115 protein-coding genes (2 of these 115 cut by a window edge) are annotated in these 115,343 nt (G+C 43.1%); 13 read left to right on the forward strand and 102 right to left on the reverse strand.

The window, feature by feature from the left end:
• The 4 genes from HDCHBGLK_RS17900 to sigK all read right to left on the reverse strand — a co-directional run.
• Positions 1-398, reverse strand: partial view of a YifB family Mg chelatase-like AAA ATPase gene (locus tag HDCHBGLK_RS17900; protein ID WP_009248642.1) — the 5' portion only. The gene continues 1,138 nt to the left of window position 1, outside the view; 398 of the gene's 1,536 nt are visible here — the first part of the coding sequence; its start codon is at positions 396-398; its stop codon lies off the left edge, out of view.
• Between the two features lie 132 nt (positions 399-530).
• Positions 531-2,474: a DUF5107 domain-containing protein gene (locus tag HDCHBGLK_RS17905; protein ID WP_004604761.1), complete on the reverse strand. Its 1,944-nt coding sequence runs from the start codon at positions 2,472-2,474 to the stop codon at positions 531-533.
• Entirely contained in the window at positions 2,471-2,650 is a 180-nt protein-coding gene (locus HDCHBGLK_RS17910) for a ribbon-helix-helix domain-containing protein (RefSeq protein WP_004604760.1), read from the reverse strand. Before HDCHBGLK_RS17910 ends, HDCHBGLK_RS17905 begins: the two co-directional genes overlap by 4 nt.
• 92 nt (positions 2,651-2,742) lie before the next feature.
• Positions 2,743-3,312, reverse strand: a complete 570-nt coding sequence (sigK, locus tag HDCHBGLK_RS17915) for an RNA polymerase sporulation sigma factor SigK (protein WP_025643054.1) — start codon at positions 3,310-3,312, stop codon at positions 2,743-2,745.
• A gap of 187 nt (positions 3,313-3,499) precedes the next feature.
• On the opposite strand from sigK, the gene HDCHBGLK_RS17920 reads away from it, so the two are divergent.
• The 3 genes from HDCHBGLK_RS17920 (at position 3,500) to HDCHBGLK_RS17930 (ending at position 6,856) form a co-directional block, all read left to right on the forward strand.
• Positions 3,500-4,768 carry an ATP-binding protein gene (locus HDCHBGLK_RS17920; protein WP_009248645.1) on the forward strand — a complete coding sequence of 423 codons (1,269 nt, stop codon included), beginning with the start codon at positions 3,500-3,502 and terminating at the stop codon, positions 4,766-4,768.
• Positions 4,765-5,622, forward strand: coding sequence for a response regulator (locus tag HDCHBGLK_RS17925; RefSeq protein WP_004604756.1), 858 nt, complete (start codon positions 4,765-4,767; stop codon positions 5,620-5,622). The genes HDCHBGLK_RS17920 and HDCHBGLK_RS17925 overlap by 4 nt, the downstream gene beginning before the upstream one ends.
• Positions 5,623-5,809: 187 nt before the next feature.
• Positions 5,810-6,856: a PTS sugar transporter subunit IIC gene (locus HDCHBGLK_RS17930; RefSeq protein ID WP_009248647.1), complete on the forward strand. Its 1,047-nt coding sequence runs from the start codon at positions 5,810-5,812 to the stop codon at positions 6,854-6,856.
• Between the two features lie 105 nt (positions 6,857-6,961).
• Here the strand turns inward: HDCHBGLK_RS17930 and HDCHBGLK_RS17935 are convergent, their stop codons facing one another.
• The 8 genes from HDCHBGLK_RS17935 to mtaB form a co-directional block, all read right to left on the reverse strand.
• Positions 6,962-8,191, reverse strand: coding sequence for a peptidase U32 family protein (locus HDCHBGLK_RS17935; RefSeq protein ID WP_004604753.1), 1,230 nt, complete (start codon positions 8,189-8,191; stop codon positions 6,962-6,964).
• 22 nt (positions 8,192-8,213) lie between these two features.
• Positions 8,214-8,858: an O-methyltransferase gene (locus tag HDCHBGLK_RS17940; RefSeq protein WP_004604752.1), complete on the reverse strand. Its 645-nt coding sequence runs from the start codon at positions 8,856-8,858 to the stop codon at positions 8,214-8,216.
• Positions 8,859-8,945: 87 nt separating this feature from the next.
• Positions 8,946-10,613, reverse strand: coding sequence for a ribonuclease J (locus HDCHBGLK_RS17945; protein WP_004604751.1), 1,668 nt, complete (start codon positions 10,611-10,613; stop codon positions 8,946-8,948).
• 2 nt (positions 10,614-10,615) lie between these two features.
• The gene (locus tag HDCHBGLK_RS17950; RefSeq protein ID WP_004604750.1) at positions 10,616-11,098 is read right to left on the reverse strand and encodes a Fur family transcriptional regulator; all 483 of its coding nucleotides are present in this window, start codon (positions 11,096-11,098) and stop codon (positions 10,616-10,618) included.
• Positions 11,099-11,103: 5 nt separating this feature from the next.
• Positions 11,104-11,364: a DUF1292 domain-containing protein gene (locus tag HDCHBGLK_RS17955; RefSeq protein WP_004604749.1), complete on the reverse strand. Its 261-nt coding sequence runs from the start codon at positions 11,362-11,364 to the stop codon at positions 11,104-11,106.
• A 22-nt stretch (positions 11,365-11,386) separates the two neighbouring features.
• Entirely contained in the window at positions 11,387-11,812 is a 426-nt protein-coding gene (gene ruvX, locus HDCHBGLK_RS17960; RefSeq protein ID WP_004604748.1) for a Holliday junction resolvase RuvX, read from the reverse strand.
• A gap of 5 nt (positions 11,813-11,817) precedes the next feature.
• Positions 11,818-12,081: an IreB family regulatory phosphoprotein gene (locus HDCHBGLK_RS17965; protein WP_004604747.1), complete on the reverse strand. Its 264-nt coding sequence runs from the start codon at positions 12,079-12,081 to the stop codon at positions 11,818-11,820.
• A gap of 57 nt (positions 12,082-12,138) precedes the next feature.
• A complete protein-coding gene (mtaB, locus tag HDCHBGLK_RS17970; protein WP_004604746.1) occupies positions 12,139-13,422 on the reverse strand; it encodes a tRNA (N(6)-L-threonylcarbamoyladenosine(37)-C(2))-methylthiotransferase MtaB in 1,284 nt (427 codons plus the stop codon).
• 146 nt (positions 13,423-13,568) lie between these two features.
• On the opposite strand from mtaB, the gene HDCHBGLK_RS17975 reads away from it, so the two are divergent.
• Positions 13,569-13,799, forward strand: coding sequence for an HPr family phosphocarrier protein (locus tag HDCHBGLK_RS17975; protein ID WP_009248649.1), 231 nt, complete (start codon positions 13,569-13,571; stop codon positions 13,797-13,799).
• A 66-nt stretch (positions 13,800-13,865) separates the two neighbouring features.
• Here HDCHBGLK_RS17975 and thiI read toward each other — a convergent pair whose 3' ends face one another.
• From thiI to HDCHBGLK_RS18040, 12 genes are all read right to left on the reverse strand, one after another.
• Positions 13,866-15,047, reverse strand: a complete 1,182-nt coding sequence (gene thiI / locus HDCHBGLK_RS17980; protein ID WP_004604744.1) for a tRNA uracil 4-sulfurtransferase ThiI — start codon at positions 15,045-15,047, stop codon at positions 13,866-13,868.
• A gap of 39 nt (positions 15,048-15,086) precedes the next feature.
• Positions 15,087-16,244, reverse strand: a complete 1,158-nt coding sequence (locus HDCHBGLK_RS17985; protein ID WP_004604743.1) for a cysteine desulfurase family protein — start codon at positions 16,242-16,244, stop codon at positions 15,087-15,089.
• A 45-nt stretch (positions 16,245-16,289) separates the two neighbouring features.
• Entirely contained in the window at positions 16,290-17,027 is a 738-nt protein-coding gene (locus HDCHBGLK_RS17990; protein WP_004604742.1) for a 16S rRNA (uracil(1498)-N(3))-methyltransferase, read from the reverse strand.
• A gap of 4 nt (positions 17,028-17,031) precedes the next feature.
• On the reverse strand, positions 17,032-17,991 hold the full coding sequence (gene prmA / locus HDCHBGLK_RS17995) for a 50S ribosomal protein L11 methyltransferase (protein WP_004604741.1): 960 nt from the start codon (positions 17,989-17,991) through the stop codon (positions 17,032-17,034).
• An 18-nt stretch (positions 17,992-18,009) separates the two neighbouring features.
• Entirely contained in the window at positions 18,010-18,576 is a 567-nt protein-coding gene (locus HDCHBGLK_RS18000) for a manganese efflux pump MntP (protein WP_009248653.1), read from the reverse strand.
• A gap of 78 nt (positions 18,577-18,654) precedes the next feature.
• A complete protein-coding gene (locus HDCHBGLK_RS18005) occupies positions 18,655-19,530 on the reverse strand; it encodes a glycoside hydrolase family 25 protein (protein WP_004604739.1) in 876 nt (291 codons plus the stop codon).
• 14 nt (positions 19,531-19,544) lie between these two features.
• A complete protein-coding gene (gene add, locus HDCHBGLK_RS18010; RefSeq protein ID WP_004604738.1) occupies positions 19,545-20,504 on the reverse strand; it encodes an adenosine deaminase in 960 nt (319 codons plus the stop codon).
• Positions 20,501-20,848, reverse strand: a complete 348-nt coding sequence (locus tag HDCHBGLK_RS18015; protein WP_009248656.1) for an arsenate reductase family protein — start codon at positions 20,846-20,848, stop codon at positions 20,501-20,503. The genes add and HDCHBGLK_RS18015 overlap by 4 nt, the downstream gene beginning before the upstream one ends.
• 127 nt (positions 20,849-20,975) lie before the next feature.
• Positions 20,976-21,404, reverse strand: coding sequence for an IS200/IS605 family transposase (tnpA, locus tag HDCHBGLK_RS18020; protein ID WP_004605464.1), 429 nt, complete (start codon positions 21,402-21,404; stop codon positions 20,976-20,978).
• Between the two features lie 141 nt (positions 21,405-21,545).
• Entirely contained in the window at positions 21,546-23,048 is a 1,503-nt protein-coding gene (locus tag HDCHBGLK_RS18030) for an AAA family ATPase (protein ID WP_004605708.1), read from the reverse strand.
• Between the two features lie 47 nt (positions 23,049-23,095).
• Complete coding sequence (locus tag HDCHBGLK_RS18035; RefSeq protein WP_039909431.1) at positions 23,096-24,403, reverse strand: vWA domain-containing protein; 1,308 nt, start codon at positions 24,401-24,403, stop codon at positions 23,096-23,098.
• A 33-nt stretch (positions 24,404-24,436) separates the two neighbouring features.
• A complete protein-coding gene (locus HDCHBGLK_RS18040; RefSeq protein ID WP_004605710.1) occupies positions 24,437-25,435 on the reverse strand; it encodes a leucine-rich repeat domain-containing protein in 999 nt (332 codons plus the stop codon).
• 112 nt (positions 25,436-25,547) lie between these two features.
• On the opposite strand from HDCHBGLK_RS18040, the gene brnQ reads away from it, so the two are divergent.
• Positions 25,548-26,906 carry a branched-chain amino acid transport system II carrier protein gene (gene brnQ, locus HDCHBGLK_RS18045; RefSeq protein ID WP_039909407.1) on the forward strand — a complete coding sequence of 453 codons (1,359 nt, stop codon included), beginning with the start codon at positions 25,548-25,550 and terminating at the stop codon, positions 26,904-26,906.
• Positions 26,907-26,927: 21 nt separating this feature from the next.
• Here the strand turns inward: brnQ and HDCHBGLK_RS18050 are convergent, their stop codons facing one another.
• Positions 26,928-27,518, reverse strand: coding sequence for a YdcF family protein (locus tag HDCHBGLK_RS18050; RefSeq protein WP_004605712.1), 591 nt, complete (start codon positions 27,516-27,518; stop codon positions 26,928-26,930).
• 258 nt (positions 27,519-27,776) lie between these two features.
• Between HDCHBGLK_RS18050 and HDCHBGLK_RS18055 the strand changes: the two genes are divergently transcribed.
• Positions 27,777-28,589 carry a delta-lactam-biosynthetic de-N-acetylase gene (locus HDCHBGLK_RS18055; RefSeq protein ID WP_004605714.1) on the forward strand — a complete coding sequence of 271 codons (813 nt, stop codon included), beginning with the start codon at positions 27,777-27,779 and terminating at the stop codon, positions 28,587-28,589.
• 75 nt (positions 28,590-28,664) lie between these two features.
• On the opposite strand, the gene HDCHBGLK_RS19095 is transcribed toward HDCHBGLK_RS18055, so the two are convergent.
• The 11 genes from HDCHBGLK_RS19095 to HDCHBGLK_RS18100 form a co-directional block, all read right to left on the reverse strand.
• Positions 28,665-28,805: a hypothetical protein gene (locus HDCHBGLK_RS19095; protein ID WP_004605715.1), complete on the reverse strand. Its 141-nt coding sequence runs from the start codon at positions 28,803-28,805 to the stop codon at positions 28,665-28,667.
• The gene (locus HDCHBGLK_RS20230; protein ID WP_004605716.1) at positions 28,798-28,959 is read right to left on the reverse strand and encodes a hypothetical protein; all 162 of its coding nucleotides are present in this window, start codon (positions 28,957-28,959) and stop codon (positions 28,798-28,800) included. The genes HDCHBGLK_RS19095 and HDCHBGLK_RS20230 overlap by 8 nt, the downstream gene beginning before the upstream one ends.
• Positions 28,960-29,334: 375 nt before the next feature.
• Positions 29,335-29,499 carry a hypothetical protein gene (locus HDCHBGLK_RS19105; RefSeq protein WP_004605718.1) on the reverse strand — a complete coding sequence of 55 codons (165 nt, stop codon included), beginning with the start codon at positions 29,497-29,499 and terminating at the stop codon, positions 29,335-29,337.
• A 50-nt stretch (positions 29,500-29,549) separates the two neighbouring features.
• A complete protein-coding gene (glmS, locus tag HDCHBGLK_RS18065; RefSeq protein WP_004605720.1) occupies positions 29,550-31,376 on the reverse strand; it encodes a glutamine--fructose-6-phosphate transaminase (isomerizing) in 1,827 nt (608 codons plus the stop codon).
• A gap of 161 nt (positions 31,377-31,537) precedes the next feature.
• Positions 31,538-33,046, reverse strand: coding sequence for a cohesin domain-containing protein (locus HDCHBGLK_RS18070; RefSeq protein ID WP_004605721.1), 1,509 nt, complete (start codon positions 33,044-33,046; stop codon positions 31,538-31,540).
• Positions 33,047-33,088: 42 nt separating this feature from the next.
• Positions 33,089-34,441, reverse strand: coding sequence for an LCP family protein (locus HDCHBGLK_RS18075; RefSeq protein WP_004605722.1), 1,353 nt, complete (start codon positions 34,439-34,441; stop codon positions 33,089-33,091).
• A 98-nt stretch (positions 34,442-34,539) separates the two neighbouring features.
• Entirely contained in the window at positions 34,540-35,460 is a 921-nt protein-coding gene (locus HDCHBGLK_RS18080) for a glycosyltransferase family 2 protein (RefSeq protein WP_009248663.1), read from the reverse strand.
• The gene (locus tag HDCHBGLK_RS18085; protein ID WP_004605724.1) at positions 35,453-36,778 is read right to left on the reverse strand and encodes an O-antigen polymerase; all 1,326 of its coding nucleotides are present in this window, start codon (positions 36,776-36,778) and stop codon (positions 35,453-35,455) included. Before HDCHBGLK_RS18085 ends, HDCHBGLK_RS18080 begins: the two co-directional genes overlap by 8 nt.
• On the reverse strand, positions 36,762-37,892 hold the full coding sequence (locus HDCHBGLK_RS18090) for an LCP family protein (RefSeq protein WP_004605725.1): 1,131 nt from the start codon (positions 37,890-37,892) through the stop codon (positions 36,762-36,764). Before HDCHBGLK_RS18090 ends, HDCHBGLK_RS18085 begins: the two co-directional genes overlap by 17 nt.
• Positions 37,893-37,910: 18 nt before the next feature.
• Positions 37,911-39,314: an undecaprenyl-phosphate glucose phosphotransferase gene (locus HDCHBGLK_RS18095; RefSeq protein WP_039909409.1), complete on the reverse strand. Its 1,404-nt coding sequence runs from the start codon at positions 39,312-39,314 to the stop codon at positions 37,911-37,913.
• Positions 39,315-39,471: 157 nt separating this feature from the next.
• Positions 39,472-40,494: an acyltransferase family protein gene (locus tag HDCHBGLK_RS18100; protein WP_004605727.1), complete on the reverse strand. Its 1,023-nt coding sequence runs from the start codon at positions 40,492-40,494 to the stop codon at positions 39,472-39,474.
• Positions 40,495-40,607: 113 nt separating this feature from the next.
• On the opposite strand from HDCHBGLK_RS18100, the gene HDCHBGLK_RS18105 reads away from it, so the two are divergent.
• A complete protein-coding gene (locus HDCHBGLK_RS18105; protein ID WP_009248666.1) occupies positions 40,608-41,588 on the forward strand; it encodes a glycosyltransferase family 2 protein in 981 nt (326 codons plus the stop codon).
• Between the two features lie 46 nt (positions 41,589-41,634).
• Here the strand turns inward: HDCHBGLK_RS18105 and rfbC are convergent, their stop codons facing one another.
• From rfbC to HDCHBGLK_RS18180, 15 genes are all read right to left on the reverse strand, one after another.
• On the reverse strand, positions 41,635-42,243 hold the full coding sequence (rfbC, locus tag HDCHBGLK_RS18110) for a dTDP-4-dehydrorhamnose 3,5-epimerase (RefSeq protein WP_004605729.1): 609 nt from the start codon (positions 42,241-42,243) through the stop codon (positions 41,635-41,637).
• Between the two features lie 14 nt (positions 42,244-42,257).
• Positions 42,258-43,199 carry a dTDP-4-dehydrorhamnose reductase gene (gene rfbD / locus HDCHBGLK_RS18115; protein WP_004605730.1) on the reverse strand — a complete coding sequence of 314 codons (942 nt, stop codon included), beginning with the start codon at positions 43,197-43,199 and terminating at the stop codon, positions 42,258-42,260.
• On the reverse strand, positions 43,199-44,230 hold the full coding sequence (gene rfbB / locus HDCHBGLK_RS18120) for a dTDP-glucose 4,6-dehydratase (RefSeq protein ID WP_009248668.1): 1,032 nt from the start codon (positions 44,228-44,230) through the stop codon (positions 43,199-43,201). The genes rfbD and rfbB overlap by 1 nt, the downstream gene beginning before the upstream one ends.
• A 35-nt stretch (positions 44,231-44,265) precedes the next feature.
• Complete coding sequence (rfbA, locus tag HDCHBGLK_RS18125) at positions 44,266-45,162, reverse strand: glucose-1-phosphate thymidylyltransferase RfbA (protein WP_004605732.1); 897 nt, start codon at positions 45,160-45,162, stop codon at positions 44,266-44,268.
• A 129-nt stretch (positions 45,163-45,291) separates the two neighbouring features.
• Positions 45,292-46,473: a MerR family transcriptional regulator gene (locus HDCHBGLK_RS18130; protein WP_004605733.1), complete on the reverse strand. Its 1,182-nt coding sequence runs from the start codon at positions 46,471-46,473 to the stop codon at positions 45,292-45,294.
• Positions 46,474-46,487: 14 nt separating this feature from the next.
• Positions 46,488-47,093, reverse strand: a complete 606-nt coding sequence (locus tag HDCHBGLK_RS18135) for a GerMN domain-containing protein (protein WP_004605734.1) — start codon at positions 47,091-47,093, stop codon at positions 46,488-46,490.
• A gap of 60 nt (positions 47,094-47,153) precedes the next feature.
• Positions 47,154-49,847 (reverse strand): glycosyltransferase family 4 protein, encoded by a 2,694-nt coding sequence (locus tag HDCHBGLK_RS18140; protein ID WP_004605735.1) that lies wholly within the window; start codon positions 49,845-49,847, stop codon positions 47,154-47,156.
• Positions 49,848-50,109: 262 nt separating this feature from the next.
• Positions 50,110-51,732 carry an IS66 family transposase gene (gene tnpC / locus HDCHBGLK_RS18145; RefSeq protein ID WP_004605736.1) on the reverse strand — a complete coding sequence of 541 codons (1,623 nt, stop codon included), beginning with the start codon at positions 51,730-51,732 and terminating at the stop codon, positions 50,110-50,112.
• Between the two features lie 432 nt (positions 51,733-52,164).
• Entirely contained in the window at positions 52,165-52,407 is a 243-nt protein-coding gene (locus tag HDCHBGLK_RS18150; RefSeq protein ID WP_004604852.1) for a hypothetical protein, read from the reverse strand.
• On the reverse strand, positions 52,400-53,173 hold the full coding sequence (locus HDCHBGLK_RS18155) for an ATP-binding protein (protein WP_004605482.1): 774 nt from the start codon (positions 53,171-53,173) through the stop codon (positions 52,400-52,402). The genes HDCHBGLK_RS18150 and HDCHBGLK_RS18155 overlap by 8 nt, the downstream gene beginning before the upstream one ends.
• Positions 53,166-54,698: an IS21 family transposase gene (gene istA, locus HDCHBGLK_RS18160; protein WP_004605483.1), complete on the reverse strand. Its 1,533-nt coding sequence runs from the start codon at positions 54,696-54,698 to the stop codon at positions 53,166-53,168. Before istA (HDCHBGLK_RS18160) ends, HDCHBGLK_RS18155 begins: the two co-directional genes overlap by 8 nt.
• Before the next feature lie 251 nt (positions 54,699-54,949).
• The gene (gene tnpB, locus HDCHBGLK_RS18165; RefSeq protein WP_004605487.1) at positions 54,950-55,309 is read right to left on the reverse strand and encodes an IS66 family insertion sequence element accessory protein TnpB; all 360 of its coding nucleotides are present in this window, start codon (positions 55,307-55,309) and stop codon (positions 54,950-54,952) included.
• Positions 55,299-55,688, reverse strand: coding sequence for an IS66 family insertion sequence element accessory protein TnpA (gene tnpA / locus HDCHBGLK_RS18170; RefSeq protein ID WP_039909350.1), 390 nt, complete (start codon positions 55,686-55,688; stop codon positions 55,299-55,301). The genes tnpB and tnpA (HDCHBGLK_RS18170) overlap by 11 nt, the downstream gene beginning before the upstream one ends.
• 225 nt (positions 55,689-55,913) lie before the next feature.
• On the reverse strand, positions 55,914-56,651 hold the full coding sequence (locus HDCHBGLK_RS18175) for an ATP-binding protein (RefSeq protein ID WP_004605485.1): 738 nt from the start codon (positions 56,649-56,651) through the stop codon (positions 55,914-55,916).
• Positions 56,641-57,198 carry a hypothetical protein gene (locus HDCHBGLK_RS18180; protein ID WP_004605484.1) on the reverse strand — a complete coding sequence of 186 codons (558 nt, stop codon included), beginning with the start codon at positions 57,196-57,198 and terminating at the stop codon, positions 56,641-56,643. The genes HDCHBGLK_RS18175 and HDCHBGLK_RS18180 overlap by 11 nt, the downstream gene beginning before the upstream one ends.
• 289 nt (positions 57,199-57,487) lie before the next feature.
• Between HDCHBGLK_RS18180 and istA (HDCHBGLK_RS18185) the strand changes: the two genes are divergently transcribed.
• Genes istA (HDCHBGLK_RS18185) through HDCHBGLK_RS18195 form a run of 3 tightly spaced genes read left to right on the forward strand, consistent with a single transcriptional unit; the run spans position 57,488 to position 60,021 of the window.
• Positions 57,488-59,020 carry an IS21 family transposase gene (istA, locus tag HDCHBGLK_RS18185; protein ID WP_004605483.1) on the forward strand — a complete coding sequence of 511 codons (1,533 nt, stop codon included), beginning with the start codon at positions 57,488-57,490 and terminating at the stop codon, positions 59,018-59,020.
• Positions 59,013-59,786, forward strand: coding sequence for an ATP-binding protein (locus HDCHBGLK_RS18190; RefSeq protein ID WP_004605482.1), 774 nt, complete (start codon positions 59,013-59,015; stop codon positions 59,784-59,786). The genes istA (HDCHBGLK_RS18185) and HDCHBGLK_RS18190 overlap by 8 nt, the downstream gene beginning before the upstream one ends.
• Positions 59,779-60,021 carry a hypothetical protein gene (locus HDCHBGLK_RS18195; RefSeq protein WP_004604852.1) on the forward strand — a complete coding sequence of 81 codons (243 nt, stop codon included), beginning with the start codon at positions 59,779-59,781 and terminating at the stop codon, positions 60,019-60,021. The genes HDCHBGLK_RS18190 and HDCHBGLK_RS18195 overlap by 8 nt, the downstream gene beginning before the upstream one ends.
• 23 nt (positions 60,022-60,044) lie before the next feature.
• Here the strand turns inward: HDCHBGLK_RS18195 and HDCHBGLK_RS18200 are convergent, their stop codons facing one another.
• The 23 genes from HDCHBGLK_RS18200 to HDCHBGLK_RS18310 all read right to left on the reverse strand — a co-directional run bounded on the left by HDCHBGLK_RS18200 (position 60,045) and on the right by HDCHBGLK_RS18310 (position 90,371).
• Positions 60,045-60,299 (reverse strand): glycosyltransferase, encoded by a 255-nt coding sequence (locus tag HDCHBGLK_RS18200; protein WP_004605481.1) that lies wholly within the window; start codon positions 60,297-60,299, stop codon positions 60,045-60,047.
• Between the two features lie 183 nt (positions 60,300-60,482).
• Positions 60,483-60,833 (reverse strand): DUF2304 domain-containing protein, encoded by a 351-nt coding sequence (locus HDCHBGLK_RS18205; RefSeq protein ID WP_004605480.1) that lies wholly within the window; start codon positions 60,831-60,833, stop codon positions 60,483-60,485.
• An 8-nt stretch (positions 60,834-60,841) separates the two neighbouring features.
• A complete protein-coding gene (locus HDCHBGLK_RS18210; protein ID WP_004605479.1) occupies positions 60,842-61,534 on the reverse strand; it encodes a glycosyltransferase family 2 protein in 693 nt (230 codons plus the stop codon).
• Positions 61,535-61,602: 68 nt separating this feature from the next.
• Positions 61,603-63,183, reverse strand: a complete 1,581-nt coding sequence (locus HDCHBGLK_RS18215; protein WP_004605478.1) for a glycosyltransferase family 2 protein — start codon at positions 63,181-63,183, stop codon at positions 61,603-61,605.
• Positions 63,184-63,201: 18 nt separating this feature from the next.
• The gene (locus HDCHBGLK_RS18220) at positions 63,202-65,379 is read right to left on the reverse strand and encodes a glycosyltransferase (protein ID WP_004605477.1); all 2,178 of its coding nucleotides are present in this window, start codon (positions 65,377-65,379) and stop codon (positions 63,202-63,204) included.
• 12 nt (positions 65,380-65,391) lie between these two features.
• Complete coding sequence (locus HDCHBGLK_RS18225) at positions 65,392-67,062, reverse strand: glycosyltransferase family 2 protein (protein WP_004605476.1); 1,671 nt, start codon at positions 67,060-67,062, stop codon at positions 65,392-65,394.
• 14 nt (positions 67,063-67,076) lie between these two features.
• Positions 67,077-67,679 (reverse strand): hypothetical protein, encoded by a 603-nt coding sequence (locus HDCHBGLK_RS18230; RefSeq protein WP_004605475.1) that lies wholly within the window; start codon positions 67,677-67,679, stop codon positions 67,077-67,079.
• A gap of 17 nt (positions 67,680-67,696) precedes the next feature.
• Positions 67,697-68,431: an ABC transporter ATP-binding protein gene (locus HDCHBGLK_RS18235; RefSeq protein ID WP_004605474.1), complete on the reverse strand. Its 735-nt coding sequence runs from the start codon at positions 68,429-68,431 to the stop codon at positions 67,697-67,699.
• 12 nt (positions 68,432-68,443) lie between these two features.
• Positions 68,444-69,220 carry an ABC transporter permease gene (locus HDCHBGLK_RS18240; protein ID WP_004605473.1) on the reverse strand — a complete coding sequence of 259 codons (777 nt, stop codon included), beginning with the start codon at positions 69,218-69,220 and terminating at the stop codon, positions 68,444-68,446.
• Between the two features lie 26 nt (positions 69,221-69,246).
• Complete coding sequence (locus HDCHBGLK_RS18245; protein WP_004605472.1) at positions 69,247-71,148, reverse strand: glycosyltransferase family 2 protein; 1,902 nt, start codon at positions 71,146-71,148, stop codon at positions 69,247-69,249.
• Between the two features lie 226 nt (positions 71,149-71,374).
• Positions 71,375-73,282 carry a DUF2142 domain-containing protein gene (locus tag HDCHBGLK_RS18250; protein WP_004605471.1) on the reverse strand — a complete coding sequence of 636 codons (1,908 nt, stop codon included), beginning with the start codon at positions 73,280-73,282 and terminating at the stop codon, positions 71,375-71,377.
• Positions 73,283-73,338: 56 nt separating this feature from the next.
• Complete coding sequence (locus HDCHBGLK_RS18255) at positions 73,339-74,127, reverse strand: glycosyltransferase family 2 protein (RefSeq protein ID WP_004605470.1); 789 nt, start codon at positions 74,125-74,127, stop codon at positions 73,339-73,341.
• Positions 74,128-74,286: 159 nt separating this feature from the next.
• On the reverse strand, positions 74,287-74,688 hold the full coding sequence (locus HDCHBGLK_RS18260) for a GtrA family protein (protein ID WP_039909346.1): 402 nt from the start codon (positions 74,686-74,688) through the stop codon (positions 74,287-74,289).
• 342 nt (positions 74,689-75,030) lie between these two features.
• Entirely contained in the window at positions 75,031-76,290 is a 1,260-nt protein-coding gene (locus HDCHBGLK_RS18265; RefSeq protein ID WP_039909345.1) for a lipopolysaccharide biosynthesis protein, read from the reverse strand.
• 25 nt (positions 76,291-76,315) lie between these two features.
• A complete protein-coding gene (locus HDCHBGLK_RS18270; protein WP_004605467.1) occupies positions 76,316-77,362 on the reverse strand; it encodes a glycosyltransferase family 2 protein in 1,047 nt (348 codons plus the stop codon).
• Positions 77,362-78,243 carry a LicD family protein gene (locus tag HDCHBGLK_RS18275; RefSeq protein ID WP_004605466.1) on the reverse strand — a complete coding sequence of 294 codons (882 nt, stop codon included), beginning with the start codon at positions 78,241-78,243 and terminating at the stop codon, positions 77,362-77,364. Before HDCHBGLK_RS18275 ends, HDCHBGLK_RS18270 begins: the two co-directional genes overlap by 1 nt.
• Positions 78,244-78,252: 9 nt before the next feature.
• On the reverse strand, positions 78,253-79,302 hold the full coding sequence (locus HDCHBGLK_RS18280; RefSeq protein ID WP_004605465.1) for an NAD-dependent epimerase/dehydratase family protein: 1,050 nt from the start codon (positions 79,300-79,302) through the stop codon (positions 78,253-78,255).
• A 133-nt stretch (positions 79,303-79,435) separates the two neighbouring features.
• Positions 79,436-79,864: an IS200/IS605 family transposase gene (gene tnpA / locus HDCHBGLK_RS18285; protein ID WP_004605464.1), complete on the reverse strand. Its 429-nt coding sequence runs from the start codon at positions 79,862-79,864 to the stop codon at positions 79,436-79,438.
• A gap of 130 nt (positions 79,865-79,994) precedes the next feature.
• Positions 79,995-80,705, reverse strand: coding sequence for an IspD/TarI family cytidylyltransferase (locus tag HDCHBGLK_RS18290; RefSeq protein WP_039909344.1), 711 nt, complete (start codon positions 80,703-80,705; stop codon positions 79,995-79,997).
• A 173-nt stretch (positions 80,706-80,878) separates the two neighbouring features.
• Positions 80,879-86,176, reverse strand: coding sequence for a GBS Bsp-like repeat-containing protein (locus tag HDCHBGLK_RS18295; RefSeq protein ID WP_161567394.1), 5,298 nt, complete (start codon positions 86,174-86,176; stop codon positions 80,879-80,881).
• A gap of 77 nt (positions 86,177-86,253) precedes the next feature.
• The gene (locus HDCHBGLK_RS18300) at positions 86,254-87,159 is read right to left on the reverse strand and encodes a nucleotidyltransferase family protein (RefSeq protein WP_004605461.1); all 906 of its coding nucleotides are present in this window, start codon (positions 87,157-87,159) and stop codon (positions 86,254-86,256) included.
• Positions 87,160-87,276: 117 nt separating this feature from the next.
• Positions 87,277-89,109, reverse strand: a complete 1,833-nt coding sequence (locus HDCHBGLK_RS18305; RefSeq protein ID WP_004605460.1) for a sulfatase-like hydrolase/transferase — start codon at positions 89,107-89,109, stop codon at positions 87,277-87,279.
• 293 nt (positions 89,110-89,402) lie between these two features.
• The gene (locus tag HDCHBGLK_RS18310) at positions 89,403-90,371 is read right to left on the reverse strand and encodes a hypothetical protein (protein WP_004605459.1); all 969 of its coding nucleotides are present in this window, start codon (positions 90,369-90,371) and stop codon (positions 89,403-89,405) included.
• Positions 90,372-91,164: 793 nt separating this feature from the next.
• Here HDCHBGLK_RS18310 and HDCHBGLK_RS18315 point away from each other — a divergent pair.
• Positions 91,165-91,503, forward strand: a complete 339-nt coding sequence (locus HDCHBGLK_RS18315) for a sporulation initiation factor Spo0A C-terminal domain-containing protein (RefSeq protein WP_004605458.1) — start codon at positions 91,165-91,167, stop codon at positions 91,501-91,503.
• A gap of 51 nt (positions 91,504-91,554) precedes the next feature.
• Here the strand turns inward: HDCHBGLK_RS18315 and HDCHBGLK_RS18320 are convergent, their stop codons facing one another.
• From HDCHBGLK_RS18320 to HDCHBGLK_RS18380, 14 genes are all read right to left on the reverse strand, one after another.
• On the reverse strand, positions 91,555-91,938 hold the full coding sequence (locus HDCHBGLK_RS18320; protein ID WP_082210523.1) for a DUF2085 domain-containing protein: 384 nt from the start codon (positions 91,936-91,938) through the stop codon (positions 91,555-91,557).
• Positions 91,911-92,141 (reverse strand): hypothetical protein, encoded by a 231-nt coding sequence (locus tag HDCHBGLK_RS18325; RefSeq protein WP_004605456.1) that lies wholly within the window; start codon positions 92,139-92,141, stop codon positions 91,911-91,913. The genes HDCHBGLK_RS18320 and HDCHBGLK_RS18325 overlap by 28 nt, the downstream gene beginning before the upstream one ends.
• A 557-nt stretch (positions 92,142-92,698) precedes the next feature.
• Positions 92,699-92,905 carry an H-type lectin domain-containing protein gene (locus tag HDCHBGLK_RS18330; RefSeq protein ID WP_161567395.1) on the reverse strand — a complete coding sequence of 69 codons (207 nt, stop codon included), beginning with the start codon at positions 92,903-92,905 and terminating at the stop codon, positions 92,699-92,701.
• A gap of 176 nt (positions 92,906-93,081) precedes the next feature.
• Positions 93,082-94,170: a tyrosine-type recombinase/integrase gene (locus tag HDCHBGLK_RS18335; RefSeq protein WP_233440711.1), complete on the reverse strand. Its 1,089-nt coding sequence runs from the start codon at positions 94,168-94,170 to the stop codon at positions 93,082-93,084.
• Positions 94,171-94,421: 251 nt separating this feature from the next.
• Complete coding sequence (locus HDCHBGLK_RS18340; RefSeq protein WP_004605451.1) at positions 94,422-95,309, reverse strand: hypothetical protein; 888 nt, start codon at positions 95,307-95,309, stop codon at positions 94,422-94,424.
• Between the two features lies 1 nt (position 95,310).
• Positions 95,311-96,300 carry a hypothetical protein gene (locus HDCHBGLK_RS18345; protein ID WP_004605450.1) on the reverse strand — a complete coding sequence of 330 codons (990 nt, stop codon included), beginning with the start codon at positions 96,298-96,300 and terminating at the stop codon, positions 95,311-95,313.
• Positions 96,291-97,103 carry a hypothetical protein gene (locus HDCHBGLK_RS18350; protein ID WP_004605449.1) on the reverse strand — a complete coding sequence of 271 codons (813 nt, stop codon included), beginning with the start codon at positions 97,101-97,103 and terminating at the stop codon, positions 96,291-96,293. Before HDCHBGLK_RS18350 ends, HDCHBGLK_RS18345 begins: the two co-directional genes overlap by 10 nt.
• Positions 97,100-99,199 carry a phage tail protein gene (locus HDCHBGLK_RS18355; protein ID WP_130574632.1) on the reverse strand — a complete coding sequence of 700 codons (2,100 nt, stop codon included), beginning with the start codon at positions 99,197-99,199 and terminating at the stop codon, positions 97,100-97,102. Before HDCHBGLK_RS18355 ends, HDCHBGLK_RS18350 begins: the two co-directional genes overlap by 4 nt.
• Before the next feature lie 52 nt (positions 99,200-99,251).
• A complete protein-coding gene (locus HDCHBGLK_RS19110; RefSeq protein ID WP_004605446.1) occupies positions 99,252-99,428 on the reverse strand; it encodes a hypothetical protein in 177 nt (58 codons plus the stop codon).
• Complete coding sequence (locus HDCHBGLK_RS18360) at positions 99,425-99,991, reverse strand: bacteriophage Gp15 family protein (RefSeq protein ID WP_004605445.1); 567 nt, start codon at positions 99,989-99,991, stop codon at positions 99,425-99,427. The genes HDCHBGLK_RS19110 and HDCHBGLK_RS18360 overlap by 4 nt, the downstream gene beginning before the upstream one ends.
• 5 nt (positions 99,992-99,996) lie before the next feature.
• Positions 99,997-100,383, reverse strand: coding sequence for a DUF6673 family protein (locus HDCHBGLK_RS18365; RefSeq protein ID WP_004605444.1), 387 nt, complete (start codon positions 100,381-100,383; stop codon positions 99,997-99,999).
• A 22-nt stretch (positions 100,384-100,405) separates the two neighbouring features.
• Entirely contained in the window at positions 100,406-100,915 is a 510-nt protein-coding gene (locus tag HDCHBGLK_RS18370; RefSeq protein ID WP_004605443.1) for a hypothetical protein, read from the reverse strand.
• Between the two features lie 68 nt (positions 100,916-100,983).
• Positions 100,984-101,409 (reverse strand): hypothetical protein, encoded by a 426-nt coding sequence (locus HDCHBGLK_RS18375; protein ID WP_004605442.1) that lies wholly within the window; start codon positions 101,407-101,409, stop codon positions 100,984-100,986.
• A gap of 89 nt (positions 101,410-101,498) precedes the next feature.
• Positions 101,499-101,729, reverse strand: a complete 231-nt coding sequence (locus HDCHBGLK_RS18380) for a hypothetical protein (protein WP_004605441.1) — start codon at positions 101,727-101,729, stop codon at positions 101,499-101,501.
• 203 nt (positions 101,730-101,932) lie between these two features.
• Here HDCHBGLK_RS18380 and HDCHBGLK_RS18385 point away from each other — a divergent pair, with 203 nt between their 5' ends.
• Both HDCHBGLK_RS18385 and HDCHBGLK_RS18390 read left to right on the forward strand, forming a co-directional pair.
• On the forward strand, positions 101,933-102,262 hold the full coding sequence (locus HDCHBGLK_RS18385) for a helix-turn-helix domain-containing protein (protein ID WP_004605440.1): 330 nt from the start codon (positions 101,933-101,935) through the stop codon (positions 102,260-102,262).
• Positions 102,263-102,275: 13 nt separating this feature from the next.
• Complete coding sequence (locus tag HDCHBGLK_RS18390; protein ID WP_039909352.1) at positions 102,276-102,998, forward strand: ImmA/IrrE family metallo-endopeptidase; 723 nt, start codon at positions 102,276-102,278, stop codon at positions 102,996-102,998.
• Between the two features lie 44 nt (positions 102,999-103,042).
• Here HDCHBGLK_RS18390 and HDCHBGLK_RS18395 read toward each other — a convergent pair whose 3' ends face one another.
• The 14 genes from HDCHBGLK_RS18395 to recD2 form a co-directional block, all read right to left on the reverse strand.
• Entirely contained in the window at positions 103,043-103,918 is an 876-nt protein-coding gene (locus HDCHBGLK_RS18395; protein WP_004605438.1) for a hypothetical protein, read from the reverse strand.
• A gap of 327 nt (positions 103,919-104,245) precedes the next feature.
• Complete coding sequence (locus tag HDCHBGLK_RS18400; protein ID WP_009249179.1) at positions 104,246-105,772, reverse strand: MBOAT family O-acyltransferase; 1,527 nt, start codon at positions 105,770-105,772, stop codon at positions 104,246-104,248.
• A 16-nt stretch (positions 105,773-105,788) separates the two neighbouring features.
• Positions 105,789-106,016: an acyl carrier protein gene (locus HDCHBGLK_RS18405; RefSeq protein WP_004605435.1), complete on the reverse strand. Its 228-nt coding sequence runs from the start codon at positions 106,014-106,016 to the stop codon at positions 105,789-105,791.
• A 30-nt stretch (positions 106,017-106,046) separates the two neighbouring features.
• Entirely contained in the window at positions 106,047-107,045 is a 999-nt protein-coding gene (locus HDCHBGLK_RS18850) for a hypothetical protein (RefSeq protein WP_004605434.1), read from the reverse strand.
• A 2-nt stretch (positions 107,046-107,047) separates the two neighbouring features.
• On the reverse strand, positions 107,048-108,298 hold the full coding sequence (locus tag HDCHBGLK_RS18415; RefSeq protein ID WP_004605433.1) for an alanine racemase: 1,251 nt from the start codon (positions 108,296-108,298) through the stop codon (positions 107,048-107,050).
• Positions 108,291-109,814 carry an amino acid adenylation domain-containing protein gene (locus HDCHBGLK_RS18420; RefSeq protein ID WP_039909341.1) on the reverse strand — a complete coding sequence of 508 codons (1,524 nt, stop codon included), beginning with the start codon at positions 109,812-109,814 and terminating at the stop codon, positions 108,291-108,293. The genes HDCHBGLK_RS18415 and HDCHBGLK_RS18420 overlap by 8 nt, the downstream gene beginning before the upstream one ends.
• A gap of 111 nt (positions 109,815-109,925) precedes the next feature.
• Entirely contained in the window at positions 109,926-110,276 is a 351-nt protein-coding gene (locus HDCHBGLK_RS18425; protein WP_004605431.1) for a LytTR family transcriptional regulator DNA-binding domain-containing protein, read from the reverse strand.
• A gap of 205 nt (positions 110,277-110,481) precedes the next feature.
• Positions 110,482-110,745, reverse strand: coding sequence for an HPr family phosphocarrier protein (locus HDCHBGLK_RS18430; RefSeq protein ID WP_004605430.1), 264 nt, complete (start codon positions 110,743-110,745; stop codon positions 110,482-110,484).
• 29 nt (positions 110,746-110,774) lie between these two features.
• Positions 110,775-112,037, reverse strand: coding sequence for a CdaR family protein (locus HDCHBGLK_RS18435; protein WP_004605429.1), 1,263 nt, complete (start codon positions 112,035-112,037; stop codon positions 110,775-110,777).
• Positions 112,015-112,899 (reverse strand): diadenylate cyclase CdaA, encoded by an 885-nt coding sequence (cdaA, locus tag HDCHBGLK_RS18440; protein WP_004605428.1) that lies wholly within the window; start codon positions 112,897-112,899, stop codon positions 112,015-112,017. The genes HDCHBGLK_RS18435 and cdaA overlap by 23 nt, the downstream gene beginning before the upstream one ends.
• 26 nt (positions 112,900-112,925) lie before the next feature.
• Positions 112,926-114,062: a hypothetical protein gene (locus HDCHBGLK_RS18445; RefSeq protein WP_004605427.1), complete on the reverse strand. Its 1,137-nt coding sequence runs from the start codon at positions 114,060-114,062 to the stop codon at positions 112,926-112,928.
• Entirely contained in the window at positions 114,063-114,458 is a 396-nt protein-coding gene (locus tag HDCHBGLK_RS18450) for a hypothetical protein (RefSeq protein WP_004605426.1), read from the reverse strand.
• 57 nt (positions 114,459-114,515) lie between these two features.
• Positions 114,516-115,238: a ComF family protein gene (locus HDCHBGLK_RS18455; protein ID WP_004605425.1), complete on the reverse strand. Its 723-nt coding sequence runs from the start codon at positions 115,236-115,238 to the stop codon at positions 114,516-114,518.
• Positions 115,235-115,343: the 3' portion of an SF1B family DNA helicase RecD2 gene (gene recD2, locus HDCHBGLK_RS18460; RefSeq protein WP_004605424.1), read on the reverse strand. The gene runs 2,102 nt beyond the window's last position; 109 of the gene's 2,211 nt are visible here — the last part of the coding sequence; its start codon lies off the right edge, out of view; its stop codon occupies positions 115,235-115,237. The genes HDCHBGLK_RS18455 and recD2 overlap by 4 nt, the downstream gene beginning before the upstream one ends.

Here is a 115,343-nt window from a genome sequence, read left to right on the forward strand (position 1 = left end):
CCTGCCCTCCTGGCTTCCAGCACAATTGGAAGGATGCCTGGAACCTCCTGAACCCTTCCATCCAGGCCCAGTTCCCCGATTACCAGCGTACGCTCCAGCTCCTCCCCCTCAATTTCACCCAAAGCCGCCATCACCGCCAGGGCAATTGGCAAGTCAAAGGAAGCCCCCTTCTTTCTCACCGTAGCCGGGGCCAGATTCACTACCACCTTCCTGGCTGGTATCTGGATGCCCGCGTTTCGGATTGCTGTTCTTACCCTTTCAGATGCTTCCTTTACCTCAGCGGACAGATATCCTACCATATGGAACATGGGAAGTCCATTGCTTACATCCGCCTCAACATGAACCATCTCCACGTGCAGCCCTTGGATGGAGGCGGATAATACCGTATGAAATGCCATTCGCATCTTCCTTTCTTATTCTTGGTAAATCATTTGTTCTATAATCTGTGATATGCGGCCGAAACGGCCCGATAGAAGCCAAAGGGAAAAGACTTGCCAGACTGGCAGTATCGCCTCTTCCCCAGGCGTGAATTATAAAGAATAAAAGTCCCATTGACGAGGAATCTCATCCGGCTTTCGCCCATACACCGCTTCATAGGCACTGCTCCAAAGTTCGGAAATACTATCCTCGCCTTCTCTTAAGTCATCCAGCACGTAATCCGGATGCGCCGCAAAGTATGCAAGCACCTCCTGACACCTGCCTTCATGGGAAAGGGCCGTCAGATAATCGAATACGACCCGGCTTTCTGTCCGCGTCTTTTCCGGAAGTTCCTCGCAGACCCGGATGACTCTGCGGTATTCCTTTGTCTTCAGGATAAGCCGCAGCCCTTCTTTGACATAAGACAGATCCTCCTTCCTCATGCCAATTCCCTTTTCCAGCCATTCCGCCGCCTCCGCGGACCGTTCCTTTTGCATCGCAAGCACCCCCAGGCCATGGCAGGCCCATGGGTTCTCTCTCAGTCTGAGCGAATAAAGAAATGCTTCTCGAGCTGCTTCTTCCTTCCCATAATACAGATGCATGACTCCCAGCTGGTAACTGGCATGCCAATCCAGATCTTCTTCCTTCATGCCCTTTAACCTCTCATAGTAGCAGGCATCACACATAAATTCGTCCGGCCTTTCCCTGTCCTCCCTTCGCCCAAGCCTTCCTTCCTCCAAAAGCATGGCCCAGTTCTCCAGGGATTCCCCCTTCATATGGTACTCCAGATGGGACGACAAAGGCCTTTCGCCGGCCAGATCCCTCCTGAGGACTTCCAGCGCCCCAAAACCGCTCCCTTCATACACGGCAATGCCCTTTCGCCTAGCCATGGTTCTTGTCTTTTTAAGCCTTCCTTCCAACTGCTCCTCCTGGATTCTTGCGGCAACCTTTCCTGCAAGCGCGGCACTTAATTCTTCAAACCCCAGCCGCAGTTCTTCCGGCTGAACCTGGATGCTTCCATACCGTTCCATCCATTCCCAGGCGCTGTGGGGAGGCATCGGGATACAGCCATACTGGGTCTTTCCAAGGCCTGCCTGGATCTCCACATATCTGCCGGCATCCTCTGTCAGGAATTCCTGCCACCGGTCTGCTCCCTCCTTATGTCCCCAGGAAAATAATTTCCTTCCCCTGAGTCTTTTGGTAGAATACTGAAGCAGTCCATAGCCTTCCTGGTTCAGATTGGCTATAAACTTAGGACTTTCTTCCGGTATATTAAAGAAATAGTCGGTCTGGGAAGGAATATTCTCGTATCTGGTTATATCCACTCCCTCCACTTGCGGAATCGAAACCTTAGAAACCTTGGCCTCCCTGCTGGTATATGCTTCTTTGGCCGGAACCACGATTCTTCCGCCTGCGTATTCCGGCACCGCCATATTGCTCCACCAGTACATGGGCACAACCCGGCTCCCTGAATTGACGATACGCATCCGGCAGTTCAGGCAGGCATCCTTCTCCTCCAGCCAGAAATCCATCTGGTATTCCACGCCCCGGATTCTCTCGTATTCATACATGCGCAGCACCGGGATGCCCGCCTCCTCAAGCCTGGCCGTATAAAGCGGGCGGACAGTAAAGGGCGTATGCCCGATGATGCCGGGGTTCCACTCGACTCCCCCACTGAACCAGGCATTACACGCTGCCAGATTGCTGAAGCGTATCACATCATTGGTGTACAAAAGGTTTTCTTGCCGCCTCTTATCCCAAAGTTCCCACAGCCTTCCTCCGTATTCCGGAAGAAAAACCGCCCGGAGACAGTCGTTTTCCAAAACAGCAGTCTTCACCCGTCGTTCTTTCAGTTCGCGGCTATATGCCTGGTACTGGCGGTAAGGATAAGCGTTCTTTCTGGTTCCATATGCTTCAAATATCTCATCCTCCTCATCCAGGTCAAATTCCAGATCATTCTGAAGGATCGCGCTTCCTGCTATATCCGGCACGCTGCTTTCCTCCCCCAGGCTGCATGCCCGCATTCTCTTTGTCTCAAATCTCAGTTCTGGCTTCATACCGTTCCTTTTCCCTCCTCTGTCAGCATCTGGATCGCCTGCCTCAATGCTTCGGACTTGGCAATCTGCATCTTCTCGCAGTAGGCGTCCAGACGCTCCTTGGTTTCCTTATCCATCCGCATGGAGCAGATAACGTCCTTATTATTGGTTCCTCTGGGCCTTCCCGGTCTTCCCATATTCCCACATCCTTTTCATCATTTCCGTAATACATTTATATTTCTATTGTAATAGATGTATTACACTAATGCAAGCAAAAACTGCGCAAGTATCAAAAATACTCGCGCAGTTTTTCAATGGCACTCTTTTCGATTCTCGAAACATAAGAACGAGAGATGCCTAACTGTTTAGCAATCTCCCGCTGCGTATACTCTTCTTCGTTATACAGTCCATACCGCATCTTAAGTACCAGCCTCTCTCTGGGCGACAGTTCCGACTCCACCCGGTAATACAGCATCCGGATATCGTCTCTTAGTTCCACCTTCTTGTGCGCGTCATCCTCTTCTGTCTCTATAATATCGAAAAGCTGGATCTCGTTTCCTTCCCTGTCGGTTCCGATCGGCTCATACAGGGAGATTTCTCTGGAAGATTTCTTTTTTGCCCGAAGATGCATGAGAATCTCGTTTTCGATACATCTGGCCGCATAAGTGCCAAGCCTGACACATTTATCGGGGTTAAATGTGACGACCGCCTTAATCAGGCCAATTGTGCCGATAGACAGCAGATCCTCCGTATCCTCTTCGAAAGACTGATACTTTTTCACGATGTGTGCAACGAGGCGCAGATTCCGTTCTATCAGAATATGTTTCGCTTCAAGATCACCCTCCGTATATTTTTGCATATAATATCTTTCTTCCGCAGCAGTGAGGGGTTGGGGAAATGATTTCAAGAAAAGCACCTCTAAGCGTATTTGATATAGTCTATGTGAAGCGCGGTCTTTTTGTGCTTTTCCATTAAAATTTCTCTATACAAAACACTGGAAAGAAGTTATATTAGGTATAGAAAATAATTGTGGATTGAGGTATGTCATGAAAAAAACACTGGGGAAAGTCCTCTTTTTCAGTTTGCTCATCATACTGGCGGCTCAGCTGAGCATGAATCTTTTTATTGCGGATTTTAAGATTTCCATCGCCGTCATCTGTGTCCCGGTATTTCTCTTTCTGACCGAAGGGTTTCCACTGATACTGGTTACCATCTGCTCCGCAATCGGCGTATTTGCCTTGCGGACGCTCATGTACTGGTTCCAATATGCAAGCCTGGATCATACGGCCTTCTTTCTTCCGGAAGCAGGATTCTATATCTGTTATGGGCTTCTTCTCTTTGGCTGCACCCGGATTCTGAAAGGAACATTCCTGAATAAGAATCTGGCCGTGATTCCACTGATCTTTATCGACTATGGAGCCAACCTGGCAGAACTGCTCCTTCGGATCCGGACGGATGCCTTTGAGCCAAAGGCACAGGCAGGAATCCTGCTGGTAGCCCTCCTTCGGACCGCAGTCATCTGGTGCATCCTGACCATATTCGAGCGCTATCGTCTTCTGCTGCTCAAGCAGGAGCATGAAGAAAGATACCATAGGCTTTTGATGCTGATCTCGAAGCTAGACGGAGAAGTCATATGGATGCGTAAGAATACGGCGCTGATCGAAGAGACCATGCGTACATCCTACAAATTATTCGAAAACCTGAAATCTTCCGGAGCAGAACCTGGACTTACGTCCTCTGCTCTGTCCGTGGCCAAAGACATTCATGAGATCAAGAAAGAATATCTGCTGATTATGCGTGGGATATCAGAAGCACTGGATGAAGAACTGAAAAGCGATGGCATGCATCTGGAAGAACTGCTGCTTCTTCTAAAGGACGCCATGGCGCTCGTCGCCAAAGAGCAGGATAAGGAACTTCTTCTTACGCTGGAATACGCAGATAATCCTTATACAGACAGGCATTATGCATTGATGTCCATCTTCCGCAACCTGTTCATCAATGCCATTGAGGCAGCGGCGGGTCAAAAGGTTCGGATCGCGCTTGCCGAGGCGTCCCAGGGCGCAGATTATATCTTTTCCGTTACAGATTATGGGGCTGGGATCGAGCCGGATTATATGGACCAAGTCTTTCATATCGGCTTCTCCACTAAGATTAATTACGCTACCGGGGAGGTAAACCGGGGACTGGGCCTGAATCTGGTGCAGGATCTGGTAGAAAACAGCTTCAGCGGGCACATTGCGCTGGACTCCCGTCCCGGAAAGACTACGTTTACCATTACCATTCCCAAAGAACAACTGGAGGTGACAGCAACATGAATTTTTATCTGATTGATGATGACCCAAATATTCTGAACATATTAAAATTAATTATAACCAACCGGAGGCTGGGCATCGTCTGCGGCACCGGAAGCACCGGCATCGAAGGCCTGGAAGACATACGCGTCCTGAAGCCGGACATCGTGATCGTGGATCTTCTGATGCCAGAGATGGACGGCATCTCCTTCGTAGAAAAAGCACGCCCGCTCCTTGATGGGACTGCTTTCATCATGCTCTCTCAGGTATCTTCCAAGGATATGATCTCTTCCGCCTACGAGGCAGGCATTGAATTCTTCATCCAAAAGCCGATCAACAGCGTGGAGGTTGAGACGGTGATCCAAAAGGTCTCCTCTTCTCTGACGATGCAAAGAACCCTGCATAAGATGCAGAATATCTTCATGGAAGACCTCCATCCCCAGCCAGGCAGGAATACCGAAGATCCTGCATCGGCTTTCTCCGAGACATCCTCTGCCCTTACCGCCGTGCTTCAGCGGCTGGGCATCATCGGTGACATCGGGTGCAAGGATATTATTACTATCGTGGAATATCTGACCAGCCGTCCGGGACAGATGAACGAAGCCACTTTGAATGAACTGTGCAGCAAATTCAGCGATTCTCCCAAATCCATGGAGCAGCGCATCCGCCTTACCGCCAATGCCGGCCTGGTAAACCTGGCCCACCTTGGACTCGAGGATTATGGCAACGAGATATTTATCGAATACGCAAACACGCTCTATAACTTCGAGCAGGTGCGCCGGGAGATGGATTATATCCGGGGCAGGAGCGAGAAGCATGGAAACGTGAAAATCCGTAATTTTCTGAATGCCCTGGTGGTCTATAGCATGAATAACTAGCCTTATCCTCCGTAATAATTAACAGTATCATTGATTCATTTTTGTGAATTATCACAAAATTTCAATGATACTTATTTTTTTTGCGTCTGTCCTGATACCATTTGTAACTTTTTGAAACCTGGCATATATATTAATCCCATCAATAACGGACCTGAATTATTAATAAAAGAAATGTGAGGGAATGCTTATGTTAACAATTGTATCTGGAGTCGGGCTTCTTTTGGTGACGCTGGCAGGTTTCTCCCTGTTCAGCCTGAAGATGCCCAAGGGCCAGCTTGCCATGTCGGGTATGGCAAACGCTGCCATCGCAACGTTTCTCGTCGAAGCTGTGCACAAATATATTACCGGAGATCTGCTGGGGCTTGACTTCTTTCGCACGGTCGGCTCTACTTCCGGAAGCCTTGGCGGCGTAGCCGCCGCAATCATGGTGCCCATCAGCATGGGAACCAGCCCCGTCCTTGCCGTCGTGGCCGGGGTTGCCGTAGGCGGTTATGGAATCCTTCCGGGATTTATTGCCGGATATGTAATCGGGCTGATCGCCCCGGTTATTGAAAAGAGATTGCCGGAGGGCTTAAATATCATCGGAGGCGCGCTTCTGATCGCCCCCATGGCACGTTTGATCGCTCTGGCCGCAGATCCGGCTGTAAACGTCATTCTGGCGCGTATCGGAGGCACGATCGCCGCTGCCACGGAACAGTCCCCCATCGTCATGGGATTCCTGCTGGGCGGCATCATCAAGATGATCTGTACCTCCCCGCTAAGCTCTATGGCGCTGACCGCTATGCTGGGCCTTGACGGGCTTGCCATGGGAATCGCCGCCATCGCGTGCGTAGGAGGCTCCTTTACCAACGGACTGATATTTGCAAGGTTAAAATTAGGAGACAGGAGTAATATCTTAGCTGTAATGCTGGAGCCACTGACACAGGCCGACATTATTACATCCAATCCTATTCCTATATATTGTTCCAATTTCTTTGGAGGCGGATTGGCCGGGATTTCTGCCGCAGTCTTCCACATCGTGAATAACGCGCCTGGAACTGCATCCCCGATACCAGGACTTCTGGCGCCGTTCGCATTCAACCCCCCAACCCAGGTGCTGCTGGCCGTGTTCTTTGCCGTAATCGGCGGCTGCGCGGCCGGCCTGGCCGGAAGCATGGTCTTTTGCAAAAGGATACAGGTTCCAAAGGCCGATTCCTTGGCATCAAAAGATGCCGGAATGGAACTGGAATTCTAATCACAGCTTATGCCGCGCTTTTTCGAACAGCGCGCGAAAATACGGGCCTGCAAAGCGCTATGTCTTTGCAGGCCCTGATTCTGCCGTTACTTTATATCTTTCCGTTTATGATTCCGCTCTTCTAAGGATGTCGTACTGGCTGGCTTCATGATCCAGTTCCACATACAGTACTTGCTTCGGATGAGGGGCGCTTTCCTGCTCATTTCCTTCCTCATCTACAATTCTCTGAACCGCCGTCTCGATGTTTTGTCCGTCCGGCTTCATGATCTCGATCGTCTCGCCCACCGAGAACTTGTTCCTCTGCTCGATCCGGTACAGGCCATCCTTTTCGCCGCCGATGATCCCAAGATAAGTATACTCCTTCACATAGGTATTGCTGTCATAGATCTGGCTTTCATCCCCCGGCTTTCCAAAATAGAAGCCTGTGGTAAACTGGCGGTAGGTACAGTTGGATATCTGATCCAGATACCAGGGCATGTTCTTCTGGTAGCGCTGCACATCGGCAAGGTAATCGTCGATGGCCTTACGGTAAGTCCTGGCTACCGTAGCCACATAGAGCGCCGTCTTCATGCGGCCTTCAATCTTGAAACTGTCGATCCCCGCCTCGATCATCTCCGGGATATGCCCGATCATGCACAAGTCCTTGGAGTTAAAGATATACGTTCCCCGCTCATTTTCGTAGACCGGCATATACTCTCCCGGCCTGGTCTCTTCCACGACCGCATACTTCCAGCGGCAGGGATGGGTGCAGGCGCCCTGGTTCGCGTCCCTGCCCGTAAAATAATTGCTGAGCAGGCACCTTCCCGAATAGGAGATGCACATAGCGCCGTGGATAAAACTTTCAATCTCCATCTCTTCCGGGATGCGATCCCTTATCTCCCTTATCTCCTTTAAGGACAGCTCCCTCGCGGATACCACGCGCTTTGCGCCTTGCTTCCACCAGAACAGATAGGTTCCATAGTTGGTATTGTTAGCCTGGGTGCTGATATGGCGCTCGATTCCGGGACAGATGTCTTTCGCCATCTGGAAGATGGCAGGATCAGCAATGATCAGCGCATCCGGGCCGATCTCTTTTAACTCTTTCAGGTATTCTTCCACTCCCGGAAGATCATCATTGTGGGCCAGGATATTTACCGTCACATGAACCCTCGCGCCATGGGCGTGGGCAAACGCGATTCCCTCCTTCATATCCTCCATAGAAAAATTCTTGGCTTTGGCCCGCAGGCCAAATGCCTCGCCGCCGATATATACGGCATCAGCGCCGAAAATAACTGCCGTCTTTAATACTTCCAGGCTGCTGGCCGGGATTAGTAATTCCGGGCGTCCTCTTCTCATTGTTCCTTCTCCTATCGCTGTGTTATTTCTTCCTTACACTGAGGGCCACTCCATCCCCCAGTGGAAGGATGGAGGTCTGAAGCTGCTCATTGTGCTTCAATTCATAAAGATACTCCCGCATGCGGCTGTGAATGGTCCGGTTGCGCCGCTCCACGGCAAACCTGGACTCTATCACGTCCCCGTCCTGAAGCACGTTGTCCGACATCAGCACGCCTTCCGGCGCCAGAAGCCGGATGGCCTCCGGCAGATAATGGATATACTGTCCCTTGGCCGCGTCCATGAAGATAAAGTCAAAAGGCCCCTCAAGGGACTTCATGATATCCAGCGCATCGCCTTCCAGCAGCGTGATCCGGTCCGCAACAGCGGCCCTGCTAAAATTCTCCCGGGCAATGGGAATCCTCTTTTCATATTTCTCAATCGTCGTGATCCGTCCATCCTCCGGCAGATAATGGCTCATAAGTATGGCTGAATAGCCGATTGCAGTTCCCACCTCCAGAACACGCACCGGCTTTTTTATCAGCAGCAGTACTTTCAGGAAACTCTGGGTTTCCTTGCGGATGATCGGAACAAAAGTCTCGATGGCTTCCTGCTCGATCTGCTCGATAATCGGATCTTCCGGCTTCTCCAGGGAATGGATGTAAGTTACCATCCGCTCGTCAACTATCATTTCGGGCTACCTCTTTCCTTTCTTTTACATACCGCCAATCGCAATTTGGGACGTAACACTGTCAAAATGTTACGTCCCCTTTTTATTTTATACATCCATAATAATTGGCAGTATCATTGGTTTTCTCTTGGTACGCTTCCAGATGAATTCATTCATGGTATCGCGGATTACCAGCTTGATCTTGCTCCAGTCAGCATTGCGCTGATGCATCAGGCAGTCTTCCACCGCATCCTGCAGCACCTGTCTTGCCTCTTCCATCAGCCCTTCGGACTCCCTTACATAGACGAATCCTCTGGATACGATATCCGGTCCTGCCAGCAGCTGGTTGCTTCCCTTTTCCAGGGTCAGCACCACGATCAGGATTCCGTCTTCTGCCAGATGCTGCCTGTCCCGAAGCACGATATTTCCAACATCGCCTACGCCTAAGCCATCCACCAGGATCTCTCCGGTATGGACCTTGTCCACTACCTTGGCCTCTTTATCGCTGACTTCAAATACATCTCCCGAGTTCAGGATAAAGATATTCTCCTTTGGAATTCCCAGGTTCTCGGCAAGAGCCGCATTGGCTTTCCTGTGGCGGTACTCGCCATGGATCGGGATCGCGTATTTGGGCTTTACCAGGGAATAGATCAATTTCAATTCTTCCTGGCAGGCATGTCCGGATACATGGGCATCCTGGAAGATGACGTTTGCTCCTTTGGCTGACAGTTCATTGATTACCTTGGATACGGATTTCTCGTTGCCCGGGATCGGGTTGGAACTGAATATTACCGTATCTCCCGGCATGATGGTCACCTTCTTATGCACATCCGCCGCCATGCGGGATAATGCCGCCATGGATTCTCCCTGGCTTCCCGTCGTAATAAGAACCGTCTTCTCCGGCGGGTAGTTCCTAAGCTGGTCTATCTCGATCAGCGTCTTGTCCGGCACGTTCAGATATCCCAGTTCCCTGGCTACCTGAATGATATTTACCATGCTGCGCCCTTCTACCACCACCTTGCGGTCGTACTTGCAGGCTGAATTGATAATCTGCTGCACGCGGTCGACGTTTGACGCGAACGTGGCTATAATAATCCTGGTATTCTGGTGTTCTGCAAAAATATGGTCAAATGTGATTCCCACCGTGCGTTCGGACTGGGTAAATCCCTTCCTCTCCGCATTCGTACTATCTGACATCAGCGCCAGCACGCCCTTCTTGCCGATCTCCGCAAAACGCTGCAGATCGATGGCGTCGCCGAATACCGGCGTATAATCTACTTTAAAGTCTCCTGTATGCACGACGATTCCGGCCGGGGAATAGATTGCCAGAGCCGCTGCATCCTGGATGCTGTGGTTTGTCTTGATAAACTCGATCCGAAACTGGCCCAGGTTAATGGACTGGCCGTGTCTGACCACTTTCCTTCTGGTGCTGCGCATCAGGTTGTGTTCCGTCAGTTTCTTCTCGATAATACCCATGGTAAGCTTTGTGGCATAGATTGGAAGGTTCATCTCCCTCAATACATAAGACAATGCTCCGATATGGTCTTCATGTCCATGGGTAATGACGAATCCCTTGACCTTCTGGATATTGTCTTTCAAATAAGTGATATCAGGAATCACAAGATCGATTCCCAGCATGTCGTCTTCCGGGAATGCCAGTCCGCAGTCCACGACAATAATACTGTCTTCATATTCGAAGGCAGTGATGTTCATTCCGATTTTTTCCAATCCTCCGAGCGGAATGATACGCAATTTTCCGTTGTTTTCTTTTTTCAAATTTACACCTCCACGTGCTTTTCCGTACTATTTTGCCTCTCCAGGCATTCTTTGCATTGTCCATAGAACTTTAATTCGTGGTCTAACACATGGAATCCGGTAGCGTCCTCAATATGACGCTCCAGCTCGTCCAGAAGGTCATCCTTAAAAGGAAGAACCTTTCCACAAGTCTTGCATATCAAGTGGTGATGATGGTGATGCCTTTCTTCCCCATCGAAGAATTCCCCGATCTCGTAACGCACGCATCCATCATCAAGATTGATACGATCCACCAATTGCATTTCTAATAACAATTGCACAGTCCGGTAAATTGTGGCCAGCCCGATCTCCGGGTAGTCCTCTTTTACCAGGTCATAAATGTCTTCCGCAGTCATATGCCTGTCACGGTGATCTGCGAGCACTTCTAATACAAGCAACCTTTGATTGGTTACCTTAAGACCCTTTTCTTTCAGCATTTCCTTGAATTTCTCTTTACTGATAGACATAAGTTTTACCTTTCAATATCTACATCTTCAAGCAGTTCCTCAAACACCTTCGCTATGGCTGTCAGTTCCACATCATCGTCTACGATCTCATAGACGCTCTCAGGCGCGTTTTCCTCCGATGTATCCTTTAATATCAGACATTCCGCATCGTCTTCTTCCGAATCCGTGACCAGAATATAGGATATTCCATTTACCTTCGTCTGCTCAAGTACAAAAAAATCTACTTCTTCCTGCATTTCTTCAGACATGAATTTAATTTTTTCCATATAAACACCTCAAGAATGATTCTTAGTTCTTGCAGATCGAGTCCAGATATCCTTGCAATATAAAAACTGCCGCAATTTTATCAATATATTTTTTGCGGTCTTCACGTCTTACCTTATTCTCAATTAAAGTCCGTTCTGCTTCTACCGTAGTCAGACGCTCATCCCACATCACGACCTCAAGGCCGGTTCGCCGGCTAAGCATCTTCCCAAACTCCAATGATCTTTCCGCTCGATCTCCAATATCGTTATTCATATGCTTCGGAAGGCCGAGTACAATCCGCTCCACCTTGTACTCCTCGATCAATGTTTCGATCCGCGCACAGGTTTTCCGCAGCTTATTCTCGTCCTTACGGCAAATAGTCTCTATTGCCTGGGCAGTAATCCCGAGTGGATCGCTGATTGCGACTCCTACGGTCTTAGATCCATAATCCAGTCCCATAATTCTCATAGATATTATACCCAGCCGTTATGCTCAATATACGTCTTGAGCATCTCTTCCACTAATTCATCCCGTTCCATCTTCATAATCAGGCTTCTCGCGCCGTTGTGGCTTGTGATATATGTCGGGTCTCCTGACATAATATATCCCACAATCTGATTCACCGGATTATATCCTTTTTCACTCAGCGCCTTGTACACAATCTCAAGTATATCTTTCGCTTGAATCTGTGGACCGCTTTCTACCTGAAAAAACTGAGTGCTGCTTAAATCTTTCATATACTCACGTCCTCCAAAAATACTTCAATTTCATTCTACCTTATTACAAATGAAAATTCAATGTAATATTTGCAAATGGCTCTCAATTTCTACATTTATCAACTGATTTGTCAGGTTTTCCTCCGTTTTTTGACCAATTTTTACATATTCTTTCGTATGTCCCACCTGATATATTTCTCCCTGGCAGATCATCTCCTCTTCCATCAGCACTTCCTGGGTGGTTCCAACCAGCGCTTCTTCATAGGACGCCTGCTTCCTTCTCGTCAGTTCCAGGAGTTCATTGCTCCTTACCGCCTTCACGCTTTCCGGCACCTGTTCCTCCATCTGCGCCGCCCGGGTTCCCGCCCTCTTGGAATATTTGAACACATGGGTCTCATAGAAGTCCACTTTATCAATGAATGCCTTGGACTGCGCGAATTCTTCCTCCGTCTCTCCCGGGAAGCCCACGATCACATCGGTGGTCAGCGCGGGATTGTCGAAATACTTGCGCAGCAATACGCATTTTTCATAATATTCTTCCGATGTATAATGCCGGTTCATACGTTTCAGCGTCGCATCGCACCCGCTTTGCAGGGACAGGTGGAAGTGGGGGCACATCTTTGGAAGGCCTGCGATGGTCTTTGCAAATTCCTCCGTGATAATCCTGGGCTCAAGCGACCCCAGACGGATTCTGCGGATTCCTTCTATCTCATGGATAGAGAGGATGAGCGACAGCAGGTCATCACCGGTATCCACCCCATAGGAACTTAAGTGGATGCCTGTAAGCACCACCTCTTTATATCCATTCCTGGCAAGTTCCTCTACCTCCCGTATCACGCTGTCATGGCTGCGGCTTCTGACCCTTCCCCTCGCGTAAGGAATGATGCAGTAAGAGCAGAACTGGTTGCAGCCATCCTGCACCTTGATATATGCCCTTGTATGTTCCGCCGTCTGGCTCAGGCGCAGTTCCTCGTACTCATTGATATTGTTGATGTCTACCAGTTCCTTCTGTACGCCTTCCTGCATTGCCTCATGCTCGCTCAATATCTCTATAATATCCTTCTTCCGGTTATTTCCCACCACAATGTCTATACAGTCATCAATCTCATCCCTTTTTGCCTGCACATAGCAGCCGCAGGCAACCACGACAGCCCCGGGATTCATCTTCCTGGCCCTGTGCAGCATCTGCCTGGACTTACGGTCAGCCATATTCGTTACCGTGCACGTATTGATGATATAGACATCCGCGCCCTCCTTAAAAGGCACGATCTCATATCCATGCTGTTCAAGCAACTCCTGCATGGCTTCTGTCTCGTATGCATTTACTTTGCACCCCAGATTATGTAAGGCTACTTTCTTCATATCCTGTTCCAATCCTTTCTATGCACCTTGTTGTAACATTTAACGAAATTCTTACGAATTCTTTGGCAATTTGTTCCTTGACTTTTATCCCCCTTGCTCTTAAGATATTTATAGAACATGAAAAGAAACCAAGGAGGGTATGTCCAATGAAATCAGTACAGATTTGTTTAAATTCTATCGATAAGGTAAAATCTTTTGTAAATGATATTTCAAAATTTGACTGCGATTTTGACTTAGTATCCGGCAGATATGTGATAGACGCAAAGTCTATCATGGGAATCTTCAGCCTGGATCTGTCCAAGCCGATTGAACTCAACATCCATGCAAATGATGGTGCAGAAGAAGTTCTGGCAACATTACAGCCATATTTAGTTTAATTTATTTGTTTGATTGAAAGAAAAGGGCCATCCCCTAACTTGACAGGGACTGGCCCTTTTTCTTTTCTATTTCACCTCTATGACTTCCACCGTATCGATGGCTTCTCGCACCAACTGTTCAATCTTTTCCGCCAGTTTTTCTTCCGATCTTCGGATCACGTCCACATTCGGCTTGGTTACCGGATGCTTTGCCACAAAAATGGTACAGCAGTCCTCAAATGGCTGGATCGAAGTCTCATAAGTCCCGATCTTTTCCGCAATGTCAACAATCTCCTGCTTGTCAAAGCCAATGACCGGACGGTACACCGGGACGGTGCACACGTCATTGGTAGCCGCAAGGCTCTGCATGGTCTGGCTTGCCACCTGCCCGATGCTCTCTCCCGTAATCAGTCCCAGGCATCCGTCCTTCTTTGCAAAATGCTCCGCAATCCGCATCATATAACGGCGCATGATGATCGTCAGTTCATCGTGGGGGCACTGGTCATAGATATAGAGCTGGATATCCGTAAAATTCACGACGTGCAGTTTCACGGACCCGGAATATCTGGATACGATCCTGGCCAGATCCACCACTTTCTGCTTGGCGCGCTCGCTTGTATACGGCGGCGCATGGAAATACGTAGCCTCGATCCCCACGCCCCTTTTTGATATCATATAGCCTGCCACCGGGCTGTCGATTCCGCCGGACAGAAGCAGCATGGCTTTTCCATTGGTGCCTACCGGCATTCCGCCCGCGCCTGGAATAATCTGTGAATACACATAGACCTCATTTCTGATCTCCACATTCAGCATCACATCCGGATGATGGACATCCACCTTCGTCTCCGGAAATGCTTCCAGAATCACTTCTCCCAGATCGCAGTTGATCTCCATGGAGGTCTTGGGATAAGTCTTCCTGGCACGTCTCGCCTCTACCTTGAACGTCAGGTTCTTATCGGGGTACATCTCATCCATATACGATACGACGTCTTCTTTGAGTTTCTCAAACCCCTGGTCTTCCATACGCACTACCGGACAGATTCCTACGATGCCGAACACCCGCTTCAGGTGCTCCACCGTGTCCTCATAGTCGTAATCGCCCTCGCAGTCCACATAGATTCTGGCCTGGGACTTGTGCACGTCAAACTGGCCGTCCACGTCCTTAAGGGCAAACCGTATCTGCCTGACAAGCGCATCTTCAAACAGATACCGGTTCTTTCCCTTAATTCCAATCTCTCCGTACTTTAACAAAAATGTGTGAAATCTCATCTTATCTATTCTCCTAATCTAATCTTCCTACAGATTCTTTTAGCGTCTGGTATATTTTCGAAGCATCGGTACTATATTATATAGTGTATCCAGGGTATAGTCAATCTCTTCACGGGTTGTAAATTCTGACATGCTGAATCGCAATGTGGCATCTAAGAATTCCTGCCTTGCCCCGATTCCTTTCAGGACACCGCTTACCTGCGGATGGTTCGAGGAGCAGGCCGAGCCGGAAGATACATAGATTCCCTTTTCTGCCAGCGCATGGAGAAGCACCTCGCTTCGGATTCCCCCGAATCCTACGCTGATAATGTGAGGCGCGGATGTCTCATCATACAGCCCATGGATCGTGGTGTTCTCAATCTGGCCAATGCCCTCGATAAAATGCTGCTTAAGCCTGCGCATCTTAGCCACCTTCACGTCCAGATCCTGGTAGATGGTTCTGGCTGCCAGGGAAAGCCCTGCAATCCCCGGAACGTTCTCCGTTCCTGAGCGGATATTCTTCTGCTGCTCCCCGCCAAATACGATCGGCTTGATCTTTACATTTTCTCCAATATATAATGCGCCCGTTCCTTTCGGACCATGAATCTTGTGGCCGCTGATGGAACACATATCTACCTTCAGCCTCTTCGGATAGATGCGGTATTTGCCAAATCCCTGCACCGCGTCCACATGGAACAGGATGTTCCTGTTATAGGCCTTCACGATGCTGGCAGCCTCCTGGATAGGCTGGACGGAGCCCACTTCATTGTTGACGTACATGATGGATACCAGGATGGTATCTTCGCATAATGCATCCTTCAGGGCATCCAGCTTCACCCTTCCATACCGGTCCACCGGCAGGAAGGTGATACGGAATCCTTCTTCTTCCAGATAGCGCATGGTATTGATAATAGCCGGATGCTCAATGGAGGTCGTGATCAGATGCTTTCCTGCCCTCTGATTGGCCCTTGCCGCGCCAATCAGCGCAAGGTTGTCGCTCTCTGTCCCACCCGAGGTAAAGAATACCTCTTTTTCCTGCACCTTCCAGATCTTTGCCAGAGTCTCTTTCGCCTCTTTTATATACTGCTCCGCTTCCACGCCTTTCGTGTGCCTGGAAGACGGGTTTCCATAATCTTCGCACATGACCTTTCGCACCAGTTCGCCCACGCTGTCATACGCCCGGGTGGTGGCGGAATTGTCCAGATAGATTTCTTTCATGCTTTCCACTTCCTATTTCTATATTCTTACTACTAGAGTATGTTCCTACCCTTCCAGGCGGAACATTAAGATGGATAATATGGCAAGCCCCGCCGTCTCTGTGCGCAGGATCCTCCTGCCAAGCGTGATTGCCTTGGCCCCTTGACGGATGGCCGCATCGACCTCTTCCTTTTCGAATCCGCCCTCCGGTCCGATAAAGATTCCTACAGACTGTCCCTGCGCAATGGATGCTACCACTTTTCTGGCCTCCTCCATCCCTTCCGCCAATTCATACGGAATCAAAAGGACGTCCAGCTCTCCGGCCTTTTCAAGCGCCTCCTGGTAAGACAGGACGGAAGATACCTGCGGGATGTATCCCCGGCCGGCCTGCTTGGCCGCGCTTTCAGCAATCTGCTGCCATCGCTGCAACTTCTTTGCGGCCTTCTTTTCATCCAGTTTTACCACCGACCGCCTGGTGGCCACCGGCACCACCTGGCTTGCCCCCAGTTCCACCGCCTTCTGCACGATCAGTTCCATCTTATCCTGCTTAGGCAGTCCCTGGAACAGGATAATGCGGCAGGGAAGTTCTGTATCCACCGGCATTCTCTGCTGTATCGCAAGGACCGCGCGGCCTTCTTCATACCCTTCGACCACGCACCGATATTTCAGATTGTCGCCGTCGCTGATTGCTACCGCCTCTCCCGGACGCATGCGCAGTACGTTCTTCATATGATTCACATCCGAGCCTTCAATATAGATCCTCTCACCCTCCACCTGGGAAGGCGTTACAAAAAAATGCTGCATCTTGCTACTCCTGATTCTTTCTGGCTGTTACGGATACCCACTCCCCCTGGTGGTTCACTTCCAGCACTTCAAGGCCTGCCGCCTTCACTGCCTGGACCACCGTCTCTTCCTTATCTTCGATAATTCCACTGGTAATGTAGATTCCGCCGGGCTTCATCTGATTCACGATGACTGGCGTAAGCGGTACCAGCACGTCTGCCAGGATATTTGCCGCCACGATGTCGTATTTTCCATACCCTGCCTTATCCTGTACGGCCTTGTCGTCGATAATGTTGCCAATCATGACCTCGTATTGGTCTTTTCGGATTCCGTTGACCTCCATATTCTCATGGGTCGCGTCAATCGCGCATGGATCCAGATCCGTACCCACGGAATACCTGGCTCCGAACTTCAGCGCCAGCATTCCCAGAATGCCGCTTCCGCAGCCTACGTCCAGAATCATCGTATCATCTTTCACATACTTTTTGAGCTGGCGGATGCATAACTGCGTAGTCTCATGCATGCCTGTCCCGAACGCGGTACCCGGATCTATATGGATCACCAGCTTGTCGCTGTCCTTTTCCTCTACCTTTTCCCAGGAAGGGATGACGAGAATATCATCGATGTAGAACTGGTGGAAATACTGCTTCCAGTTGTTGACCCAGTCCACATCCTCCGTCTGGGATTCCTCGATAACGCACGCTCCTACATCCAGATAAGCGCGCATCTTATCCAGTTCCTTCCTTATGTTCAAAAGGATCGTTCCCTTATCCTCTTCTTCGTCCAGATAGAAGGTCAGATAAGCCGTGCCGTCATCCGCCGGAATATCCGGCAGGATGTCCACGAACATCTGCTCCTTATCTTCCTTCGTAAGAGGCACCTTGTCCTCAATCTGCACGCCCTGGATTCCCAGATCCATCAGCATGCTGCTGACGATGTCTTCCGCCTGCGTCGTCGTCTTTAGCCGAAACTGATTCCACTTCATAATTCGTCCCCTTTCATCTTATATCATGCCCAGATGGTCCAGCAGGATCTTGCATCCCATCAGTATGAGGATGACGCCTCCTGCCAGTTCTGCCTTGGACTGGTATTTCGTCCCAAATATATTGCCTATTTTAACACCTGCCACGGATAAAGTAAATGTAATTGCCCCAATAAAACTTACCGCAGGCACGATCTCCACCTGCAGGAAGGCAAATGTCACCCCTACCGCCAGAGCGTCGATGCTGGTTGCGACAGCCAGTCCCAGCATGGTCCTGACATCCAGAGACGCATCCGCGTCCTGGCACTCATCGCAGGAGCCAAACGCCTCCCGTATCATATTGGCGCCGATAATTCCCAGCAGGATAAAAGCGATCCAATGGTCTACCGAAGTAATCACCTCTTTAAACTGGACTCCCAGAAAGAAGCCTATCAGCGGCATCAACGCCTGAAACGCGCCAAAATATAATCCCACGATCCCAGCCTTGCCCCATGTGCAGCGCTTCATCGCAAGGCCCTTACAGACGGATACCGCGAACGCATCCATGGAAAGCCCTACTGCTATCAGGAATAATTCTATAATATTCATGTTCTCTCTCCTAACCTTTTTCTCCTGGCGGAACAAAGAATGTGCCCTGCGCATTCTCGCGCCGTCAGCGGCCATCTACTATGAGCCAAAATTTTCAAAGCAGAGGTTCAGATCTACATTTCCTTCGATTCCCGGCACCTTTCCTTTTTCCGTATACTGCCACATGGAAAATTCATAAGGGCACTGGGGGAGGGGCTCATAATCCGCATACCATTTCTTATATCCTGCCAGTTCGTTCAAATCAAGCGTAAAAGCCATCCATTTCATATTGGCATAGATCATTGTCTCATACCCGGCCTCCTTTACCGCATCACAGAATGTGACGCAGTTTGCGGTGAACTGCTCTTTTTTCAGATGATCTGTCCTGGCTTCCTCATTTTTGATTTCTTCAGTATCGAATACCACCGGATAAGTGACAGCGTAAGGCCGGATTCGTTCCAGTACGAACTGCGCCTCTTCATAAGCCTCTTCTTTGTCTACCGCCTGTGAGAAGAAATAGACTCCCACGTCAAGGCCTGCCGCAAGCGCGCCTTCCATGTGGCTTTTGAACATGGCGTCCTCCACAAGTCTTCCTTCCTGTCCGTATCCCCGAAAGCCTACGCGTATGATCGCGAAGTCTATGCCGCTTGCCTTCACCTTGCTCCAGTCCACGGATGGCTGATATTCGGACACGTCTATCCCGGCCTTAGAGAGAATGTTTCCCGCTTCGTCCGTATAGTGCTGGTATCCGTCTTTCTTTTTTATTCGCTTCAGATCGTATGTATTTTTCGGCACCGCTTCCAGAAGTTCGGCCTCATACTGCTGCCCCAGCACATCTACAAACTGGTAGACCTCCTTGTTTCCATCCGCCTGGTCTTTCGCTTCTTCCTTCTTATCCGTGTTCTGGCACCCTGCCGCAAGCAGGGCGGCCAGTAATACAAACATTGTCTTAATCCATCTCTTTTTAATCATCATGACCCTTCTATTTGTTACGCTTCAAAAGCCGCAAAATGAGCATTGGCAAGCAGTTGTTCTGCTTCCGCTTCCGTCAGCCCATAAGAATCTGCCAGGTATTGGAATTCCTTCCCTACCCAGGTGTCTGATACCGTCATATTGTCGCTGTTTACCGTCACCGTGATCCCCCGCCTCAGATAGGTTCTCAAGGGATAATCAGCTATATTCTCTACTGCCTTGGTCTGTAGATTGCTGATGGGGCACATCTCAAGAGGAATCTCCCTGCTTGCCAGCAGTTCCATCAGTTCCTCGTCCTCAATCGCCCGGACCCCATGTCCAATCCTGGCAGCGCCGAACTCTACCGCCTTGCGGATGCTGGCAGGACCCGCCGCCTCTCCTGCGTGGATGGTAAAGGGAACCCCAAGTTCCCTGGCAAGCGCAAATTCTTCCTCGTAATCTGCCGTGGGAAACAATGCTTCCGCCCCCGCCAGGTCAACGGCCGCCACTCCTCTGCCCAGATACCTGGAAGCCAGACGCACCGTCTGAAGGTTCGCTTGCTTATTATCCTGTCCCCGCATGCAGCATAGAATCGTCCGCAGCCGGATATCGCTGTCTTCCTGCGCCTTAGCAAGCCCTGAGAGCACCGCTGCAACCGCTTTTTCCTGGCCCATGCCTTTCTGGCAGTGCAGCTGCGGGGCAAAGCGCACCTCGGCATAACGCAGCCCCTTTTCCTTAAGGTTCACGCCCAGATCCCTTGCGGCCTGGTACAATCCTTGTTCCATCTGCAGAACCTTCAGCAAAGTGTCAAAGCATCCCAGATACTCGTTCAAACTTTTACAGTCCATCCCAGCGCAGATATAAGGCTTTAATCCATCCGCCGTATCTGCCGGAAGCCTGATTCCTTCTTCCTTCGCAATCCGCAATATGGTCTCTGCCGGCAGGGAGCCATCCAGATGAAGATGCAGATCTATCTGTCCAAACTTTGACATATTCATAGAAGTTCTTCCCATTCCTTTTCTTTAAAGCCTGTCAGAACCGTATCCTGTGTCACAAGAATCGGGCGTTTTACCAGCATGCCGTCCGAAGCCAGTATCTCATACTGCTCTTCTTCTGTCATCTGGGGCAGACGTTCTTTTAACTTCTGCTCTTTGTACAGCATGCCGCTGGTATTAAAGAATTTCTTAAGCGGCAGATTGCTCTTTTCATGCCACTCTTTTAATTCTTCCTTGGTTGGATTCTGAATCTTAATGTCTCTTTCTTCGAACTCCATTCCCTTCTCCTGAAGCCATTTCCTGGCTTTCTGGCAGGTCGTGCATTTTGGATAGCATACGAATAACATCTGTACATTCCTCCTTCTTTCTAAGTTACAACCACCACTTCAAGTGGTGGTTTAGCCTTAGCCCTCCAAAGGGCTATTGTTACTGCTCGCCCCGAAGGGCGGTATCGCAAGCACTTTTACTGGTCCGCTATAAAGCGGCACCTCTTGAATCTTCTTTTCTTGAATCCTCTGCTTGCTCTTTAATATACTTCTGTACTGCTTCGTCTGTAATATTACCAATTGTTTCTACGTAATACCCTCTTGCCCAAAATGCCTTATCCCACTTACTTTGTAATTCGGGATGCCTATCATATAGCATTAATGTACTTTTTCCTTTCAAATATCCCATGAAATCTGATATACTGATTTTAGGTGGAATCGCTACACTTAAATGTACATGATCATCGCATACTGCTCCTGCTACTATTTCCACATTTTTATAGCGGCATAAGATGCTAAGTATTTCTCGTACATCAACTTTCAATTTCCCATATAACACTTTCTTGCGATACTTAGGTATAAAAACTACATGGTACTGGCATTTCCATCTTGTGTGTGATAAACTTTTATTGTCCATAAGGACCACCTCCTATGTTTGAGTTTGGCTTGCGATACCATTCTCATTGTATCATAGGAGGTTTTTTATTGATATCATACACGCTTCTGCTTACTCCATTCTCCCCAGCATAGCTGGGGGATTAGGATTTTCATTTAAACTTTATTTCAGCGCCGTGTTCAAATCCTGCTCCACTTCATCCAGTTCCTCGAGGATCTCCTGCTGCTGCTCGTCAAACAGCAAGCGCTTATTGTAACGGTAATATTTGTCGCAGTCGTTTTCCTTCAGGAATTGGATGCTGTAATAATTAGTGTTCAATTCCGTTACAAAGGCCACCATCTCCTGGCTGTCTCCAAAAGCATCCTCCATAAAATCAAAGGCATGCTCAAGCGCATTTCCCGCCTTCTCGATCATCCGCTCCCTCTCGCCCGTCTCTTTCGTAAATTCTTCCTTCACCCGGTCAAATGCCGCCTCTTTATCAAGATGTTCCGCCTTCGCCAGCTGGCGGTATCCCTCCAGGGTATCGGAGACTTTTCTTCGGATGCGGTCTTCCTGCCTGGTCAGCTGCTCCGCCTTTCTTAAGCGTTCATAGGTTTCTGCAAACTCCCGGATCGCGCCCGCAAAATCCAGATCCTCTTTATAACGGCGAAGGACATCGTATAGAATTGTTACATAACGATCCGAGACATAGCACTCCTTGAACAAGCCTCCCAGCTGGCCTAGCAGCATGTTGACCACGCTCAGGCGCTCATCGAAGGATGCGTATCTTAACTTCTCCAGCATATCTTTGTCATAATAGCCTTCCAGTATCTTCTCCAGGCCATAATCCTTTTTATACTTCTCATATAATTCCAGATAATTCGCGAAATCCTTTGCAATCTTCCAGTGCTGGATATACTGGTGCACCACTTCCCGGTCTGCCTTCTTATGGAGCGCCTCGTAAGACTTCAGAAGCTGCGACAGGTCTTCCCATCCTCTGGCCGTTGCAAACATCTTGCCGTCTACCGTAGTTTCGATGCGGTAGAAATGGTCTCTTCGTATCTCCAGATAAGAGAGAATGGCCGGATGAATCTCTGCCTGATAAGCATATTCCTTCCAAACATCATAATTTTCTTCCACATCTATCTTCTTAATCCGATCCAGCGTCACCACGTCAAAATCCCTTACCGACTTATTATACTCCGGAGGATTGCCCGCGGCAACGATAATCCAGCCTTCCGGCACCTTCTGGTTTCCGAATGTCTTGCACTGCAGGAATTGGAGCATGGTAGGCGCCAGCGTCTCGGATACGCAGTTGATCTCGTCGATAAACAAGATGCCTTCCGCAATCCCGGTGGCCTCGATCTTTTCATAGACGGACGCGATGATCTCGCTCATCGTATATTCCGTCACGGAATACTGCTTTCCGCCAAAAGTCTTTTCCCGTATAAACGGAAGCCCGATGGCGCTCTGCCTGGTGTGATGCGTAATGGTATAGGCGACCAGGCCAATCTGGCACTCCTTGGCAATCTGCTCCATAATCTGCGTCTTCCCGATTCCCGGAGGCCCCATCAGCAGGATCGGGCGCTGGCGGATTGCCGGTATCATATAGTCCCCATAGGCGTCTTTTTTAAGATATGCCTCTATGGAATCTTTAATTTCCTTCTTCGCTCTTTTTATGTCCATGGTCTTGTAATCCTTTCTCTTCTTCCTTCCCCAGTCTCTGGCGGCGCTTATGGCCTTTGCAGGTCTTCTTCCTCAAGCACCAGCTTCATGGCCCACGGCGGAACGTCTACATCTTCATAGTCTTCCTTCATGAACACGAAGGCCGTCTCATATGGGGGCATCTTAGACGGATAGGTGCCTCTTCCGTCTGTAAAATACAGCAGCCCTTTTAACCGCTCAAACGCATGCTGCTTTATCAGGCTCTCCACATAGGCAAAAGCCGGGCGAAAATCCGTTCCGCCTTCTCCTTTCAATTCCAGGTGCCCCATGTAATCCTTCAGGTCCTCTTCGCTTTCGATCTTTTGATCCGTCTGTACCTGGTCATCGCACTGGATGATATGAATGTTCACCTTCCTGAAGAAACTGTCATTTTCGCTTAAGACCCCGTAAGTCTCCTCCAAGAACTTCTTGACCAGCTCGCCGGAGCAGGACATGGACGTGTCGATCACAATAGCAAATTCCTCTACCTTCTGCACTTCCTTCCATTCCTGGGGCTCGATCAGCGGCATGTTCCCGTAGAAGGAAAGGCCATAACTGTAGAATACATAGTCAAACGTATCTTCATCTACTGCCATCTCTTCTTTCAGAACCGAGAATTTTCGCAGGAACTGGCGGTAGTCAAACCGCACCCGGTTCTCCACTTTTACCTGATCGATCAGATGGCCGGATTCCTGTGATGCTTCTTTGGAAAATGTCTCCATATCCGTCTCCATCTGCTCGCTGATATCCTGCCACTGGTTCTCGATCTGGCTCTGCTTCTTCTGATCATCATCCGCCGGCCAGTAACTATGGTCATCCACCCGGAATTCGCCTGCAAGGCGCGCAAATTCGGCTTCTGACAGATTCCATTTTTCCAGAGCCCCATAGACTTTCTCGGCCGTCAGAACCTTCATCTCTTTTCCAAGCCTTCGGTAGGTCTCTCTTCTGAGCCAGGATCGGCTTCTTAAGACGCAGCGGTGTCGCATGCCGTCGATGATCGACTCTGTCACGATATCGCAGGCCAGGCTGTATCGTTCCTCCTCCCTGCCCTTTCGCCGGATCATATGGCGGAATATGCCATGAAGCACCAGATGCAGATATATCCTGTTCACCATGACCCGGTCCTCCCGGTACAGGCCTCCCAGATACTGGGGGTTGTAATACAGATAAAGCCCATCGGTTCCCATCCCGCAAGCCCCCTCGTCCAGGACAAAGATAAGGCTCGAAAGTGCCACATCCATGAACCGCATCTTGAGATACAGTTCATTGCGGGCCGCAGCCAGAATCTTTCTGCCTATGCTATCTAGTTTTTCTCCCATATCGATTTTACTTTCCATCGTCACTTCCATACACCTATTCTATCCATTCATTTACAAATCAAATGCCTTTTTCTTCTTGGGATGCAGTCTTTGCTTCTCATCCATAAGAAGACTGAGCATTTCTGTCTTCTTGCTTTTTGCTGCCCATTCCAGGGCATAATCCAGAGCGGATACCGTCAGATACCCCTGCCCGGCGAGGAATTTCATGCCTTCCATATCTTCGGTTTCTACTAAAAATTTCACCGCTTCTTCCCGGTGGGCGCATAGGTAGGAGACGTATGCTTCCCTCCCGTCTTCTGCAAGCCTAAAGGGATGCCTCAGCCTTCCAAGCACCAGTTCCGCCGCCGTCTGCAAGGATTCTTCCGCCACCGTCCGGTACAGCAGTTCGTCGTATTTCTTATAGTCCAGCTCCCGGTTGTAAAAGCATTGCCTGTAGTATCCGCCAGCCCCATGGCGGCGCGTCTCCAATATCCTGGCAGGCGTATTCTCCACCGCCTCTTCATAGTGTTCTGGAAATAATACCTCTGCTGTCTCTATATATTCTTCTCTGCCCGCCTCTTTCTTATGATAATAAAGTTTCGCACGGATTGCAAACCGAATCTCATCCACGATAGACTTCAGGCAGCTTCTCTCCCCCTGATAGAAATGAATCTCCACTTCTTCCAGACGGCAGCCGGTGAATGCTCCTCCTCCGATATCCAGCAGGCTGTCTGTAAGGATCAGCCGCTTTAAATTCCTGCATCGGTAAAACGCGTATCTTCCGATCTCCGTCACCTGGGAAGGAAGCCATATCTGCGTCACCTGGGATGCGCAGACCCTGCTTCCGGCGCTGGAAAGACTGCCGCCTTCACTTACGAATACATATTCTCCTTCATCCTCGGGCTTCTCGGCAAATGCATAGGCTGCAATCCTGGTAACCGGAATCCCTTCTATCTCATCCGGAAGGATTAACTGTCCCTGAGGGCCATAACAGCCCGTAATCTCAATTCCCTGCTCCGTTTTTTTATAATGAATCTTTGGACATATTTGTCTCTTTTCCTTTTTCCACATAAAACCAACCTCGCAATATATTAAACAGGTATTATTGTACCACAAAATCTGCTATAATGATAACTATGGGAATATTTACATTCTAAAATCAAAAGAAAAGAGAGAGAACATCATGAAACGTAAACTTACATTTCAGCAATACATCGCTGTGGCCAGCATGCTGTTTGGCCTTTTTTTTGGTGCAGGAAACCTGATATTTCCGGTTTCCATGGGCCAAATGGCCGGACGCAGGGTATGGCCGGCCTTTTTTGGATTTCTAATCACCGGGGTGGGGCTGCCTCTTCTTGGGGTGGCCGCCCTGGGCATGAGCCGCTGCAATGGCCTGGCAGAGATGAGCCAAAGAATCGGGAAAAAATATGGCACCTTCTTTACCTGTGCCCTCTATCTGACCATTGGGCCTTTCTTTGCCATTCCACGCTGCGCCACCGTTCCATTTGCCGTAGGAATCGAGCCGATTCTTGGAAAAGGCTCCTCGGATGCCTTGCCGCTGGCTGTCTTTTCATTGCTCTTCTTCCTTGCGGTCTTATGGTTCTCCTTAAGGCCAGGCAAGATCCTTACCTGGATCGGCAAGGTCTTGAATCCGATCTTCCTTGCCGCACTTGGCCTGCTGGTGATCACTGCCCTTCTTCGCCCTATGGGAGATATCGGAAGCATCGCTCCCCAGGCCGGCTATGCCTCCCACGCCTTCTCCCAGGGCTTCCTGGAAGGCTACAATACCATGGATGCATTGGCAGGGCTGGCTTTTGGGATCATCGTGGTAAATGTCATCAAAAGCCTGGGTGTAGAAAATTCCGGCGATGTGGCAAAATGCACGGTAAAAGCCGGGCTTTTCAGCACGATTCTAATGGCCGTCATCTATCTGCTGGTTACGATCATAGGAACCCAGAGCCGTGGGATGTACGAGGCCAGTTCCAACGGAGGAGAAGCGCTTCTTTTGATCGCAAGCCACTATTATGGCAGGGCTGGCGCTTTCATCCTTGCCTTCACCGTCACTTTTGCCTGCCTTAAGACTTCCATCGGACTGATCACCAGCTGCAGCGAGACTTTCTGCGCCATGTTTCCCCGGACGCTGAATTATAAGAAATGGGCTGTCCTGTTCTGTGCGCTCTCTTTGCTCATCGCCAACCTGGGCTTAAATTCCATCATCGCCTACTCTCTTCCGGTATTGATGTTTTTATATCCCCTGGCGATCACGCTGATCTTCCTAAGTTTGGCCGGAAAGTTCTTTGCCGATGACAAGAAGGTCTATATCAGCGTCACTGCATGCACCATCTTTGCCGCAGCCCTGGACTTTCTCAATGCCCTTCCGAAGGGGATTAAGAACCTGCTGCATCTGAAGCCGCTGCTGGCCGGGGTCTCCAGATACCTGCCTCTTTTTGAGCAGGGAATGGGCTGGGTATGTCCTGCCCTTCTGGGCCTGGCCATCGGAATCTGCCTTCACGCCCGAAAAAAACAAAGCCTGCCCTCTTAGGAGCAGGCCCTGTGGGTCTGTCTAATAATATCCCTTCCACATATTTACATACATGTGGATATTCGTCTTGAGATAGAGGCCGATCGTCGTTAGAAGGCTATCCCCTTCCGGCCGTTTGGAAGCCGCCATTACATATTTGACGCCAGCCTTCCTCGCATAGTGGTCTGCCTTTCGCAGATGCCATCCATTAGTAACTACTACACAATCTTTAAATCCGCAGTGTTCCATCATCTGGCTGGCATACAGTAGATTATGATACGTGCTGACTGCCTGCTTTTCTTCCAGTATGTATTCTTCAGGAACTCCCAGTTCCACAGCATAGCGTTTCATAGCCGGCGCCTCTGCAAATGCGTTGTACACCGCGGCTCCTGACATAATCAGATACTTTACCTTCTTATCTTTCCATAATTCTACTGCCTTTTCCACGCGGGCCGCAAGCCTCTTAGAAGGCGTGCCGTCTGCTCCTACCTGGCAGCCGCAGACAACCGCGCAGTCATATGCATCCTGTTCCCACCGCTTCTTTGGCTTTCGGAACATCAGGCCAAACAGCGCCAAGTTTGCCGCCGCAAACCCTAAAGTTATCCACAGAAGCCGATATGCTCTATTTTTCATCTAATCTTCCTCCCCTCTTAATCCAAAGTCCCTTCCATATCCACGGGACCTTCCATCTGCGCTTCCTGGGGAAGCAGGCCCGCAAGCCGGTCAATCCATTCTTTTTTCATATTATCATTCATATAATCACTCTCAATCCATGCATAGTCTTTATATATTTTACTCCTATTTCCTGTATTTTTCAAGACCAGCCTACTTTTGTGGTAAATATGCAAAATTCCTCATATATATGTTGTAAAAATATCTATCGGAGTTCCTATGCCATCCAGAAATAAAATCTTTAAAACCGCAGGCGTCATCCTCCTATTCAGCATAGCCTTTTTCGGAGGAAGGCTGGCAGCAGCCAGGTTCGCCCCGGCAGATTCTGCCCGGATCGTTCCTGCCCCTGAAAACTGGGGGCTGGGCTTCCAGGAAGACGGGAAACTTCCAACGGGCAATGCCACCATTGATGAATTAAAAAAATACGATGCCTACTATGCTGAAGATACACAGGAAAAGGTGCTTTATCTGACCTTTGACTGCGGTTACGAAAATGGGAATATCGAGCCTATGCTGGATGCCCTGAAAAAGCACAAGGCGCCAGCCACCTTTTTCGTAGTCGGCAACCTCCTCTCTACCAGTCCGGATATCATCAAGCGGATCAATAAAGAAGGCCATACGGTAGGCAACCATACATACCATCACCCGGATATGTCCAGCATCTCCACCAAGGATGCATTTGATAAAGAATTAAAAGGTGTGGAGGATCTGTATAAAGAGATCACCGGCGAAGCCATGACCAAGTACTACCGTCCTCCGCAAGGAAAATACAGTATCGAAAATCTTCAGATGGCCAAGGATCTTGGCTACCATACCTTTTTCTGGAGCCTGGCTTACGTGGATTGGATTGAAGACGAGCAGCCAAGCAAGGAAGAAGCCTTTGACAAACTGCTGACCCGTATCCATCCGGGCGCCATCGTGCTGCTTCACAGCACCTCCAAAACCAATGCGGAGATTCTGGATGAGTTGCTGACCAAATGGGAAGAAATGGGATATACGTTTAAGTCCTTGGACCAACTGATTGGCAAATAATTAAAGATATTGAACAAGTCCGCAGAAGATGCAATCTGCTCTTCTGCGGACGAATCCACACACTGCCCAGCCTGCTTATATTTCCAGCCGCTTCTTTAATTCTTCAATCTGCTTTCTCAATTCTGTATTTTCTGACTTGCTTTCTTCCAGTTCCCGGCCTTTTTCCTCCAGTTCTTTGGCCTTTCCTTCCAGTTCCTCCTGCATCTCATCAATCATATACTGTATTGCGATCCAGTTCGCGCAATTCCTTGGAAAACATATTCATCACCTTCTCCGTATTCCTGCACATCTCATATACCTCTTCATACATAGAGCGAAAATAGGGATATTTCTCTACCAGATCTGTAACTAAAAGATTTTTTCTTTTCACTCTTTACTCTTTTGTACTGCCTTAACAATAAATCGGCCGAATAGCAGGCACTGCGCTGGCCTGGAAACAGATAGCCGACTTTTTGCACCTCTACATTTGCAATACTTCCGTCCTCTAACTCTATGTCCAATTAGCAGAGATAGGAACTCCTCCAGCCTTTCTGGCGCTGCATCCGGATTCTCTCTTCTAAGCTGCTCCATAATCCGCCGTCTTCTCTTCTCGATCAATTCCAGCACCACCGTCCGGTTATCTTCTTCCGTCAAGACAGCAGTGTTTCTGCCATCACCACCACTGCCACCATAAGGCCCCGTCCTGCCGCCTGGCTTAAATCAACGTCTCCAAAAGCCGGAAGCACCAGTCCTGGCATGCCCGGCTCTACTTCGGCATGAATCTTCTGGCTGCCACGATGATCGCCAGCGATACGGCTCCAAGCGCAACGGACAGCAGATTCACATGTCTAAGCGCATCCCGTATATCTTCAAGCAGTTCCAGAAGATCTCCCGAACCAGAGCCGCTTCCCAGAACCTTCGGAATCTGCATCAGGATGATGCCCTCCAGTTCTTTCTATGTCGGCCGTTATAGAATTTTTGCTACTCTACCGTAACCGACTTTGCCAGATTTCTCGGCTTATCTACATCGCAGCCGCGGCCCACCGCAATATAATACGCGAAAAGCTGCAGCGGAATAATGGCCAGCGAATTGGTAAAGTATTTGTTTGTCTCCGGAATGTAGATGACATAATCGGCGGCACGCTCCACCTCCGTATTGCCCTCCGTAGTCACCGCCATGACGAAAGCGCCCCGGGTACGTACTTCCTCCATATTGCTGATCATCTTCTTATATAAATCCTTCTGGGTCAAAACGGATGCTACCAGCGTGCCGTCCTCCACCAGGGAGATGGTGCCATGCTTTAATTCTCCTGCCGCGTATGCCTCTGAATGGATATAGGAGATCTCCTTTAACTTCAAAGATCCTTCCATAGAGATGGCATGGTCGATTCCACGTCCGATAAAGAACACATCCCTTGCTGCCAGATAACGGTTAGCAAACTTCTGGATATTCACCTTATTATTGAGCAGCATCTCCACCTGTGCCGGAATGGCCTTCAGATCTTCCAGCATTCCTGCAAGGCCTGCCTCGTCAAGCATCCCTTTTACGTGGGCAAACTTCATTGCCAGAAGATAGAGCGCGATCAACTGTGCGGAGTACGCCTTGGTTGTGGCAACCGCAATCTCAGGTCCGGCCCAGGTATACATGACATTGTCTGCTTCTCTTGCAATGGAACTTCCAACCACATTTACGATCCCAAGAACCCTTGCGCCCTTTTCCTTAGACTCGCGCAAGGCTGCCAGCGTATCCGCAGTCTCCCCGGACTGGCTGATCACGATAACCAGCGTATTTTCATCCAGAATCGGATCCCGGTAACGGAATTCAGAAGCCACATCTACCTCCACCGGAATCCGCGCCAGTCCTTCGAATATATATTTACTGGTATATCCGGTATGGGAGGCAGAGCCGCAGGCCACGATCTGGATCTTTTGGATCTTCAGAATCTCCTCATCCGCCATCCCAAGTTCCTCGATCACGATCTTCCCCTCCTTGATCCTTGGGGAAAATGTATCTGTGATGGCTTTTGGCTGCTCATACATTTCCTTTAGCATAAAGTGTTCATATCCGCTCTTTTCCGCTGCATTCACGTCCCACTCGATACGGGTAGCCTGCTTTTCTATAGGCTCTTCATCCACATTGAAAAACTCCATGGAATCTTCCCTCATGCGAACGATCTCTTCATTCTCAATAAAGAACACGTCCCTGGTATACTTAAGGACTGCCGGGACATCTGACGCCAGAATGCTTCCCCCGTCCGTATGTCCTACGATAAGCGGGCTATCCTTGCGGACGGCATACAATTCTCCCGGATGATCCTGGAAAATTATTCCCAAAGCATAGGACCCCTCCATCCGGTGCATGATTTTCGTCACTGCCTGCAGCGGATTACCATGATAATAATAGTCCAGAAGATGGGCGATCACCTCTGTGTCCGTCTCCGATACGAATTCATAACCATGATTTTCTAACTTTTTCTTTAACTTTAGGTAATTCTCAATGATTCCATTGTGCACTACCACAATGCTTTTATCCTTGTTAAAGTGTGGATGTGCATTGATATCAGACGGCGATCCGTGGGTCGCCCATCGCGTATGTCCGATTCCCAAAGTGCCGGGAAGGGTTGCCCCGTCATGGGTCAGCTCGTTTAACACTTTCAGCCGTCCCTTGGACTTTACCATGTCAATCTCATTTCCATTATAGACAGCGATACCGGACGAATCATACCCTCTGTATTCCAGTTTGGATAAACCGTCCAAAAGAATCGGCGCTGCCTGCTGGTTGCCTATGTATCCTACTATTCCACACATATTTTCTACTCCTTACCTTGTATTTGCACAAATTACCATATTTTTTGCATTATCATTCTGTATTGTAGCAAAATATCGAGGGTATGTAAATAAAAGCCTTGAAATAAATGAAAAAATAGAACGGAGCAATCTCCGTTCTATTTTGAGATTTATAATAGCATTTAATCCAAATCAATAAAATCAACTTTAAATGTATCGTCTTCTTCCATATGGCCCCGCTTCTTACTTGGCTGGCTGCTCAGCAGTTCATCCAGGTCATCAATCAGTTCCTCGGATTCATCGCCGTCATTATCATATCCGTAGTCTTCCTCATAATCCACTTCGTCATATTCTTCTTCGAAATCCGCTTCTTCTCCAAAATCGTCAAAGTCGTCATCTTCAAACTCCTCGAAATCGTCAAAATCATCCTCGTCTTCGACCTTGGCTTTCTGCACTGGCTTTCTCACGGCAGGCTCGCCCTTTGCGGCAACTGCCTTTGCTTTTTTACCCTTTGCCGGAACCGCCTCTTCCTCGTCCAGATCAATTCCATATTCATCATACAGGTCATCCAGTTCCAGATTGCGGTGGTGTAGCTTCACGCCGATTACAATCAATGCCACAACCAGTACAAGGAAGGCAGCGATTGCCACGATAACCAGAATATCCAGAAAATCTTCGATAAACTGAAGGATCTTTCCCCAGAGTCCCTTTGGCGATGCCTTATCGGCTGTATCATCGGAACCAGAATGCTTTAAGTATCTCTGATAAGTCTTATCTACCGTATCATACTGGTACAGGCCTTTCTGCCCATCCTTATTCAGGGCATACATCACATAATACTCTGCATTATCCGTATCCTGCCATGCTGTAAAGTCCTTGCCATTCAAGGTGAAGGTAGTCTTCTGATACTGCTTTGGAAGTTTGACGCTTCCATCGTCTCTCAATAAGACGATATAACTCTCCTGGGATATCTTAATTTCTTCAAAAGGGGAGAAGGAGCCGTCATTGCTGTTATAGAGGAAAAAGTCGCCGTCTCCGCCCTCTGCCGGTACCAAATACATGGCCGACTCGCCGCTGGCTTCCTGGGTAATTACCTGGCAGGCAGCGCCTTCAAATGTCGTCTCGCCTCTGACAAATCCTTCCGGAATTAATGCATCCGTAAAATCATTACTGATCTTGTACTGTACGCCGTCAACCTCAACCTGTGATCCATCGCCGGTTGGAGCCGCAGTTCCTTCATCCTCATTCTGAATCAAGGTTGGATCTCCAGGGCCAATGGTTACCGAAGAACTTCCCTTGGTGATCTGAAGCGCACCTCCGGATGCGTCCGTTCCAGAGGCATCTGATACCTCCACCTTCGCGTTTCCCTCTGCCAACGCCTGGAAGGTAATCTTATATTCCAGCGTAGTCCCGGAGCCACTGCCCGAGATATTCAGGGTTCCATCGCCGCCGGATACGCTGTCGCCGCTGATGAATTTCAGCATGCTTGTATCATAAGTCAGTGTCGCATCCAGAGACTGAAGATTGGAAGATGATGTTAACTTTGCTGTTACTTCTACCTCTGCCCCCACCGTCGTAGAAGGGTCTGTAAATCGTAATTCCGCAGATGCCGCATGGACAATCATGGAAATGCACGGACTTAGCATGCACACCACAGCGAATGCCGCAAGTGCTTTCTTAATTCTCCTCATGTATTCTACCTCGTTTTTCTCTATACTCCATTTTATGAACAGCTATTGGGTTCCTGCATCCGGGGTGCCTTCCGCCCCGCCGCCGGAAGTATCGCCCCCACTTCCTCCGCTGCCATCATCTCCGCCTGGATCAGGCTGCGGCTGCGGGTCTGGCTCCGGCGTAGGGGTTGGCGTGGGAGTTGGCGTAGGAGTCGGCTGGCTGCTTCCGCCACTGGTGCCGCCGGAAGAAGGCGTCTTTGTTCCGCCGCTGCTTCCGCCACCCGTATAACTTTCATCCGGCTGCTGCATGATTCCCTGACTATCCTCGTCCGTATCCGCCTGCCGGTCTCCGGCCTTTGCCACAATTTTACCACTGATCGTATTCACCGTAGAGGACGGCGAATATGTATCGCCTTCTCCATAGAAGAATTTATGAAGCTGCTCCACATTCTTGTCCAGCGTGACAGGAATGACGACGCTTCCAATATTGGCCAGTGTATCCGTAGTCTTATCAAACGGAAAGCCGATGGTCTCTCCTAACTTATAGTCAAATGCATCCTTTGCGTATTCCAATATCTCCGCTAACGTGAAATTCGTCGATACTTCTGGAAATACCTTGTCAATAATCTTATTAATCTGCGCAAGGCTGGCGCCCTGTAATTTCCCTACAATCTTCGTCAGCACATCCCTCTGGCGTTCTGCCCGCTTGAAATCGTCTCCGGCGGTATAGCGAATCCTGGCATACGCCGTAGCCTGGATTCCATTCAGCGTCTGTACGCCAGGCTCTGTAACTCCGGCTGATTCTCTGCCCGTCACACGCATGATTTCCATCGCATAGCCGCAGATATACGGAATCTCTTCTTCCTGTACGTCAATCTCCACGCCGCCCACAGCGTCTATGACATCGATCAGGGAGTTAAAGTTCACCGTAACATAATGTTCGATATCCATATCAAGATTCTTATTCAGCATGGCGACTGCCGTTTCGGGCCCGCCAAAAGAATAGGCTGCGTTCGCCTTATTAAGCGTCCCGTCGCTCTGTTCTAAAAGTGTATCACGATATACGGAAGAGATTTTCACTTCCATGGTCTCCCGGTTAAGGCTTGCGATCATGATCGTGTCGCTCCTTGTATCCTTCTCCAGTTCATTATCCCGCGAATCTACGCCGAACAATGCTACATTCAGATATCCGGTTCCTCTCTCCCGGGCTTCCTCGGACACATTAAGCGCCTCCGGATCCAGTTTCGTCGTCTCTATCTTGGAGAGTTTGCTGGCCAGAATCACCGCTCCGGCTGTGGCAACCAATGCTACCGTTCCACCAAGAATGGCTCCAATCTTCTTACCCAACGACCAGGAAGCAAATCCACGCCTCTTGGATCTGCGCCCGCGTCTGTAATGTTTTCTCGTCTTTGCCATTATCCAATATCCTTTCTTCTCACCTTGCTTATGATAACACCTTACACTATATTACCCTATTTCCTGCCAAACTTCAATTAAAAATCCAGGTTTTTCGCCTATTTGCCCCAATATGTCGTGCTCATGGAACACCATTTTACTACCCATTGAGGAAGTTTTCGATAATTTTGTCCTAATTTGTATCCCAGATACTTGCATCCGCTTTTGTATACCAGAACTGGTATCAGATACGGCTTCCTGCTCTTTAACAGATATCCCATGGTATTCTTTACCAGCCGGATCCCCTCGCTCTCCGAGCGAACCTGGGAAAACACCTCCGGGTTATCCGCCTGAGACACTGCCAGGTCGAAGTTCCTGTGAAACTGCTGCAGCCCCGAATAATTATGGGAATGAATCACCCTGGCCCCCGCCGCATAGGCGACCTTATACCCAGCCTGAACCATTCGGCCTGCCAGAATCATATCCTCATTAAATATCGTTCTCCTGGAAAATCCTCCCAGCGCTTCATACACGTCCCTGCGGTACGCTGCGCAAACGTTGGAACAGAAAAAAGTCTTGATCCCCAGTTCCGGGATGTCTTCTTTCCCCTTGATACGGCTTTCCTCCGGATAGTTGAACCTCCTTGTATAACGTTCTATGAAATCACAATCACTGGCCGGAAGCTGCCGTGCGTAGGATACCCCCACAAGTTCCTCCCCCAGAGGCTCGATCAGGTTCTCGATCAGCCTGGAATCTGCCGGCATGGCATCCTGGGTCATGAATACCACTATCTTGGCATCTGACATGGAAAAACCAAGGTTCCTGGTGGCCCCATGGTCAAAGTCCTCCTGATCAATATGCGAGACGATGACTCCCGGAATATGCTCGACATCCTCGGGAAAACGATCTGATCTTGTATTAATGACATAGATATGCCTGATGGGGCAACTCTGCTTTCCAAGCCTTTTCAGCAGTTCCTCCAGCCTCCCATCCGGCCGGTAGGTCGGTATGACTACATCTACCCGCTCTGGATTATTCATCTTTTTGTTCATCCTTTTTCTTATTCTTATCGTATCCTACAAACCAGCACATCATTCCTGTAAGAATCAGCCAGAACCAAGTCGTAGGATTGCTGAACCAGGTGGTAAAAAATGCAAGTCCCAGATAGATTGCTATCTGCCCGTAGAACAGATAGGATACCGGGTTCTGGCTCTTCTTTACAATACTCATCAAAACCTTCGCAACCGCTCCTACAATCACCGCAAATATAAATACGCCGACAATTCCAAAATCATAATAGGCATCATAGAACATGGTCAGCGTGGTCAACTCCTTCTTTGTCAGGAAGATGGGGAAGGATACCAGCTGCGGATAGAGAAACTTTAACCCGGTCAGCGCAAAAAACGGGAACAGCATCTTTAATCCATAGGTATGCTCCGTCAACTGTGCCACCATGCAGTTAAAATTCTCAAAGTTATTGGCCACATACATGTAGGGCTGGGTGATAAAGATGGGCATCTTGCTGTATTTCATCTCGAATATGCTATTTAAGTATGCCACATCATGGTGGCGGAACACCGTCAGTATTATATATACAGGCACCAGCGCCACCAGAAGTATTACCATCGTCCTGAGCCGGATCCTTTTATTGACCATGATATATGTAACCACCGCAAATCCTACGGCAAACAGAAGCTGGAATCTGGATACGCATAAGAATGGCACTGCTACGGCCGTAAAGTTTGCCAGTACCAGTGCTGCCATTTTTTTCCATCCAATGTGTCTGCTCACTTTCAGGTACAGGATCGTGATGGCCGGTATCAGAATGCAGCTGATGGTAAAGTAGTGAACTCCTGATACATGGAAATATGAATAGGCATGAGGCTCGTCGGAGAATAAGGGGATAAATCCCACCTTAAGCGCTTCAAAAGCAAAACATGCTATCGAGACCGCCATCAGCCCTATAATGCAGATGAATAGCCTTCCTGATTGAAATTCGTTCTTTTCCAGTTCCCGCTCTTCTACCTTTCCATACTTCTGCCCCCATTCATATCCGATGCCAAAGCCGATATAGATCAGGAAGAAACTCAGCCAGGTAATATACTGCCAGTCACTCTGCAGTTTGCTCAGCTGCATGCAGGCGATTCCCTGTCCTCCGACCCAGGCCAATGTAAAAAGCGCCCGAAGCTCGACCAGGCTTCCGGTCTCCCTTACCCAGTGGACATAGAGATAGAGGGCCTCGCCCATCAGCAATATACCTGACAGATAATAAAGCCCTGCCAGTGAAGCAATATAACTGGCCAGAAACACCAGCATATATGTGCCATATTCCATTATAATGTTATTGCGCTCCCTCATTACTTATGTCTCCTTCAAACGTGGTATTCATCGCATCCGTATCTTCCGTAACTCCGGTAAGATAGATGATGTCATCATTGATCTGCGTTACCTTCTCCGATGGCTCGTAGGAATCCTCTTTAAACAGATTCCGGTGAAGCTGGGTTACATTATTGGTAAATCCAATCGGCACGACATAAGAGCCTTCATGATTCCTTACGTCCTCCCTGGTGGTTACCTGATAAGGGAATCCACCGGTCTGCACGATGTTATAATTCAAAGCGTTGGCTGCAAATCCCAGCAGATCCTGGGTGGAAAAGCTGGTAGAAATCATCGGAAAGATCTCATCGATCATCTTGTTCAATGTCAGCAGGTTCGCCTTCTTAGCCTTTTCCGCCGTCTTCTCCAGGACGATCCGCTGGCGCTCCGCCCGCTTGAAGTCCATGCCCTCGGTATACCGGATTCTGGCATAGGCCACCGCGTGCACGCCGTCCACCTTCTGGGTCCCATCCTTTACCTCGATATCTTCCCAGTCCTTTCCAGCCACTTCCGCAGTTTCCACCGCATACTTGTTGCACCAGTCGGCCTCTTCCGCGGTCATATCCAGTTCCAGGCCGCCAAGCAGGTCAATGGTATTCACCAGCGCGGTAAAGTTCACGCTGACATAATTGTGGATGTCCAGATCAAAATTCCGATTCAGAAGGCTGATCGCCTCTTCCGGACCTCCCCGGTTATAAGCCGAATTGGCCTTCTCATATGTTCCGTCTTTCTGCTGAAGCAAGGTATCCCGGTAGATGGAGGTCAATGTCACATCGCTCGTATCATTGTTGATGCTTGCAATCATAATACAGTCGCTCTGTACCCCGCCGTCCAGTTCGTCGTTTCTGGAATCCAGGCCGAACAGGGCGATATTCGTATACGGCCCGGTATCTTTATATGCCTCCAGGTTCTTGTCATTCAGGATATTAAAATCCAGCTTATCCAGTTTGAATATTCCGTAGGCCGTCACGCATAAGGCCGCCAGGATCAGCACCTCTGCAACCAGAAGGGCGATTCTCTTCCTGCGCCTCTTGCGCATTAATTTCTGTCTCTCTGCACGTGTCATTCTGTTCTTCATGCGCTTCTTTTTACTCATACGTTTCTCCCTTGCGGATTAATATGCGTTCTTGTTCACAAATCCCTTGAAAAATGTCAGAAATAAAATCTTAAAATCGAACCCCAACGTCCAGTTCTCAATATAGTACAGGTCATGCTCGATCCGTTTCCGAATTGACGTATCCCCCCGGTAGCCATTGACCTGGGCCCATCCTGTCAGACCCGGACGCACCTGGTGCTTTACCATATACCTGGGAATCTCTTCCCGGAATTTCTCCACAAACTGCGGACGCTCCGGCCTTGGTCCTACCAGGCTCATATCCCCTTTGAGTACGTTGAACAGTTGAGGAAGCTCGTCAATGCTCGTCTTGCGGATGAATTTTCCAATAGGAGTTACCCTGGGATCATTCTGTACCGTCCATTTTGCCTTCTCCGATGCCGCATCCTGCACTACCATGGAGCGGAACTTGTACATGGGGAAAGGCTTATTCTGAAGGCCGATGCGCTCCTGCCTAAATATCAGAGGTCCAGGCGAAGTTGCCTTGATGATTACAGACACGACAGCCATAACCGGCGAAAATAGAATCAGGGCCACAATGGCTCCAAATAGGTCCACGCAGCGCTTGGAAAACGCATTCAGCGCGTTGCTAAGCGGCACATGGCGGATATTGATGACCGGAAGGCCAAGAAGGTCTTCCGTATAAGGCTTGGTCGGTATAATATTATTATAATCCGGTATAAACTTGGTATGCACGCCGGACTTCTCGCACATGCTGACAATATGCTCCAGCTTGTGGTATTCTGCCAGCCCCAGGGTAATGGCAATCTCGTCCAGCTTGTTCTGCGGCAGGATGATGGTCAGGTTCTCCACCCGTCCCAGCACCTTGATCCCCCGGTACTCCGTGCCGCGTGGCTTGTTATCCGCCAGAATACCCCTGACGATATATCCCCATTCCGGATTGGACAGGATTCTGTCGATATACTGTTCGGCGGCACGGCTGTAGCCAATCAAAAGGATATGCTTCTGGTTGTACCCTTTCTTTCGCATATTCCGCAAACCTTCGCGGATAATATTGCGCACCGTCACCTCAGAAAAGACATTTACGCAGAAAAACACGAAAAACATCGTTCTGGAAAAATCAGACTGCTTCGTCAAATACAGAATCAGGATATATGCCATCAGGCCGATGGTATTGGCCTGGATGATATGCCAGGCTTCATAACGCCTGCCCTGTACCCGCTTCGGCGTATATAACTGGAAGGCATAGTACAGGATCAGATATCCCGGCACAATAATAAGCAGCGCCTTCATGTACTCTTGCAAAGATAAGAACCAGGGGTCCAGTTCAAAGATGCCGCTCTTGAACCTGAGGTACCACGCCGCGGTATATGAGAATATAATTACCAGCGCATCTATCACTACATGAAGTCTATTTAACAATTTCTGATTGTCCTTAATCACTTTTCTCCACCCGATTTTCACTAGATATTGTGGCCGCGCAGATGCCAATTCCACATCCGCTACTGGTCATTACACTTTATAATACAATAATTTTCCAGAATCGACAACCCGTTGCAGTACACTTTTTCTTAACATTTCTTTAATATCTCTGAAACATTTACCGGTTTCCGGAAAGAATCTTCCATATTCCCGGCGTATATCTCGCCATAAAGCGGCTTGTATAATAGCAGAATATGACGACCACGACAGGCAGGGCCACAAAGAGAATCATGCCGATATACATGCTGTCTCCTGTCATTTTATGGACGACTTTGTTGCCAAACTGAATGATCATGAAATGCACTGCATAGATGTAAAAGGTATTCCCCATCCAGCCTCTTGCTTGCGGCAGCCGGATCAGGCATAGCAGATACCAGATCAGCATGGCTCCGCTCAAATAATACAGCAGGGTCCAGTAAAGGCTCGGATGCTGCTGGAGCATGATAAAAGATAAGACGGCACAGATGCAAAGAACTGCCGCGATCGCCTTTTGATGCAGCCCCTCTTCGATCGTCTGCCTCCAATGTCTTCCGATATAGGCTCCTGCCATATAGATAAACAGCCAGTTTGCCATGGCAGACGCCGTACCGTTGTAAGCATCCAGGCATTGACTGGACGCAGCAAAGTATAAGGTTATGATTCCCGCCAGTCCGGTCCATCTATTCCGAATGATCAGATAAATCAATGGACATATGTAGATAAATACGATCAGAAACTGTAGAAACCAGAAGACCGGATTATACTTATAAAACAAGAGGGCCTCCAGAATCTCACGAAGATTAAAAGGAATCGCCTTATTTCCGAATATGCCGCTTAACACCGGAACCTTCGTCAGGACGTAATGTAAAAGGAAGTACAGCAGATTCCATACCCCAAAAGGAATCACGGTGCTGAAAAAACGGCTTTTCCACTTTGCCCCCAGTTTGTCCATCGTAAAATTCCGGTAGAACAGATATCCGGAGCAAAGGAAGAAGCCCGCGATAGCCAGTCTGGCAAATTTCTCCACCACAATGTATTCTATTGTATTTAGCATTTCCACGCGCTCCAGAAATATCCCCGAGTTCTCTGCATGAATCAAAATCACCAGGATACACAGTATGAAGTTATAATATTTGATACGATTGCTGAATTCCTGCTCCATATTTACTCCTATAAAAAGACATTCCTTTACAATACCGTAAGTTAATATAGCATATATCCCGAAATTTTGCTATAATAATGCAGTAATTGAAATTAAGGAATCGGAGTATGTATATGAAAGTAACGATCGTAATACCGAATTATAATGGCAAGCACTTCATGGAACCTTGCCTGGCTTCTTTGGAAAGGCAGACATGCCATGATTTTAAGATACTTGTGGTAGACAATGCCTCTACCGACGGGAGCCTGGAATATATGAAGGAGAATTATCCGGATATCGAAGTGATCGCCTTAGATAAGAACTATGGCTTCAGCAAAGCGGTCAATGTCGGCATCCGCCACTCCCGGACGCCCTACGTCATCTTGCTGAACAATGATACTACCGTAGATCCTCATTATGTTGAAGAAATGGTAGGCGCTATTGAACGCTCCCCCAGAATCTTCTCGGTCAGCAGCAAGATGATCCAGATGTATCACCCGGATCTCATCGACAGCGCCGGAGACCTGTATACGGTGATCGGCTGGGGTATCTGCCGCGGAACTGGAAGGCCTGTGACCAATTATACCAAGGCCGATGAGATATTTACCGCCTGCGCCGGCGCGGCAATCTACCGCCGTTCGGCTTTTGAAAAGATCGGATATTTTGATGAGAGCCATTTTGCCTATCTGGAAGATATCGATGTGGGCTACCGCGCCAAGATCTATGGCTATAAAAACATGTATTGCCCGACCGCGCTGGTCTACCATGTGGGAAGCGGAACAAGCGGCTCCAAGTATAATTCCTTCAAGGTAAAACTGTCCGCCCGCAACAGCGTGTATCTGAATTATAAGAACATGCCGCTGCTTCAGCTGATCCTGAATCTTATCCCGCTGGTATTGGGATATCTGGTAAAATATGCGTTCTTTCTGAAAAAAGGTTGGGGAAAGGATTATAAAGAAGGCGTAACGGAAGGCCTGAAGACGATGAAGGCCCAGAAAAAAGTTCCCTTCCGCCTGAAGCACCTGCTCAATTATCTGATGATTGAAATTGAATTAATCGTGCATACCTTTTCCTATGCGAAGGATTGGCTTACACGGAAACTTTTGAAACGATGACAAAAACACCACCAGACTTTAAATAGTCTGATGGTGTTCTTTCATTTTAGAAATGAAACGTATCTTTCACTCCTACCCAAAGCTGGTCCTTATCGCTTAAGTTCAAAGCCGTGCCATCCTCCAGATGGTATCCTTCTGCGGAAGCACTTCCCTGATATTCGCCTACTAACTGCGGCCACTTGATTCCAATCTCAGGATCGTTCCACGCAAGTCCGCCTTCATCTCCCGGATGGTAGAAATCCGTACACTTATAGCAGAATTCTGCGATCTCGCTTAATACCAGGAATCCATGGGCAAAGCCCTCTGGTATATAGAACTGCTTTTTATTCTCTTCTGTCAGTTCGATGCCGAACCATTTTCCATAAGTCTCGCTATTGCTTCGCAGGTCAACCGCGACATCGAATACCGAACCTTTTATCGCCCTTACCAGTTTCCCCTGGGGAAACTCCTTCTGGAAGTGCAGCCCGCGAAGGACCCCTTTCGTGGAGCAGGACTGGTTATCCTGGACAAAATTCATGGTAAGTCCTGCCTCTTCCATGTCCCTCTGATTATAGGTCTCCATAAAATATCCTCTGGAATCCCCGTGAACAGCAGGCTCGATGACGCAAAGTCCTTGAATTCCGCCTACATTCTTCTCAACTTTTATCTGTCCCATGTCAATCGATCTCCTTAAAATTCAATTTCTTTCAGATATCTGTTCAAGGCATCCTGCCATGTAGGAAGCGGAGTAAACCCGTTTTCCGGCAACTTGCTCTTATCCAGCCTGCTGTTAAATGGCCTTGCCGCCTTAGAAGCGCCATATTCCTGCGTTGTCACTGGAATGACGTTCACCTTGTCTTCCGAATATTCCTCATGTCCAAGTTCTACTGCCTGACGGAAGATCTCTTTGGTAAAGTCATACCAGCTGATATATCCGCCTTCATTGGTAGCATGATAATATCCATACTTGTCAGTCTCAATCATATCCACCAGAAGCCTCGCCAGGTCAAAGGTATATGTGGGCGTTCCGATCTGATCATTGACAACCGTGATCTTGTCATGCGTCTTTGCGATATTCAGCATCGTCTTAATGAAATTCTTGCCGTTCTTTCCAAATACCCAGGCAATCCGCACGATAAAATATTTGGACAATGTCTCTGATACTGCCAGTTCCCCGGCAAGTTTCGTCTCGCCATATACATTCAGCGGCTTATAATCCTTGCAGTCCGGCTGCCAGGCTTCGGTTCCCTGGCCGTCGAATACATAGTCGGTACTGAGATATACCATCTTGCAATCCAGTTCTTTGCAGACCTCCGCGATATTCTTTGTTCCAGTCGCGTTCACCGCATGCACGATCTCTTTCTTATCCTCGTCTTCCGCCAGGTCTACGGCAGTCCATGCCGCACAATGCACTACCACATCCGGCGCTGCGTCTGTGAGCACCTTCCTGACCGAGTCTTCATCCGTGATGTCCATCTGGACATACGGCATGCTTACCACTGCCGTCCCGTCCTGGATCCCGCTGTAGGTTTCCTTGATATCGGAACCTACTCCTTCATATCCACGCTTTGCCAGTTCGTTCATTACGTCGTGGCCCAGCTGTCCTGCTACGCCTGTCACTAAAACCTTCATTATTTCATCCCCTCTCGGCTGCCATACATCTCGTCATAATAATTCTGATATTCTCCGGAGATGATCGTCTCCCACCATTCCTTATTATCCAGATACCATTTGATCGTTTTCTTGATTCCATCCGCAAACTTCGTCTCCGGAAGCCAGCCCAATTCGCTGTGGATCTTGGTCGGGTCGATGGCATAACGCATGTCATGGCCCTTGCGATCCTCTACATAAGTAATCAGGCTCTCCGGCTTTCCTAATTCTTTACAGATAATCTTGACAATATCGATATTCGTCATCTCGTTGTGTCCGCCGATATTGTAGACCTCGCCTACACGGCCATTGTGGATGATCAGGTCGATCGCCTTGCAGTGATCCTCTACATACAGCCAGTCACGGACATTTTCGCCCTTTCCGTATACCGGAAGCGGCTTGTCATTCAGCGCATTGGCAATCATCAGCGGAATGAGCTTCTCCGGGAAATGATATGGTCCATAGTTGTTGGAACATCTGCTGATCGTCACCGGAAGTCCATACGTCCTATGATAAGCCAGCACTAGCAAGTCTGCTGCCGCCTTGGAAGAACTGTATGGGCTGCTGGTGTGGATCGGAGTCTCTTCTGTGAAGAATAAGTCCGGCCGGTCCAGCGGAAGATCGCCGTATACTTCATCTGTAGAAACCTGATGATAACGCTTGATTCCATATTTTCTGCAGGCATCCATCAGAACTGCGGTACCCTTGATATTGGTATCCAGGAAGACCTCCGGATTCTCGATGGAACGGTCAACATGGCTTTCTGCCGCGAAGTTCACGATGATATCCGGGTGCTCCTCTTCAAATAATTTGTAGACAGCCTCACGGTCTGTGATGCTCTCCTTCACGAAACGGAAATTCGGGTTCTCCATCACTGGCGCCAGCGTCGACAGATTGCCTGCATAGGTCAGGCAGTCCAGGCACACGATGCGGTAATCCGGGTATTTATCCAGCATGTGAAATATAAAGTTGCTTCCAATGAATCCGGCTCCGCCGGTTACAATAATCGTCATAATCTCTAATCTCCTTTTGTCTCTTTTCATTTTGTCTAGTATAGTCCGTCTACGAATTTTCCGTCCAGTACGTCCTTCAAGTACTGGCCGTACTGATTCTTCTTAAGCACTTCGTACACATCCAATACATCCTTTTCCGTGATCCAGCCATTCAGATAAGCGATCTCTTCCAGGCATGCGATCTTACGGTGCTGATGAGATTCTACCGTCTTAACAAAGTTGGTTGCTTCCACCAGGCTCTCATGCGTCCCGGTATCCAGCCAGGTAAATCCCTGCCCAAGCAGTTCCACATTCAGCTTGCCCTCTTCCAGATACACGCGGTTCAGATCGGTAATCTCCAACTCCCCGCGGGCGCTTGGCTTCAGATTCTTTGCATATTCCACAACCTTGTTGTCATAGAAATATAATCCGGTCACACAGTAATTGCTCTTTGGCTTCTCCGGCTTTTCTTCTATGGATTTGGCTTTTCCCTCATGATCGAATTCTACAATTCCGAAGCGTTCCGGGTCATCCACATAATAGCCGAATACGGTCGCTCCTCTTCCGGAATCTGCGTTCTCCACAGCGGCTTTCAGACGCTTCTTTAAGCCATGGCCGGCAAAAATGTTATCTCCCAGAACCATCGCTACCGGCTCGTCGCCGATAAACTCTTCTCCGATGATAAAGGCCTGTGCCAGTCCGTCAGGACTTGGCTGCACTTCATAGGAAAGATTCACTCCAAACTGCCGCCCGTCTCCCAGCAGTTCCTTAAAGCGAGGCGTATCCTGGGGCGTAGAGATGATTAAAATGTCCCGGATGCCTGCGTTCATAAGTACGGACATCGGATAATAGATCATTGGCTTGTCATAAATCGGCAATAACTGCTTGGATGTCACCATAGTCAGAGGATAAAGGCGCGTGCCGGAACCTCCCGCTAAAATAATTCCTTTCATGTGGAACCTCCTTAGTATCTTTTATAAAATTAGTATTCTCTTTCAGTCGTATTTCATTAGCATAATTGCATTATAAAAGGTGACCCAAGGTCACCTTCAAGTACTTTTTTTCAATTTCACTAAATTTGTCTATTTTTCACAAATAAATATCCCTGCATCCTTGGTAATATGGAAGCCTCCGTCCGTCTTCTTTTTTACGTAAGAACGGAATTCATTGTAGTGATCCAGAATATACTGGCTTTGATTGCCATGGCAGGAAAGGACATAAGAGATCAGCGGTTCCGGATCAGGAACAACCAGGGAATCCTGATAAGACATCCACTCTACCTTACAAAAATCCTGTCTAAGGATATTCCCGCCATTTTCGCGGCCAAACCTCTCATACAACTTATCCGCGGACAACACGATTCTTTCATCAAATCCCTGCACGAGCCGGCTGACTTCCATCATATGCCTGCATCCATATGTGCTGCAGACGAATCTTCCGTCCCGTTTGAGCACTCTTTTGACTTCTCTGGCAACTTTCGGGATATCTTCGCAATAAAACAGCACATGATTGGCAATTACCAGATCAAAGTCCCCTTCTTCATAAGGGATCCTATGGCAGTCGAAGACATGGAATTCAAATCTCTTATCCTCCGCTCCAATGGCGCGCCTTGCATCCCGCAACATTCCCTCTGAAATGTCAGACAGCACGATGTGAATATCTTCCGGAAGGACTGAACGTCTGTCCTTCCAAAGCGTTCCGTCCCCACATCCAATTTCTAGGATGCGCATTCCTGGTCGGATCTTCAACTGTTCGTAGATCCATGGAAACCATCCCTGCTCATTCTGCGAATACAGGCTGTGAAGATTGATACGAGCGGAGATATTAGATGCATTCTGATACTGGTTTTTCAGACTCTTCTCCATGCCTGTCAGGTGAATCAGATTCAGCATCTGGCTCCAGTCAATCGTATGCTCTGCCTGGATCGCATCGGCAGTATCCTGAATAGCCTTCTCCACCAGCTGCATCTGCTCTATCCGGTCCTGAACCAGTTTTAACTGGATATTCAGGGAGTTCAGCATAAAATGATAGTCGGAATCCGCAATCGTCATCTCCCGAATATCATCCAGGGAGAATCCCAGATATTTCAGCAGCAGGATCTGCTGGAGACGGGCAAAGTCCTCATCCGTATAAAATCTTGCCCCCGCATCCGTTACATACGAGGGCTTTAGAATATTCTGTTTGTCATAGTAGCGAATTGTCCGCAGGGTTACGTGGGCCATGCGGGCGAATTCGCCAGAGGAATAGTAGCCTGGTTTTTTCATTTTATGTCTCGCTTTTACTCAAATGCTGTCAGGTAGCCTGGGTACTCTGCATGACCGGTGGTGAGGGTTTGTCCTTCTACAGTTATTTTAATCTGCTCACAGTTATAGGCATTAAGGAAAGTATTGCATACGCTGCCAATGGCAAAATACTCTCCAGTTGAGCCCATGTTAGTAACAAAGGTCGAAAATGCAGGGTTGAAGTCTATCTCTACACTTGGCTTATTGTCTACCGTAACCGTATTAAATGCCTGTATCTGGACATCTGCTGCCACTGCACCTTTGGAAATAAGGGCATTCAGTACCGCTTCTGGAGTTAGTGCATCAATTTGAACTTCTTCGGAGACGAAAGAGGTTGCATCATCATTACTAAAATATATAGTTATTAATTCTGAATCCTTTGTATCTTTTTCATCGTTTACAATTTCATCAGTAACTTCTTCCTCTATATTATCTTGCCTTTCATTGTTTGCGGGCTTCTTCTCCTGACTTTCATTAAACTTTTCTAGTTCATTTTCTTTTTCTACCTGTTTTGGCGATGATGAATTATTACCTTTATTACAAGCAGTTAAACACATTACAAAAATAATCAATATAATTCCTAATATTCTTTTCAATCTCATTGAACCAACCTCATTTATTCATCCTAATATAAATTATTTGTAACGACTCTTCACATATTTCTACAATTCGAACTGATCCTTCCACTCTTTGATCTTGTCTAACGGTATTACAATTTTATTAACTCCCCACTTTTGATATATTATATCTTGCAAATCGCTCTTTATCTTATGCTCTTGCAAAACTGGTAAGTTCGTCTCAGATATTATACCCTTTGCATTATCATCCCCTCCAATTATTAAAGAACGATGACCATAATTCAAATTTCGAACTGCTATATGAAATCTTGCACCTATATAATCCATATCTTTTATTAATAATATCTTATCTAATTCACTTAACGAAGGCGGAATTATTGTATAATCGTCTAACTTCATTTCTCTCCTAATGTATTGATAATCAAATTGTTTTTGAATCCAAATATAAACCTTTTTATAATTTTCTTTTAAAATTTTTAACATGAACAAATCGTTTTCTACATTTTCAGGGCGTCCCGATATTGTGGTCAAAACGTTTTCCGCCTTATTAACTGGTATTCTTGCACAAAAATCTGGTGTTAACTTCCACATTGATGGAAAACTTGTATTTATTACGTTTTTTATCCCCATACTATGCAGTATTTCTTTTGTTTGTTCATCACAAACCGAATGATAATATTTAGACTGCAGTATAAATCGTAAGAAACTTTTGGTAAAATCACTAAACGAAGTCTCTGTATCAAAATGTGATATACCAGCACCTAATAAACATGTATTTCTATAATTCCATATATTATTGGGCAACAGCCATTGTTTAGACTTTTCTAATCTAGTGCTAAGTAAATTATTTCCGCATAGTATTTTAAGAAAACCCTCTATATCTTCGAATTTCTCATCATTCACTCGTATAGGTATATGTTTTTTTCTAACAGTTGGAAACACTTCTTCACAAATATTCGTACAATAATCCATTATAATCTCATCTTCTACATCACTTGTCGCAATCGCAGAATCCAAATATACCATATCTTCTTTACTAATTTCTTTTCTTTTAAATAGTAATTTACACCTATCCCATTCTATCTGTTTCCTTTTAAGCGTACAGTCAGTTTCTTCTAGTCGATCATAATAATGGCATGTCTTTTCACTCCATTTATAAATGTCCAACTTAGGATTTATTTTAACTGGTTTAGAAAGAAAATCTCTTAAGAATTTTACATAACTGTCAAATTCCATTTCATCTACATATTTTTTTGCTTCCTCTATTAATACTTTATTCTTTTCATTTTGTTCAACTAGTTTTTCGGTGCACTCAACAACTTTCTCTAAATTAAATCCATCTATTAATATTCCTCTATTATTAGAAAGCATTACTTGTATACCGCCCGTTCCATTAAAACCCACGACAGGAACTTCGTTTTTCATGGCTTCTAATACAGTTGAAGGAAATGGATCTTCTCTTGACATCGCCCAAAATGCATCTGCTCGGCTTAGAAGCGTTTTATATTTGGCCGCCTCCTTTATGAATGGAATAAACTGTATTTTTCTTTGACTTCCGCTTCTCTCTAATTGATTTATAATCCAACACTGCAATTCCTTATTATTAAAATTGCCAGTCCAAATGAAATGTACATCTTTCTCCCTATTTCTATCTATAAAAATAAGCGCTGCATTTACAAACAAATCAACTCCCTTTCTTAACTCGCATGTTCCTGAACTCATAATGACTAGATCATTTAAGTTAATTCCATATTCCTCAAGATTAAAGTTCGCATCCTCTTCCACATTTTCCAAATAAACCCCTTGCGCCTTAATTAATGTATTTCCCTTTATCTCCGGATATATTTTCCTAAAATCATTCTCTACATACTGATTGGGAAATACAATATAATCTGCATTTTCAGCAATTTTCCTCCCCGGCTCTACAAAGCCATAAAGTTCAATACTTGCCCTCATTTCATGAATTAACGAAATTATTTTAAAATTATAATCTTTTAACAACTCCACATAATGTCCAGATACAATTGTATTAGTTATCACAGTCATAAAGCCCTGTCTTCTAAGCATTCTAAAAAGATTTTCTAAGAACTCTCTTTCATTTAATCCACATTTTTTACTATTATTTTTAATATTAATATATTCAAATTCTTCATTTTGAGTATTGTCTAAGCAAATCACCGGTATATTCCATTTTTTATACTGTTCTTCTAAATAACCATTACCTAATTTCCCCGCTAAAACAACTACTTCTACTTTATTCTGCTTCATTTTTTTTGCAATATGACATGCCAAAATAGGCGCACCCGTTGCTGATAAATCATGTGTAACAATTATTACCTTATCTCGATGTCTTTCTTGCTCTATTCTACGAGCCAAAGAATCCTCAATTAAGTAGGATTTTGGTATGGGTTCAATATAAATTCCATCCACAAAACACACTCCTGAAATTTCTACTGGATCAAAACGTATCTCGTTAATTGGAAAGCCAAAACGTATTTCTCTAACCTTCTGATTATCTGGTTCAAATAAAAATCTGCAACTTTTTGTTTCAGTAAAACAGTCTTCTAAGCCTTTATAATAAACTGTTGATAAACTTTGTTTGAAATCTGCTTGATAGCAGTTTCCCGTTATTCTTATCCCATAAACAGCATTATCAAACCTTATATATATCTGTGGATCATTATCCTCAAAAATCCATTTTTTACCCTCAACCGATAAGCCTTTCGTCTTAACTATCTTCCCTGTCTTTATAATTAATGTTTCCTTTACTTCTTCCATTCTTCTCCCCCCAACAATTAATCATTAAGTATATTAGAATTTTCTCTTTTTATTTCTAAATTTATCATAATATTCTAACAAAATTTACAACCTTCGAATTTTAGTACAATCCCAAATTAATATATGCCAAATATAGTCTGCTGCATTATTTAATATCTATTTTATCATTAATATCTAAGAAATGAAATAGCATCTACATTAAAAGTATACGGTAGACCATGAGTACCAGCTCATTTTATGACCGCCGTTTCCGGCGGTCGGTTTACACGTTTGTTGTTTTTGTTTTGCTTATGCAGATTTCCGGCAGCTGCTCAGACCATGGAAGCAGTTCTTCCATAAAACAATAATCCGTATCCTCCTGATGGTCTTTCATCACGGTTAGGATATATTCCAGATAGCGGAAGGGATTTAGATGATTCGCCTTTGCTGTTTCCGTGATACTGTAGATGATCGCACTGGATTGTGCACCGTCAATACTGTCGATCAGCTTCCATGCATGTTTGTGCAGGCAGAAGCTGCGCAGAGCCCCTTCCGTTGCGTTATTATCAAGCGGGACTTCACCATCATCCAGGAATACTTTTAATGCCTCTTCCTGATTGATGCAGTAGTTGATCCCTTCCAGAGTTTTACCCTTGGTAAGGCGACCGGAGAACTGGCTTTCTTTTGCCCACACAAAGAAAGCCTCCACCAGAGGTTTGAGATTGATCTGCCGCTGTTTTTTACGGTCATCCGGTTTCAGATCAGCAAGCTGGTTGTCCAGATGGTAGATGGCGCCAATCCGCTTGATTGCCTCGTAAGCGATCGTATCTTTGGCTGCCTGATGATCTTTTTTTGGCAATGCCTTCAGGGCATCGGCAAAATACCTTCTCGCATGGGTCCAGCACCCTGCGAAAACGATGGTTTCGCTTTCCCGGTCCAGCTTCCGGTAGGCGGAGTATCCGTCACAGACAACAGTGCCTGTAAATCCTTTCAGGAATTCCCGCGGATGGTCTGCTTTCCGGGTCTTCTGGTATTCATACAGGATAATGGGGGGATCACTATATCCCTTTCCCGTCCGGTAGACCCACATGTAACTCTTACTGTTTGCCGGGCGCCCATCCTTCGATACCTTAACCGGAGTCTCGTCGGCCTGCAGCACATGGAAATGGTACATCCTGTTATGAAGGTAATCATAAAGCGGTCCCAGATACCGGTCCGCACACTGGATCATCCAGTTCGCCATTACCTGCCGGGAGATATGGATGTCGTTTCTCTGGAACTCCTGGCTGATCCGGTATAAAGGCAGTCCATTGACATACTTGGCATTCATGATGCTTGCACCCAGAGACGGTGTCAGAATGCTGTTGCGGAGCAATTCCCTTGGTCGGTCCGCTTTGACAATCGTCTGATTATCTTTTCCTGCATACACGGCCACATGATGTTCTTCCACCGTGTAGACTGCCGGCTGAACCCGGACTCTTTTATAAACTTCATCCGGGAGCTGCTTCCATCCAACGGAGCCAAAAATTTCCTGCAGCTTTGCTTCTGGAATGGTATGAGGGATCACTTCCACAGGAAGATCCTTAAGATCTGCCTCGCGCTTTCCTTTTTTCTTCCGGCGCGTGACCTGGATCACATCTTCTTCCCTAGGTTCGACAACATAAAGCGTCTCAGTCAAAGCTTCCGCTTCGTTAAAGATGAGCTCCAGTTCCAATTGTCCGGCGATAACGTCCAGCTTTTCGGAAGAACGCCCATAACGATGATTGTTTGCAGATGCGATCTGCTCAATCAGGCGTTCCATGTTTGTATTCAGTTGGGTAAGCTGGTTCTGCATGGACAGGATCACTGCCACGAGTGTTTCCCTGCTGAAACTGTTCAGTTCTTCCGGTGAGTAGATCTTCTGCATGTTCGGTGCTCCTTTGTTTTACTGGAACTATTGTACCGCAAACCAAAAGAAAAAGCGAACGGGATAATAAAGAAGGTTCGTCATTCTCACCAAAGGATAAACACTCTGAAAAGCCGAAAAAACTATTAGTTTTTTCAGTTTTTCAGAGTACTTATCCACACAGCAGCTTATAGCTGTGAAGTACTCTTGATTGAATGAATGATATGAGATCTGGCTGTGGATAACTTCCGTCGCGTCTGTGGCAGGAGATACAAAAAGATTTTTTATTTTCTCCGTTTTGCACAACATTTCACTGTTTTTTGCAAGCACTTTTTGGAGAAAAATGCAAAATATTTTTGGAGAATGTTGCATCTCCAAATTGGAGAAAGTTGCAAGGCCTCGGCTGGCAGCTATTCTGCCAGCTACATAGCCATTGCAGACCATATTTAGTTGTTATAGCGTGAGATATGGAAACGGAAGTTCCGAGTTTTCATCTTCATGTGCATGTTCCCTGAAATAGCGGAACTCCTCATCCAGCTCTTTATAATGGATAAAATCATTTAGATATCTCAGATCTTCTTCTGCGCATCGGTGATCTTCTATGAGATCAAGAAGATAATCATTCATCTCCTCATAGCGTTCCTGAAGGTTTTGATATTTTTTCTGTTCTTTGATAACTTTTTTATTTTTAGCCATTGTTACCTGCCTCCTGACTGCTGATTCTTGAAAGAGTTGCATTGATGCTTGATTCACGTAACCGATTATTGATCCCCGGGAACAGAATCAGTTCCACATGGTGGGTGAGCCTGCCAATCAGTGCTGTTGTCATCCGTTGGTCATAAAGAACGTTCACCCACTGTGAGAATTCAAGATTCGTGTTTAAAATCACCGATTTCTGCTCGTGTATCTCAGAAAGATAATCAAACAGAAGCTGTGAACCGGTGCGGTCATACGGAACATATCCGAATTCATCCAGAATCAGTATCCGGGCACTGTTAAGCTTCTTTTTCAGTGCAGTAAGCTTTCCGCTGCTCTGACTCTCGGAAAAGAGATTGATAAGTCCGGCAGTGCGGTAGAATCTTACCGGAATTTCCTGATTACATGCAGACATTCCAATCAGAATGGAAAGCATTGTTTTACCGGTTCCTGTTCCTCCATACATGATGACATTTTTTCCTGTATGATAAAACTCCAGGTCTAACAGGCTTTGGAAGCTGACGTCTTCCGGGAAATCTATCTCATCTGCCCTGAATTCCTCCACGCGGTATCTACGTGGGAAGCCGGCGGTATTGAGGAACTTGCTCTTCCTTTTTGCTGTACGGTATTCAATTTCGTTTGTCAGGAGGTTTAAAAGGTATTCCTGCGGTGTGTCTCCTTTCTGCTCGAAAGCCTGCCCTGCAAAGTTCGTGGACAGCTTGAGCTGTTTGCAGCATGCTGCAATGGATTTTTCTATATCAGCCATTTGAGACACCTCCCTTCTTAAGGGCGGCATCCAGCATTTTCAGATCATTTCTGAACGGAATGACCTTCTGCTGTGGCAGTAAAACTTTGTTTTCAAGCGGAGGCAGAAGCGGTACATCTGCATAGGTTCGCCTGTAAAGGCTCTGCAGACTGTCCGGATCTGTGGCATTCAGCCGGACTGCTTCGTCAACTGTTCTGACAGCACTAGCAAACCCGGTTCTTTCCGTAAGTTCTGCAAGCACCTTCAGGACACGTCCGCGTTCCTTGCTTTCGCAGTTATCCATGTATATCTGCATGGTTTGTGGCATCATGTCATATATGCCGCTGTTTCGAAGAGAACGGGGTTTCCTGGCGATATATGTAAGGTATGGCAGCCAGTCCATTCTTTCATGTTCATTGCCGTAAAGGCGCTTATGACGCACCACTTCGTGCATATCTTTGTCCATGACAATCACATCAGAGGATGTAATCTTGAGATTTACAATGGACTCACAGAAAGCCGGTGAAGCAGAATAACGGTGCTTTCCTGCGTCAAGAGTAAACTTTCCATATTTATCCGTTGTTGCCGTTGTGTAAAGTGCCGTATCAAACGGAACGGAAGGAAGCGGCAGTAAACGAGCCTTATCTTCTTCAAACAGTTTACTGATAAAGCGGTCATCATCGTCATCATAGTGCTCACGCTGCATATCGATTTCACAACGATCCAGAAGATGCTTGTTTTCTTTCACAAGATCATCAAAGCGGGGTACCGGTACAAGTTCGTTGCGGCGCAGGTAGCCAACCTTGTTTTCCACGTTTCCTTTTTCCCATCCGGATTCAGGATTCATAAAAACCGGCTTAATGCGGTAGTGTTCACAAAAGCGTTGAAACCGCTCTGTTACATTACGCCCGCCACCTTTGATGATTTCGGTAACAATGGTTCTGGTATTGTCAAACCAGATTTCCGTGGGAACACCACCGATGTGCTCAAATATGGCAACCAGTCCTTCCAGAAGACATTCCATGTTTTCGCCATAATTAAGCTGGAGGAAACCTCCGTTACTGTAGGGAAAACTGAGCACAAGGTACTTAGCCTCGTGATGAAGCCTGTCATTTTCATAAAAATCGGCTGTTCCAAAGTCTGACTGGGCTTCGCCGGGATGATGATTAAGAGGGATATAGCCATCGGTTCTTTTTAGCCGTAGTTCCTCTTTCTTCTGTTTGACGTATAAGGCAACAAGCCGATAACTGCAGCCGAAACCATCTGCTTCATCCTTGAGGCGTTTAAATACTCTTTTGGCTGTATGCCGTTGCTTTCTTGGTGCAAGCTTGTCTGCCTGCAGCCATTCATCAATCAAAGGTTTGAATGGGTCAAGCTTGGATTCGTGAACCTCTGATGATGCAGGTTTGGGAGATGGATTGTTAAAGTCCTCCATATCCACATATTTTTTGACCGTTTTCCAGTTAAGGCCGGTCTCAGATGCGATTTCAGAAATGTTCTTATCTTGCCGGTAGAACATATCTCTGATATGATGTATCTGATCCATTGTAGTTGACATTCTCCTTTCCTCCTTGTCTTTATTGTTTGGACTACAATAAAGATAAGGTTAATGGTTTTTGGATATACCTGCAATGGATCTTTTCATGGGAATGCTCATACTTGGTGGCTGCCACTCAAGCGCTACACCGTTCCTGAGCGCTTCTAGCGAATGCCTTGCAACTTTCTCCAATTTGGAGATGCAACATTCTCCAATTCCCGTTTGCAACTTTCGGTAATTCTATTTTACAATAAACAATTTCACAGAAGATCGCTGGGCTGCACTTCCTGGATTGGGTGTCTGGATACGATCTCCAGTCCCTGCATCAGTGCACGGTATTGCTCCTGGGTGATCTCCAGTGCTTCTTCTTTTGTGCGGGGCCAGCTGAAGCCGCCAAGTTCCAGTCTTTTGTAAAGGAGAAGGAATCCGTCTCCTTCCCATACGAGCCCCTTGATGCGGCCACTGCGTCTTCCGCAAAACAGGAAGAGGATATCCTTTTCATATGGATCCAGCTGGAAGTTAAATTTCACAATAGATGCCAGCCCGTCGATTCCGCGCCGCAAATCCGTATAGCCGGCAGCAACGTAAACCTTCCGGAAGCCGGATGCGTTATTCAGCATGAAGAATTCCTCCTACCCGGGAGAACAGTTCTGATGAGGCTGAATTGGAAATCTCCAGAACAAGATTCCCTTTCCGGATCGCCAGATCTGGACGGAAAACAGGTGATGCGTCCGGTGACACGGCAGGAAGTTTGATTTCAGCGAAAGATACGGACTGCTGAACAGCAGACAATTGTTTTGTCTCTGTAGCTGCAGGCAATGATGGATTCTGAGATGCTTCATAAGCTTCCCGGCGCAGGATGCGCTGCCAGTAAAAAAACTGCTTCTCAGAAATCCCGTTTGCCCGACACCAGGCGGTTTTTGACATCCCGCTATTCATACATTCATTCAGGATCTTGGTCCAGCGCTCTGCACGGACCTGATGTGTGATTTTATCCATGGTACTAACTCCTTTAAAAAACTTGTAGTTTTCTGGAGTTATTATCTCATGGAGCGAGGAAACTAGCACGGTACTCATGGTCTACTGCAAACAGCCACTTTCTGCGGCCAGCAGGGCCGCATTTCCCGGCCAGTCAGGGCCATATTAAACGGCCAGTTTTAGAAATCGGCAGGGCAGAGAGGGGGCTCCGCCCTGCTAATCAGTATCGAGCCTTGTCCCAGAAGGCTATGCTTTCTCAATCAGTACGGTAAATCCTGTAGTCAACCTGCGCCGGATTCCGTCAAGCTTGCCGTAGCATTCCTTCTCATCACTCAGCTGGTTCCCCCATTCATCTGGAGAATACTGGCAGGTGAAGAGGGTGGAGGTCCCAAGGTCATCCCGAAGTTTTATGAGATGGTACAGGATCTTGATCCCTTCCTCGGAATATCGGCTGATAGCGAAGTCATCAATGAACAGCAGCTGAATCCGTGCATAGTACCTGATCCTCTTACGGTACTTGTTCAGATCTTCCTGCCGGTTGAGAACAATCAGTTCGTCCAGCAGATCGCTATAGTCTACAAACTTACAGCGGTAATTACGCCTGCATGCTTCCACACAACAGGCAGACAGGAAATAGGACTTGCCAGCACCGGTGACTCCATAGATCCCCACATTCTGCCGGTTCTCAGCGAAGTGGAATTTCAGGACCTGTTCAACAGTGGCATCATTATAGATGCGCCCGTTACCGGTTTTTAGATTCTCCGCCACGGCCCCCTTATTGATCAGGCTGCTGAGCCGCAGATTGGTTTCAAACCGCTTATTGAGGGTTTCTATGTATTGAGGCTCCAAGACCTCACGAAGGAACTGCAAAGCGGTATAGCTGCCGAATTCAGGGCTTTCAGACAGTTCTGCGAAACGCTGGGCGGCTACCGGCAGGGATAGTGTGTCCAACATCTCATAAATATCGGTAGTCTCATTCTTCATGACCGGCCTCCGTTTCCTGACGCTTCAGCAGGTTCTTAAGGGAATACTTGCTGTCGTCATCTTTGTAAGTACCGGATACGGCTATTGCAGCATCTTCGTTGGGTTTGCTCTGTGACGTTGTACTCTGCGATGGCTCCTTATGGTAAGTTGAGATTGTGTTACAGATATAGGAATAGTTGCATTTCCCAGCCAAAACGGCGTCTTTACAGCAACGTTCCAGGGCTTCCGGCGAGTACTTTTCCGCATACCGCAGAATCCCAAAGCAGCTTCGGAATGACTGCACCGGATAAGCGTATTTCCGAATGACGGCATCGATCAATGCACGGGTGCTGGGGCCGATAGCAGACGCTTTCTGCTGGAAATAAGGCACAGTCCAATAGCCATAGTCTTTGTATTCGGCGGGCATATCCGAAGGGATGATCACCCAGTCTTTCGGTGTATAGCTGCGCTTATGTGTCCGGATGAGGTCACCCTGTTTATTATAGACATAAATTTCTTTTTCGCCTGCCCGGATCTCAAGTTCCTGTCGAAGATATTTCCGGGGCATGCTATAATGGACCTTGTCGAAGGTGAAGGAGAAATCTTGTGTGTTTATTGTAAAATAGAATTACCGAAAGTTGCAAACGGGAATTGGAGAATGTTGCATCTCCAAATTGGAGAAAGTTGCAAGGCATTCGCTAGAAGCGCTCAGGAACGGTGTAGCGCTTGAGTGGCAGCCACCAAGTATGAGCATTCCCATGAAAAGATCCATTGCAGGTATATCCAAAAACCATTAACCTTATCTTTATTGTAGTCCAAACAATAAAGACAAGGAGGAAAGGAGAATGTCAACTACAATGGATCAGATACATCATATCAGAGATATGTTCTACCGGCAAGATAAGAACATTTCTGAAATCGCATCTGAGACCGGCCTTAACTGGAAAACGGTCAAAAAATATGTGGATATGGAGGACTTTAACAATCCATCTCCCAAACCTGCATCATCAGAGGTTCACGAATCCAAGCTTGACCCATTCAAACCTTTGATTGATGAATGGCTGCAGGCAGACAAGCTTGCACCAAGAAAGCAACGGCATACAGCCAAAAGAGTATTTAAACGCCTCAAGGATGAAGCAGATGGTTTCGGCTGCAGTTATCGGCTTGTTGCCTTATACGTCAAACAGAAGAAAGAGGAACTACGGCTAAAAAGAACCGATGGCTATATCCCTCTTAATCATCATCCCGGCGAAGCCCAGTCAGACTTTGGAACAGCCGATTTTTATGAAAATGACAGGCTTCATCACGAGGCTAAGTACCTTGTGCTCAGTTTTCCCTACAGTAACGGAGGTTTCCTCCAGCTTAATTATGGCGAAAACATGGAATGTCTTCTGGAAGGACTGGTTGCCATATTTGAGCACATCGGTGGTGTTCCCACGGAAATCTGGTTTGACAATACCAGAACCATTGTTACCGAAATCATCAAAGGTGGCGGGCGTAATGTAACAGAGCGGTTTCAACGCTTTTGTGAACACTACCGCATTAAGCCGGTTTTTATGAATCCTGAATCCGGATGGGAAAAAGGAAACGTGGAAAACAAGGTTGGCTACCTGCGCCGCAACGAACTTGTACCGGTACCCCGCTTTGATGATCTTGTGAAAGAAAACAAGCATCTTCTGGATCGTTGTGAAATCGATATGCAGCGTGAGCACTATGATGACGATGATGACCGCTTTATCAGTAAACTGTTTGAAGAAGATAAGGCTCGTTTACTGCCGCTTCCTTCCGTTCCGTTTGATACGGCACTTTACACAACGGCAACAACGGATAAATATGGAAAGTTTACTCTTGACGCAGGAAAGCACCGTTATTCTGCTTCACCGGCTTTCTGTGAGTCCATTGTAAATCTCAAGATTACATCCTCTGATGTGATTGTCATGGACAAAGATATGCACGAAGTGGTGCGTCATAAGCGCCTTTACGGCAATGAACATGAAAGAATGGACTGGCTGCCATACCTTACATATATCGCCAGGAAACCCCGTTCTCTTCGAAACAGCGGCATATATGACATGATGCCACAAACCATGCAGATATACATGGATAACTGCGAAAGCAAGGAACGCGGACGTGTCCTGAAGGTGCTTGCAGAACTTACGGAAAGAACCGGGTTTGCTAGTGCTGTCAGAACAGTTGACGAAGCAGTCCGGCTGAATGCCACAGATCCGGACAGTCTGCAGAGCCTTTACAGGCGAACCTATGCAGATGTACCGCTTCTGCCTCCGCTTGAAAACAAAGTTTTACTGCCACAGCAGAAGGTCATTCCGTTCAGAAATGATCTGAAAATGCTGGATGCCGCCCTTAAGAAGGGAGGTGTCTCAAATGGCTGATATAGAAAAATCCATTGCAGCATGCTGCAAACAGCTCAAGCTGTCCACGAACTTTGCAGGACAGGCTTTCGAGCAGAAAGGAGACACACCGCAGGAATACCTTTTAAACCTCCTGACAAACGAAATTGAATACCGTACAGCAAAAAGGAAGAGCAAGTTCCTCAATACCGCCGGCTTCCCACGTAGATACCGCGTGGAGGAATTCAGGGCAGATGAGATAGATTTCCCGGAAGACGTCAGCTTCCAAAGCCTGTTAGACCTGGAGTTTTATCATACAGGAAAAAATGTCATCATGTATGGAGGAACAGGAACCGGTAAAACAATGCTTTCCATTCTGATTGGAATGTCTGCATGTAATCAGGAAATTCCGGTAAGATTCTACCGCACTGCCGGACTTATCAATCTCTTTTCCGAGAGTCAGAGCAGCGGAAAGCTTACTGCACTGAAAAAGAAGCTTAACAGTGCCCGGATACTGATTCTGGATGAATTCGGATATGTTCCGTATGACCGCACCGGTTCACAGCTTCTGTTTGATTATCTTTCTGAGATACACGAGCAGAAATCGGTGATTTTAAACACGAATCTTGAATTCTCACAGTGGGTGAACGTTCTTTATGACCAACGGATGACAACAGCACTGATTGGCAGGCTCACCCACCATGTGGAACTGATTCTGTTCCCGGGGATCAATAATCGGTTACGTGAATCAAGCATCAATGCAACTCTTTCAAGAATCAGCAGTCAGGAGGCAGGTAACAATGGCTAAAAATAAAAAAGTTATCAAAGAACAGAAAAAATATCAAAACCTTCAGGAACGCTATGAGGAGATGAATGATTATCTTCTTGATCTCATAGAAGATCACCGATGCGCAGAAGAAGATCTGAGATATCTAAATGATTTTATCCATTATAAAGAGCTGGATGAGGAGTTCCGCTATTTCAGGGAACATGCACATGAAGATGAAAACTCGGAACTTCCGTTTCCATATCTCACGCTATAACAACTAAATATGGTCTGCAATGGCTATGTAGCTGGCAGAATAGCTGCCAGCCGAGGCCTTGCAACTTTCTCCAATTTGGAGATGCAACATTCTCCAAAAATATTTTGCATTTTTCTCCAAAAAGTGCTTGCAAAAAACACCTTTGACCCGTCATCAACAAAAATAATTTCAAAGTCTATCTCGTTCATTTTTTTCATTATTCTCTTCATTTCATCGTAAAACAGTTTAACTGTTTTTTCTTCATTATAACTTGGAACAATTACACTGATACTATCCATATTAATCTCTCCATATCTTGTTAATACTTATTTTATTTATTATAAGTCATTCCCTCATCAAAAGCAATCCATAACAATACTCCATGATTTATAACAAAATTCGTTTCTATACCAATGTATAAAATCATTTATTATAATTCCCCCTTCCTAAGATTAGGAAGGGGGATCTCTTATTGGTCAATATTAGTTCTCTTTTTTATCCTCTTTCTTTTTTTCATCCAATCCGATTCGCTGCGCTAGTTGCTTAATTCTAATCGACATTCTGGATATAGCAATTGTCAATATAAAAATAATGGCCAAAGAAAAACAAAATCCAAAAAAGAACAGCATGTTAACAGGATTAGCTATTCCCACTCTCGCTGCTAACCAAGTTATTAATCCCGGAAAGCAATCTAATATTAAAATCCCGCCTCCTACTAATAACCATGCTAATGCATATCTAAGTTCCAATCTCTTTTTTCTGATCATATTAATAATTATGCCCAAGGCTATTATAATCAGTATCGCTATAATAATTTGTATTTTAATAGTCATAATCTCTCCTAATATTTTCTAATTCTTTCAATTAGCAATGCCAGCGTAACTTTTACCATATAATAAACTGATTTTCTAAACGAAATAGAAGATTTGCCACCTTCTCTTTCCTTCATTACAACTGGTATTTCTTTTACATTGTATCCTCTTCTTAATATAGCAACTACAGACTCTGGCTCTGGGTAGTCCCTTGGATAATCTTTGGCAAACAGTGCTATTACTCTTTTCCCTGCCATCCGAAGTCCAGAAGTCGGATCCGTTATAGTTTTCCCTGTTAATAGTCTAATAAGCAGAGAAAAAAATTTGATTCCTATTCTTCTGGTTATAGATGATTGAAAACCTTTTTTTTCTATAAATCTAGAACCTATGACCATATCTAATCGATGATTTAGTAAATATTCAGCCATAGTTTCAAGAAACTCTGGATTATGTTGTCCATCGCCATCTACCTGAACAGCAACATCATAATTATTTTCATATGCATATAAGTATCCTGTTTGTACCGCACCGCCAATTCCAAGATTAATTGGAAGATTTATTATATTATACCTATTTTGTTCACAAATTTCTTTTGTACAATCCACTGAACAATCATTAATAATTATATAATCGAACCCTTTAACCTCTCTTTTTATTGATTCTATCGTATTCACTATATTTTGTTCTTCATTATATGCAGGGATTATGATTAATCGTTTCACTCTTATGTCTCCTAAACTGCTTACGCCTTTTTCAATTTACGCTTTTTTCTTTTTTATTTCATCACTAATTAAACTTCATCCAAATTATATCCAGGTGCTTGTAGAGATAGATTAATATTGTAATAGTCATCTTTTTCACAGTTCCAATTAAGCAAATTTATATCAGATTTACAAGTATATGCACAAACTTTAGGTTCAAAAATTATTTTTTTTCCTAATCCCCTTATCAGTTTACATAATGCTATTTCATTTTCCAAATAAATATAATCCAATAAGTTAAAAATCGAAGTTGGCAACATCATAAAATCTTTTGTAACCGCACACACTTCTTGCCTTAACTCTTCTTGATGAAAATAACCGTACCTTTCTCTAGGAAATCCGAAAAAAGCATATTTATCCATGCCAAGTACTATTCCAGCATGATATATGGTCTCATTATTCTTAAATAATTTAGCACCAACAGCTCCCACATTATTTCTTTGACAAACTGCCAGCATAGATTCTAGCCACTTTTCACTTACTATTTTTACCGAACTATCTATCAGAACAATGTATTCCCCATCTATCTTTCTTTGTAGCATTTCATCTAATCTATTTACTACTATTATACTGTAATTGGGATATTGACAAGTATTTTTAATAGCTTTAATGCATTTTTGTAATTGCTTGCTTTTACTGTTATTTTTTATTACAACAATAACAACTTTATCAAATGCAACCAATTTATACTGTGTATGATAAAATCCATAATGCATAGTACTTTTGACTACCGCCTTCTCCTGACACCTATACAAATGTGCCTCAATTGCCTTTTTCCCAGATATATAAGCATACGCTTTACTTTCTGGATTTGATGCTGTTGAATCTTTATGTGTCCTCCAGTGATATAAAGGTATTGGCACGTGCTCTACACTATTAGCTGATTCAATGCAACGAAATATAAAATCATAGTCCTGGGCGCCATCAAATTCTTTTCTGAATCCTTTAACAATATTTAAAATTCTTCTACTGACTATAAAAAAATGACATATATAATTATTTTGCCTTAATAATTCTAAGTTGAAATCAGGTTTGAAATGAGGATCAAAAAATCTTGATCCTTCCCAAGACACTTTATCCTCATCTGTATATATTACTTCTGATTTGTTAACATTAATTGCCTTAACAATCTCAAATAATGCTACAGATTCTAAAAAATCGTCATGATCAAGTAATGCTATATATTCACCTGTAGACATTTCTATGGCTGCATTTGTATTATCCGAAATTCCACCATTAATTTCTAACTTTTTAAACTTTATCCTTGCATCAGTTACATAAGAACTTACGACATTAGCAACTTTATCGTCTTCACTCCCATCTGCAATGCATAATTCCCAATTTGAATATGTTTGTCTGCTTACTGACTCTATCATTTCCCTCAAAAATTTTTCTGGGGTATGGTAAGTTGGAACAATAATACTAACTTTAGGCCTATAAGAAAAAACACTATTTACTAACTTATCATATTCTTTTTGGTCTAACTTATGCTTCTCTCTCCACTTTTCATAATCTATTGATTTCTCCGGATATTTTCTAAATAATTTAAAAAGCATTAATTTTAGTCCATATTGGCTATAAAACTTAAACACCTTTCTTAAAAAATTCATTTTGTACCTCACATGAGTTTAATTACCTAAATACAATGCAATGACTTCATTTTTAATAGTCTCCCAATTTCTTTCTTCAGCAGTTTTTATTCCCCCTTCATAAAGCTTATCTCTTAGCGTCTCATCAGAGCACAATTGATTAATAGCTTCTATGGCTTTATCAATCTCACCACAAGGATATAATAAACAATTATAATTATCAACTAAATATTCCTCATTTCCACCATTAGGTACAACAACAGCATATCCTCCTGTAGCCATCATTTCCAATGGAGGATAGGAAAAACTCTCCAAATAACTTGTCTTCAAAAGTATATGGCATTGTCTATATACTTCTGGAACTTCACTATAAGGTATTTGATGCAAAAACCTATCAACCCTATAATACGTTTTGGGATTAGAATTATAGGACATATACCATATTTCAAATTTATCAGGATCTAACTTGTCAACTATTTTGAAACTTTCATCTACATTTTTATAGTGAACTCCGCAATCACCTTCTATCAATATTCTTATCTTTCTGTTAAAATCTCTTTTAAAATGCTGAAACTGCTTTTTTTCAATTCCATTAGGAGCGTAGGAGGTTGGATGCCCATATTCTTCTTCAAGCCAATGTTTACACCACTTAGATATTGTTATATATTGAATGGGAACGATTGGATGATAACTTTGATTTGCCCTAATTCTTAAAACTTCACCAGGCCTGTAGAAATCTGTTTCGTAATTCTGAACCAGATAAAATCTTTTTTCAATATTAGCATATTCTTCAAGAAATTTTACTGTTGTCCACATCGTAGCAACGACTTTATCAAATCTCCCTTCCAGCATCTGTAAATTCTGCCCTATTACTGGTATTCTACGTCCATCATTTTCATACCATTTTGTTTTATAATCAACATTCAACAATATAACATCCTGCCCTGCCTCTTGTAACAGTAGAGCATGTTTTAATGCTACCATTATGCCTCCACTTATCTTCATTGATGGCAATACAAAGGCAATGTTTGGTGTTGTATATTTCCGAATAAAGGCGGCAAGTGGCCTTCCTGTGTAAATCGTTACACAATGCTTTTTGCAATAACAGTACGCATTATTAGCTATTCTCTCTCGTTGATCCTTATTACTAATTAAGTTTATTAGCCCCTCTTCCCATTCCTTTTCAGTTTCACAAAGAATTCCTGTTTCATTATGTGTAATCATATTTTTAAAGGCCCCTACGTTACTGGCTATGGTGGGTACCTTTACAAGAGCCGCTTCTACCCATTTATTTTCTGATTTGGCTTCATTAAATATACTATTTTCAATTGGTGCCAAATTAATATCTATCTCTGAAATCAATTTAGGCAACTCTTTCCAGTCAACAAATGGATGTGCTATTATCTGTTCTTTTAAATCTAGCAATTCAGTAGGTAAATCTAAATCACCAACTATATGGAGTTGAACATTTTTATGGTTTTCCAATATGTTCCGTATTGCAGGAAGGATCATCCTAAAATCATCATTATGAGTTAAACTTCCACTAAAATAACCTATTCGTATATATTCTGAAGACTTCTTATTTTCTATTGCTTCTTCAGATAATTTGCACATTATTTCAGATGCAGTATTCCTATTTATAAATACGTCTGCTACATAGTGACTTAATTCCTCTGCCAATCTCTGAGTAGTAGTTATTGCCGCATCACATAGTTTTAATGTTCTGCCCATGCGCATTACTCCATCATCATAGAGGCGCCTCTCATCTGAATTCATGGTATCCAGATATTTTATTGTATTTGTATACTTTGTATCAATAACTAAATCATCAATATCAAATAGTACTTTTTTATTTAAAGACTTAGCTAATGATATAAATTCTCCCACCATTTCAGTATATGGACATCTAAAAAATACAAACGTTCTATAGAATCTAACTTGATCCAACTGTAAATTAACATAATATATTTCATTGCTTGAAATATTATTGGCATCTAATTGTTCCCTTTGATGAGTTACTCGATATCTTGCTGGATGAGGTACACTTTCATCACAGCCGTTTATAAATAGAACATCTTTATATACTTTATATTTAGCGTCCTTTCCTGCAATTTTGCTAGCCTTAATAAAATTTTTAGTTTTTCTTGTAAAACTTGTTATTCCTTCATCTCTCAAGGTTTTAATAGTCTTACTCGCTAATACTTTAATACCTGCCATAATGCCTCCTAATCATAGCCATCTCAGTTCCTTTAAAATTGGATGATAATATCTATCACCTTTTTTAATCTCATCTTGCCACCTATTATAGAAAATCTTAGACTTCTTTTCCTCAAAAGATGGTATTTCCATAGAATCATAATTTATTTTTGCAAAACATGTCCATACATTCCATAATTTATTTTGAATTCCTCTTAATGAAAAATCAACTTCTTCATAGCCATCCATATCTTCAGAAAATCCCCCCATCATTCTTAACTTCTCTGCGGAGATCATACAGCAGCCCTTCCAAGATGCTGTAATATTTCTTACATATCGAAACATTGCTTCATAACCTTGCTCGTCGTCAGAAAATCCCTTTCCCAAAAATTTTATAAATCCCTTCTCATTTGCATCTAATGCCAATCCTGCATAACCAATCAAATTATTACCAAATAAAATCTTTGGTGATACTGTACATACATCGTTCCTCTGTGCATACATAAGCATTTCTTCTATCCAATCATCATTTTCTGGTATACATGCACCATCAAATAAAACATAAAAATCCGCCTTATTGTGCGAAATATCACGATTTAAAGCTATACCCAAGGTTTCGTTTTCTTTTATTTCAACAAATATAATTTCGTAATTATCGTAACTTGTGTTATTGTCTATTCGCGGTTTTATTTCATCTATTTGTAAATTGGAGTTATTATGAACTAATATTATAACTTTTGGATGTTGTAATATGTCGTAAGAAATTCGATAAATTGTTCTATAAGGCAAATTACTGGACACACTACCATGTTCGTTTTCTCTAATTAATTGTTCTTTGATAGCACGAATAGCCGCATCGACAGCATAACTTTTGGAATCTAGATTCATCGAAACAGAATCTGGATGAACTCTCCAATAATATAAAACTTTAGGTATATGAACAATGTTTTTAGCTCTTTCAGTCAGTCTTAACACCATGTCATGATCTTGACTTCCATCAAAATTCGATCTATATAATTCATTAGCATTTTCTAATAATTCTTTTGAAAACACTGTAAAATGGCAGATATAATTATGAGATCTAAGTTCATCCTTTCCAAAAGCAGATTTAAAATTAAAATCCGTAGCATCGCTAATTTCTTTGCTAAATTTCACTTCATCTGAATATATAAAATCTGCTTCAGTCTTTTCAATGACGCACATCATCTCAAAAAGAGCAGATTCATGCAGCACATCATCATGATCTAACAGCCCAAAAAAATCACCTGAAGCTAGTTTCAAACATTCATTTGTATTGTTGGAGATTCCCAGATTCTTTTTCAGTTTCATGTAAATGATCCGATTATCTCGATTCATCCAGTCTTTGCATACCTTTTCAACATATTCATGTTTATCATCACTTCCATCGGCTAAACACAATTCCCAGTTCGTATAGGTCTGCCTTTCAACAGACTCTAACAATTCAATCAAGTATTCTACTGGAGTATTATACAACGGGGTAATTATACTAAACTTTCGACAATTTTGAAATTCCCATTTTCTTTGTCTTTCTCGCTCCTCCTCAGAAATTAAATGAATATTTCTAGCCTTGTTTTTAAACTCTATTATTTTCTTTTTTTCCTTTTTTTTGCTAACAATTGTTCTGACAAATTTTGTTGGCCCTTGCTTGAGCAATAATACAATTGCTTTTTGAATTTTAAACATTAAGATTTTCCCTTCTATTTAAACATTCGGTATAGGAATTTAATAAACACAATAATATATATCACAAAAACTCCTAATATTAAAAACGTTTCTATATCAAATCTTTTTGTAACAGTTTTTAATACTAATGTATTTTCCATTTTTTCTTCACCGATCACAAGACTTGTATTCTTCTGTCTACCGTCAGTAAAACAAAAATCTATATGGTTTTCCGAATTCTCATTATAAGTCTGCAATTCGAATGTGTAGTTCTTATTTAAACTATTCTGTATCGTATCAAATGAAAAATTATAAAATTTACTATCTTTGAAAGTATTCCCCTCGACCTCGCCATTAGCAACTTCCTTTCCTGCTTCATTATCTACTAACCTAAATTTAACCTCAACATTTTCCGGATTACCTGTGAGTTTACACTTAACTTGTATTCCATCCAAAGTTTTCTCTAAACTCTTAAATTCCTGACTTACTGTCTGATTTAAATAAAAAGATGTAGTCTTATATGTGCTGGCATCTATTTTCTTATCATAGATACAATGCGTTTTAGATATATGTGCATATACAAAAATAACTATTAATATAATGATCATGCCGATTATAAAACGACCCTTTTTCTTCATATAAATACCTCTACTCTTTATGATTGACTATATTGGTTACATATTTCTTCTGTTTCACCAAACATCTTTAAATGCCCATGCTCAAGCCAAGCAATTTTATTACATAAACTTTTAACCTGATCAATGCTATGTGATACAAATAAAATGGTAGTTCCCTTCCCCATCATTAAACGTATTCTTTCTTCACATTTTTGCTGAAATCTGAAATCTCCTACCGACAAAACTTCATCTACTATAAGAATATCTGGAATTCCAATAGTTGCTATTGCGAAAGCTAATCTTGATACCATACCTGAAGAAAAGTTTTTTACAGGTACATCCATAAAATTTTCCAACTCCGAAAATCCTACAATGTCATCATAATGTTTCTGCATTTCCTCTCTACTATAACCCAAAAGAGCTCCATTTAAAAAAACATTTTCTCGTGCTGTCAAATCCATGTCAAAGCCGGCCCCCAATTCAATTAAAGGCGCAATCGTTCCCTTTACTTCAACCATGCCTTTTGTAGGCTTTAACACTCCTGCTATTGTCTTAAGCATAGTACTTTTACCACTGCCATTTAGACCAATCAATCCTAACGCATCTCCCTGCAGTACTTCAAATGAAATATCTTTCAGAGCCCAGAACTCATCATAGGAAACTTGTTTTTTTATACTCTTTATAACATATTCTTTAAAACTATCAAATTTTTCTGATGATAGATTAAATTTCATAGACACATGATCTACCTTTATCATTACCTGCTTATCCATAGTCTAACTCCTCTATATATTCAATATAAACTCATCTTGATTTTTATAAAATATTCTTAATCCTATTAGCAAAGCCACCCCAGCCTCAATAATCGCTACTAATAATGATATAGGATTTAAAATAGAGTCATTTAACATCACATCCCTAAACATAACTAATATATTAGTAATCGGATTAATTCTTACTATTGGTTCAAGCCAATCAGGTAGAATAGACATAGGATAAATAACGGGAGTTAAATACATCAACGCGGTAGTAAACACAGAATATAAATGCATGATATCTCTAAACTTAACGGTAATTGCTGATAAAATCAAGCCTATTCCTAAGCAAAATACTACTAATAGCATCAGCGGAATTGGAACCAATAGTACTGTCCATGTTAATTCTGCACGCATAGCTACCATAACCAGCAGTAAAGCTGTAAAAGATGCAAGTAAATTTATAAAACTCGAAAATATTCGAGAAAGTACAAACAAATATTTAGGAACATAAATCTTTTTTATTAATGAAGAATTATTTATAATTGCTGTCATGGAATTAGTGGTAGAATCAGAAAAAAAGGTGAATACAACCTGTCCACTTAATAAATAGAGCGGAAAATTTTCTACGTCAAATTTAAATAAATTTGAAAAAACCACTGACAGCACTATCATCATACATAATGGATTTAATAAAGTCCATAAAACTCCTAAAACTGAACGTCTATATTTTATTTTAATATCTCTTGCCACCAGTTCTTTCAATAATGGTTGAAATTTTAAAAAATTTTGTATATATTGTGACATCTTTTCCTCCAATAAATATAAAATATTTATTTTTCTACTAATACAGGATTATAATATTTGTCGACTTCCGGCATTCTATAATCCTTTAATATTTTTTTATATTCGTTACTTCGTTCTTCACTAATCAATTTCGAATAATTCAAATTATATTGTACAACAGCAAAGGGATTAATAAGATTCCTATATTTTCTTCCTACTCGAATACAGTAATCAATCATAGAAAGCAGTCCTAGATCAATGTTAAAGTTACCTATCTCCTTATATTTTTCTCGGCTTATTGCAAAACAGTACCAATTCATTGCGTTCACATTCCGGTACCATCCTGTAGTCCCAAATGCTGTTAATCTTCCCACCTCATCCTTTTGTCCGCCAAATAGTGCTTGGGGCTTTTCTTGATTTAACACTATTCCCAATGAATTTATCACTTTTTGAGAAGTTAATACTTTAGGGCCAACCAGCCCGATCTCTGGATGTTTACACCATACCGACAATTCATGGTATGTGTTAAGGGCTACAGACGGTGCTTGGGCTATGGAAAATATCAGTATTTCTCCTTCTGCCACTTCTGCCCCTTTGTTATAACCCTCTGCATAATTTGGGCTTTCACAAATTAGTTTTTTACATTTCTTTTTTATGCTCTCTAATCTTACGCTATCAGTAGAAACTACTATAATTTCTTTCAATTCCACTCCAATACTTTCTGTAGCAAACCATATAAAACTATTAAGATCTTGATTCCCCCCTTCATCCCATATGATAAAAGATATCTTGCCTTTTAAATCGTTATTCCATTCTACATGAATTTGCAGATCCTTCGGTCTAGAAAAACTAACCTTGGCGTTGTAATTCATTCTATTAAAATGATTTTGCAAACATTTTATTTGTGCCTCGGCAGCATAATTTTTCGTATCCATAGATGATGCCGTAGAAGTTGGAGCAGTCCTCCAATGATATAATATTTTAGGTATTGCATATACTTTCTCAGTTTTTTCGGTAACCTTTAAAAACAAGTCCCAATCTTGCGCTCCGTCAGTCGAAGAATCCCATAGACCCACCTGTTCTATAATTGATTTTTTTAAAACTGAAAAATGAGTAATATAATTTCCTGAATATAATAATTCCTTAGACCAAAAAGGTTTATAGAATGCCCCAAATCTCATGGTGGTTTTTTCATCAACCTTATCTTGATCTGAATAGAGGAACTCAATATCTCTCTTAGCATTTAATGCCAAAACCACTTCGGCTAATGCATTTGGAGCCAACAAATCGTCATGATCAACCATTCCTATATATTCCCCTGCCGCAAGATAAAAAGCTTCATTAGTATTGTAAGATATGCCGCCATTCTTCTCAAGTAAACTATAATGCACTCTCTTATCATGTAAAGCGTAATCTTTTAACTTTTTGTTTAATTCGATATTATCTTTACTGCCATTAGCAAAACAAACTTCCCATTTATCATATATTTGTTCTGTAATTGAATAGAATAATTCATCCAGCATTCTTAAATCAGTATTATAAACAGGAATCACAAGACTTATCAATGGTTTATACTTTACATTTTCTAATTTCTTCTGACAGTTTAAAAAATCATTTTTTTCTGATTCTGTATATAATTCCCAATATTTTCGTTTATAACTCACCTCTTCCTTTTCTACCGAATCTTTATTTTTATCTTTTTTTTTTAATTTTAATTGCAAACTACATAATTTTTTAATAATTATATTCTCTTCATAGATTTTTAGCCTGTCCCATCTATCATCAGCAGCCTCTTTATAATCTTCATACATACTTTTATAATTTTCTACTTCTTCTTCGAGTTTTTTCATTTGTTCACTAAGTTCATTTAGTTCTGCCTGCTTCAAATTTAAATCTCGCAAAACCTCAAGCAGAGTATGTTCTAATGAATTTTTATTTGTATCTACCATAAATTTTCTCCTTTACTCCTAATAATACTATAGTCTACACACATAAACCAGCAGTTTCATATAAAAACTGCTGGCCTTACACTATCTACATAAAATATTTAAGGTTTGGACATTCACTCTTTTTGTAATCTCCAATCATTTATCATATATACTAAACTCTAATATCTTTAGCATTATATCACTCTTACTGTCGACATGCAAGTTTTGAATACCTCATCAATCAGTATTATAAACAAGTATGCGTTAATATCAATGTATACATTTGTTGCATTGTAATTATTCCGGCAACCGCCATTATAATGAATTGATAATTGTATACTTTAATCCTATTAGTAATTTTATCCGTTTGAAACATTAATAAAAGGGCAAATAGAAAAGGAAGGTAATATCTACCTTGTACACCCGCAATTTTTAATTTACCGACCTCTGTAAAACTCAAATACATTGCCGTCCAAATCAGTGTAATTGTAATTGCAATACTCCCCCAGATTATACATCTATGTTTCCAATTAATTTTTTCCAATCCCTCCTTTTCTTTATATGAATCAGTTAATACAACTCCTCCCAATAACAACGCACACAATATTGGTTGCTGATTCATTCCAAAATACGCAAAGTGGCCAATTGCATCGGCGCCAAGCGTGTATTTTACAAATGTATCTTTAATATTAGTTAATAAAACCAGCGCATATGACAGAGGTTTATGCATAATTAACATCAACTGTCGACTCACGCTTGTATCTTCTCCACCTCTAACATCGCCTGATACATTCGGCGAAATTAATGTGGGTAAGACAAATGTAGATAATAACACTAAGACTCCAATGAGTATAAATGTTTTAAACACATACATATTTTTCTTTGATTCAAACTTATTCTTAGGCACGAAAAAGCCGGTTAAAAGAAGGGGCGCATATACTGCTTTAGGCAGACATCCAATTACTATACAGGCAAAAAACAAACATTGCATTTTGATAGTAAATTTCTCATCTCTTTCTAAAAATTGTCTTAGTATAATTGCCAATCCCAAAATAACAAAGGCCGTCACTATAGTATCATAAGTAAAAACCGTACTAAGAAACATTGGTGTCGGAAGCAAAGCAAATATAGACAACAAACGTTTGCCTCTTGGAACAAGATTAACCGCAAGACCTAAAACGAACGCATAAATCAAAAGATTGCTACCTCGTGATAAAAGCATACATATATAAAATGGCAAACCTGCTATAGAGCATAAATTAAATATCCCTCCCTGTATAATATATCCAGAACTATTCAATTGAAAAGAATATTCATCGATCATCTGAGATTGCATTTTATTCTTTGCGTCCAATATACGCATCATATCTAATCGCTCTTCCATAGAATTTACCTGTATAAACTGAACGTTATCATACAAATACGCGACACTTTCCGGAAGTTTTTCACCTATGTCTGTTACTCCTAATGAATATATATTCTTCATATGAATCTGCTCATCCCAAGAGTAGAAGTAAGGCGGCTGCAAACTCAAGAGAATTACACCAATCATCATAATAGCAAAAGTTGTAGAAATGGCAAGGTGCTGTGCAAACTCCTTTTTAAATACAAATAAACTTAATAAGAAGAAACTCCCAATTGTCCAGAAAAAAAACAAATATGGATTAGGCTTAAAAGAATTGTCTACTACGAATTCTGAAATTTCCACATCCGATTCTATATCTTCGAATTGTATTACCATTTTAGAAATTTTATTATTTATATTTACAACTGATCGAGGCATATCTCTCAATAAATTATCTTTAATTTTAGTACATTCTTCTTGACCATATATATTTTCTTCATAAACATAAATTATATTTCCATTAAATCCGTTTGTAATATATGAATACTGAAATTTATTAACATATGCATTTATGTTTATAGTGATTTTTCCACTATGTCCTGCAAGCAGTTTATATCTACCGTCATCTTCCACAAACCCCTTTGCCTTGATATTAGATGTATCAACATTTTCTTTATTAACATTCTCAGTTCTTACTAATTTTATGACGGCATCACCAAGACATATACATCCTCCAATAAATATTGATACAACAACGAGTATTAGAACTTTTTTAATTACCCTTTTCTTTTCCTTTAACCATCTATCCATCTTTTTGCCTAGATATATTATATATCCCTTAACCCTTTCATCTTAGTTTTTAACTATCAAAGTTCATTAGATTTTTCACTCATAGAATATATTTTTGCTAACCTCTTGGCTATAAAATGTGGCCAAAATTTTCTAAACATTATGTAATCCTCCCTTGTTCTTTCATTATTTTTAAGTATATCTGTTGTCTCTGAACCACTGTGTATACGATGTCCCATTAAAATCTGAGCATCATATATAAATTCTCCATTCATATGAGATAATCTTTCCCACGCCTGCCAATCCTCATCTGAACGAAATCCAACTTGAAAAGGTGGCTTTTTCACTTTGTTTTTACAAATTGTAACAGAAGGACAACAAATCGGACAGCCAAACGCCAATATCATTCTTCTTACTATTTTTCTTTTCTGTAATAATCTAAATCTCAAAGGTACCAACATTAACCTTTTCACAGTTAAAAGTTTATTTTTTCTTACTTCTTGTCCTTCTCTTATTTCCAAATAATTTGTAAAAGTAATAATTGGCTCATTTGCCTCCTTTACTTTTTCTAAAACACGTTCCACAAAGCGGCAATAATATATATCATCTTGATGGGTTATTGTTACATAATCCGTATTCGCTACGCTATAAGCAAAATTCCAGTCCTGTGTTATTCCCCCTTGTGAATTGTAATAAACCGGAAGAGAATATTTATCCGCTATATGTCTAATAAATTCATTCGGCGTAGAAGTTATCATTACAATTTTACTTTTAACCGTCTGTTTCAATAATGATTTTATACATTCTTCTAAAAAAGGACTTTCTTTATATGCACATATAACAAAAGTATGATTATCACCCTTCATTTTCTTCTCCTACTTTACTTATTTAAATCTTCTCTACTTCTCATTTTATTAATATATATTTAATAGTGATAAGAGAATTGATTAATATAAACCTCTTTTTAATTTAAATCTATCACTTTTTTGTTATAATTTTTCCGACTATTAATCTTTCTATCTTTACTATTCTTTAAATACCCATAATCGTTGACCAAAATAATTAATTAAAACAAATAGTACCATGCCTGCCATCATTGAAATATTGTCTTTTATTTTTATAGGATAACTGCTTAATAAGAAAAAAATCACTTTTTGTGCTACCCCATATGCTAATAAATAGCAAATACTTATATTGATTACAAATTTCACCATTACTAATTTATTTTTTTTCTTATACTCAAATGTAAAATATCTATTCAAAAAATAACTAACAATACTTCCTATAATATAATTTAACGCACTCGAAAACCAATAACTCGCCGAAAAAATATTATAGGCAATGAACATTACTCCAGTCCCCACTATTGTATTTACTACACCTACCATTAAAAATTTGATTGTCTTTATATCAAAATATTTATTCAACTCGCTATCCTCTCATTTGTTTTTACAAACCGTTTTATGTATGTAACTCTTTTCAACATAATATCGTAGTTTTTCGTTAACTTCCACATAATTCTTAATGATTTCCCCAATCACTACTAAAATTATAAGTTATTAATTTCTGTCAGGCTTTGAGATAAAATGAACTTGTCTACCATTCTACCATATAGACAATTATATACATAATAGTATATTTACTATTCCTAAATGCCCTATGGCTGATATAGGCTTTTATAAATAACATCACAGTTGAATTATAAATCCATATCAATTGTTATATTAACATTAGAAACTTCTTAAATAATCTAAATATTTTATACTTCTTTATTTTCTATAATTCTTGTGTATTAATATAACCATAACAAAATACATTGTCAGCAATAGCATTAATATTACATATAACATAGATGCCCCCAAAATTCCCCAATTAACAACAAACAAATTAGAAATTATTATTGAGATAACTGCCACTATGCAATATCCAATTAGCATTACTTTTTGTAAGCGCATTATCGTTAAAACATTCATAAAATATCCCGTTATTGCAGCAAATCCACCTCCAAGCATTAAAATAACCAGGGCATCTCGGTATACATTAATATTTACGCCATAAATCCATGATAATAAATAAACACCAATGAAATATGCCCCAACAATACCCAGCACTGTAGCTAATATAATAAATACTACTTGCCGACTAATTATGTGTACAAATTCTTTATTTCTTTTTTCCACCCAACAGATTGCCATTCTTGTTAATAATGGCCTATATATAAAACCACTAAGAAGATTTACAATGAATACAGGCATGAAAAGTATAGCAAAATAAGCTTGACTTTCTTGGGATAAGCAGTTATCTATAGCATATTTTGGCGCATTGCAAATATAAAGGTATAAAAAGCCGCCTAAAAAGAGCGGAAAGCATTCATTCAATAACAATTTGGCTTGAATTAAAGCGTTTTTTATATTAATCTTAAGAACTTTTTTTGGCTTTACTACTTCATATGTTAGATATATAAATACACATATGGAAGTTAGTGTTTCCCAAATACATGCCACTAATAAATTTTCTGTTATAACTAGTATTATAGCAAATACAGCAAAAGAGATTACATATCTAATTGACATACAAATTGCACCAATATCCAGACGATTATATCTTTGAAATTCTCCATGAAATACGTCTTCTATTACATCAATCGCTTTAAATATGCCAAACACAAATATTATCATCGCTTTTTCGATATTATATTCTTTAATAACAATATAACTTATGAGAAATAGCAACATAAAAAGACTTGTAATATATCTGGATAATAAATATTCTCTAAATTTGTATTTCTGCCTTACATCCGTAGCCTGATAATTGCGCATCCCATAATTTCCAATTGTTACAATCTGATATCCTAGTGTAGTAGCTATGGAAAAAATACCTGCATAGACAGTATCACAAACATGAGTAACAACAAACAAAAAAACTGCAGACTGTGCAGAACCCAGAATGCTTGAAAACATATTCCAAAGCGCACTTCTCTTGTCTATATTCTTGTTGGTACACACAATCCATTTTTTCAACATTATCAAAATAACACAACCAACTATATCTTTGTTATGCTTTTCCTCTACTAAATTTTTCTTGTAACCTTAGCAATATTGCAACAAAAGTTGAAAAAGGATAAATCATTCTTATTCTGTATGCAATTACAAACAATTTAACCGCAACTCTATGCTGATAAGGTAATTTATCCAAACATCGCAACTTTATAAAAGGATTCCTATTAATATCAGGAAAATATTTATGAATAATATAATAACAATACTTGCAAATTTCTTTTCTGATTTGTTGATTACAGTTTTTATACATATTAGTTACCAATCCCGTAAGTATCTTAACTGTACAAAATTCTAACATATCCAAAACTATTTTATCGTTAGTATTTTCCTTTACTTTTTTAATCGCACTTTCAATTCCCTTATAGGGCACCTTAGGTCTTTTTTTCCCTTTCCGTACATTTCCCATAACAGAATCTTGATAAACACGATAATAATAGCCAATTTTATTAATTATAACAGTCCTAGATGATAATAAATCTATCATCATACAATACGGGCCATCTTCTAACTGCTCTCCAGCACTAAATCTAAACCCATACTTTTTAACAAAAGATGTCTTACAAAGTCTGGCACAGGGAGAATACTGAAATACATGATTGTATCCAGGCCTAAACTCTACATTCCAGTCTTCTGTATATCTTTTAAGTGTGATTTCACCTGTATCCGTATCAAACTTCTGATAGGCACATACAGAAATATCAGCATCTTCTTTTTCTGAAGCATTATAGAGTTCTTCCAAATACCAATCAGCCACTTTATCGTCAGCGTCTATAAATGCTATGTATTTTCCTCTCACGTATTCGAGTGCATTATTTCTTGCTGCAGATTGACCTTGATTCTTTTGATAAAAGATTCTTATTTTATCTGGATTTTTATCACGATATCCTTCAACAATTTCCTGAGTCCTATCTTGTGACCCATCGTTAATTACTATTATTTCAAAGGACTGCATAGATTGAGACAAGATAGATTCTATGGTTTCACTAATATATTTTTCAGCATTGTATGCCGGAATGATAATAGAGATATTAATAGTACTCATTAATTTATCTCTCCTCTCTTATTATTGTATATACCAAAGTCCAACCTATAAGGAGGATGATTATGTCTTTTATCCTTCGGCGGTAATTCCATATAGTTACCATACCTATTTTTTAAATATTCCTCAATATTGCTTGGAAACCTGACTTCCAGTCCTGCATATTGCATTTTTTTAGTTGGACATATATCGGAAACCGAAATAATACTGGTGTAAGGAGTAGGATCAAAAAAATAAGCCACATTCTTTGTTTTATACTTACTATATTTTAAGATAATCTTTTTAGCTCTTTTATAAAAGACATTAGGAGTTATATTTAACATCATGAAAATATTATGAATTACTTTACTAACCAAAAGAATAATCTTTTTTTCCCATCCTCCGAAATATAATACCGGTTCATCGACAGCACATAAGACCATCAACTTTCCCCAAAACCAAGCACGCGCTCCTTGTATTCGCATTTTTATTTTATTATTAGATATATTATCGAAACAGTATATATCCAGAAAGATTCCCATTTTACATGGTAATTTTCTAAAACACTCCTCCCTAAATTCTGTTCCTTTCAGCATTAATCTCGTCGACATCAGGGGATAATTGCAATCTGTTTCTGCATTTAGAATTTCATACTTATCCCCCATTTTCTTCTTTGCTATTTTTATAAATCTATCAAAATCCTTTCTTAATAACCCAATATCAATATCATCATCCCAAGGAATAAAACCGCCATGCCTAACTGCACCTATGCTTGTCCCTCCAACGCCAAAATAATCTATATTATATTCTTCACATAGATTACAAAAATCTTTTAATATCTCTAATTCCAATTCTTGTAAATGTTTTAAAACTTCTGGAGCATAATCTTTATAAATTTCTGCCATTTTATTCTCCTAATCTTTATTTTTTAATATATCAAGTGTTAGTCGAATACCCTCTTCAAGTGTATATTTAGGTTTCCAACCCAATCTTAATAATTTGCTTGTATCTAAAGATGAATTTGTAATTTTGGTATATCCACTTTTTTCAATTACATTAGGTAACTCTATGCGCAATCCAACGTTGGCTTGTTCGGCAATCTTTTTCGCAAACGTAATTATTGTTGTATATTTTTCATATCCCCCTATATTATAAGCCTCTCCATTCTCCCCAAAAACAATAACGTAAAAAATCGCTAGAATAGCATCCAAAGCAAAACAATATGACCGTTTTTGCTTCCCGCTACTTTTCATTACTATATCTTCGTTTTTTAATGCTGCTTTAAAAAATTGAATATCCGCTCTGGTATTATCTTCTTGAAAAAAGGGGCCGAAAATGTGGCCAGGTCTTACAATTACAGAATTAACGTTGTATTCTTTTAAATAGGATACACATAAGGTTTCCGCTAATCTCTTACTTTCGGGGTAGCAAGACCTTACTTTTAAAGGATTTACTATCCCATACACATCTTCTATTTTCATGTTATCACTATCTATATATTCACCATATACTTCGGAAGATGATATAAAAAGGACTCTTTCTACTGAGTTTTCTTTAGCATATTCTAAAATATTTATCATTCCTGTTATATTTGTCTTTATCGTTTCTACCGGATATAAAACATATGATTCGGGATGCGCATTAGACGCTGCATTAATTATAAAATCAAATCGATATTTTTTTGGCAACGCATCACATATATCTTGAATTAATACATGAACATATGTCAATTTAATTATATCTCCAAATCTTTTCTTAACTTTATTTGCATCGCGACATAAGATATAAATATTTATACCTAATTTTCTTTCTTTTTCCAACTCAATTAAACAATCAACTAAAGTTGACCCAATTAAACCCGTAGCACCAGTAACTAATATATTTTTTCCCCTAAATTTTTCCCATGGGAAATTTGTTGATAACACTTTTTTAATCTCTTCTTTGTAAATAGTACTATTCCACATTCATTTTTCTCTTTTCGCCTTTAAAATTTAGTTACAACCACCACTTCAAGTGGTGGTTTAGCCTTAGCCCTCCAAAGGGCTATTGTTACTGCTCGCCCCGAAGGGCGGTATCGCAAGCACTTTTACTGGTCCGCTATAAAGCGGCACCTCTTGAATCTTCTTTTCTTGAATCCTCTGCTTGCTCTTTAATATACTTCTGTACTGCTTCGTCTGTAATATTACCAATTGTTTCTACGTAATACCCTCTTGCCCAAAATGCCTTATCCCACTTACTTTGTAATTCGGGATGCCTATCATATAGCATTAATGTACTTTTTCCTTTCAAATATCCCATGAAATCTGATATACTGATTTTAGGTGGAATCGCTACACTTAAATGTACATGATCATCGCATACTGCTCCTGCTACTATTTCCACATTTTTATAGCGGCATAAGATGCTAAGTATTTCTCGTACATCAACTTTCAATTTCCCATATAACACTTTCTTGCGATACTTAGGTATAAAAACTACATGGTACTGGCATTTCCATCTTGTGTGTGATAAACTCTTATTGTCCATAAGGACCACCTCCTATGTTTGAGTTTGGCTTGCGATACCATTCTCATTGTATCATAGGAGGTTTTTTATTGATATCATACACGCTTCTGCTTACTCCATTCTCCCCAGCATAGCTGGGGGATTAGGATTTTCATTTAATCCATTCATCATTATTTGCACTTAACAATGCCTTGAAAATTTCAATATCTTCAACTGTTGTAATTTTCAAATTCTTTTCAGATCCTAAAGAAAAATATGATTTTATACCAAATTTTTCAAAAAGGGAGCAGGATGCTGCAGTATTTGAAATCCCTATTTGTTTTGCATCCTTATGAACATTCAAAATATCTTTCAATTTATAAGTATGAGGCGTCTGCGTCCTTAACAAATTCTCTCTTGGTATAGATGTATTAGATGCTTCCCTTCCTTCACTAATAAATACAACTTCTGTACATGGTATTGCCGCAACAGCACATCCATGCTCTTGGTATGTTACTAAACTATCCGTAATAATATCCTGAGAAACCAGTGGACGATTGCCATCATGTATCATAACAACATCCTGTTCATCATAATATTTTTCTATTTCTTTTAACCCATTGTATATAGACTCTTGGCCCGTACTTCCTCCCTCTACAACATGTTTTAATTTTGTAATATTAAACTGTTTAGCATACGCCCATAATACTTCCGTCCACCCTTTTAAAATAACCACTTCAATCACATCAATATTCGGATGTTTCTGAAATGCTTCTAAAGTATAAATAATAATTGGCTTATTATTCACATGTATAAACTGTTTAGGTAAATCTTGATGTGTCCTTGTGCCGCTTCCTGCAGCAGTTAAAAGTGCAATATTCATAACAACCTCCATACTATTAACATATTGTTGAGTATACCATTATTTATATATTTTTTCAATCACAACCACCGCTCCCCTCTGTTTTTCACTCCTTACTTGCAAAGGTAATTTTTACTTGATTCTATAACCCCAAAATAAAATCGATCCATCTAATATGGATCGATTTTATCATATTATAAACTTTTTAATTTTTGAATTCCACTCATTATATTATATCCATAACGTTCTGATGTGGCCCATCCATTCCCCTGAGGATTTTCTTTCTGCCCCAACCACTGTACGTATGGAGCACAGTTTCGCTTTACGAGATGAAATCTAGGATCAACACAAGAATTTGTTAGTGCCCCTGAAGAGCCATATGCTTTCAAATGTTGTATTTGTGCTCTAATTCCCGTTCGTACATCTGGAAATGTAGCACAATTTCCAGTAGAATTACCATCCAAGGCACCAATGCCTGCAAAATTAAATTGTTCAATTTTTACAATTCCACCATATTTTAGCCAACCCGTTTCTAGCATAGTTTGCGCAAATGCAACCTCTGCCCTCACTCCTTCGGCATTTGCCTCTTCAAGATACAATTTGCAAAACGACTCCAGTGTAGGTGCTCCTCCCTTTCCTAATTCGTTTCCAGGATAATTTACACCACTCGATTTATAGTATTTCATCATTTGGTCCACTGTTGTTGTTGTTGTTCCCATGATGGTATATAACTCAGGGGCTTTAACAAGTTGTGTCGTTGTCCCCGCCAATGTCATAATTCCATTACCAGTAGTAATATACGCATGTATTTGGTATATTCCTGAATGCAAGTTATGGTACATAGGATCTACAGTAATCTTATATGTACCATCATTTTGCTTTACTGCTTTATACCATTTAATATCGCTCTGGTTACTACTACACCAAACCGGAACTTCAATTTTATTTATTCCAGAAGGCGAAACTATATTATTCAATATAACATCAAAACTACCTAGGGAAGCATCATAGTTAGCAACATACAAATTCAATGATGGAATTGTAATCTCAAATTTTGCTGTTCCTACATACTTCAATGTACCATTTGATAAAGTTATGTAAGCATCTCCTTCATACTCCCCTGTTGTTCTATGCCTGCTGATCGGCACGGTCGCCCTGTATGCCCCGGACGAGTCCCTGCTCGCCTGGTACCACACCAGATCATCCTGGCCTCCCTTCAGGCTCCACACGGCAAACTCCACCTTCCTCACGTCCCCGTAAAGACCCAGGTTCGTCGCCTTTAACTCGTAATTCGTCTCCGTTCCTGCCGCATCCGTCGCTGTGACCTCCGATTTCGGCGCCTCTATCTCCGTCGATGTCGTATTGGCGCACAGACTGATGCCATTCCCGCCTGTCAAATAGGTATGCACATTGTAGGTGCCAGTCTCAAATCCATGATTCGCTATGCTAACAGCCACCTCATAACTTCCATCAGGCCTCTTTGCAGCATCATACCATTTCAGGTCGTTCTGCCCGTTCGCCGCTCCCCAGACTGCCACCTGCAGCCTATTCACTCCCGATGGCGATTCCGGCTTGGCCAGACTCACGGTGAAGGTGCCTCCGTCCACATCCTTTTCTGACACCTCTACCTTTGAGATGCCTGGCTCCGTCACCTTGAAAGATGCCTTGCCCACATACTTCAATCCCCCATTTCCAAGGGTTATGTATGCGTCCGCCTCGTACTCCCCTGCCGTTCTATGCCTGCTGATCGGCACGGTCGCCCTGTATGCCCCGGACGAGTCCCTGCTCGCCTGGTACCACGCCAGATCATCCTGGCCTCCCTTCAGGCTCCACACGGCAAACTCCACCTTCCTCACGTCCCCGTAAAGACCCAGGTTCGTCGCCTTCAGCTCGTAATTCGTCTCCGTTCCTGCCGCATCCTTCGCTGTGACCTCTGATTTCGGCGCCTCTATCTCCGTCGATGTCGTATTGGCGCACAGACTGATGCCATTCCCGCCTGTCAAATAGGTATGCACATTGTAGGTGCCAGTCTCAAATCCATGATTCGCTATGCTAACAGCCACCTCATAACTTCCATCAGGCCTCTTTGCAGCATCATACCATTTCAGGTCGTTCTGCCCGTTCGCCGCTCCCCAGACTGCCACCTGCAGCCTATTCACTCCCGATGGCGATTCCGGCTTGGCCAGACTCACGGTGAAGGTGCCTCCGTCCACATCCTTTTCTGACACCTCTACCTTTGAGATGCCTGGCTCCGTCACCTTGAAAGATGCCTTGCCCACATACTTCAATCCCCCATTTCCAAGGGTTATGTATGCGTCCGCCTCGTACTCCCCTGCCGTTCTATGCCTGCTGATCGGCACGGTCGCCCTGTATGCCCCGGACGAGTCCCTGCTCGCCTGGTACCACGCCAGATCATCCTGGCCTCCCTTCAGGCTCCACACGGCAAACTCCACCTTCCTCACGTCCCCGTAAAGACCCAGGTTCGTCGCCTTCAGCTCGTAATTCGTCTCCGTTCCTGCCGCATCCTTCGCTGTGACCTCTGATTTCGGCGCCTCTATCTCCGTCGATGTCGTATTGGCGCACAGACTGATGCCATTCCCGCCTGTCAAATAGGTATGCACATTGTAGGTGCCAGTCTCAAATCCATGATTCGCTATGCTAACAGCCACCTCATAACTTCCATCAGGCCTCTTTGCAGCATCATACCATTTCAGGTCGTTCTGCCCGTTCGCCGCTCCCCAGACTGCCACCTGCAGCCTATTCACTCCCGATGGCGATTCCGGCTTGGCCAGACTCACGGTGAAGGTGCCTCCGTCCACATCCTTTTCTGACACCTCTACCCTTGAGATGCCTGGCTCCGTCACCTTGAAAGATGCCTTGCCCACGTACTTCAATCCCCCATTTCCAAGGGTTATGTATGCGTCCGCCTCGTACTCCCCTGCCGTTCTATGCCTGCTGATCGGCACGGTCGCCCTGTATGCCCCGGACGAGTCCCTGCTCGCCTGGTACCACGCCAGATCATCCTGGCCTCCCTTCAGGCTCCACACGGCAAACTCCACCTTCCTCACGTCCCCGTAAAGGCCCAGGTTCGTCGCCTTCAGCTCGTAATTCGTCTCCGTTCCTGCCGCATCCTTCGCTGTGACCTCCGATTTCGGCGCTATTACAGCAAATGTGGTTGCTTGCCCGAAACTTTTATTTCCAAATGCATCCGTTAAATACGCATGTATATTATACTCACCACTATTATATTTATGATTCGCTATATTAACATCAACGCTATATGTTCCATCCGCCTGTTTTATTGCTGTATACCACTTAATATCGCTTTGATTACTCGAACACCATATAGGAACATCAACCTTATTTATCCCCACATCTGTATTATTTAGTCTAATTATTACTCTAAAACTTCCCTCATTTTGATTATAATCTTTAACTTTTAACTCCCCAACATTGGCTTTTTGTACCTCAAACGATGTGTTACCAAAATTAAAAAAGTAGCCATCTTCCATTTCTAAATAAGCATGCACAGAATAGTTGCCATAGGTCTTATGGTTATTTAAATCAATCGTAGCCAGCCATGTGTCATTCCCTACATCTTTTCCCATATACCATTTTAAATCATTTTGTCCACCTTCATTACTCCAAACTGCAAATTGAACGGATTTGACTCCCGTAGGCATATTAGAAAAAACAACTTTAGATTGATATTGGGCCGGATTAGTTCCGTTTTTTTCAACAGAAATGTTAGCACTGGTTTTACTCATCACCGCACTAGTTCTTCCTAATTGTTCCATTGTCCCATTTCTATATGTAACGTAAAGATCCGCAATATAAGTTCCTACTTGATCATTATGATTACTTATCGCTACATCAACTGTATAGCTCCCATCATTTTGTAAAGTAGCCGTATACCATTTTAAATCATCTTGTCCATCCGTTTGACACCACACCGGTACCTCTACTTTTGTTGTATTAGTAGATGAACCCACCCCTGTTATCTTTACTTTAAAAGTACCAGAAAAATCATTCTTATTAACTATCCTTATCTCCGGATTCTTGGATAAACCAAAATAATTAGCAATTCCTATTGCATCTGCAATACCTAATTGTTTTAAAAAACTTTCTTGTTTCAATTTTGCGGCATCACTCGGATTAGAAATAAAAGCATGTTCAACAATAATACCGGGAAATCCATTTGTTTTACTATCCTTAATAACACTATAATAATCTGCTAAAGACCCATCTGGATACTTTGTGCCGTTTTCAGAATTTCTTATCTTTATTCCTCGATTAGTTAGTCCTAATCCCACTAATTCTTTTAAAATCTCGTTTGCTAAATCTTTCCCTTGAGCATGAATATTAGCGTTATAACTACTATTAGGATACCAAACCTCTACTCCATTAGCGCCTGCACTTGCCGAATTAATGTGAATACTTACAAACACATCAGCTCCCCACCGCTTTGCCATCTGAACTCTTTCAGATAATCCAACATCTGAATCATTATTTCTTGTCATATATACTTTTAGTCCACTATACTCTTCTAATTCTTGTTTACAATATTGTGCTATTTTTAATGTAAGATTCTTTTCTACTAACCCGTTGGCTGCAGCTCCGCCATCACTTCCTCCATGGCCAGGATCTAATACAACCACTTTCTCTTTTACTGCAGTTCTTGAAGTCTTCAAATTCCTTGACTTATCATTAACCGACTCACCACTACTCTCTGCAATAGCCTCTTGCGTTGCATCTAATGCCTCTTCAATATCAGTCTGAGCTGCAATTACTTTATTAGCATCTACATCTACAACCGAAACATCTATATCATTTGAATTTATATCCCCATTTTCATATCCAGGATAGAATTCATTTACTCCAAATTTGGCCTCAATACCAATTGCTTTTAAATCAATTATTTGTTCTATTCCATTTATAAAATAAGCAAAACTATCTAGTTCGTATGTGCCAGAATCTTTTTTTTCTAAAGGTATTGTAAATAGATACAATTCTTTTTCTTGCCTTGTTAAATTTAGTTCTAAATCGCTGCCATCATTTTTCTTACAAACTAATCTTACCTTTGATATATTCTCATTCCCATTTCCAAAAGAAACAACGACATTCTGCTCATTCGGTGTTTCTAGAAAAGGCTTATCAACACTCACATAATTTATAAGTACTTGTGTTTCATCATTTGTCTGTATTTCAATATTTTGACTATCTTGTTCTGGTATCTCTTCTGTTACATTATCTGCCTCTTCGTTAGAAGCATTATATTGTTCATTTTCCACTTTTTGTTGTACGCTTGAATTGTCAGTTTGTTCATTATCTGCCTCTTGTTGATTTTCAATTATTGTATTTGACTCGTTATTGCCTTCTGTACTATTTAAAGAATCATAATCCGAAGCATTAACATTCTCCAACGACATTGTTGAGCAAAGCATAACTATTATAAGTATATACGCAAGTCTATTTTTTAACTTTCTCCCCATTCTATTTATCCTTTCTACCATTTCTCTACGTTCCAATCTTCGATAGGAATTTAACTTTCTAAATAATTAAGCATTTTTTAATATTTTCCTGAATTAATAAGATTCTTAATGGCCTGTACGACCATCGCCTTGTCTTCTTTATATGTTACGCCAAACCACTCGTCATTTGATTGAAGTACTTTTACTTCCACTTCATCATCTATTAACAATTTACCTATAATTATAGGTAACAAAAATTCTGCTTTTAAATCGTCTTCCTGTAGTCCTTTAAGAAAATCTCTAAATCCATACTCTAGTATTCCAAATATCTCTGGTGTAAAACCCCACATATTCATGGATACTTCTGCTTCCATATCTATTTCTTCTTCAATGTTTTCAGTTCTAACTATAGCCTTGTTTCCTTTTTTCATAATATTATGTGTTTCCACAATTTCAGTAAGCATTCCCATTCCATCAACTCTACAAATTCCACGTGTTACTCCTCCGTTTTCGCTTAAAGTATTTTTTAAAACAAATCCGACCATGCAAACGGAAATTCTGTTTTTTGAGAAATTGTCGCTGTTCATTAAATATTTAAATGCTTTAATATATGCCTCCTTGCCATAATAATCATCTGCATTAATAACAAGGAATGGCTCTTGCACAACATCTTTACAGCAAAGAATTGCCTGTCCTGTTCCCCAAGGTTTTTTTCTATGGGGAAACTTGTATTGATATTTCTTAGGAATATCTTCAACCTGTTGAAAAACATATTCTACAGGAATTTGTTTCTGAACTCTATTTCCTATTTTCTCTTTAAAGTCTTTTTCTAAATCCTTTCTAATTACGAATACCACTTTATCAAAACCTGCACTTATAGCATCCTTTATTGAATAATCTACAATAAGTTCACCATTTGGTCCCACTGGTTCTAATTGTTTTATTCCTTCTCCAAAACGGCTGCCTATTCCTGCTGCCATAACAACTAATGTCGCTCTACTCATATTGCTCTCCTTTAACTTTCATTTAGTCATATCAAAAAATAATACTAAAATTGTAACATAATTTTTTTTTACTGTCGAGATATGCATTAATTATAATCCTATTACTTTAAACACTATTTAATTAATATCAAAAGTATCTTCACTTAAAATAAATTGCTTTCCATCCTCATCAATTATATACGCATGAATATAATATTTGCCAGTTTTATAACCCAAAGCCGATACGTCAATATCTACGTGATAATTTCCATCTTCTTTTAGTTCCATTTGTTTCCATTTCAAATCACTTTGATCCTTTTTAGCCCAGACAGCTATGTTTGCAACTTTTATATTTTTATTCACATTTGATATATTAAATAATTTTACTGGTATTGTACTAGATTCACTTTGATATTCTCCCACCTGAATATCTGCTATTGGTATGCCATCTCCCTTTATATGTAAATCTTCTTTATTTTCATCTAACTCAGCTAATTTTTCCATAAGTTTAGATTTCTTATTAAGTTCAGATTTTATTATGTCTATATCTAATCTTTCTGTTAAAGTTTGCTTGTTTGAAAAAAGATTTGTTCCTAATCCTAATCTATCACCTTCAATTTTAATACCTAATGCAGCCAAAGTCGTTGGAAAATTATCAAAAGTTGTATATTTTCTCTGTGTCTTATTTTTTAGTTCTGTTGCCGAATTAATATAAGTTGTATATACTCTCCTCACATAATCATCATTAATTTTCACACAGAAATCCTTGTCCATGGTAGGATGATCCCCCACCAATACAATCGTTGTATTTTTATAAAATTCTTGTTGTTGAATCCACTCTAAAAGTTCATTTATCTGACTACTAGAGCATGCCATTACATTAGCATATTGATTATCTTCAAATAAATTTGGACACTTTTCACAAGGGTAACCATCTTCAAAATGAGTATCCACTGTTAGTAAAGTCAAGTTAAATGGATTCTCCTGGTCAGCTAATTCTAATAATTCTTTCTTTGCAAAGTCAAACAATTTTTGGTCTTCATATCCCCACCACACCTTATAATTATCCGGAATTAAGTCCAAATCTAAAACATAATTATAATCAAAAATTTTATAATTACCATGATTGGTAAAATAAAGTTCTCTTCCGCCGAATGTTGCATCCGAACCAATCATTAAGGTTTGATTATAGCCTCCACGTTCCAGTATATCGCCTAATACTATTGCATTTGGGAAAAAGGCATCTTGGGTATCCATACTATTTGCATCTATCGATATGTTAAGAGGTATACCTGACGTATTAGCAAACATTGCCCCCATCGTCCATGTAGTTCCTGGCATTGCAATGCCTCCCTCTAGTTTATCATCCTCTCCTGAAAAATCTTCATTTTCCTGCGCTAACTTAGTTAACTCGGGTATAACATTTCTCTCAAAAGCCCCACCATTGTCTTTATCTGCATAAGTTATCTCCATGGACTCTAAAAAAATATATATCAGATTCCTTTTCTCTCCGGGAAATGTAATTTCAACATCTGCAGGATTCACATAATAATCATCTATAAACGTTGAATATGTACCTTGGGCTTTAACATAATTTCCAGCATCTAGTTCATCCCACGCATTATAGACAAAAAATGTTGCGGTTAAAAAAGAAAGAACAAGTTCTATACCCATAATTACAAAATATTTTTTCTGCTTCCGATATGCAATAAAAAGTATAACAACAAATATAAGCACTAATACAGTTGGAACAATACAAAAATCAAGATATTCTTTAATCATTCCTTCGTTAGTACCTTCCAACGGCGCTGTAATATGATATACTAATTCATCCATAGTAAGATTACTCCATGTATCAAACATCCATTTAATGCTAAAGCATATAACCGTCGTCAAAACCATTAAACTAATAGTTAATACTGTTCCTATTATGCAACCAATCTTTTTTAATACAAGTTTATAATCTTTCATATTTACTTAATACTCCTACATTTTTTATTTCTTCATCTTATCAATAAAATAATCTTAATCACTACTCAAAATAATCTAACCATACAACTCCTTTTTATTAAACCTAGAAGTATTATACTGAACATTATCTAAACCTTACTATCATTTTGAATGCAAAAACCAATATAATCCATTTCACTAAACATAATATTGAAATATTATAAAAAGTCATATCATATTGTTTCTTCACTTACTTTTATATTTTTTATCTTTATATTACATTGCGTTGTCCGAGAGGTTATTAGTAGAAATTATCAAATAGAATCTAGAAAGTCACCTAATTTTTCACTAAATTCATTTCCCAATTCCCCTGACATATGGCCTTCATAATCTAAGTATCTATAGATACTCTTATTAAAATTGTTAAGTTCAATAAAATTAAAATCATAATAGGAAACATGATACTTTACCATCATTTCCTTGTAATATTCATGTGCTTTTTCAAAAGTTCGGGGATACAGTTCTAATGTTTCCTGTGGAACCGGCGTTGTAATTACAACTAATTCAATTCCTTTTTCTTTACAGAAATCCACTAATTTTAAAAAATATTCTTTTTCAACTTCTAATATCTGTTCTTGATTCCATAAAATAATATTTGAACTTCCTTTATCTGATTCGGGATCTGATTCTTGATACATATAACCTTCCTCACTATACCGCTGTACATTCGAATTTAGAGGTGATACTTCATAATTTTTATATGACTCGCTTAATTTCAATTTCACCGTATTTTCAAACTCTGATATCTTGTTCCTATAATAAAACCAAGGCGCTAATGCAACCCTGGCATCCATACTTTTAATTTTCTGGTTGAAATATTCTATTTTAACTTCTGAGAGTGGAAACTCCTTATAAATATATACTGAATTTGCCCCATCATTCTGTTTTGTAGACCAGTAGGATGGATCTAATTCATAAATAATTCTTTTGGGTTTATGAAACCTGCACGCTTCTTTTACCAAAAAATAAGAATCTATTATATGCTCATCGGGCATGCAGATATTCGTGCTTTTCCTTCCCGTTTCCTGATCTACAATTTCCGGATTAATAGCGCTAAGGCCATGCGACGTGCCTACAAAGATATCATCATAATTCTGTGTCGTAATCCTATGAACATTTACTCTGGCAATATTATACTGTAGCAATCCAAAATTCAATAATCCTGTTAATACACAACATACAACTATAAATCCCAAAGTTTTTATAATCTTATATCTCCACATGATTCTCCCCTTTATTACATTTTCATGGTAACCTTATCTATAAGTTTAATCTTTTTTTCAAAACATATATGCCTGTTATAAACATTCAACCAAATCAAACCTCTTAATTTCTTGACGTTTCTCTTATTATACCCATGGTTTTAAATGAATTCAACAATTCTGTGTAGTTTATTTAACCCAAGGAAAACTGATATTCCCAATTCACCATTAATCCGTACCAAATCCTCATTCACTTAAGCAAAATAAAACACCATCTATAAACGAATCTTACATATCCTTCGTTTATAAATAGTGTTTTAACATTACTTTATTATCAATTGAGCAAACTGTTTTTTGCTTCCAGCAGCAATACTGATGCATCAGCATTTTGAGTGCTTATTGTAGCCTTTGCATTTGCCAAGTTGCCATATTCCTGCACACTTCTCTTACATCATAAAATGCTTCATCAAAATCATTTAGATAGTTTGAAACTTCTAAAATTAAAGTTTAAATTCTGTATCCACATTATTTAGTCTAGGTTGGAACAATAACCCGATAAGTCATTCACAAATTAAGCGCGGTGATTCTTTTCTTGCATAATATTAAAAATAAAGAACCATTCATAACCGCCATTTTATAACCTACGTTTATAAATAGTCCTCCATTTATAACCAAACCCTACATATTCTAATACATTCTTTTTCAATTTAATATCGAATAATACATAATTTTGTCGAATTTCTTCTATTTTTTTCCATTTATTAAGATTTATGTTTACAATATCTCAATCTAATACTTTTTAGGAGGAGATTTTATGGATAAAATCAAACAATTAATTTTACGTCTCGGCATACGTTCTACTTACAAAGGATTCCTTTATCTTGCCTATGCTCTCACTCTTTGTATACAAGATGAAAGTTATCTTTTATCTATATATACTCGTTTATACGCTGATGTAGGAAAACATTACAACGTTAGTAAAGATAACGTTGAGCACTGTCTGCGTACAGTCGTATCTACATGCTGGGATAAAGGAGACCGAAAATTTTTAATCAAAATATCCGGCTATAATATGACTCAAAAACCAACAAACGGTGAATTTATTGACATATTATACCATTATTTAACACTTCACGAAAATATATCTTTATAATTTATAATACAACTGTAATGGTGGAACGATGCGCATCTTCCTTGTATAGTGCTATCGTTCCATCTTTAGTTTTTCTTCATTTTTAAGAATTAATACATTTTTTAAAATTCCCACTAAAATGGAGTAAAAACCAAAACCTCCTAAAAATCCTGTTATCAAACGCCTAAAATTTGTTGATTCTTTAATCCGACTCTCCTGAAGCCCCCAATCACTTCCCATAACCGCCAAACATAAAAATGCTTTCTTAAACGATATATCTTTAAATATTCCTATAATCAAAGCCACACTTTGACCAATAAACACTCCAGTGCATCTTGCACACACTGGAAATTGCTTGCCTTTATAAAAAAAACTTCGTTCTGGCATTTGATGACAACCGGAATGATTTCCGATCATTCTAATCGTTTCTAAAACTGATTGCCGCAATCCTGACATACATTTATCACCTTAGTTTCCGAAGTCGTCTTGCTTTTTCCTTTTCCCATGCCACACAAGCCACATAAAAAGCCAAATGGTCCTGCAATCAAAGTTCCTAAGCATGCCTTAATCCAGCCGAATCCTTTCGTCTTCCCCTCAGTTGTTTGTTCCGTAACAGCATGGCTTGCTACGTTATTGCTTCCGCATTTTGGACAAATCATTTTTCTTCCTCTCTTTCCCCTATGTATTTAACGTTTAATTATTCATTTTCTTCATCATTATAAGCAAATATACTCTATTAGTCAATATAAATATACTCTATTAGCATTTTTATATTTACTTTTTATAGACAATCCTATTTTTTATGATTTAAAAACTTTTGTAAACATCTAAATATATAGCCAAATCACGGATTACACTGAAAACCTGAATTAAATAGAAAATTAGAAAGTAGTTTTAAAAGCATTGAGATATTGGCACACGCTGTAACAAGCGGTACATTTCCAATCAAAGATATCACACAGTTTAAAACAATGTATCTAGCATTTTTTTATTCTGGCACCTACTTTCTTACCGAACTCAACCCACATATTATGCTGTTTAATGATTCTTTTATCGGTAAAAACCTTGAATTTGGGAGAGTAGGAACAAATACAGGTTATAGTATTGGTGGAAGCGTACGGTTTGCATCTACTACATCGTTTGTTATGGGTAACTGGACTGTAAATGGCTGGACGTTTAGCAGTTGGATGCTGATAGGAATCAAATAAACTATAGATTAATTTCCGATAGCAATCCAATCCACGGTATATTGTGTGCTTCCAATATCACCATTAGGTGATTGGACACTTATAATAAAACCACTCGTTGTAACTTTATATGTTCCAACAGTTATCCAAGGATCACGGGACTCGCTTCCTTTTCTAACCGAGCCTATTACAATAGGTGGATTAGAAAATGCCTTTTTAAATACTATATCCTGCATTCGTATATATCCGTTTGCATTTGGTGGCGTTGCCATTCCACATTCAATTCTATATGGTAATTTTCTAATTAATTCAGTATCCCTCCTTGAAACTTGTTATTATTTACGTCTATAAAAGCGTACAACAAAAACACCCGATCCCCGCCGGATGTAAAAATGCCCTTATTCCCCTCTTGCTATGCGCTTAAATACTTCTGATGATGATACTTGACGCCTTCCTGGTCCACCGTGCAGTAGCCCATCGTCGTCTCCGGCTTCGCATGGCCCGCCATGACCATGGCCTCCTGCAGCGGCATCCCCCGGTTCAGGGCGTTGGTCAGGGACGTCCTGCGGAACCGGTGCGGGTGGGCCTTCTCGACCCCCGCCCGCTGGCCCGTCCGCCGGATGATGTCCTCGATCCCCGTCTTTGACAGTCGGCTATGCGGCCTCCTGATGGATACAATCAGCGCCGGGCTCCCATCCGTCCGGCTGTCCAGATACTCCTTCATGTACAGGTTCGTCCTGTCGTTCAGGTAGACACGCCTCTCCTTGCTCCCCTTCCCGAATACGATCAGGTCCTTGCTGGTGAAGCGGATGTCGTCGCGGTTCAGGGTCACCAGTTCCGAGACCCTCACCGCCGTGCTGTAGAAGAACTCCATCATCGCCTTGTCCCGGAGCGTGCTGCAGTTCCGCAGCAGCATCTCCCTCTCCTCGTCCGTGTAGGGCTTGCGGATCTTCTGCTCCACCTTGATCGCCTCCACCAGGGCCATGGGATTCCTCCGGATCCGGTCCCTGTCCCGCAGCCATGCGAAGAAGCTGCTGTAGACCGCCCGGACGTTCTTGAGCGTCTGGTTGGACACCTGGCGGATCGCCTTGTAGGCCCGCATGTACCCGGAGATGTCCCCCTCCGTAATGTCCCGGACTGCCTTGTTCACATAGGACAGCAGCCTCTGCAGCTCGTAACGGTACCTATCCACCGTCCCGGGGGACTTTCCCTCCAGGGCCTTCGACATCAGGTATTCCTCCAGGTCTATGGCCCAGCTCCTGTCGGGAACCCTCAGTTCCCGCTTCTCCTGCGAGATCTCGCACCCCTCGAACACCACCTGAAGGACCGTCTTAAGGTCTCTCAGGCATGCCTCGTCCAGAATGGCCTGCATCCTCCGCAGCACCTCCATAATCTTCTGCTCCATCATTCCAACTCCTTTTTGCTTTCCATTGTAGCAAATAATGCGGGCTATTCCTGAACTAAATAGAAAATTAGCCGCTCCTAAAACATTACAATCCACAAAGATTGTTAGTGGTATCGGATACGATTACGCTATTTTATCTACATTAGGAGATATAAAAACAATGTTTGGCAATGATACACTTACGACTAATGATATATCAGTTAGTGCAATGAATGGAAACTGGAATTATCGCCAAATACGTGTTGCAGGGACGGCGTGGCAAGAAAATACCCTTCTTATATTCTTTGCCAGCAATCTTAACCAGAACCAACAGGTATATATAAACATTATGCTCTCAGTAAGTTGACCTATATCTCGACTTTGGGGATGTCATTAAGAGGAAATAAATCCGATGTTATATAGGCGCCGGATGCTACATAACTTTGATTTTCATTATGGTTTCCATCACTAACGAAATTAGTATTGCCCGCAGGCCCTATGCTCACATAAAAAGATCCTGTAATGGTCGCTCCAATTATCCGATCGCCCGGCAAAGTTATATCAATTGCTGGGCGATATCCCTCCGGTATCTTTCCTTGATTGCTGTAACTATGTCCTGCTATTACACCTGAAAGCACTTTATTATGTTTAAATGTAACAATATTTCCATTTCTGATAAGTGTCCAGCCATTAACAGATGAATTTTGGGCGTTTTGATCTAAAAACACTAATTTTCTATTTAATTCACCAACTTCATCCTTCACCTTCCCCAAATTCGGCAGCACTTCAAACAGCGGTTCCACCGCTTCCACATTCAGTCCATTCAGTTTCACCCGATACAGCGGATACTGCCTGAGCGTCTCTCCTTCATACACATTTCCTGCGGTATAATCCGGGTCTTTTGCCACATCTCCTGGTACTCCCTGGATATAATGGAGTTTCATGTTCTCAATGGCTCCATTTGCTTCAATCTGCGCAACTACCAGATCATTCCGCAACTGATTCTGCGTGCCATTATTAATCGTAATGTCCTCATATTCCCCAAACGGAATGCGTCCGACTGCTCCTCCTACTACCAGTGCTCCGTCATATATACGAAGCAGGTTATTGGAGATCAAAGTTGCTTTTAACTTCTGTCCTACATTTACGACTCCATCCATACCGATAACTGCTTCCCATATGGCTCTGTCGTCTGCTGCGTTAATGTGTGCTTCCGCCTGAGGCGGCGTTTCAATTGTAATTCCTTTTAATCCCATATTATTCACCAACCTTATATTCTATAGTTTTATTGTTAACATCGAGTTTCAATATTTTGCCTGTTACAGGCTGTTTCATGTACAATCCGGTGATTCTCTCGCGGCCGCCCACGATATCTCCGACTGCCACTTCGATATCCTGGATTGTCATACTTAATTCCTTATAGTTTCCTGCATCTTTCAGTTTTTCCGTACCGTCTTCAATCATCTTTGCCCGGTCGGATTGGCTTGTTGCCTCATACACTGCCGCCCTTTCGTCTGCTCCGAAGAAGGACTGCTTTTCGCTGACATTTCCTTCTTCATCCGCATACAGATGGACTGTGATTAATTTTTCTTCCTTATCCTTACCATAGCAGACCAGATGATTGGTCCCCATCTGATAATCCCGTGTGGTAAAATGCACTTTATTGTCATTGCTATATTCTATATTTTCTGAATAATCCACGATGGGCACCGCCCGGATCACTACGCATCCGGAAAACTTCTGCTGTTCATAGACAAGTTCCAGTTTTGCTCCTGCGGACTTCAGCATCCCGGTCAATCCTTCCAGGCCATCTACGTAGCCATCCATCTCATAGCCTTGTATCTGGATGCCGCTGTCAACATCATCTACCTGCATCAGGCCGTCAAACCATCCTTCTGTCAGGACTGCCAGAATTTCATTGGCTTCTCCGGATATGGTTAGTTTTTCCTGCCCATTTTCCGGGCAAATGATTTTCTGCTGCAGCAGGCCTCTCCAGGTGTAGCCTCTTAAGAATACGGAGTCTTCATAAGTCGAGGTCTCTTTATCTTCGATCAGGCCTCCGTATTCGGTGCCTGGCAGGTAGATCCGATCCCCCAGCTGATATCCTAGATTCATATATTCGGAAAGCGCCATCTGGAGTTCAAAATCATTGGTATCTCCCAGATCAATGTCCAACTGTGCAGATTCCGTCAGAAATCCTTTTTCCTGCCCTCTGCTGTTGGCAATAATCATATCTTTTATGCACATCTTGGCTGGCTCCTTTCCTGGAACAGGATAATGTCAAATCCAAAATCCCCGTTCCATTTTACCCGGCTCATGCCCTGTGGAATTCTGGCAAAGATATTCTGTTCTTTCTCTCTGCTGTTAAATGCATTTTCCCTGCTGCCGTCTGTCTTCGTAAGTATGATTGTTCCCTGGGAACTATCTATTGTCACGTACTCTCCTGCCTCGATCTTCATATTCACCTGATATAACTGGTCTCCTATGAAAACCGCTGGGCTTATGGCAGGTCCGAATATCACCATGCGGAAATCCGTTTCCGTATAATGTTCATTTAGTATTGTCATATCTGACAGACCGTTAGAGTAGCGGTATGGATAACGCAGTGGATATCTCTTGTTATCCCTTGACATGGTATCTGTCGGCTCATAATGCATCTCTTTTTCCTCTATCCAATAAGGATAGTCCGTGGTCACCGCAAGTTCTGTCACCGCAAGCACATCCGACTCCCACTCCGTCTTTTTGGACTCAGTAATGTAACATTTTAGATACTGCTGGTTGAAGTACAGCTTTCCTGGCACGCCGGCCAGTATGTCTTTCTCAAATATCTCTGTCACCAAGTCCAGTGCTCTGTGATATTCCGCTTTTGACGCAAATATCTCAAAGGTAACACTTTTCTCATGGATCTCCTTTTCAAACCCGGTAATCTGGTTTGCTGTTGACAGGGCGTTCCACTTATAATCCAGCAGATCTCCCGCCAGCAAATGATAGGGCCCGCTCTTTAGATCCACCACCTCGCCAAAATGATTCTTATAATACACATTCATCATACTGTCACTGGCACTCCTTTCTTTAATGCTCTGTTTACCTGACGTCCATTCAGGAATACAGGCCTGTCTGTTCTTTCATTGTTGATCTTTCTCTGCCGGCGTTCGAACTCATCAAAGTCGAATCCCTGCATTGCGCTGCCGCCGGACAGGATGGAATTCTGATAGGAGATTCCTCCTCCAAAGGTGGACATAGCCACGCTTGCCTGGCCTTCCAGCGTCTTTAGAGCCTGCCCCAGTCCTTTCTTCATCTCTCCCAAAGGAACATTGGATTCAAATCCGATTCCCATGCCCAGTGCCATCATTTTTCCTACTTCGTCACGGAAAACGCGGGATGGGGAATGGATGCCAAGTTTATCTTTGACCCAGTTCAGAGCATCTTCTGCCGCTTTTGACGCCGCATCTGCCAGCATCTTCGCTGCTTTGCCAATGCCATTTTTTATACCTTCGATGATGTCGTGTCCTACCGCTCCCCAGTCAACGCTGCTGAAGGAAGATTTAATTGAATCAATAATCTGCGGTATCGCGTCAATAATCTTCGGTATTGCCTCTACCAGGCCAAGCGCCAGCTGGCCGATCAGTTCTATACCTGTCAGGATTATCTGAGGTATCATCGTCAATAATCCCGTCAGCAGGCTCTGAATTATGCCCGGAGCCATTGCAATCAATATTGGTATTGCGTTAATCAGTCCTTGCGCCAATCCCATAAGTAAAGTTAGGCCCGAACTGATCAACTGCGGGATATTATCAAGCAGTCCTTGGATCAATGTTAGTATCAATGTAATCGCTGTCGGTACCAGCATAGGGAGTTGTGCCGCAATTCCTTCAATCAGCCCGGATAGTATACTGAATCCTCCTGCCAAAAGTGCTGGAAGATTGGCTGTTATAGCCAACATCAGACTATTAAGAAGTAGTGCTCCTTCTTCCATCAATGCGGGTAATGCTTCCACAATTCCATTGCACAGATTGGTAATAATCTCAGGGCCTTTTGTCATCATCATCTCCAGCAATCCATCTATCTCATCACCATATGCCTGGTGCAACAGGCCTAAACCAGCGACAACCAGTCCGATACCTGCGCCTATCCCCATGAATTTGAGAAATCCTAGTCCGAAACTAGCTGCCTTTTTAAGTACGTCATCAAAGGATTCTCCAACCATTGACCCCCATGTACCCATATAGGATCCGAATTCTCCTAATTTCCCTGAAGCAGTCTGGAACTTTTCTCCGATTTTTGTCCCTACTTCTCCTGCCTTTTCTCCAATTTTTGCTCCTACTTCTCCTACCTTTTCCCCTGCTTTTTTTAAAGGCTCGGAAAGTACGTCTTTCAGCTTCCCACCAGTTTCAGACCATACGTCCTTCATTTTTCCGGATATTTCCTTCATTTTATTGACCACTTCTTCTGTGGGAAGTTTAGATAATAGATTTTTTCCCATATCACTGAACTTTGTCATGATTGTGGAAACACTGTCGGAAATAGGTCCTACTAATTTTGCTCCCGTCTTAGACCATATTTCGCCGATTTTCCCGGACATTTCTTTTAATTTTTCCATGATTTTTTCGGTTGGTATCTTTTCAATCAATTTTTTCCCAAGTTCTCCAACCTTTGTCACAATCTTTGTCACGGTGCCTCCTACGAAAGATATAATCTTTTCTCCCATAGATAGGGCTGTAGAGACGATTTTTTTAGCCAAATTTGCCAATTTAGGAATCATATCCTCGATCGGAATAATCAGTGCCGAAGCAAAATTTGAAAAACTCTCTTTTAAAGGACCTATCTTGCTTCCAATACCCGAAAAAATTTCCGGCACTTTTGACATTCCCTGCCCTAATTTTCCAACTGTTTCCACTGCCTTTCCGATGCCGCCTGTCACCAGCCCTACCGCGCCTTTAACACTATCATACGCTGTGATTACCTCTAGAATATTCGGCATTACGCCTGCCATGTCTGAACTGAGCGTATCAAATGATACTCCGGTTTTTGACAATGACTCTGCCAATTGGGCAAATATGGTATTTGCGTTTGTTACAATCTTTCCCATATTATCCACTATGCCGGTAATGTCATCTAACGCTTTGTTTGTCTTTTCTTCTGCCATGTTATCATCCTTTCTTGATTAACACGGCTCACTGGCTCACATATGTCTTCTTCTAATTTTTTATTCTGATTTCTACCTCTCTTCCGCACTTCTTGCATCGGATATACACTCCGCTGCACTGTGCGGTGTTGTCATATATCAATAGTTTCTGCCCGCATTCTTGATTGGGGCAGCGGTACCATTTCCGCACAACCGGAATCTTCAGCACCTTTTCAATCTGCTTTGTCATGAGAATAATTCTCCTATCTCATAATCGGATACGTTGCCCTGTTTTCTGTGGAGCGCGACCCGTTTCTTGATTTCTTTTACCCGCTTTCTTTCTTCCTTGTCTTTAATCGAATTCAGATCTGCTTTGCGGTACATCATTCTTTGCTTGATCTCCGCCTGCTCCGGCAGGCCTTCGAATAGAATCAGGAATTTCCACCAGTGCATGTACCTCACCCGTTCAAGGTCAATGCCATAGTACTCCAGGAAAGCAGCGAAGATGCAGCCGGCATCTTCGGTGTATGAAAACACCGGCTCGCTTTCGCTTTTTGAGGAATCAGTCTTCTTTGGCTCAGGGTAAAGCACATTGCCTGCCAGGAACTCTCCTAGTTTATATATTGCTTCTTCCGTATCTTCCGGACAGTCGATATACCACTGCAATAAGAGTTCTGCCTTCTTTCTGCCGGGAACTCCCTCGTCATCCAGAAGTTCTACCAGTTTGATCCATTCCCGGAAATCTGTCACAATGCGGCACCGCTTGCCTCTGACTTCCACATAGTCAGGAAACCTTTCATATAAAGGGTTCATAGGAATCACCTGTTATGATGCTGCCCTTTCTGGCCGCCTTGCCTCTGCTGCGTATTACGGTTCGCATTTACATAATATTTGCTATAGTTTTGATCCATCCGTCTGCCTTCCTGTTCTCCAAACCTGGAAAATGATTCTGCTGACTGGATCGCCAGTTCCAGGCTGACTCTTCCTTCATACATCTTTTCACTGGTTTCCGGGCCAAATATATGGTCAAAGAACTGGGCAAAACAGTCTACCTGCGCGCGGATAATGTCGCTTTTCTTTCCCACCTTTGGGGTTTCCTTGCTCTGGATGACCAACTGCTCCTGGGCTTCCTCCAGGGCGTCCATGAAGTCCGCATCTGTAAAGTCAATCTCTTGTTCAAATGTTCCGAATTTCCACAAACTCATCTAACTGATTCCTCTCTTTCTCTTAGGCTTCTGCCGGGATCTCACCCTCTACGAATGTGCATGTCTGCCATTTATCTGTCGTTGTGCAGTATCCTTTTACGATTTCAGATACAGCCTTAAAGTTTCCGCTGTAGATCAGGGCATCCGTGCCGTCTCCTGTCGTATCAGGAACTACGCTGTATGTACGCTTTCTGGCCGGATATTTGCCTCCTGCCTTTTCCTCGAATACATCCACGCTTACGATCTCTACCTGCGCGTCTACACCCAGAAGCTCGTCGTCTGTAATATTGGCGATCTTTTCATGTACTGCATTGTTGGTATAGCGGTCAAATGCATACTCGATTCCGGTAGCATAACCGACTACGTCAGTCCTCTCCGTTGCCTCATCGATATACTGGCGTGCGTATTCCTTTGCCTCTTTGCCCTCGATCAATGAGGTGAATCCGGTAATCCTGTCATAAGTTCCTTCTGTTCCTACCTTCATAAAGGCCAGTCTCTTGTGTCTTCCTACTAATTTCTGATTGTTTGTCATAATTCTCTCTCCTTCTACTTTTAAAATATTTTTGCTGTCTTTCGGCTGTCCGCCATTTTTACATACGCCTATCTGTTGTCAAGATAGACCATCCTGCATTCCATCAGATACTTCACGTATCCGGCTTCCCTGGAATCCAGGTATCCGCTTTTTACCGTGTCGATTCTGACCGGCGTGACTCCTTCCATTTCCGGAAGGCTTCCATCCAGGCTCTGCTTCTCGAGCCATTCCTCCAGATACTGGCAGTTCCCGATGCCGTCAACCGTACGGCTTGCGTCTTCTGTATCCAACGCTTTCATAGTTACGGTAAACCAGTACTGTTTCAGTACCTTTCCATCCGCATACTTCTTATAAACTGGCTCTCCTTTTGCCGTATTAACGGAATAGCCTTCTCCATCGGGAAGATAATCCTTATGGATAACGCTTCCGCTAAACACCGGACAGGTCGTCAGATATTCCCGTATGCTTTCCAAAATCGTCTTTTCCTGCGCCAACTCACCACCTCCGTATCATGCTTTTTACTTTTGGCAATATTGCTAATTGACTCTCCAGTTACATAATGCTATATTGTTTTTATCGAACATCAGTTCTGATCAGGTGATGGGTCATATCTTGTAAACAGCCATCGGAAGTTGTACTTTTTAAACAGGGTCTTGTGGATCTTATATGCATCCTCATAATAGAATCCCTTTTTGGTAGAACCGTTCACGATGCTGCTGACCGTCTGATATTGACAGTCCAGAAGTTTTCCCATCTGCAGAAATGTAACTTTTTCTGTTTTCATTGCCTCAAGCAGATTTTGATAAACCAGCATTTTTTACTCCTTTCCAAGATTATTCAAATTCGTAATTCCGAATTTGTTAACCTGATTATATTCTTTATTTCGTATTATGTCAATACGATAAATTTTGATTTCCGTATTTATTCGGTTTTCCGAATTTTATCATTTACAAAATATGTTCAAGAGTATATAATGAATCTATATACCTTGGAAAGAGTATAAAATGAGGTGGAATTATGGATAAAGCAAGAATCCTGGAACAGTTGATCAAGGAACAGGGCTATAATCTGAAGTCTTTCGCTGCCAAGTGTGGCATGCCCTATACAACCTTATATGGAATCATTAAGAACGGCGTAGGACGCGCCAGCGTCAACAATGTCAACCTAATATGCCGGAATCTGGGAATCGAGATGAAAGACTTGGAGGCAATGGCAAAGGGTACCCCTGTCAAAGAATACGAGCCTACTTATGAAGATGTGGAACATCTGATCGCAAGGAATGGAAAGGAATTTTCCACAGAACAGAAGATGCGCCTGATCAAACTGCTGTCCGAAATTGATTCATAAAGGACTGGTTTTATTGGCTGATACAAAGATTATCGCCGCAACTTTAGAAGTGTTTCAGGAGTGCAAAGTGCGCTCTTTTCCGGTGGACTGCTGCAGTCTGCTCAGGCACTATGGATATAAGGTATACACCTATAAGGAATTAAAAATGAAAAATAATGAATTGTATGAGATGTGCATGGGCTATTCCGACGATGCATTTCAAGATGGATGCACCGGCATCATTGCCTACAATCAGGACAAGCCTGCCGGAAGAAGCCGTTTTTCCTTGATGCATGAACTGGGCCACCATGTCTTTGCACATGTAGGGAATTCTTCCCGGAATGAGCGGGAAGCCAATGCCTTTGCCAGCAATCTTCTGGCTCCGCGCATTGCAATTCACTACGCCCATTGCCATTCTGCTTCCGATGTGGCACATATTTTTGAACTTTCCTACGAGGCCGCTTCCAATGCATTTGCCGACTATCAGAAATGGCACGCAAGGGTTGCCCGCTATTCCATGACCACGCTGGACCAGCAGATGTACCAGCACTTTTACCATTCATCCGCAAGACGGTTCGTCTGGAATATCCGTAGATGCCCCTCCTGCGGCAGAATACTATACAATCGTCAGGAATGCGGATGCCAGTTGACTGCTTTACCAGAATATATTCCTGCTTTCGGAACGGAAGATGCCTGGGACAGAGATAGCGATCGGCAGTTTAAAGGAGCCTTGAACCGCTGGCTGTATGGGGAATAGAAAACGGCTTTTCCACACTTTGAATTGTGGAAAAGCCGTTTGTTTTATAATCCATATTTCTGATACATCGAAGCCCGGTATGACTCGTCTTCACTGACCCTTCTTATATCCTCTAAACGATTCTCATTAAGTAGCCTATGGATTAATTCTGAAAGACGTAACTCACCTATTCTCTCACCCCTCCTTTCACCTATTCTCTCACTTTTTTGTTCTCTTTTTTTGGCTTCTTCCTCTAATTCTTCGGCAAATAACTCCTTTAATGCATCGCACAACATATCTCTCGCCTCCTTCATCGCCTTCTGGTTTGCCCGGACTACCAGATCCATTACCGCCTGGTATAGTTTCGAATCCTTATGCGCTTTATAGTCCCTAATCAGCCGGTCTGTCTCCTGATCTGCCCTTATATCCGTCCTGAGGCTATTAAGCCATCTGTTCTCATCACTGGAAAGTTCATGGTTTAATATAATCTGAATCGGCAGGAACTCATTTTCCAGCCAATAGATTCCATTCTCGACCTTTCTTATGGCAATCTTCCGCTCCTCTTCTAAGATTCTTAGCATCTCCCTTGGATAGTGGCTGCACACAAAGGTTATGGTAATCTCCTCCATCCGAATATCTCCAACTTTCTCCGTATCTGACTGATAAAAACAAGCGTATCCGTAAACTTTATAAAAGTCGTTGATGCTCAGATAATCCCCCGGACTTTTATATTCAATCAGGTTATGCTTCCGAAAAATTCTCCCAATATTCTTGCGTACCGGGGAATCGGTCATTTTCTTTACAATCAATGTGTCTATACGCATCGGCTTCTTGCTTAATTCGTACTCCGGATAGAACTCCAGATTCCCGGATTCTTCCTGTAATTCAATCTGCAATGCTGCGCAGAATCCCGGATGCCATTGTAAAACCTTATCTGTCATCTGGTACCTCCATTATATTTAATTTTATCTTCTCTTGCAAGGTTATTGGTCGGATTCATTCATAGGCATCACCACATTTCTGTCTGAATTACAAATCGGATAATCCTGACGAACGTCAGATAGGATTATATAGATATTTTAGAAATAAGATTTGTGAGATTACTGTAGCATATTTCTCTAATATAGGCAATCCTTTTTCCTGGTATGCCTGACAAGCCTGGTGAATATGACCAGCAGAACATTTCAACATATCAGCAAAGTTTACAACATTTTGTAGCATCAAAAAGAGCAGGTTTTAAGCACCTGCTCCTTGCAAATATTCGAAATCTAAAACTGCGCATAGATGAATCCGCCCGTGGTGGTCATCACATACCCAAACATGGGAATCCCGAACACCAGCATCCCATACACGGCCCACCGAATCACCAAAGGCTTCCTTCCCAGACTTTCCCGGATCTGAATTCCCCTCTCCTTTAAGAAGCTGATCAGGAATACCACCAGGCAGCCCATCGCCAGGATCATATAATCCAGTTTGTCCAGTCCCAGCATCATCAGAGAGCCGTCCGTAAGCGTGGCAAGGCTGAACCCTGTCACCGTGCTCTTCATCATGGCAAATGCGGCCGACAGGCTGACAGCCATGTCAAAGTACCAGCTGATATTCACCAGCAGGAAGGTCCGAAGGATCTGTACGACATGCCAGGCCCCGGACTTGGGATTGATATGGAACTTCTCGAAACCTTTGCGGTAAAGTGGGGCCAGCAGGCTGCTGATCGCGATGATCAGGCCGTTATACAGGCCATAGGCAATGTATTTCCATGCGGCGCCGTGCCAGATGCCAACGACCAGAAAGACGATAATATTAGCAACGCAGATGGGAACCACCCGCCCGGTCTTCTTGCCAAAGGCCTTTTTGGACCATTTGCCGAACTTGCCCATCCATTTAGACAGAGACACCGGATAAAAGATATAGTCCTTCATCCAGGTCCCCAGCGTAATGTGCCAGCGATGCCAGAAGTCTGTGATGGACGTTGCAAAGTAAGGCCGCTTAAAGTTCTGATCCAGTTCTACGCCAAAGAGCGCGGCAACACCCATGACTACATCCATGCCGCCGGAAAAGTCCATATACAGCTGGATGGAATACATCAGGACGGCAACGATATTCGTCACGCCGGAATACTGGGTATAATTCTGGAATACCTGATTTACCACCACTGCTGCCCGGTCTGCCAGCACCAGTTTCTTGAAGAATCCCCATAACATCAGTTGAAGCGCGTACTGGGCCTTCAACAGATCAAAGGAATGCTGTTCATACAGCTGCCTGGCCAGCCTGTCGAATCTGCCGATGGGCCCCTGCAGCAGCTGGGGGAAAAAAGATACAAACAAGGCAAATCGGAACGGATTCTTCTCGGCTTCGTATTTTCCCCAGTATACGTCGATGATATATCCCATGGACTGGAATGTATAGAACGAGATTCCAAGCGGCAGGATCAACTTCTGGAACGAGATTCCTGCATGGAATATAGCGTTTACATTCTCAATCGCAAAGTTGGTATATTTTAAGACCGCCAGCATGCCGAAGTTCAGCAGCAGGCACCCGATCAGGATTCTCCGCTTTCTCGACTTCGCCTCATTCCTGGGCAGTTCTTTGTGGTTCACCCGATCTAAGAGTCTTCCCGTCCCGTAAGTGGTGATGGTGGTATAGAGCAGGAAGAACAGAATCTTGATTCCCGATGATGCATAGTAGATATAACTGAAGATCAGCAGCCATATCCACTGGAATCTTTTCGGAATCAGATAGTAACCGATTACCGCGATTCCCACAAATATCAGGAATTCCATTGATATAAGGGACATGTTTCTCCTCCGCTATTTAGGCTTCCTGAAGACGCTGTACCATATCCCACAGCGCCTGTGCCGAGTTAAAATTCTCAGGCACGATATCCACAGGCGTGATCTCGATGTCAAATGCTTCTTCCAATTCTCCCACAATAGACAGGATCGCAAATGAGTCCAGCACTTCGTCATCAATCAATGTGGTACAGGTCTCATAGTCTGCATCCGGCTGGATGTCATTTAAGATTTCCAATAATTTTTCCATATTCTTTCTCTCCTATTTTATCGTTTCCTTTTAGTTTTCTTTTTTTGTCTCTTTCTCAGACAGATATTTTCCCAGCTCTGCGCTGAATTTTTCTGCCTCTTCGCCATACATATGGCCGTCATAATCCCAGTAGCCTTCCATGCTCCGATCGATGTTCAGTCCATCGTCAAAATTAAAGTTCTTGTACGGGACTTGATATTTCTTGGTCAGGGCTTTAAAATATGCATCCGACTGCCGGAAGCTATCCGGCATATTCGCTATCGTGTCCGCAGGGACCGGCAGAGTAATCACTTCCAGCTCGATTCCCTCTTCCTTGCAGAATCTAACCATTTTTCTGAAATACGCAAGCGCTGCCGGACGTATCTGTCCTTCATCCCAAGGGACATTATTGAAAGTTCCCTTATCCGCCCCTTCGGCTTTGTCCTGATAGAGGAATCCTCTGTCCGCATAATGGCCGCCAGGCACGTCCAGGATCTTCGGGTCATGCGACTGATATGCGGAGCTAAGCTTCTTCTTAGCCGTCTCTTTGGCCTGCATCAGGTTATTCTTATAGTAACTCCAGGGAAAGAGCGTTCCCCTGAATTCCAGTTCCATGATCTTATTTACAAAGTATTCTGCCTTATTTAGCGACCATGGGAACTCCTTATAAAAGAAAATGGACGTAGAGCCAAGTCTCTGGTCCAGAATCCAGTAAGATGGATCCAGTTCATAGATGATTTTCTCCGGCTTATGCTTTCTGCAGGCTTCCTTCATCAGATAATAAGTATCCACCGGATACTCGTCTGCCATGCACAGGTTGAAACTCTTCTTTCCTGTCACCTCGTCGACTTTCCCGGGGCTGATCCCATACTGTCCATGGGAGGTGCCGATGAATAGATAATCAAAAGGCCCTTCCTCTTTCACTTTGTGCAGATTCATCCACACCACGTTAGGCGGCATGGTAATCCAGTTCAGGCATCCGGACAGTACCGCGCAGATAGCCAGGAACAGGATGATCCTTATAATTTTACATCTTTTTTTACTTTTCATGTCTATTGTTCTGCCTCTATACAATTGATCTCGTCCGTACTTCGGCGTCTTCTTGCCACTTTGATGCCTTCGCTTTTTGAATAGAACAGGACCTGCGGCAGATCCCTGCTCAGGAACAGATACATGCCTTCCGTCACAGAATAGGCCCCCGTACGCTCAAATACCAGTATATCTCCAATCTTCGCCTGCTGCAAGGGCAGATTCTTCACAATCACGTCATTGACGGTACACAGCGAGCCGCATACGTTCCACTCCGTTACATCCTTTTGACTAAAATCCTCCTGCTTAATGCCTTTTTGCTCTTTGTCCACAGATACTTCTTCATATCTGCCCTCTTCCTCGTGATACTGGCGATAATGAGGACGCTTCATTGCCATAGCCTGTCCAAAATAGGTCAGGTGATGGATGCCTCCATCCACGATACAGTACTTCTGTCCCATATTTTCCTTCTGATCCACGATGGCGGTCAGGTAGCAGCCGCAATAAGCAGCCAGATACCGGCCCATTTCCAAAGTAATCTTTCCCTGGAATCGAAGTTCTGAAAGAAATCCTGCAAACTCCTTCAGCATGGCTTCATCATCAGCCTCTTCGTCTGTAGAAAAATACGGCACATAGAATCCGGGACCATACTCCAATTCTTCTGCTTCGTATCCATAGGATTCTTTCAGCATTGTTATCAATTCATCCAGATGCTCCAGTTCCTTCTTAATTTTTGCCAGTTTCTTTTTCTGGGTTCCGGAATAATGCTGCAAGCCTATGATATTTACATGGGAATACTCGTTTCGCCGCTCTATGATCCGACAGATCTCTGCCTCATCCATCCCGAACTGGTTGCCGCTGGTCACGCGGATCAGGGCCCGGATACGGATGCCTTCCTTGCAGGCGCATTGTTCCAGAAGTTCCAGATGACTGGCAGACTCTATGGTATAGGTTCCCTTATCCCTATAATTACACATAACATGGGCAATGTCCTTCTCCTCCTTATATACGCCGGAGAGCACGATCCGTTCCATAGGAATCTGGCAAGTCTCGCATATGCCAAACTCCCCCGGAGAGCAGACTTCATATTTGTCAACCACGTCCTTTAAAGGCTTTACCAGAAACGGATTGGCCTTCATGGCATAGCAGAGGCTTGCCTTTCCTCCAAGAATTTCCCGGATCATGGCGATTCTTTTTTTCAACTCATCGATATGGAATACATAGGACGGCGTCTCATATTTTCCGGCAATCTGCCTTAATATATCTCTATCCATGCAATCCCTCCTTATACTGCGTTTTCAGCCCTTTACGGTCGATCTTCCCATTATTTGTAATCGGAAGCCGATCCATCTTTATGAATACATTCGGCACCATGAATGCCGGCAAAGCTGTCCCCAGGCTTTTGACAATCTGGCGCTTTTCCAGTTCTCCTTCATAGAATGCCACGATTTTGTTCTTCTCTTCATCATAGATGCAGCACCCGCGCCTCATTCCTTCCACCCGCTCCAAGGCAGTCTCGATCTCTCCCAGTTCGATCCTGTGGCCCATGTGCTTAATCTGGTAGTCTTTCCTGGATGCAAAATACAGATACCCGTCTTCCCCATAGTAGCCCAGATCTCCCGTCCGGTAGATTGGCTCCAGATACTGCCCATTCAGAGGATTCTGCATAAACGCAGCCTTCGTCTGCCTGGGATCATTATAGTACCCCAGCGAGAGCGCCGTGCCGGATACGCAGATCTCCCCTTTCTTGGAAGGCTCTGTAACCAGACGGTCTTCCTCATCCAGAAGAAACACCTTCTCATTGGGAAACGGCTGGCCGATCGGCAGGTTCTCGCCTGGCTGAAACTCCCGGTCAATCTTATAATACGTACAGTTGCAGGTAATCTCCGTAGGACCGTAAACGTTGGCATACCTGGCATCCGGCAGGTACCGCCTCCACTCGTTCAGATGCTTTACGGGCATTACCTCGCCGGAGAAGATTACCTTGTCTACCTTGGAGGGCACCTTGTACTCGAACCCTTTCAGCGTCGTAATGATACACAGCGCGGAGACGGCCCAGATCAAGGTAGTCACTTCCCGTTCCACCAGATAGTCCAGCAGTTTCGTGGGAAACGAAAAGAGTTTCTTGGGAATGATCTGCATGGCAGCGCCTGTCTTTAGGGTGGAATAGATATCCTTTACCGATACGTCAAAATCAAATGGCGCCTGATTTCCGATCACATCTCTGTCGGTAATTCCAAAGATCTGCGTAAAATCTTCCATAAAGTCAATGACTGACCGGTGGCTTACCACCACGCCTTTTGGAATGCCTGTAGAACCGGAAGTGAAGTTGGCATAAAGCGGGTCGATGTCAAGCCTCTGGCTTCTGATTTGCTCCAAAAGTACGGGGGCTTCTTGCGTCTTTAATGCCTCTTCTATATCTATGACCACTCCTTCAAAGCCCAAGCCATCCAACTGCTTTTTATACTTTAAATCAGCCACCAATACCCTGGCCTTTAGTGTGTCCAGGATCTGCCTCAGCCGTTGGGACGGCAGTTTCGGATCCAGGAGCACATAAAAACAGCCACCATATACCGCGCCCATAAAGGAATAGATCGCATTTACGCTCTTCTCCATCAATACGGGAACCGGCATCCTGGGGCTTACCTTCTGTGCAAGACAGGTTCCCACGGCCCTTGCCCTCATCTTAAGTTCCGCATAGGTGCAAGATGCCCCTTCATCCGCAAAAGCTGTCTTGTCAGGATACCTGCTTTCAGATCGTTCCAGATACTCTAATATATTTCGAATCATATTTTCCCCCTGATTATATAACATTCTTGATATGCTATCTAGTTTATACGATACTGGAGAAAATGTCTATTACATCCATAAAATCTTAATAATTATCCGGCGGAAAAGGCCTTATTCATTGGCCTTTTTCCTATAACTTCTGTAATTATAGAGTTCCAGTTTTTCTTTCAGTTCCCTGCCCAAACGCTGCGCGTAAGTACAGAATATGTTTTCTTCAAAATAAAGAATCCGGTTTCTGGTATCTACTTTCCGGACCAGATCCAGATTCGCCAGCGTAGATGATTTTGTCTGAAAAAAATAGGGCGCGACCTTCTCATACAAAGGCTTTACATCCGCATGGATCTTGCCTGTGCCTTCTTTATGGACGACCTTGCAATAGTGGGAGGATTTAATGGTTTCAAAATAGTAGATATCTTTCAGCGATACTTTCATCCATAAATAATCCTCGCTCATAATATACATGTGCTTGTACTCTTCCGTTGCTGCTCACTCCTTTAGCTGCCCTACACTAAGAAACCTTATTAGTATACCATATATAAAATACTATACATCTCCCTAAAACAGGTCGACTTTTCATATTATGTAAAATTTTGTCGCATTTTGTAGTATGAAAACATCATAATAGGCGGCCTATGCATATGCACAGGCCGCCTTCCGACAGTCTTCCCTATTCGCCCAATCCGCTCTCAATGGCTTCCACCATTGCCTTTAACGCCGCTTCTTCATCTTCCCCTTCACATACCAGTTCGATCTCGTCGCCCTTTTTGATACAGGCGCCAAGCACGCTTAGAACGCTCTTCGCGTTTGCAGCCGTATTGTCATACTCGAACGTCACCTTGCATTTAAAACTGCTGGCTATATTGCAAAATATTCCAGCAGGCCTAAGATGTAGTCCGGTGGGGTTAATAATTGTAACTTTCTGCCTAACCATAATCTCCTCCGTTTATCCTTCTTGCTATACTATTCACCAGCAGGAGCATTGGAATCCGCTTCTTCCAAAACCACCTCTACGCTGACTTCATTTACCAGGGAGCACCCATCCGGAAGTTCCACGGTTACCGGTACCCGATAAGTCCCAGGCGTCGTATAATCCTTCAAGTCTATGCTCACCTTCTTTGCTATGGAGAACACATCCAGAACCGCGCTGGGACCTTTGATCTGTATCTCCAGATCTACTGTGCTGTCATAACTTATCTGCAGCTCATCGGCAAGGTTGTTGACCATGATGGAACTGGTCGAGACTTCAAATATCCTCGCTCCCGGCTGCTCGATCGAAATGGATACCACCACATTGCTGGCATTCTCATCTGCCAGGGTGACTCCTTCTGGCAGATAGGATGAGATATCTACCGTCTTTTCCGTCCTCTGGGTCAGTTCGGATACCTTAAGCGCCTCCGCCGGGACATCAATCTCGGTCAGTCCCGCCAGATCCTTCTTCTCCCCGGATACCCGGACTTCCTGAGGCTCAACGGTAATTCCGCTTACTTTATAGCCTTCCGCTGCAGTTACCTGGGAAGTATCCAGTTTAACAGGTATGCTCTTGATCTGATAAAGAGTTACTTCTACGCTGACGCCATCCTTGCCCAGATTATTCGCCAGCAGCGTCTGGTCAATCACATTATTATTCGCGTCATACAGTACAAGTTTTGCCTCAAGGGTCGAATTCTCGGATAATCCTGAGACATCTACTTCAGCCACTACCTTATTGATGCTGTTGATCACCTTCTTAGGTCCTCTTAAGGTAACCTTCTCCGGATTCGCCGTCATCTCTCCTACCATATATCCTTCCCTCACCGTACCGGTGGTAGTCGGAGTGATAGGGAAATTATTCTTTGCCTCATCATCGATCTGTACTTGCAGATTCCGCGGCGTCGAGTAGGCCTTTTCATATTTGTAGCCCGGTATCGTCACTTCAATGGGAACCTGGGTTCCCAAAGTCAGTTCCTTCATATCTGCAACTGCCCTAATATCATCTGCCTTGATATTATTGAGAACAGAACGTTTGGCAGTTACGGTAACGCTTACTTCCTGGGTATTGTCTATAATCTGGTAGGTTCTGTTGTTGTCCGTTACAATCTCTTCATTCATTACCGTGACAGGAATGCCGGAAAAGGTCTTATCCGTCACCGGATTGTCGATATTAACCACGATAAGCCACATAAAAGCGGCAATCAGAAAGGCTAATATCTTAAGACCAAGATTATCCATTAGTCTTTTTTTCATGATTATGCCTTCCTTTCCATAATGCCGCTATTTTATTGACTTCCGTCTTTTTATCCTGAATGCTCGCTAATTTTTCCCTCAAATCTTTCTGGCTGATATTGCGCAACAACTGGCCTCCCTGTGCCACGGACACTTTGCCCGTCTCCTCCGACGCCACGATTACCAGCGCGTCGCTTACCTCGCTCATTCCCACTGCAGCCCGGTGCCTGGTGCCCAGGTCCTTGCTGATGCCCATGTTATCCGACAACGGCAGATAGCAGGTAGCCGATACGATCCGGTCTCCCCGGATAATGATTGCTCCATCATGCAGCGGCGTATTGTGCTCAAATATATTGATCAGAACCTGGCTGGAAACAAGACAGTCCATCTGGATTCCTGTACTTTCATACTCTGTCAGCCGGATCGCCTGCTCAACGACGATCAGCGCGCCGGTCTTAGCCTTACCCATCACAAAGGCTGCTTCTACGATACTCTCTCTTGTCTCCTCGCTGAAACGCACCTTCTCCCTGTTAGTCTCAAAAGGCACCACGGAACTGAGAAACTTCTTTTCACCAAGTTTCTCCAGGGCCCTCCTTAGTTCCGGCTGGAATACCACGATTGCTGCCGTCGCCATAACCGTTACGGCATTCTTGGCAAGATACAATATGGTATGCATCTTGAATATGGCGGCTAAAAGAATGAATGCAGCAAGCACGATGATTCCCTTGAGAAGCATCCACGCCTTCGTGTTTTTAATCCAGACCATGATCTGATATATCAGGAAGGTAAGGATCAATACTTCAATCACATCGGTCAGGTGAATCTCCGGGAAATAAAACCCTGTGACATATTTTCCCGCAAATCTGGTGATCTGCTGTTCCATTCTTTCACCTCCTTCTTTCTATGCTTCTAATCTTTTAAATCCAGGTCTTTTCGAAGACTCTGGGTCAGAAGCATCTTATCTACTTCCCTCATATCATGCTTCTTTGCTGACGGTCCCTTCTTTGCGGAAGGCCTCCTTGGCGCTTTCGCTTTCTTCTGGGACGGCGCTGCTGCATTCCTGCCCTGCCCTTTCCCTGATTTTCTGCGCACCTCTTCGGTATTGATGATCTCAGTCTCCTGCCTTTCATTGATTCTCTTCACCGTCTTCTCCGGCGTGGAGATGGAGACCTTAGGGATTGCTTTTACATAATAATAATATTCATCATCCTCGAACTGGAGATTCTCGCTTCTTGCATAATCCACCGTAAAGAAGAACAATTCCAGCACAAGCCCGATCCCAACGGCCGCAATACTTCCTCCGATCAAGGCTCCATAGGAAGTATGTACGCCAAGCGCGATGTCGCCGACCGCGATTACGATGATGCTGGCTATTGCCCCCGCGATGATGGCAATCTTCCAGGCATGATCCATTGACTGTCTGCGTAAAGTATATACCACAAAGAAGCAGATGATGAATGCCACGATGATAACCCACATCTCTTTATTCTGGAAAACCTGCTTGGCATAATTGGCAACCTGGGTCAGCATTCCTTTTGCGCCTGCCCCCTCAATGGCAGCAGCCGACTTCTTCACATACTCCATCATATAGAATACGATCGTTCCACATGCAATGGCAACCAGGCTGACCGGAGCTGCCACCAGACCGCACGCAATGGGAATGACGTATGGAATCTTCAGCACAAAAGCCAGTGGCGTCAGCAGCACAATCAGGGCCATCTTCGGCGTCAGCCTTAAATAGAAGATATACATGATCAAAAATACGATTGCCGTAACCGCCAAGGTTCCTAAGGATACGGCAAACATATGGGCCAGTATCAGAACCGTTGCCATTACGACGGTAACCATCAGCGGCAGGAAGGTACAGATGACTGCCAGGGCAAGGGATGCAACCGGCGATGCCGCGGCCTTCATAAAACCTACATTATGGTTAATTACTGAAAATGTTACTACAGCCAGGATAAACTGGAGCGCCTTATCGAATATCTTGGAATTTCTCCCATATATCTCCTGCAGGCGTCCACGAAGCACATAAATACTATCCATCTATCTATTCTCCTTTTCATACATCTTTAGCAGTCTTGTCAGATCATGGTTATACTTCTTCACCCTTTGTCTGGCATCCCTGTGCTTTTGATTATAGATATGGCTGGATATCACGGTATACAGAACCACCAGGAATACATAGCCAGCCAGAATAATCACCGCGAGCATTACGACAAGCCCGTTTGACATCTTCGAAAGCAACTGCTCCATTCCTGCCAGCATAGCCAGCCCTACCACGCACGCATAGCCAAACGTCACCCAGAGGAAAGAGCATATGCCATGCATGCTTGCGTAATCTTTTCTGTAATATGCGCTGACCTTGAAATCTTCCTTTCCCTGCGTCTGTTCATAGAAAGCAAGACGGGTCATAAGCTTCACTTTTTTTTCGTCTAACATAATCCACCTCAAAATGTTGTCACTGTCATTTAAACATCATTTTCAGTATAACAAATATTAGTACCCTTGTCCAATACTTATAGTCAAAAAATAGACTTTTTCAACCCCCGCCCTCTTCAAAATATCTGCCGCCGCATCCATAGTATTTCCAGTGGTATAGATATCGTCAACCAGCAGTACGGTTGGCACCGGAACAAACCCGCGTCCCAGTGCGAAGGCCTTCCTTAAGTTTGCTTTTCTCTCCCTATGGCCCAGCGTCTTCTGCGGGCTTGTAGGTATCCTCCGGCAAAGACTGGTTGCGTCTACCGGCATCCCCATCCTCCTGCCAAGTTCGCAGGCAACGATCTGTGCCTGATTGTAGCCTCTTTTTCTTTTTCGAGTACTGTGCAGTGGAATCGGAATGATCAGGTCCGGATCCCATCTTCTGATGGATAGAGCGAATTGCTCCGCCATTTCCCTGGCATACCAGATTCCAAAATTTCTCTGATTGTGATACTTGAACTGATAGATAGACGTGCTGACCGGCTTTCCATGAAGCCAGAGCGCAAGACCGCTGTCATAATGATGATGTGTATGCGAGCAGTCATGACAATATTCCTTCTCCATACGGGCAATCGGCTTGCCGCATCTTTTGCATCTTGGCTCTTGGATCTTCAGTTTTTCCAGTTCTTTCCGGCAGACACCGCAGATTCCCCGGCTGCTTGCCTTGCCACAGAATGGGCATATTTCAGGCCAGAGCCAGCGGAGGGCAGTTTCATAGATTTTTCGTAAGATTGTCATTGTAATTCTTGGATTCGCTGTGCAAGGCTGGTATTGCGGTCCTGCTCATTGGTATTGCGTATCATCTCCTGGAATACCGAATCGCTTCCCACCAGAGTCACGCAC

It is taken from the genome of [Clostridium] scindens ATCC 35704, from assembly GCF_004295125.1.
Taxonomy (GTDB): domain Bacteria; phylum Bacillota; class Clostridia; order Lachnospirales; family Lachnospiraceae; genus Clostridium_AP; species Clostridium_AP scindens.

Excerpts from the sequence above, each read along its gene's own strand:
- HDCHBGLK_RS17905 (WP_004604761.1), bottom strand. The coding sequence starts at position 2,474 with ATGAAGCCAGAACTGAGATTTGAGACAAAGAGAATGCGGGCATGCAGC.
- HDCHBGLK_RS17910 (WP_004604760.1), bottom strand. The coding sequence starts at position 2,650 with ATGGGAAGACCGGGAAGGCCCAGAGGAACCAATAATAAGGACGTTATC.
- sigK (WP_025643054.1), bottom strand. The coding sequence starts at position 3,312 with ATGCAAAAATATACGGAGGGTGATCTTGAAGCGAAACATATTCTGATA.
- HDCHBGLK_RS17920 (WP_009248645.1), top strand. The coding sequence starts at position 3,500 with ATGAAAAAAACACTGGGGAAAGTCCTCTTTTTCAGTTTGCTCATCATA.
- HDCHBGLK_RS17925 (WP_004604756.1), top strand. The coding sequence starts at position 4,765 with ATGAATTTTTATCTGATTGATGATGACCCAAATATTCTGAACATATTA.
- HDCHBGLK_RS17930 (WP_009248647.1), top strand. The coding sequence starts at position 5,810 with ATGTTAACAATTGTATCTGGAGTCGGGCTTCTTTTGGTGACGCTGGCA.
- HDCHBGLK_RS17935 (WP_004604753.1), bottom strand. The coding sequence starts at position 8,191 with ATGAGAAGAGGACGCCCGGAATTACTAATCCCGGCCAGCAGCCTGGAA.
- HDCHBGLK_RS17940 (WP_004604752.1), bottom strand. The coding sequence starts at position 8,858 with ATGATAGTTGACGAGCGGATGGTAACTTACATCCATTCCCTGGAGAAG.
- HDCHBGLK_RS17950 (WP_004604750.1), bottom strand. The coding sequence starts at position 11,098 with ATGTCTATCAGTAAAGAGAAATTCAAGGAAATGCTGAAAGAAAAGGGT.
- HDCHBGLK_RS17955 (WP_004604749.1), bottom strand. The coding sequence starts at position 11,364 with ATGGAAAAAATTAAATTCATGTCTGAAGAAATGCAGGAAGAAGTAGAT.
- ruvX (WP_004604748.1), bottom strand. The coding sequence starts at position 11,812 with ATGAGAATTATGGGACTGGATTATGGATCTAAGACCGTAGGAGTCGCA.
- HDCHBGLK_RS17965 (WP_004604747.1), bottom strand. The coding sequence starts at position 12,081 with ATGAAAGATTTAAGCAGCACTCAGTTTTTTCAGGTAGAAAGCGGTCCA.
- mtaB (WP_004604746.1), bottom strand. The coding sequence starts at position 13,422 with ATGAAGAAAGTAGCCTTACATAATCTGGGGTGCAAAGTAAATGCATAC.
- HDCHBGLK_RS17975 (WP_009248649.1), top strand. The coding sequence starts at position 13,569 with ATGAAATCAGTACAGATTTGTTTAAATTCTATCGATAAGGTAAAATCT.
- thiI (WP_004604744.1), bottom strand. The coding sequence starts at position 15,047 with ATGAGATTTCACACATTTTTGTTAAAGTACGGAGAGATTGGAATTAAG.
- HDCHBGLK_RS17985 (WP_004604743.1), bottom strand. The coding sequence starts at position 16,244 with ATGAAAGAAATCTATCTGGACAATTCCGCCACCACCCGGGCGTATGAC.
- HDCHBGLK_RS17990 (WP_004604742.1), bottom strand. The coding sequence starts at position 17,027 with ATGCAGCATTTTTTTGTAACGCCTTCCCAGGTGGAGGGTGAGAGGATC.
- prmA (WP_004604741.1), bottom strand. The coding sequence starts at position 17,991 with ATGAAGTGGAATCAGTTTCGGCTAAAGACGACGACGCAGGCGGAAGAC.
- HDCHBGLK_RS18000 (WP_009248653.1), bottom strand. The coding sequence starts at position 18,576 with ATGAATATTATAGAATTATTCCTGATAGCAGTAGGGCTTTCCATGGAT.
- HDCHBGLK_RS18005 (WP_004604739.1), bottom strand. The coding sequence starts at position 19,530 with ATGATGATTAAAAAGAGATGGATTAAGACAATGTTTGTATTACTGGCC.
- add (WP_004604738.1), bottom strand. The coding sequence starts at position 20,504 with ATGAATATGTCAAAGTTTGGACAGATAGATCTGCATCTTCATCTGGAT.
- HDCHBGLK_RS18015 (WP_009248656.1), bottom strand. The coding sequence starts at position 20,848 with ATGTTATTCGTATGCTATCCAAAATGCACGACCTGCCAGAAAGCCAGG.
- tnpA (WP_004605464.1), bottom strand. The coding sequence starts at position 21,404 with ATGGACAATAAAAGTTTATCACACACAAGATGGAAATGCCAGTACCAT.
- HDCHBGLK_RS18030 (WP_004605708.1), bottom strand. The coding sequence starts at position 23,048 with ATGGACATAAAAAGAGCGAAGAAGGAAATTAAAGATTCCATAGAGGCA.
- HDCHBGLK_RS18035 (WP_039909431.1), bottom strand. The coding sequence starts at position 24,403 with ATGGAAAGTAAAATCGATATGGGAGAAAAACTAGATAGCATAGGCAGA.
- HDCHBGLK_RS18040 (WP_004605710.1), bottom strand. The coding sequence starts at position 25,435 with ATGTGGAAAAAGGAAAAGAGACAAATATGTCCAAAGATTCATTATAAA.
- brnQ (WP_039909407.1), top strand. The coding sequence starts at position 25,548 with ATGAAACGTAAACTTACATTTCAGCAATACATCGCTGTGGCCAGCATG.
- HDCHBGLK_RS18050 (WP_004605712.1), bottom strand. The coding sequence starts at position 27,518 with ATGAAAAATAGAGCATATCGGCTTCTGTGGATAACTTTAGGGTTTGCG.
- HDCHBGLK_RS18055 (WP_004605714.1), top strand. The coding sequence starts at position 27,777 with ATGCCATCCAGAAATAAAATCTTTAAAACCGCAGGCGTCATCCTCCTA.
- HDCHBGLK_RS19095 (WP_004605715.1), bottom strand. The coding sequence starts at position 28,805 with ATGATTGATGAGATGCAGGAGGAACTGGAAGGAAAGGCCAAAGAACTG.
- HDCHBGLK_RS19105 (WP_004605718.1), bottom strand. The coding sequence starts at position 29,499 with ATGCAGATTCCGAAGGTTCTGGGAAGCGGCTCTGGTTCGGGAGATCTT.
- glmS (WP_004605720.1), bottom strand. The coding sequence starts at position 31,376 with ATGTGTGGAATAGTAGGATACATAGGCAACCAGCAGGCAGCGCCGATT.
- HDCHBGLK_RS18070 (WP_004605721.1), bottom strand. The coding sequence starts at position 33,046 with ATGAGGAGAATTAAGAAAGCACTTGCGGCATTCGCTGTGGTGTGCATG.
- HDCHBGLK_RS18075 (WP_004605722.1), bottom strand. The coding sequence starts at position 34,441 with ATGGCAAAGACGAGAAAACATTACAGACGCGGGCGCAGATCCAAGAGG.
- HDCHBGLK_RS18080 (WP_009248663.1), bottom strand. The coding sequence starts at position 35,460 with ATGAATAATCCAGAGCGGGTAGATGTAGTCATACCGACCTACCGGCCG.
- HDCHBGLK_RS18085 (WP_004605724.1), bottom strand. The coding sequence starts at position 36,778 with ATGAGGGAGCGCAATAACATTATAATGGAATATGGCACATATATGCTG.
- HDCHBGLK_RS18090 (WP_004605725.1), bottom strand. The coding sequence starts at position 37,892 with ATGAGTAAAAAGAAGCGCATGAAGAACAGAATGACACGTGCAGAGAGA.
- HDCHBGLK_RS18100 (WP_004605727.1), bottom strand. The coding sequence starts at position 40,494 with ATGGAGCAGGAATTCAGCAATCGTATCAAATATTATAACTTCATACTG.
- HDCHBGLK_RS18105 (WP_009248666.1), top strand. The coding sequence starts at position 40,608 with ATGAAAGTAACGATCGTAATACCGAATTATAATGGCAAGCACTTCATG.
- rfbC (WP_004605729.1), bottom strand. The coding sequence starts at position 42,243 with ATGGGACAGATAAAAGTTGAGAAGAATGTAGGCGGAATTCAAGGACTT.
- rfbD (WP_004605730.1), bottom strand. The coding sequence starts at position 43,199 with ATGAAGGTTTTAGTGACAGGCGTAGCAGGACAGCTGGGCCACGACGTA.
- rfbB (WP_009248668.1), bottom strand. The coding sequence starts at position 44,230 with ATGACGATTATTGTAACCGGCGGAGCCGGATTCATTGGAAGCAACTTT.
- rfbA (WP_004605732.1), bottom strand. The coding sequence starts at position 45,162 with ATGAAAGGAATTATTTTAGCGGGAGGTTCCGGCACGCGCCTTTATCCT.
- HDCHBGLK_RS18130 (WP_004605733.1), bottom strand. The coding sequence starts at position 46,473 with ATGAAAAAACCAGGCTACTATTCCTCTGGCGAATTCGCCCGCATGGCC.
- HDCHBGLK_RS18135 (WP_004605734.1), bottom strand. The coding sequence starts at position 47,093 with ATGAGATTGAAAAGAATATTAGGAATTATATTGATTATTTTTGTAATG.
- HDCHBGLK_RS18140 (WP_004605735.1), bottom strand. The coding sequence starts at position 49,847 with ATGGAAGAAGTAAAGGAAACATTAATTATAAAGACAGGGAAGATAGTT.
- tnpC (WP_004605736.1), bottom strand. The coding sequence starts at position 51,732 with ATGCAGAAGATCTACTCACCGGAAGAACTGAACAGTTTCAGCAGGGAA.
- HDCHBGLK_RS18150 (WP_004604852.1), bottom strand. The coding sequence starts at position 52,407 with ATGGCTAAAAATAAAAAAGTTATCAAAGAACAGAAAAAATATCAAAAC.
- HDCHBGLK_RS18155 (WP_004605482.1), bottom strand. The coding sequence starts at position 53,173 with ATGGCTGATATAGAAAAATCCATTGCAGCATGCTGCAAACAGCTCAAG.
- istA (WP_004605483.1), bottom strand. The coding sequence starts at position 54,698 with ATGGATCAGATACATCATATCAGAGATATGTTCTACCGGCAAGATAAG.
- tnpB (WP_004605487.1), bottom strand. The coding sequence starts at position 55,309 with ATGCTGAATAACGCATCCGGCTTCCGGAAGGTTTACGTTGCTGCCGGC.
- tnpA (WP_039909350.1), bottom strand. The coding sequence starts at position 55,688 with ATGGATAAAATCACACATCAGGTCCGTGCAGAGCGCTGGACCAAGATC.
- HDCHBGLK_RS18175 (WP_004605485.1), bottom strand. The coding sequence starts at position 56,651 with ATGAAGAATGAGACTACCGATATTTATGAGATGTTGGACACACTATCC.
- HDCHBGLK_RS18180 (WP_004605484.1), bottom strand. The coding sequence starts at position 57,198 with ATGCCCCGGAAATATCTTCGACAGGAACTTGAGATCCGGGCAGGCGAA.
- istA (WP_004605483.1), top strand. The coding sequence starts at position 57,488 with ATGGATCAGATACATCATATCAGAGATATGTTCTACCGGCAAGATAAG.
- HDCHBGLK_RS18190 (WP_004605482.1), top strand. The coding sequence starts at position 59,013 with ATGGCTGATATAGAAAAATCCATTGCAGCATGCTGCAAACAGCTCAAG.
- HDCHBGLK_RS18195 (WP_004604852.1), top strand. The coding sequence starts at position 59,779 with ATGGCTAAAAATAAAAAAGTTATCAAAGAACAGAAAAAATATCAAAAC.
- HDCHBGLK_RS18200 (WP_004605481.1), bottom strand. The coding sequence starts at position 60,299 with ATGGATAGTATCAGTGTAATTGTTCCAAGTTATAATGAAGAAAAAACA.
- HDCHBGLK_RS18205 (WP_004605480.1), bottom strand. The coding sequence starts at position 60,833 with ATGACTATTAAAATACAAATTATTATAGCGATACTGATTATAATAGCC.
- HDCHBGLK_RS18215 (WP_004605478.1), bottom strand. The coding sequence starts at position 63,183 with ATGAATTTTTTAAGAAAGGTGTTTAAGTTTTATAGCCAATATGGACTA.
- HDCHBGLK_RS18220 (WP_004605477.1), bottom strand. The coding sequence starts at position 65,379 with ATGGCAGGTATTAAAGTATTAGCGAGTAAGACTATTAAAACCTTGAGA.
- HDCHBGLK_RS18225 (WP_004605476.1), bottom strand. The coding sequence starts at position 67,062 with ATGTTTAAAATTCAAAAAGCAATTGTATTATTGCTCAAGCAAGGGCCA.
- HDCHBGLK_RS18230 (WP_004605475.1), bottom strand. The coding sequence starts at position 67,679 with ATGAAGAAAAAGGGTCGTTTTATAATCGGCATGATCATTATATTAATA.
- HDCHBGLK_RS18235 (WP_004605474.1), bottom strand. The coding sequence starts at position 68,431 with ATGGATAAGCAGGTAATGATAAAGGTAGATCATGTGTCTATGAAATTT.
- HDCHBGLK_RS18240 (WP_004605473.1), bottom strand. The coding sequence starts at position 69,220 with ATGTCACAATATATACAAAATTTTTTAAAATTTCAACCATTATTGAAA.
- HDCHBGLK_RS18245 (WP_004605472.1), bottom strand. The coding sequence starts at position 71,148 with ATGGTAGATACAAATAAAAATTCATTAGAACATACTCTGCTTGAGGTT.
- HDCHBGLK_RS18250 (WP_004605471.1), bottom strand. The coding sequence starts at position 73,282 with ATGGATAGATGGTTAAAGGAAAAGAAAAGGGTAATTAAAAAAGTTCTA.
- HDCHBGLK_RS18255 (WP_004605470.1), bottom strand. The coding sequence starts at position 74,127 with ATGAAGGGTGATAATCATACTTTTGTTATATGTGCATATAAAGAAAGT.
- HDCHBGLK_RS18270 (WP_004605467.1), bottom strand. The coding sequence starts at position 77,362 with ATGAGTACTATTAATATCTCTATTATCATTCCGGCATACAATGCTGAA.
- HDCHBGLK_RS18275 (WP_004605466.1), bottom strand. The coding sequence starts at position 78,243 with ATGGCAGAAATTTATAAAGATTATGCTCCAGAAGTTTTAAAACATTTA.
- HDCHBGLK_RS18280 (WP_004605465.1), bottom strand. The coding sequence starts at position 79,302 with ATGTGGAATAGTACTATTTACAAAGAAGAGATTAAAAAAGTGTTATCA.
- tnpA (WP_004605464.1), bottom strand. The coding sequence starts at position 79,864 with ATGGACAATAAGAGTTTATCACACACAAGATGGAAATGCCAGTACCAT.
- HDCHBGLK_RS18290 (WP_039909344.1), bottom strand. The coding sequence starts at position 80,705 with ATGAATATTGCACTTTTAACTGCTGCAGGAAGCGGCACAAGGACACAT.
- HDCHBGLK_RS18295 (WP_161567394.1), bottom strand. The coding sequence starts at position 86,176 with ATGGGGAGAAAGTTAAAAAATAGACTTGCGTATATACTTATAATAGTT.
- HDCHBGLK_RS18300 (WP_004605461.1), bottom strand. The coding sequence starts at position 87,159 with ATGAGTAGAGCGACATTAGTTGTTATGGCAGCAGGAATAGGCAGCCGT.
- HDCHBGLK_RS18305 (WP_004605460.1), bottom strand. The coding sequence starts at position 89,109 with ATGAAAGATTATAAACTTGTATTAAAAAAGATTGGTTGCATAATAGGA.
- HDCHBGLK_RS18310 (WP_004605459.1), bottom strand. The coding sequence starts at position 90,371 with ATGTGGAGATATAAGATTATAAAAACTTTGGGATTTATAGTTGTATGT.
- HDCHBGLK_RS18315 (WP_004605458.1), top strand. The coding sequence starts at position 91,165 with ATGGATAAAATCAAACAATTAATTTTACGTCTCGGCATACGTTCTACT.
- HDCHBGLK_RS18320 (WP_082210523.1), bottom strand. The coding sequence starts at position 91,938 with ATGTCAGGATTGCGGCAATCAGTTTTAGAAACGATTAGAATGATCGGA.
- HDCHBGLK_RS18325 (WP_004605456.1), bottom strand. The coding sequence starts at position 92,141 with ATGATTTGTCCAAAATGCGGAAGCAATAACGTAGCAAGCCATGCTGTT.
- HDCHBGLK_RS18330 (WP_161567395.1), bottom strand. The coding sequence starts at position 92,905 with ATGCAGGATATAGTATTTAAAAAGGCATTTTCTAATCCACCTATTGTA.
- HDCHBGLK_RS18340 (WP_004605451.1), bottom strand. The coding sequence starts at position 95,309 with ATGGGATTAAAAGGAATTACAATTGAAACGCCGCCTCAGGCGGAAGCA.
- HDCHBGLK_RS18345 (WP_004605450.1), bottom strand. The coding sequence starts at position 96,300 with ATGTGCATAAAAGATATGATTATTGCCAACAGCAGAGGGCAGGAAAAA.
- HDCHBGLK_RS18350 (WP_004605449.1), bottom strand. The coding sequence starts at position 97,103 with ATGATGAATGTGTATTATAAGAATCATTTTGGCGAGGTGGTGGATCTA.
- HDCHBGLK_RS18355 (WP_130574632.1), bottom strand. The coding sequence starts at position 99,199 with ATGGCAGAAGAAAAGACAAACAAAGCGTTAGATGACATTACCGGCATA.
- HDCHBGLK_RS19110 (WP_004605446.1), bottom strand. The coding sequence starts at position 99,428 with ATGACAAAGCAGATTGAAAAGGTGCTGAAGATTCCGGTTGTGCGGAAA.
- HDCHBGLK_RS18360 (WP_004605445.1), bottom strand. The coding sequence starts at position 99,991 with ATGAACCCTTTATATGAAAGGTTTCCTGACTATGTGGAAGTCAGAGGC.
- HDCHBGLK_RS18365 (WP_004605444.1), bottom strand. The coding sequence starts at position 100,383 with ATGAGTTTGTGGAAATTCGGAACATTTGAACAAGAGATTGACTTTACA.
- HDCHBGLK_RS18370 (WP_004605443.1), bottom strand. The coding sequence starts at position 100,915 with ATGACAAACAATCAGAAATTAGTAGGAAGACACAAGAGACTGGCCTTT.
- HDCHBGLK_RS18380 (WP_004605441.1), bottom strand. The coding sequence starts at position 101,729 with ATGCTGGTTTATCAAAATCTGCTTGAGGCAATGAAAACAGAAAAAGTT.
- HDCHBGLK_RS18385 (WP_004605440.1), top strand. The coding sequence starts at position 101,933 with ATGGATAAAGCAAGAATCCTGGAACAGTTGATCAAGGAACAGGGCTAT.
- HDCHBGLK_RS18395 (WP_004605438.1), bottom strand. The coding sequence starts at position 103,918 with ATGACAGATAAGGTTTTACAATGGCATCCGGGATTCTGCGCAGCATTG.
- HDCHBGLK_RS18400 (WP_009249179.1), bottom strand. The coding sequence starts at position 105,772 with ATGTCCCTTATATCAATGGAATTCCTGATATTTGTGGGAATCGCGGTA.
- HDCHBGLK_RS18405 (WP_004605435.1), bottom strand. The coding sequence starts at position 106,016 with ATGGAAAAATTATTGGAAATCTTAAATGACATCCAGCCGGATGCAGAC.
- HDCHBGLK_RS18850 (WP_004605434.1), bottom strand. The coding sequence starts at position 107,045 with ATGAAAAGTAAAAAAAGATGTAAAATTATAAGGATCATCCTGTTCCTG.
- HDCHBGLK_RS18415 (WP_004605433.1), bottom strand. The coding sequence starts at position 108,298 with ATGGATAGAGATATATTAAGGCAGATTGCCGGAAAATATGAGACGCCG.
- HDCHBGLK_RS18420 (WP_039909341.1), bottom strand. The coding sequence starts at position 109,814 with ATGATTCGAAATATATTAGAGTATCTGGAACGATCTGAAAGCAGGTAT.
- HDCHBGLK_RS18425 (WP_004605431.1), bottom strand. The coding sequence starts at position 110,276 with ATGTATATTATGAGCGAGGATTATTTATGGATGAAAGTATCGCTGAAA.
- HDCHBGLK_RS18430 (WP_004605430.1), bottom strand. The coding sequence starts at position 110,745 with ATGGTTAGGCAGAAAGTTACAATTATTAACCCCACCGGACTACATCTT.
- HDCHBGLK_RS18435 (WP_004605429.1), bottom strand. The coding sequence starts at position 112,037 with ATGAAAAAAAGACTAATGGATAATCTTGGTCTTAAGATATTAGCCTTT.
- cdaA (WP_004605428.1), bottom strand. The coding sequence starts at position 112,899 with ATGGAACAGCAGATCACCAGATTTGCGGGAAAATATGTCACAGGGTTT.
- HDCHBGLK_RS18445 (WP_004605427.1), bottom strand. The coding sequence starts at position 114,062 with ATGGATAGTATTTATGTGCTTCGTGGACGCCTGCAGGAGATATATGGG.
- HDCHBGLK_RS18450 (WP_004605426.1), bottom strand. The coding sequence starts at position 114,458 with ATGTTAGACGAAAAAAAAGTGAAGCTTATGACCCGTCTTGCTTTCTAT.
- HDCHBGLK_RS18455 (WP_004605425.1), bottom strand. The coding sequence starts at position 115,238 with ATGACAATCTTACGAAAAATCTATGAAACTGCCCTCCGCTGGCTCTGG.